The sequence below is a fragment of the Pseudomonas sp. SMN11 genome (assembly GCF_052041945.1).
Taxonomy (GTDB): Bacteria; Pseudomonadota; Gammaproteobacteria; order Pseudomonadales; family Pseudomonadaceae; genus Aquipseudomonas.
Map to the genome: position 1 here is coordinate 1 of NZ_JBKGGW010000007.1, position 115,343 is coordinate 115,343.

A 115,343-nucleotide genomic window follows, 5' to 3' on the forward strand; every position below is an offset into this window, starting at 1 on the left:
CCCCCCCCCCCCCCCCCCCCCCCCCCCCCCCCCCCCCCCCCCCCCCCCCCCCCAGCAGCCTAGAATCTGAATTTGCAGGAGTCGTCATGGACGCTCGCTTGAATGCTTTTCTGGAACGCGCGGAATCGGTGCTGGCGCGTCTCGAACCCTTGTTGCCGGCGCCACGCCCGCAGATCGACTGGAGCACCACCCTGGCTGCGCGCTGGCAGCGTGATGGCCGCTCGGGTTACCTGATGCCGCTGGACGTAAGCCTGGACATTCGCCTGACTGACCTGATCGGCGTGGATAAACAGCGCGAGCAGCTGGGCCGCAACACCCATCAGTTCATCAATGGCATGCCGGCCAACCACGCCCTGCTGTGGGGCTCGCGTGGCACTGGCAAGTCGTCGCTGGTACGCGCCTTGCTGGCCGAGCATGCCGATGCCGGGCTGCGCCTGATCGAGATCGAGCGCGATCACCTTGCCGACCTGCCGCGCGTCGTCGAGCAGCTGCAGAAGCTGCCGCAGCGCTTCATCCTGTTCTGCGACGACCTGTCGTTCGAAGCCGGGGAGGGCGACTACCGGGTGCTCAAGAGCGTGCTCGACGGCTCGCTGGAGCAGGCCCCTGACAACGTGCTGCTGTACGCGACGTCCAACCGCCGCCACCTGGTGCCGGAAAAACAGAGCGACAACGAAAACTGGAAAATGGTCGACGGCGAGCTGCACCCCAATGAGGCGGTGGAAGACAAGATTGCCTTGTCCGACCGCTTCGGCCTGTGGCTGTCGTTCTACCCGTTCAGCCAGGAACACTTCCTCGACGTGGTCGAGCACTGGATCGGCCAGCTGGCCCGCCCTGCAGGCCTGGCCTGGCAGCGTGACGAAGCCCTGGAAATTCTCGCCGTGCGCTGGGCAACCGGGCGCGGCAACCGTAATGGCCGTTGTGCCTATCAGTTCGCCCGCTACTGGGTCGGGCTGCAATTGCTGGAGCAAAAGTAAACATGATCGACCTCAATGCCAGTGGCACCGGCCTCGACGGCTACAACCTGCTGGCCGCGCAAGTGCAGGCGCTGTTTGCCGACGAGCGCGACTTCATCGCCAATGCCGCGCAGTTTTCGGCGTTTCTCTTCAACCAGGTGGACGACCTGAACTGGGCGGGGTTCTACCTCAACCGCAACGAAGAGCTGGTGCTCGGCCCGTTCCAGGGCCAGGTCGCCTGTGTGCGCATTCCATTCAGCAAGGGCGTATGCGGCGCGGCTGCAGCTACCCGGCAAACCCAGCGGGTCGAGGATGTGCATGCGTTCCCGGGGCATATCGCCTGTGACAGTGCGTCCAACAGTGAACTGGTGATTCCGCTGGTGAAGGGAGGGCGTTTGATTGGCGTGCTGGATCTGGACAGCCCGAAGCTGGCGCGTTTCAGTGAGGCGGATCAGGTGGGGCTGGAGCGCCTGGTGGCGATTTTCCTGGAGCTGAGCGACTGCTAAGTCCTGCGCGGTAACTGTAGGAGCGGCCTTGCGTCGCGAAAGGGCCGCACAGCGGCCCCGGCAATCTTGAGTGTGATGCAAAAATTCTGGGGCCGCTGCGCGGCCCTTTCGCGACACAAGGCCGCTCCTACATAGGATTGTGCCGGATTCTGAATCAGTCGTAGATCACCCGCTTTTTCCAGGTCTCGTCCTCGTCGGTCTTGAGCCCCTCGGTCAATTCGTTCTGTTCGTTCTCCGCCGGCTCCATCTTGTCCAGCACCTGGGCATTGGCCCGCGCCAGCAGTTTCTCCAGATAGGTCAGCTGCTCTTCATACACCTTCGGTTCCGGCTGCTTGCGCAGGTACTGCACGCCGCGCTCGAAGGCCAGCCGCGCTTGCCCTGGCTGTTCCTGCTGCAGCGCCTGCTGGCCGAGGTTGTTGAAGAACTCGATATGCAGCAGCACCAGGATGTGGCGGATCTCCCTGACCCACTGCTTGGCTTCGTTGGTCTGCAGCACGTTCTCCTGGCTGCCCTTGACGATCTGGTTGTGCAGCGCCTCGAGCAGGAAGCGCACATCCTTGGCCTTGACCTCAGTCTGGATCGGGCAGGGCGGGTTGTTCACCGGGATGCGTTCACCCTGGCCGACCAGCCCTTCGAGTTCGACGATGCGCGCCTTGAGTTGCGCGTTGTGCTTGTCCAGCGCCAGTTGCCGCTGGTTGAGGTTCAGCTCCAGGCGCGCCAGCAGCAGCTTGAGGGCCGGGGTCATGAACTGGCCCGGGAAGGTCTCGGTGATTTCGCCACAGCGGCGTACCCGGTCGGCGAGTTCGACTTTCAGCCGCGCGCGTTCGAGCTTGCTGTTTTCGACCACGTTGTTGAGGTAGCCGATCACGATCAGCAACGCGATACCCGCCACGATGAGCAGAGTGATCAGAAGTGGTGTCACCGTTAACGCCTCATCAATAGGTTTGCATATAGAGTGTAGGAGCGAGCTTGCTCGCGAGAGGCCTTGGCAGGCAAATCTCTCGTTCTATCGGCAATCAGCCTTATAGCTGCATGCTGGCACATTGATGGTGAGCTTGCCCGAGGTGTTGTCAGAAAATCAACGCCAATCCGTCGGCGGCGCCTGGCGGCACCTCCTGTATGGACCGAAGTCATTGATTTAAATAAATTTCTACAAAGGGGTTGACGGCCCCTCGAAGCATCCATAGAATGCGCGCCACTTGCAGCGTAAAGCACACAGCGAAACGCGGCAGGGAGTGAAAGCAGGCAGTAATGCCAGCAGCGTGTCCCCTTCGTCTAGTGGCCTAGGACACCGCCCTTTCACGGCGGTAACAGGGGTTCGAGTCCCCTAGGGGACGCCAATTGCGGGAATAGCTCAGTTGGTAGAGCACGACCTTGCCAAGGTCGGGGTCGCGAGTTCGAGTCTCGTTTCCCGCTCCAAATTCTCCGGCAACGCTTAACGGCGGGGCAGGAAATAGAAATCCAGTCTGAATCGTGAGGTTCAGGTGCTGGTGCACTGAAAAGTGTTGTGTGTCCCCTTCGTCTAGTGGCCTAGGACACCGCCCTTTCACGGCGGTAACAGGGGTTCGAGTCCCCTAGGGGACGCCAAATGCGGGAATAGCTCAGTTGGTAGAGCACGACCTTGCCAAGGTCGGGGTCGCGAGTTCGAGTCTCGTTTCCCGCTCCAGTTTAAATACTGTGGCGTCTATGCGGTGCAGTGGTGGTGAGGGTCTTAATGGCGCTTCACGCCGATAGCGGTAAAGCTTCAAATTGCGGGAATAGCTCAGTTGGTAGAGCACGACCTTGCCAAGGTCGGGGTCGCGAGTTCGAGTCTCGTTTCCCGCTCCAAATACAAAAAACGCCACTCTTCGAGTGGCGTTTTTTTTTTGTCCCGTATCAGGGCTCGGGCACGTCTATCAGCTGGGCGGATGGATCCGGGAATTTCAGCCAACTCACCTTATTGTCGAACGATACCTCCACTTTTATCTGGAACTGGTAGTTGAGTTCCAGTTTCAGCAGGTCGTTCTTGCTGACAATACCCAGCATCATGACACCGGCCTCGGTGGGCACCGGCAGCTCCGTGGCAATCGGCAGCCTGATTTCGTGCCCGATGTTGTTTCGCTCCACCCCAAGAATCCAGGCGTTGACGAACTGCGATGTATGCCGGAACGGCCAGTCCTCAAGGGTGAAGCTGGCGCCACTGCCTACGGTGCGCAGGTTCAGTGCATTATTTTTGATAGCGTCGGACTGTACGTATGGCAGGCCTTCGATTTTCCGTACCGTGACAAAGTGCGAGGGCGATGGCGGCATGTCAGGTTTGTTGATCTGGTAATACAACTCGACCCGGTTGTTCATGTGCGGTGGTACATGCACGCGAGGGATCAGGTATTCACGGGCACCTGGCGACGTGGGCGTGCTGGTGGAGTAGCCGCCGAGGGTGTCTGGCTCGCCCCAGTACACGGTGACTGTTTCTCCGGGTCTGATGTCTGCATCCTCCGGTATCACGAATGTGACGCCATTGACCGCCTTGGCTGGATCCAGCGTGCTGTAGAAATCACTGCCTGTCGCCTCCTTGATGCGTGGCGGCGGCAGCTCGCGTGGCGGTGGGGAGGGGTCCGACTGCAGCGAGCGAGCCAGTGCCCGCTGCGGTGCGGTACCCGCCCGGTCCTGCACTTCATAACGGACGAAACGCGTGCCGTTGCGGGACTGACGAATGAAGTCGCCCCGGAAGATCAGTTCAATCGGTTTGCTGATGCCTTGTGTGCCCCGGGTTTCGATATGCTCGGCGGTCAAGGTCATCATGTCGACCATGTGCTGCCCGACAGGGTCGTCGCTCCAGAACCATTTCAGCACATCGCCTGGCTCCGCACCCAGGATTGGGGGGACTGTGGCTTCGAGTTTGTCGCCGTTGGCCGCGAGGTATTCTTCGGTGACCCCATTGCCGATCACGTAGTCGGGAAGCCCCAGGCGGTCGTCATCCGGGTTGAGCATCGGTGGCGTCTTGTCGATGTAGATATCCAGTGGCCGCGAAGCCACATGCGAGTCGTTGAAAATCGTCACCTCGTAGTGCAAGCGGTGCGAGCCTTCGATCAGCTTGCTGACAGGTACCAGGATAAACAGCTCTTCGGGTTGAACGGGTTTGCTGAACGTCTTCGTTTCGATCTTTACATCGTCCCAGTAGAGGTACAAGTATTCGTTGTCCGTTTCGCTCGGGTTCGAGTGGGCCCACAGCGGGAATTCAACTCGCAGGGGCATGTAAGTCGCGCGGAATTCGACTGTGTTGGGTATTCCTCCTTCTACGTCAGGCACCACCTTGGGCACGGTGGGTGGGACGAGCAGGGCCGAGTCCGGGTCAAGCGTAGTGTTTGCCGCAACGCTGGGTTTAGCGGCCCGTTTGTTCTGTGCCATCGACCTTCTCCCTTTCTGTGCATGAAAAAGGGAAGGCACCTTGGCCTTCCCTTGTGATTTCACCAGTTGTAGCGGGCGCCGACACTCACGCCCCATGGCTGTTCCAGCTTGTTGCCATGGCTGTAGTCGAAGTCGGCGTGGGCCTGCCATTTGTCGTCCCAGGCGACGGCGACCCCGGCCCCGATTTCACCACGCGAACCGGACAAGTTGTTGCCGAAGCGGTTGTCGTTCACCTTCACCTGGTTGTCGTTGACGAACTCGTGAACCGCCGCCACCCGCAGGTACGGCTGCACGCTACGGCCTGCACCTGCGGTGAAGGAGCGCCCGACGGTGGTGCCCACTTTGCCCAACAGCGAGCGGGTGCGTTCGCTGTCGGCGTGCATGCCATTGTCCAGGTTATAGTCCTTGCCCTGTACCACGAGCCCGGACAGCTGGGCGAAGGGCTCAAGGAACCAGTCATCGGCCAGTGCCAGATGACGCCCCACTTCCAGCGATACACCGGCGCCGAGGTTGCTGTAGTCACCCTTGGCTTTGCTGCCGTCGCTCAGGCGCACGTCAGCTTCGTTGCGGAAGCGGTTGATACGCGCCACGGTGTCGACGTAGTACCCGCTTTCGCGGTCGAGCCAGGTGGCATAGGCGCCGGCATGGTAGCTGTCGACGCTGGCAGACGAGCTCCGGGTGAGGTTCAGGTCGGAGTTGCTGTAGCCCGCCGTGATCCCCACCAGCCAGTTGCCATCGCCTGCTGCCAGCGGCGCATCGGCGCCGATCGACAGGCCTTGTTGCTGCTGCTGATAGGCCGCACCAGAGGCCGCCGAGACGTTGAACTGGTTGCCGTAGCTGCGTACCCAGCCACCCGCCTTGCCAGGATTGCGCCGCACATCGCCCATGCGGCTGCGCAACACGCCGAGCTCGCCGTACCAGATGGTCGGTGCAACGTTGGCCAGTGCCATCACCGTTTGCGTACCAGGGCTGACGGTTCGGGTGGTCGCGTCCAGGTACCAGTCGTTGCCGCCACGTTGCACCAGGTCGTAGGAGTAGGCGCCCAGGTCCACGGGGCCGCCCTGCAGCGCGAACTGCGCATCGCCGGCGGCGGTGTGCACTACGTGCAGGCTGTTGTCCGCCAGCGGATCGTTGCCGCTGGCACTGATCAGCAACTGGTGGTTGCCGCTGGCGCTGCCGGTTACCTCGAGGAAGTCCGAGTGTGAGGCACCGAAGTCTGCCTCCATGATGAAGGTACCGTTGCCCGCGAGGTTTTCCACGGAAAGGGTGAAAAATTCACCCGGTGCGCCGAAGCGCACGGCACCATTGTCCAGCGTCAGGTCGGTTACCTGGCTGTTCTCGACCAAGGTCCATTCACCGCCGCTGCTGATCCCCAGGCTGGCGACGTTTTCCAGTCGGCCCTTGAGGGTGGCGAAGTTCTCCAGCAGCACGTTGGCGGTGCCCCCGCTGTCAGCGACGATATCACCGACCAGGTGGCTGTCGTTGACCCGCAGGTTGGCAACAGCGGCGTCCGCGACCTGCAGCAGCACGCCGTTGCCGCCGCTCAGGCGTGCACCGTTGAGCACATCGATCTGCGCGGATGCCGCACGGCCGGCACCGCGGCCGACGGCGATCGCCGGCCCGTTGCGCCCCTCGACCAGGCTGTTGTCGACGACCAGCGTGGAGCTGCTGCCGTTATCTTCAAGGATGCGCACACCATAGCTGCCGCCGCTGATGGTGCTGCCATCCCTGGCAGTCAGGGTACTCGCAACCATCCGCAAGCCCTCGCTGCTGTCACCCGTGCCGCGCAGTTCGCTGCGCAGCAGCTGGGCAGTGCTTTCATTCATGGCTGCACCTTGAATGCCGCCTTCGATCACGCTGTCGCTGATCAGAGCATTCGCGCCGTTGCCCGCCCCGGCGGGGCTCAGCGCCAGGCCGCGGGCATCGCTGCGGAGGGTGGAGCGTTGCACGGTGGCGCTGGCGCCACTGAGCGCCAGGCCATTGCCATTGCTTTGGGCGGTGACCTGGCTGTCCGACAGGTTCACGGTGGCGCCCGCCAGGGCAGTGATCTGCAAGGTCGTCGCGCCGCTGGCGGTCAGGGTAGCCGGGCCGAGCACCCGGTAGCTGTCCTGCGGGCTACCCGCATCGAGTAGGGTATCCTCAACGATGAGGGTTTCTGCGCAGGCGGCACTGGCGAACAGCAGCGGGCCGAGCAATATGAGCCGGGCCGGTTGAGAACATTGGCGTAAGGTGTGAAACAGGCGGCTAGGCATGAGACGATCCTCGAAGTTAACAATTTCTGTAAGACGCTTCTCTTGTTTTTGAGAGAAGGGTCTGGATGCAGCGAGGTTAAGTGCGCCAAGCCGTGAAAAATGTAGGAAAACTCTTACTTTCATCTCGGAAAACGCCTGTTGCGCCCCCCCGGCAGCGGCTTTGGCTGTGGCCGCTGCCGGTACTTGCTCAAGGTCGGTTCAAATCACAGGAGCCTCCCGTACTCTGGTCGGCAATGCTGATTTTGTTGCCAGTGGGGTTGGAGGGAATCGGCACCGGCGTATCGATGACGTAGCTCACCTCGGCGCGCCCGCCCACCGGGGCAACGTCGAAGATCGGCTGGATGTGTTGAGCGTATGGCTCGACCCGCCAGACAAAGCCTTTGTCGATCTGCTCTGCGGTCAACGTCACCGGGTCGTTTTTTTCCACCCCGGGGATCAGGTTGCCGCCCACCGTGGCGTCGTACACCACCCAGGTCAGCGTCATGGTGGTGCCCGGTGCTACGTTGAAGCGGCTGCAGGGGGGGACCTGGACCCTGATCGCCGGTTCGGCGGTGGGGTCGAGGGGGTCCCAGATCGAGGGGCAGTTCAGCCAACCCCGGTCAGATACGCCAAGGAACTCAAGGTCGTCCGGCGTCATGTCGATGGCCGATACCGCTACGTATTGCGGGAGCGATTCCTGTTCATTGATCGCGTCGACGTCGGCACGAACGGTGTAGTGCACAGGAAGTGCAGGGTTGTTACCCGCATCCAGGATGTAGCGCCAGGGAATCGTGACCGGCTTCTCGGTGCCTGTTGGCTGATCGACGACCCAGCGTGCTTCGCTCACCCGCGTGCCACCCCAGTAGAAGTCCACTACCTGGCCGTTCGCGGCGCCCTCGAATACTTCAAATGTCAGGGTGGCATCCTCGCCACGGTCTGGCAGAGCAATCTGGTTGACCAGGCCGGTGAAACTGGTGATGTCGGGCGCGAGCATCTGGTCATTGATCGGGTCTGGCCAATCCGGGTCCGGGTCAGGGCGCACAGGGCCGACCACCGAGAAGTCGACATTGAAGTCGGCGTCTGCCGGGCCATAGGGGGCCTGGCCACGCAGCACTTGATAACTGACGTTGGTGCTGATCACACCAGTGGCTGTGCCGTACTCATTGCGCAAGATGTCGCTGGGTACGCGGATCGAGAGTGGGAAAGTGCGTGAACCTACTTGCTCCACGGGCAGGGGCGTCGAGCCCCAGATGATGGCGATCCGGTCTTCATTTCGGTGGTTCGTGTAGGCCTCTATCACCACGTGTACACCCGCCTGTGCGTCCGGCAGGCTCAGTACGCCGTCATCAGTGGCTAGCGGCACATCGGGCGGCAGCAGGTTTTCGGGCTCAGGGGTGAGCACCACATCGACCGTGGCCGGCAAGCGGATGCGGCTGCGGTTTTGCGCTTTGTCGAACAGGTAGTAGACGATGTAGAACCTGCCGTCCCCCAGGCGACGGACCGTATCTGCCGGAATGGTGATCTTGAGCTCATCAGTGACGGGCCCCACGGCGATAGGGTTTTCGTAATCCGCATCCTCTTCAGGCCAATCGCTCAGGTAGAACGCCTCGTAAGTGTCACCCGGTGCCCGGTCGGGATAATCAGGTACTTCCAGCTCGATGCCGGTCGGATTGCCGGTCAGGTAGGCTTCGTTGATGATGCCAGTGGGCGGCACAAGCGGGGGCGCGGGGTCATCGCCCCAAGGGGCGACGCTGTCGCAGATCAGTTCGATAGGGAGCGAAACATCTTTTCCGAGGTAGGTATCAAGTTCGTAGCGAATCCAAAGCTTGCCATTGCGTGGAATGGACGGCTGGGGGAAATGCAGCGTCAGTGGGAAGTCACCGGGTTCCAGCGCACCGTCATACCTCTCGATGGGGCCAATGGCTATGAACGTATCTTCGGCGCCGGTCAAGGTGAACTGAAGCTGTAATGTCACATAGTCGTCAGGATCGCTGGGCAGGAAAGGCCATGGCGGGATTTCGACGGTCAGGTCGGTTTTCAGGCGGTCCTTGTGCAGCGTGCCGTCACGGCTATCGATGATGCCCTGGACGTTGGGGGCGACCAGTTCTGCCAGCGTTGGCGAGGACGGGGCATCTTGTAGGTTCAGGTACTTGCGCCGGGCTTTCGTGGCACGGTCGTATTTAGGTAGGGTGGAATTTAATGGCCTCATTTTCTGTCTCCAGAAATGTTAATTCTACGAATGTTATTGTCTTCTTGTGGTCTGTGACGGCGAGCTTTGTGTTTGCCTTCTTGATTCGAGTTGTTATTTATGCTCTGGTTTCAGGGGGCTAAATCGAGTGCCCTGATCTGATAAAGTTAAATGTTGGCGAGTAAAATACATCTCTGTTTGGATGGGTACTTACGTCGACTCTAGAAAAATTGTTGACTGCCTTAAGGGTGTGAAGTGTTTTCCCGCTGTTTCTGGCGGTTTCAAAGCTGTGGTCTTTTCGGCAAATTGGAAATCAAGTTCAGCGCCCCCACGCCGGCTGAAACGGCCGCGCCAACCCCCGTCAGCCCCCACCGGCGGCCGTCCAGGCAGCCGCCACGGCGGGTGCTGCAACGCCCGCCGTTACCACGACGGCCGCCACCGACGCTATGGCGCCAAGGAGAAAGCCAAAGCTCATGCCGACCCAGCCGATCACACCCAGCTCCACGCGCGGCGAGATCCGATGCCGCTCAAGCTCCTGCCGCGACTGGCTGGTACCGCTATAGCCGGTGCTGTAATGCCCGGTAGGGTTTCGTTGGTATAGCCCGCAGGCAGCTGTACCGGATTCGGCACGACCTGTTCACCCCACGGCGGAATGCTGTCACAGATCAGTTTGATGGCAGCCGACCAGGAGTCCACGCCCCGGTAATCGACATCGGGGGCGTTGAGACTCTTTGGGGATGGCTGCAAACTGGCTGTTTTTGATTTCAGATAGCGCTTGGGGGCTAATTCAGCATCGGCTCGCTGGGTTGAAGTGCTCGCTGGCTTATGCATTTCAATGCTCCCGAAAAGTAACTTTGAAAGTTTGTAACTACAGGGACGTTGTTTTTAATCTCTGATGTCGTATAAGTGAGCCTCGTTGTTGGAGGTAAACGAATTTCTATTGGCTCGGTTATAGCGGGGGTCCCTGTTACGGAGGCTGGCCAGCGGGATTTTTATTTCTTCCCGGGGTACCGACTTAAAAGGCCCAAAGGATTCTATGGCAGGATTCGATTGATAACTCCCACTTCTCGATCTAGGCGTCGATTTAGGCGCGCTGAATTGAAACAACGCCCCCTCTGCAAGACCTGTGACCCCAGACGCAAGGCTAAGGATCGTGCCGATGTTGCTACGTGTTTCATGCCCGGAAAGGAGACCTTCCGTTTGCAGTACCGTGCCAGCCACTGACAATGTGGTCGTGGTGATCGACAACGCGACCTTGAGGCCTACGATGTAGGCGCCCCCACCTGCTGCTACCGTTGCCGCCAATGCCGCACTCGCAGCTGCACTGCCTCCCGACCAGGCGGCAGCCACCGCAGGCGCAGCCACGCCGGCCGTCACCACGATGGCCACTACCGAAGCCACGACGGCGAAACCGAAGCCAAACCCTAAGCCGACCCAGCCCATCACGCCGAGTTCCATGCGCGGCGAGATCCGATGCCGCTCAAGCTCCTGCCGCGACTGGCTGGTACCGCTGTAACCGGTGCTGTAATGCCCGGTAGGGTCGCGGAAGGTCACCGGGTTGCCCTGGCAATAGGCGTAATAGTTCAGCCCCCCTTCGCCAAACGGGCTCAGCGAGTCCGGGCTGTGGAAGCGCATCAGTGTCGGGTTGTAGGCGCGATAGCCGTTGCCTAGCAGGTACCAGCCGCTGTCCGGGTCAAGCGCCTCGCCGTTGTAGCCCAGCGCAGCGAGCGTGGGGTCGTCGCTGTGGCCTTCGCCGTAGGCCGTGTAGCGCGTGGCCCGCGTGCTACCGGCCTGGCTTTCGGCAATCACGCTGTGGCTGGCACTGGTGTGCAGCAGCAATGGAGCGTGCGCGCCGCTGCCGCTTTGCTGCACTCCCAGTGGTTGCTCGCCGTGGTGCAGGTACAGTGTCTCCACGCCGTCACGCACGGCCCGGCGCAAACGTTCACCGTCATGCAGCAGCAGCGTACGCTTGCCGGCGTCGTGGCGACTCACCAGCAGGCCTTGGCCGTCATAGCCGTAGGTATCGGGCTGGCCCACAGCGTTCAAGCCCAGCAACCGGTTCTGGCTATCGTAGCGGACCGGGCGGCCACGCTCGTCGCGGGTCAGGTTGCCATTGGCGTCGTAGCTGAAATCAGGATCGGGCGCGGCACGCGCAGGTGTGTACTTGATGCGTTGCAGCTGGCAGGGGTCGCGCTCTGCGTGAGTGAACTCGGCCCTTTCCGGGCGGGACCCGCCGCCGAAACTGGTAAGTGTGGTCTGGATATTGTTGAAGGCATCGAAGGTGAACACCTGTGATTCGATGCTCCGGTCCAGCGCATCGCGGGGCAGGTCCGGCCCCTTGCAGGTGTGCCGGACCAGGCGCGCATGGGTGTCGTAACCAAAGCCTTCCTCAAGGCGCAAAACACCCGCGACATGTAGCGTGCGGCTGAGCATCAGGTCATCCGCGCCCCAGACTGACTCCTGGACGCGATCTGGCTGACCGCTCTGTCGCCAGGTGCGCTTGGTTTCGTGATCCTGATCATCGTATTCGATCGTCGTTTCCAGCGCATGCGCGCCGGCCCGGTCGTGGCTGGTGATCACTTGTACGCGGCCTAGCTCGTCGTATTCGAAGACAGCCTCCAACTGGTCCTGCAGCGTGGATTTCAGGTGACCGTTCGGGTAGTACTCGTGCGTGGTCGTTACACGATTGTCTTCCGTTGTACTTATCAGCCGGTCTTGCAAGGTGTTGACTGATTTCCTGCTCCAGGGCTTGCCTGTGTGCACGTCATCCCAATGTTCTTCAATCAGCTGGTTGGCGAGGTTGTATTCGAAACGTCGTTTGCCTTGCCCGTTGTCGCTGCTGAGCAAACGTGCACTGGTGGCGTGGTATTCGAATCGTGCGTGGTCTTCGGGCGCATTGCTGCTGGTCGGCATCGCGGTGAGCTGCAGGTTATAGTCCAGCTCGATGGTCTCGCCAGCAGGGGTAATGCGCTGGCGTGGCCTGTTTTCGCCTTCACGGAACACGAAATGTTCGGTCCGCCCCCCTGTGGTAGCGCCGACCAGGCGGTCCAGCCCGTCGTGGTACTGCGCGCCAATCTCGCGGGCGGGTAACAAGGCGTTCGCCGGGGTGACTACCAGGCTGGCGGGCAGCTCTTCGGTGGAGTGCTCGGCATAGGTGCGGGTGAGGCGGGTATTGTTCGGCTGGCGGGTGACCAGCATGCGGCCCCAGGGGTCGTAATTGAAGGTTGTGGTGTGGTTGCGCTCGTCCGTTTCGCTCAGGGCGTGCCCGAGGCCGTCATAGCTGTACCTGCGCTCACCGAGCAGCTCGTCGAAGGCATCCAGGCGCTTGCGCCGTACGGGCTTGTTGAACAGGTTGAGCCAGGTTTCGGTCTTGCCGCTGATCGCACGCGCCACCTGGGTTACCCGGGTTTTGACACCATTGCGGGTCTTTGTCCGGGTACGTGATTGCAGCTTGCCGCCTTCGCGCCAGGTGTAACGGATGGCGCCTTTGTGAGCGGCATTCCCGATAGGGTCGAGCACGTCGTGGTGTTCAACGCCATCCGGGCCAATGGTGCAGCATTGCTCACCCCAGTCGTCGTAGCTCAGGCTGTTGGTCAGGGTCAGGATCTTGCTACCTTGCAGCCAGTCGGTAACGGTCTCCCGGACCCGGTTGCCAAAAGCGTCGTACTCAAGGGCCATGACTTCGAAAAAACTGCCCGGTCGGGAGGGGTGGACGTTGTCCCGTTGCTCGAGGACAGGCCTGCCCAGGCCGTCCAGCAGCGTCTCGGTGGTGATACCGCGCGCGTTGGTCTGGCGATGCCGGGCGATGTCCCCGTCGCGGGCACACAGTTCATAGGCGTAGCGTACGCCAGCCTCGAACTTCGTGCCGGGCGATACCCGCTCACGGGTAACCCGGCGCAGGGCATCGTATTCACGATGGGTCTGCACGCCGTTCTCATCGCTTTCGAACACCGTCTCACCGACCAGCAGCGAACGCATTTCAGCGGTTGTGCGCCGCGTGCCGTCATAGCCGATGAGGGTAGTGCGGGTTTCCAGCACCGGGTGGTTGCCAAGCGGGTCGACCATCGCCTTGAACTGATACTGGGAGGTGGTTTCCAGCTTGTTGCGTTTGACCGTTTGTTGGTAGCGGCGGCCATGCAGCAGGCTGGCGAAGGGCGCATCGATGTAGTTGCTCACGGTTTGCGCGAGCACCTGTGCCGGGTTGGCTTCGTCCACCAGTGCCTCGGTGTGCTCGACAACCATTGGGTTGAGCGTGATGGTACTGCTGGCCAGCGGCCTCAGTGCGCGATACTGGTAGCGGTGGGTGAGGGTGGGGGCTGGCCCGTCTGCGTCGCTGGACGGGGTGGTGGTCCGGCTCTTGAGGTGGCGGACAAAACCATTGGCATCACCTGGGTAGCCGTCCTCAGGGTCCATGCCGTACCAGGTATTGGTCTCGGTCACACCGCTGGCGAGTTTGCGCCAGGTGATATTGCCATGGGTGTCGTATTGGGTTTCTACGGCTTCCAGGCGGCTGCGGGTGATGTCGTTGGCCAAGGACCAGCGAACCTGTTCGCGGATCGGCATCTGCAGGGTTGGCGCTTGCTCGTCGAACGAGCCTGGCCTGAGGTTGTAGGTGGTGTTGATTTCATGAACGCAGTTGTTCTGTACGGTTCGGGTGGCGGTCAGCAGGTGGAAACGGTTGAAAGTACGAGTGACGACCTGCAGTGGCTTGGTGTCTGCACCCGATAAGGTTTCGACGGTCTGGTACTCGTAGTCGTTCGAGTACTTGTAGAGGTTGTCCAGCCCGTCGTCACTCCAACTAATGCCACTGCCAAAGCCCAGGAAATTATGCGAACCCGGATAGACATAGGCTCGCTGAAACGCGGGTTGGCCCTGGCCTGGCTCGACGATGTGGCGGGTAACACGGGGCAAGGCCAGGGGGCGGCTGGTACCCGGGAACTGATGCCCACCATCTTGATAAAGCAGGTACTCCCGGGCGCCGGTAGGGGTCTCGACCTTGCTCAGGCACAGATGGTCGAGCACCTCCCTGTATTCCAGGCGCCAGCTTGCCTGCTCGGCAGTTGGCAAAACGATCGAGTCGACCCAGTCGGTGTTGATCAGGTTCATCACATGGCGGGCGACGGGCTGGCCGTCGTCGCCGTGGTAAGGCCGCTCGCGCAACTCGATGCGGCCATCCTTGCGTTCGATCTCCAGAAGGATCTGCCCGCTGCCATCGGTGATCGAACTGAGCATCATGTATGCCGGGTTGAAGGACTGGTACGCGAGGCTGATCTTATGCCCTGTGGCCGAGTAGATCTCTATTGGCAACGCGATGCGCCCCGTCATGCTGCCCATTTCTTCAAGAATTTCCACAACGCCAGAACGGTGTACCACCCGGTAGCGCCCGTTGCCGCCGGGCCCGGCGGGCTCGCGATACAGATGGAAGTGCGCCAGCCGCTGCTCGCGCATTTGCAGGCGGTTGCCGACGCTGCCGGTGACCTTGAAGGTTTCTCCGGTGTAAGTGGCGATGACCTGGTTGTGTGCAGTGAGCTGGGTCAGTGACAGGTTCCAGCCTCTCCCCCAGCCAGAGTCGATCGTGTTGAGCGGGCTGAAGTTGAGGTTGAGTTCTGGGTCGGGGCCCTGGAAGTTATTGGCATGCAACGCTGGAAGTTTGACCGACAAGGTGTACTGGCCCGTGCGTGTATCGACACCGTTTTCCATGGCACTCATGAAGTTAAGGGCGTTGGAGTGAAGTGAAGGTTCTGAACTCATGGAGGTGTCTCTCACTGTGCATGAGGAATGAACAAAGGCGTTTCAACTTTCTTCGCCCGGGCCGTACAGGGTTGCTACAGGGCAACGCAACGGCTGCGACATGGGACGACAGTAGATGAAGTTGCGTGGGCTGGCACCTAGCAGTTTTGCCAGGTGTCGATTGGCAGGGCGGGTGTTATATCTAGCTCAACTTGCCAATTGGCCGTGGTTTGCAACGGAGACGCAATAATGGAAATGCCAGAGGTCCAGCACCTTGATGAACGGAGCAACTCAGTCAACTTGGATAAACTAGGCGTGGATCCCCTGTCGACCTGGATCAACTACCCCGGTATCGCTCTGGGGCAATACGTACATGTCAACTGGCGGGGGCGCAGGGCAGACCATACGGTCGATGATATTTTAGGTATTCGCCAAATCATTAAGCTGGATCCTGACAAGGGCTGGGAGTTTCAAGTATCAAACCCGCGGATCATGGACTTGCGCGGAGGGCAAGTCTTTTACTCTTACATGCAAGTAACGCTAACAGGCGACCCGCTGAGCGAGGAGTCCAAGCGTCGGGCCTTCTATGTCCACCGGCCGGACGATGGCCACTGGTCATTGGCTGTTGCTCATCTTCAGGACGCCCACGATGGGGTAATCGATGTCAGTGAGCTGAACACTGAAGGCGTGCTGTTGGCAACAGCGCCTTATGCGGCGATGAGCAAAGGTGACGAGATTACTCTGACCTGGACGCCCTTCTATAGCGAGTCTGCAGAAGGCACGCCGGTTCAGCAGAACCGTGTGGTCGAGGAACGTGACATCGGCCAGCCACTGTTGTGGCATCTGGAATATGGTGATGTATACAACTATCTGTATGGTTACGGGTTGTTGCAATACTCCATAAAGTTCGCCAATGGCGCTTCCATTCAATCACCGGTGCAGCGCTTCGATATCGTTTGGCCTGAACCTACCGACCCGCCACTTGCGCCACTGTTGCGGGCACCCCGCATTGAAGGGTTTACGGGGGGCGCCCTTGACCCCGATGACGATGCCTATAAGGACGGGGTGTGGTTGGAACTGGAAGTTGACCCGAACTTGCAGGTGCGCGACTCATTGATGCTCTACGCAGTGGGCCCTCAAGTGACATTGCGAGGTGTGCGCGCAGATGTGAGCTCACTGGACGGCGGGCGGATTGCCGTGCTGTTGGACCGCGCGTGGCTGCAGAGTGACGAGAACCGCGGCAAGCAGGTCGCTTTCAGCTATGAATTTGCGCGGCAAGGTGTGCAGAAGCGCTCTGAGGTGCTCACTGCGATATTGCAACGCAAGCTGCACCTTCCCTTGCCGGTGATTACACATGCATCGCAAGAGTCCGGTGACGAATCTCACCAGGGCACGGTCCACCCACGCAATTTGAAAAATGGTGCAGAAGTACGAATTCCACCGGATGCAGAACTCGCCGAGGGAGAGCTGCCGCCGCCGCAGGTCAACATGCACTGGGCGGGACACGGCAGTACGGGGGGCGCGATTGTGCCACAGCCTGTTTCTGGCGACCGGCGCTTGTTCAAGGTGCCGCGATCGGCAATAGCTGCCAACCTGGGTAGGCGGCTTGAAGTGTATTACACGCTCACGCGCTCCGGTGAGACGCCTCGGGAGTCGGAAAAGTTCGACCTGCGGGTGGCCGATTTCGATACTGGAAACTACCCCACTATTCAGGTTGGAGGGGTCGAGAATCGGCAATTGCCGGTGGGCCAAGTACCAAAGGAAGGCGCTAGGTGCACGTTGGATAGTTGGAGTTTCATGGCAGAAGGGCAGTTACTTGGCATCGAGGCATTGGGCTCGGCGAAACCCGGTAAGCCCGCCACGCATGTTCTACGTCCGCGTACGGCCGAAGTGACTGAAGAAGAATATTACGAGGGTATTGAAGCACGGCTTCCCAAAGAGTTTCTCGAAGGCCTCGATTTGCCCAGTACGCTGAGGCTGACAGCATCTGCCAGTTTCGATGAAGGCGAGACTTGGCGGGACTTTCGCACTGTCGATATCGAACTGATTAAATGAAAACATAATGTGATTCAGAGGTGACGTATGTCGAATAATTCGAAGTCCGCGTTGCTGGAGTGGTTCAAGTCCGGTGATCGAATGCTGAACTGCGGTTCGATTTTTGCCATTGACAAGAACAAGGCCAACGCCTTGCTGACTCAGGAATACATCAGGCGATTTCGCACCGATTCTTACCTGGCCCCGGTCAATGGCGAAACGGCTGCGGATAACGGTTATAAAGTTTATATGCAGAACTTTATTCTGGATCACCCGCGCTTGTCATTTGATAACGCCGAAATCACCAGCTCACGCGCCAGCTTGCGCATGAAGATCGTTGGCGGCAATCAGGTGGGCTTGAAGCAGGTCGGCGCCCATTGGTATCCCCAGCGCATTGATCGGATCGAACCCCTCGTGGGACCGGAGTTGCGCCTGCGGCTTGAACTTAGCGACGCGCCAGTCGATGTGCAAGAGGATGGCAACGTGGCCATCGATTTGAGTAATAGTGATGATTTCGTGGTGACCTTCTCGAATTCCCGACGTATGCGGGAATTGGGAGGTGATTTTTTCAAGGAATTGTTCAGGGCTTTGCCCTCGTGGAAACGCAGCTGGTCACTGGGGCGTATCGAGCATGGTGATGATGAACTGCTTCGGCCCGATTGGTTCCGACTGTTCACTCAGCGCAATCCTGCAGTCGAGCTTTCACCGATGGAAGATGGTGATGAGGATATTGACGGCGCGATTCTGGGATTGATCAAAATGGTTGCGAGCGGTGTGAACCCGGCAACACCAGGGCCGGAATACCGCTACTTGATCCCTGATGACAGTGACGGCTTTTCGGCGAGTGTTATTTTTGAGCGCGCGCGCGTCGCGCTTGCGACCGTGATTAGAAACCTACCGCGTCACATTTTCATCGATATGGAGTTCAAGATTGAGCGGACACCAGGCGGTGGGCTGTCGGCAATTGCAACAGCGGGGCAGCTGGCCGTCCAAGACGATACCTTGACAGACAGTTTCAAAAGCGAAAGCGCTAAAGGACACGTTCACTGTACAATTAAAACTCGTACGATTGCAGATGCGCTGCCCCTTGCGGGCAAGTTGAAAATTAATGTGCTGGCAGATTCCGTCGAACTGGACCTGTCGCTTGAGGATGTTGAAGTCTTCTCACACGTGCATGACTACGAAGAGCTCAGCTACTCGCCGCGTAAATGGGTAAATCCAGTCCTTCTCGAGGGCCTATGGAAGTGTGTAATGAATTTTAAGGTCCGCGGCGAATGGCAGGTGAAGGATGTTTCAGGCGCCACGTTGGAATTGTCCAGTTTTAGCGCAGACATAATAAGGGTTGGGGAAGGTCAGCGGCTCTTTCCATGGGAGCTTGATTCATGGAGCGCGTGGTTTGGTATAGAACATTTCGCATTCACTATGCGTGCCGCCATTGTTGGCGCTGCCTTTACAGTAAACAGGACAGCCTTTGTGCCGCTCAGGGCCGAACTCGCCAAAGACCTTTCGGCCAACTGGCGTACGGATGAGGTGGTCGAGAAAACCATCAAGCTCAATTTCGGCGGCGCAATATTGAACCGCGAACAGCACATGCCCCGTGACATCGTGTGTTTCGGCCATGTTGACCCACGCTCGACCACGTTCAACGTGACACCGCTTGAAAAAATCCTGGTCCAGGGAGACAAGTTGCAGCTTGCGTGCGTTCCTGCGCAACCCGGTGTGAAGTGGTCGGCCGAGTCGGTTGAGGGGACGACGGACGATGCGGGCCATTTTGACCAGCATACCCACGGTTTGTATCTGGCGCCGGGCAGCTCCGGAATCAAGGGTGAGTTCACTCGCGTTCGGGTTACCGCCACTGATCCGGTCACCGGGTTTTACAGTTCTGCCCTGCTCACCGTGGTCAAGCACGCCCTCCAGGTCAGCCCTTTGCTGGAGGTGTGTCAAGCGGGTGACGAGGGGGTCAGCCTGAAGGCAGACCACGTAGCGGGTGGTGAACTGCAGTGGCGCATACTGGGCTCACAACCCTTTGGCCAGTTGGCTCATACGACGGGCAAGGTCAACACCTATCGACCTGGCGCGAACGTGGCAGGCAAAAGGTTCGTGGTCGAGGAGGTAGAGGTCAGCAACAGGCTGACCGATGAGCGTCGAACGCTGTGTATCGTCACCCAGATGACTGGAGACCGCCCCGCCGACGTGCTGGTGGACAAGCGCGATGACAGGTTGGGCAGAGTCTGGCTATCGATCGCTGGGGGGGGGAAGGTCGGTATCAGTGAGCTGACCGTCGTGCATGGCCCGGGCCGGATCGACTCTGACCAGGCCGGCAAACCTTATTACCAGGCAGCTGCCGAGAGCTCCGCACATTTCTGCGTCGTCCGCGCCTTCTGGGAGCCCCTGCCGGGGTTCGACTTCATTTTCGAGGGTTTCATCGTGCTGCCACTCCCGATTGGTGCGCACGTCAACGCTTATCAGGCCCTCGAACAGTCTGCACAACGCGTACTGCGCCGCTAACGGTGCAGCATTCACGTGCACGAGTGCAGTCCAGCACATCAATGGAACAGGGCTAAATCATGGCTACCAATTATCTGTCGGTCATCACGGCTTGGATGAAGCAGCAAACAAGCCATTTGAACTGGGACCTCACAATTGCCACACGTCCCGAGCAACTGAACCACCTGGTCGAGCAGGCCCACTACAGCCTGGAAGATAGCGTCCGGGACGATATCGAAGGCGAGATCGCCCTACCGGGTTTTGGCGTCATTCATATCCTGACTGGCTACCGCATGGGGCCGCCATTACTGGTGGCCATGCAGGCAGCGCATGGCTCGGCAAAGGTCCAGCAGCGTATCGGCCTGGACGGTGGTACTCACCTGATCGTGGACAAGGTAGACGGCCTGCTCGGTCTGGCGGTGCATGATGTGCTGGACCCTTTGCCGGTGTCGCAGGCATTGGTGCTTGGCACCGATGCCCAGGGCGTCAGGGCCGACCTGCGCGAGGGCACTGATACCGAACTCGATCTGGGCGGCGGGCTACCCTTGCGCCTGGCCGCCGGGCGCTTCTTCAAGGATGTGCTCAGCGGGGTGGGCAGTGCCCGGCAAGTCTATCCGTTGGTGACGTTCGGGCCGCTGCCCAGCAACCCTTATCTTCAGGTGCGCCGCAGTGCAGTGCGCACCTATGTCAGCAAAGCCAACGGCAATCCCGCGCTAGTCATATTCTCAGGCGTATTCAACGGGCCGACGGGCAACATCCCTGACGGGGACTCCGGGTTCCCCTTCCTGCTCCCTGACGACCTGGAGCAACCGGTCAGCACCAGTGTGTTGCTGACTTCGCGCTTCCTGCATCGGGCCGCCTACGGAGTCGGCCTTGAGCATATGCTTGAAGATGGGGCGTTCGAGGCCTCGCACGACACCGACAACAACCTGCAACGCCTGGATGCCAAGGCTGGCCTGCTGCGTGTGCACCCGAGCACATACGAAGGCGACAGTCATGAATTCAAATGTGATGAGTTCAACATTGCCGTGGCCGGCGCGCCGCTTGCTGCCGATACCAACCAGCGTATCGACAGCCAGCATGGCCAGGGATGTTGCTGCTGCACGTCAGCCCTGGGCAATGTTCAGGGCCAGGAATCTCAGGCCGATTTTCAATCGCCCCTGAGCATCTCGTTCGAGCGTGATGAAGTGCGTCAGCACTGGAAGTCCTATTGCACCGTGCCTCTGAGCTACAGACCCAAATCGGGCGGAGCCTGGCTGATGTACACGGCGACCTTCCAGTTCGACCTGCAAACCCTGTTCAATCTGAATGAGCCGACATCATCCGAGGAAAGCGCTGGCGGCATGCTGCTCGGGCAAGTGATGTGGCCATGGCAACAGACGGCCGAAGTGACCCCCGTCAGCGGCCTGCCGAACGATATGCCAGCCGAGCTGCGCGATGAGACCTGCGCGTTTGTCGTATACGTGCTCAAGCAGGCGGTGCTGGAAGGCCTGGCCAAAAAGTTGACTGCATTTATTCCTGAGCAAGTGCTGGACGGCATGACGTTGGCAGGGTGGCACCACCTCGCGCCTTTCCGGCACGAAGTGCCCGATGGCATCGCCATGTTTGCCGACCACGGCGGCGTTGCAGGTTTTCGTGTCGTCGATCCGCCCCTGACCCTGGCCCCTGCGCAGCGGCACACCTTTACCATCGATCCGCCGCTGGAAGAGGTGACATGGTCGTTGCGGGCGCTCCCTGGCAGCGTCGGCGACCTTGGCCGGCTCGACCCCGCTACCGGTGACTATCGGGCTCCTCCAGCGCATGCCATGGGCGACGATCCGATGCGTGCCATGGTCGTCGCCACTCACTCCCAGACCGGTTCGCAGAGCACCACGCTGGTCACCGTGGTGCCCTCTGCAATGACGGTCAACCCACTGGTTCGGGTGTGCTACGTCGATGACAGTTTTCCCCTGACGGCCGGCACGCTGGACGGAGGCCTGGAGTGGTCGGTGGCAGATGCAGACGGCGACGGGCGCGGTTCGGTAGTGCCTGATGCGGGTGGCAAGCGTTGCACCTATAGCACAGGTGCCAAGGTGGAAGGCAACCAGACCTATGTGCTCGACGAAGTCAGGGTGCGCAATACGCTGACAGACGAGACGCGCTCGATCTACGTGCTGGTGCGCCAGCGCGGCCCGGAAATGACGGTGACGCTTACCCAGCAGCAAGACGGCAAGTGGCACTTGCAGGGGCGCGCCTACGGTACTGACCTGAAGGGTGTGGAGTGGACGCTGCCGATAGCGGGTACCGGCACGATCGATGGCGAAAACAACGACTGCTACACCCCGCCCTCTGAGGATTCCGAAGCACGCTTCACCCTGATCATCGGCAAATGGGTACTACCCGATACCGAGTTCATTTTTGAAGGCCACCTGCTGCTGCAGCTGTCTTTGTCCCAGCATTTCTCAGCCATGCGGCGCGCTGCCAACCCGGCCGGCCTGCGCGTGGCCCCTGCACCATCGATTGGAGGTTGATGCCATGGCCAATTCATTGGAAGAACTGCTTGAAAAAATGCGTCAAGGTTCGGTGACGCTGGGCTGGGGCGCAGTCGCAGCTTACAGCCGCCCCCAGCTCAATCGCTTGCTGGAGCAGCAGTACCTGCATCGCCTCGCGGAGAACAACTTTCTTCCGCCGTTCAGCGACATACTGAAACGCACGGCCCTGGGCCAGACAGTCTCGGTGACAGGGCTCGAGTTCGGTACACCTTTGTTGTCATTCAGCAGCGCCTCTGTCAGCAACTCCAAAGCTACGCTGACCATGAATATCATCGGCGGCACGCTGACCTTCAACGGGCAACTGCTGCGCAGCTACGTGATCACCGAAGCGCAGGGGCACACGCTGTCGATGGAGGTCGACCTGGAAACCGTTCGCGGTGAGGTCGCCCCTTATGGTCGGGTCGCGCTGAACCTGGCCAAGGGAGCAAAATTCACCAGCGATCTCTTTGATGACGAAGACAAGGACTATCTTCACCAGCAGCTGGACAAGGCACTGGGAGCCTGGCTAGGCGGCATGCCGGCGCGCTGCGTGATGTTTGAGTTGGGCACGGTGGACTTCGCCGGTTATGACGAACTCACCCCTACCAACTTCATTCTGCGCACCCAGGCGGCCCCCGGTGCGCGTATCAGAAGCGCGGCCAATTACGGTGATGGCGCAGTGTTGGTGTTCATGCGCTTGCGTGGCAACGCGAGTGATGGCGAACAACCCGATGAAACGTACCCCTTTCTGCTCCCCGATGGCGACTATTCGGCCACGCTGGTGCTGAACAAGGACCTGTTGGACTATGCCTCCGAAGAAGGCGTCGAGCTTCTCGCCACCCTGCTGTTTCCGGAGCTCAATGCCTTCGTCAAGAAGGAAGACCACAAGCCGCTGGATCGGGCCCTTTTCGGCAATATCAGTCCGTTGCTCATGAGCTTGAAGGTAAAGCCTACCATGGGTACGGTCGTACCGGCTGGCAAAACTCAGCAGTTCTCGCTGCACGATGGTGATGACAAGGTGCTGACAGCCAGCGCCTGGTCAGCGCTCAACCCACAAAGCCATGACGATAAAGGGCATGGCACGATCAACGCCAATGGCCTTTACACTGCCCCTGCTGAGCATGAGGTGGGGGGTGATGTGCTGAACGTCATCATTACCGCGGAATACAAGAAAGGTAGCGATACCTACAAGGCCGCTGCACGCTTGCTGGTGACATCGGCGCAGGTACTGCCGATGCCCGTTGTCGGCGGCTATCAGCCCACACAGAGTGCAAGAGGGATAGATGTGTGGAACGCGGGCAATGATCCGATCAGGTTCAACTTGCTGGGCCAGCGGTTGGGCGAGCTGGCGTATTTGGGCGGCGGGCGATCAAGGTTCGTGCCTGGTAAACAAGCCCAACGACGTGTCCTGAGCGTGCAGGAACTGGAAGCCGAAGGAGCGGAGAGGAACCGAACTGCGCTGGTCCTGGTTCACAACCAGCCACTGGTGGCGCTCGACCCACCCTTCGTGCCGAAACACGCCTTCGGTGGTACAACCCAACTGCGCGAAGTGAACCGCATCATGCCCAATGAACAGCGGCGCTGGCGAATGTTGTCAGGCCCCGGAGGCGTCACCCAGTCGGGACAGTTCACTGCCTCTACACAACGCATCCAGCAACCCAATGTGGTGGCCTGCGAAGTGGTACGCAATGGTGTGGTGTTCGCATCAGGCTATAGCGTGCTGAAAGAAACACCTGTGCAGCCACTGAGCAGTTGGGTAGATCTCCAGAGCTTCTCCATCACGGTAGGTAAGAGCGCCGAGGGCGTGCGTGGAGCAGTCGCCTCTAGTGGCTTTCAGCAACTGGAAATCGAGGTCACCGTGGTAACCTTGCAAGCGAATGGCCATGACTACAAGTTGAGCCCGGCAGAAATGGCCACGATCACGCTTTTCGATCGCGCGGGGCAGAAGGTTGCCAGCCTGTGCGACAACGAGGAAGGGGTCGGCTCGGTGTATGGCAATGTCTGGCGCACCAGCCTGACGAAGAACCGTTTCATACTGGCCAATGAAAGCACCCTGCAACCTGCCACGGCGCGTGGTGAGGAGGACCGGACCATACGCCAGACGATATACCTGCACCGTCGCGGCGTATCCGGGTCGCAAGTGTTTCACGCCGGTTTCCAGGACGCGGGTGGCACCTGGCACTACTCCAATGACACTCCTCATCGCAACGGCACCATCGAAGTTAAGGTACTGACACCGGAGCCGTTCAAGTCCAGCGATTATACGTTGATTCGCAAGCGTGTTGATGGTGGTGGCGGTGACTTGGGTAGGGATGATCCGGAAGCTGACGATTTCGACTTGCACCCGGTCACTGAAGATTACTGGTTGTTGGACTACCAAAAGGGAACGTTCTACACGGCGGATTTCGTCGGGGCCGACGCCAATGCTGCTGGCGGCTATGCAAATAACTCGATAGCGCGTTGGGAAAGCACCTACCACAACGAGCGTTTCCATAGTTACACAGGGTGGATTTTCCAGAATCACGGCGAACCGGAGCCTCGTGCTGTTTCCTTCGATAAATTAATCAAGGATGTCGTGGGTTCGGAAGATTACCAACGCCCTGTGCGCTCGCAATATGAAGCAGGGCTGTTGGTGATCGCCAACTACCGGAATATGAATCGCTATCTGGGAGACGTTGACGTTGACGGGTCGACCGTTTTGTCCAAGCTGTCAAAGCCGTTACGCGTGCAGTTGCGTGATGCGCAGGGCCATCTCCACGTGGTTCAACTCGATTATCTGCCTTCGACCACGATCGGTGATCGAAACGTATTGGTGCACAGTGTGCCTTCACGGCCAGCAGCCGGCGACGACTCGATCATTCGCCTGGTCAACTTTAATGCAGGGGAATCGGTATGAAAACAAAAACGGTTTATGTGCTCATGGTTTGTTTTCTTTCGAGTTGCAGCGGCGCTTGGGCGGACCAGAAAAGTTCTCCGCAGCAGGACCTGGGTAAGATCGAGTTTGCGCAAAAGATGGATGGCGACCAGCAGCCCGGTGGTAGGCAATGTACGATCATGGTACAGAGCCAAGGCCAGAAGGATAATAAAATGAAAGATACCGCGTGTAAAAACGATGTTGTGACCTTCTTCAGGTTTGTCGATGTCGCGTCCACGACAGAGGTGCAGTTATCATCTGAGTCGAAGTGTTGGGGCGAAGACTGGACGTTCAATGTGCAGGCGATCAAGAATCCCACCACCACGAAATGGATAGATATTCGAACGTTCAGCGGCAAGCCAAAAGGTACAATTATTCAGCCCGGCCTAATGCTAGTTTACAGCCGTCACGACTGGGGGAATATTGAAGGCAAGCTGAGTTGCGCTTCTGTCTACGCGCCAGGATATATGGAACGCTTCAAGACAGTCCCTGAGGGAAGTCGACCATGAGCGCATCTACCGCTGTGCACTCCAATGCTTTCAATTACGCAGACTATATCGACACCGGTGTCGACTCACGGACCGGTCAATATACCGTATCCATCAGATTACCCGCATTGAAGGGCAACGACCTTCAGGGCCCGGACTTTGGCCTGGCGTTGTTCTACAGCCCCTTGAATAGCGATGATTCCGGTTACGGTAAAGGCTGGAATCTGCAACTGACGCAAGTGCGCAATAACGTAGTAACGCTGAGCAGTGGTGAGTCTTACAGGGTTACCGGTACTTCTTCGTCCACCGGGCGCCTGGAAATGCGCGAGCAGAAGCTGCGGCGCTTCGATCTGTACCCGGAACCTGCAGGGCCCGACGGTGCCGAGCGTTTCCGCGTGGAACATGGCTCCGGCCTGGTCGAGGTGCTGAAGACGATGGGCTCGGGCGCCGGCCAGGTTGCCTTGCCCGTCGAGCTGCATTCGCCGCTTGGCCACGTGTTGTACCTGGATTACACGCCTTTCCAGAACGGTCACATGTTATTGAGCGAGGTGTGGGACGAATGTGAAACTCTGCTGACGTTGCAGCGTGTGGGTAGCCGCGTCCAGATCCTGTGTTATCCCTTTGGCGGCGGCGGCGGCGAGCCGCTGGCGCGCTACGGCATGACCTTGAGCGGCAGCGACAACCGGGTCAGCGAGATTATCCTGCCCACGGCCAATCAGGCGCGTTGGCGCTTCACCTATCGGGATGTGCGTGGGCACCTGTGCCTGAGCGAGATGCGCACGCCATTTGGTGGGCTCGAGCGCATTATCCACGATGACGCCGGGCACGAATTTCCGTCGAGCGCCAACCGTGCCAACCTGCCCCGAGTCACCCGTCACGAATCGCTGCCAGGTTTTGGCCAGCCTGCCAGCGTGGTGCGCTACGAGTACCCCGGTACGCGCAATTTCATCGGTGGTGGCAGCGCTATTCCTTGGTCCGATGAGGGGTTGGACAACCTTTATCAGGTAGAGAAGGGGTATACCTACCAGACCGTGGAGCAGCATGAACAGAAGGGTAAGGTCGTGCGTACGATCACGCACACGTTCAACCGTTTTCATCTGCTGACCGTTCAGGAAACCGTCAAGGGAGACAAACGGTTGGAGGTGATCAACGTCTACGGTGAGGTGGACGGCTCTTTCGATCAGCAGCCGCCATACTTCCAGTTGCCCCACCAGGAAACCCAGCGTTGGTCGAGGGTCAGCGACGCCTCCAGGCAACGCGAAGAAACACAGCTGACAACCTACGATACGCACGGCAACGTTTTGACTCGCACTCTGCCGAACAAAGTACTGGAGACCAGTGTCTGGTACCAGGCCGCAGAAGAAGGCGACCCGCACGGTTTCGTGCGCAACCTGAAATCCAGGGAGATAAAGCCTGCAGCTACAGGGGCGGGCAGTGCGCCTACCTTGATCCATCAATACCGATACAGGGAATTGGCGCCACTGGGCAGCTATTTGAAGAAAGCATGGCGGTTGCTCGAGACAGAGACGCTGAGCGACCTCGGCGCAGAATCTGACGAATTCCACGAGAAAATCGCCAGTGTCTATTTCGACGCCCCTGCCGAGCCCATGAGCTATGGTCGAGTCCAGCGGAGGACGCTGAGTTACCCGAGCGAGGAGCTGGACAAGACCCTCGACACCACGACGAGGTTTGCTTACAGCGTGCCCAAGGACATCCGTGCCCTGCAGACCGTGGAAACGCTGGTGGGCTTTGACGGTGAAACCAAGATCATTACCTTGCAGCATGACCTTGAAACGGGTGAGCCGTTGCTCAATCGGGACGACAATGATGTCGAAATTCGCTATGAATACGATGCTTTGCGCCGGGTGACCCGTGAAATCGTGGCGCCAGGCAAGCCCATCGAGGCGAACCGTCGATACAAGTACTTCCTTTGCGCTTATGACAATGAGCAGGCACAGCAGTGGGCCTACGACGTCAAACAGGTAGAGACCCATACCTTGTTCGACGGCCTCAGGCGCCCGGTGTTCGAAGAGCGCGAAGACCACGACAGCGCCACGTTTGCCGGTGCATCACGGCCGATTTATCGCGCGCAGTACGACGAACTGGGCCAGTTGACCGAGGAAACCGAGATCGATTGGCTGGGTAATCGCTTGCTCGAATTGACCAGCACCTACGACTACGACGACTGGGGTCAGCAGTACAGCGTCACGCTGCCCCACGGTGTGACCGAGGTCGAGGAAATCGACCAGGTGGCAAGCAAGGATGGGCCGGTGCACCGTACCTGGCGAGAAGTGGCGGGTGTGCGCTGCAGCGGTATTACCGAAACCTGGCAAAACCTGTTTGAAAAACCGTCGCGGATCGAGCGTTTTGCCCTGGATGGCAAGACTGTGGTCAGTTTGCAGATCAATGAATATGACGGCCTAGGTCGCCTCAGTACCGAAAAACGGGGGAGCGGTACTGGCCAGCGCATCGATGAATATCGCTATGATGTTTTTGACCGTATTCTGGAGCATCACCTGCCGGATCGTGTCAACAAGGTTTATCGTACGTACGCCCTGCACAGTCGCAACGACCTGCCTGACAGCATCAAGGTAGGTAATTCCGAAACTAACGCGCTTCTGCTTGGGCTGCAGGAATTCGATGGCCTTGAGCGGCGTATCAGCGCGACCACAGGTGGGCGCCGGCAGGAGTTCAAGTATGCGCCAGGCGAACGGCAACCGCGTTGGGTGACAGCGCCTGATGGCGAGCTGATCGAGTATCAGTATGACCCTGCACTGGGTGAAGAACCGGTAAGGCGAGTGCTGGCCAGCAATACCGCCCAATTCGACTACGACCCTAAAAACGCCAGGCTGTTGCATTGCGAAGAGTGCGGTGACGGGGAGGCTCCTCACTATCTGATGGACCGAGACTACTTCCTCGGCAATGGTGAGGTCAGGAATGAGACGCGGACCGTGGAGGGCGAGCCGTTCTCCATGACCTACGACTACAGCTACCGCAGTCGCCTGCTCGGCTACCGGGATGTGCTGGACCAGATGCAAACCTATGAGTATGACGATTTTGGCCGCCTGAAGAAGACTGAGCTGAGCGAGCCAGTGGCTACGAACTCCCGTTACCGAATGCGTCGTGAGCCACCTGAGGCGCAAGTGCTGCTGAGGTCGACGTTCGAGTATGACGAACAGGGGCGCATGGAGTCCTATACCACCCAGGATGTCGTCACCGGGCAGGTGCTGATCACTTGCTTTGAATACGACGAATTCGACAGGGAGGTACTCCGTACCTTCGATTTTGGCGACACGCTGCAAACCCTGGAGCAGGATTACGACGAGTTCGATTGCCTGAAATATCGAACCCTGAAACAGCGCGCCAGGGACGCTGACCCAAGCGATGCCGAACTGCTGCGTCATGAAACATACCAGTACGATCGGCGTGGTCGGCTGCAGGTGTACACTTGCGAGGGCCCCGAGGCGCCCGTCGATCCTTCTGGCCAAGTCATTGCCCGGCAGACATTCGGCTTCGATGCGGTGGACAACATCATCTCGGTCATCACCCAGAGCCCAGGAGGGACCCCACAGCGGACTCGCTACGAGTTCACCAATCCTGACGACCCGGCGCAACTGACCAGGATCCTTCCACCTGCCCCGCAAGCGCCAATCGAACTGTTTTACGACCTGAATGGCAATTTGACCAGGGATGAGCAAGGCCGAGTTCTGGCCTATGATTCACTCAACCGCCTGCTGCGGGTCGACACCCCCGAGGGTGAACACTGCCTCTACCATTACGACCCCGAGAACGTCCTGTCCGGGACCTCGCCTGCCTGAGGGTACACGCTGAAGCAAGGCCGACGTCATGGCCGGCCTTGTTCTGCTAGCGGTAGCGAATGGTAAAGTTCAGGGCCCCTTTGGCAAGGCCGGCACCCACTGCGTTGCTCGCCTCGAGCTGATAGAAGCGGGCTTCGAAGTCCAAGGGTACCTCGCCCTTCTTCAAGGGCTTCAGTTCGTGCTCCGTGCCCAGTTGCATCGGCTTCCCATCGTAGAGCATCTGGATGCCCACACCGCGTGCATCGGAGTCGTCGGTCAGGCTGAACACGTGTTCTCCCGCGGGGCCTACTGGTTTTGAACCATTGATGCCATGAAGCTCGATGGTGGCCAACGTCTCATTGTCCGGGTCGCTATCAACCACGCAATTGCTCAAGCGAATCTGGAAAGGCTTCGCGGTCGTGGTGAAGCCCGGGCCGGTGAAGTCTTTGGTGTTCCACTCGCCGAGATCCACCGGTAAGGCGCTGGTTGCAGCGAGCACATCGCACTGGGTCTGGATGATCGATGCCCGCAGTCTGAATTCAAGTACCTTGCCCAGGCCGGTGTCCACCTGGCCAGTGATCAGTGGGTCGTCCATCATATGGACCCCAGGCGACAAATCGCCCGTCTTGACCAAGGTGAGAGTGTGGTTAAAAAAGTGCATCTCAACGGGGGCTAACCTCACTTCCTCGTACCAGGACTTGAACGGCACATACGCTGAAGGTTCCGGGTTGAATTGGTCGGTCCCGCCCAGAAACGGAAGCCCCATCATTATGATTGCGCCGACGCCGGGAATGCTGGTGTTCAGGACATGCGCATCCGAAAGGTGGCTGTCAACAGTGGCTATGGGGGGGTGAACGCCGAAAGTAGCTAGCATGTCGAAGTTGATTCGCTTGCCCTTGGGATCACAGGTAAGAACCAAATTGTTGCTGTCACGGATAGACGTTGACCCGAAAGTGGCGATCGTTCTGCCGATCAGCGCATCGCGCGGAACGTAGAGGGTGCCCAAGTCCCGTTCATATTGCATGATCCCGGCGCTGCGCAGGGGGTCGAACCGGCACCGCCCGTCTCGGTCGGACGTTGCCATGGCCTGAGCTGCTGGCAAGACCAGCGCCATCAGCAAGGCTAGGCGCAGGTTTTTCTTGATGTCTTTCATGGCTTTCCTGAAGCGCGTGGGGGCAGCCACTTGCGAGGCTGACGTGCGATTGGTTTGCTAGATACAGGTGAGGGTCTGCAGGCGATAGCCGTCGACCAGCGGGGCGGCCAGCGGGTCGACGTGCAGTTGGCAACTGGCCTCGGGCTGGTCGCCCCAACTCACCAGCAGGGGGGGCTCCACATTTGGGCTGGTGAGCATGACCACGCCGGCTTGCCCCACCATGCCGAGCGGCTCCCCGTCTTTGCCCAGTACCTGGGCACCAAAGGGCAGCGGCTGGCCGCCAGCGTCGTGCACGGTCAGCACCAGGCGCGAGACGCGGCTGGCCTCGAAACGTCGCTTCACCACGGCACCTCGGCGTGGCACCACTTGTGCGACGCCATTGTCGATTTCCACATCAGGGTCAAGGCGGTCGGTTTGCAGCACTATCGTGTTGGCCCTGTAAGGTTGCAGGTAGGGCAGCAGCGCATAGCCGTGAGCATCGGTGCGGGTGCCGATCGCGTTCCGCAGGCCGACATCGGCCACACCGGGAACTTCGATCAAGGCTGAGGTATCACCCAGGTAGCGACCGAATGCCAGGCCATCAGCGTGCAGCAATACAGCGCCACTGGCATTCAACGAGAGGCTGCGGTAGGCGTCGCCCTCGGTATAACCACCACTCAAGCTTGCATAGGGCGCCTGGTGGCCAAGGGACAGGGCCGCTGTTTTACGGTCGTTCTCATCACGGCTCAGGCTGGCGCTGTAGCTCAGCGCGTGTTCGGTGTCGCTGCCGCTCAGCGTTGCGCGCTGGCTGTGGCCTCTGGCGTTGTGCTGCAGGCCGAAAGAGGTATTGATTGGGCGGCCCAAATGCAGCGGCATGGACACGCTGAGGCCGAACTGGCGATCGCTGCCGTAGCGGTCGGCCAATGATTGCGAGGCGAACAGGCTGTAACTGACCCCGCGGTGATGGGTGTTGAAATTGAACTGATATTGCCGCTGGGTAGCACTGCGCTGCCAGTAGTCCTGTTGTGACAAGGTAAGGGTCATCGAACTGCTCCTGCCCAGGCTCTGGTGCACCGATGCCTCTAGCCGACTACGACGGCCGCCGCTGAACTTTGCGTCATTGCCGCGCTGGCGCACCGCCTCATCGAAGTCACGGTAGCCTTGCGTCGAATAGCGGTAGCCTGCAAAGCGCAGGTTGGTCTGGGTAGTGAAAGCTTTACCGTACTTCAACGCGTAGCTCGTACCCTGCACATCCTGCTCATGGGTGTTGTCCATGGCGGTGAATGCCTGGGTAACGTCGAAGGCCAGCGCACCAAAGTTGCCGAGGTCCTTGCTCAGGCCCAGGTTGCCGGCGCGGTAGAACTCACTTGCCATCAGCCCGCCGTAAAGGGTGGTATTCCACTGAGTACCGAGTGCCAGTGTGCCTTGCCAGAGCAGGGGGGTGTCGAATTGAGCCGAAGGCTTGTAGCGCCCCAGGGTGGCACTGTAACGCCAGACCCCCGGCCGCATCAGGCTGTTGATGGTCGAGTATGGCTGGATGAACCGCCGTACCTGGCCATCGGCCTCGGTCAGGACGACCTCCAGTTCGCCACTGCCTGCTGTACTGAGATCGTCGATGGCGTAGGGGCCGGCGCTGACATATGTCGAATAGATCGGATAGCCATTCTGCCAAACCTCGACCTTTGCCCGGCTTTGCGCAACCCCACGAATGACCGGTGCGTAACCGCGCTGGTTGTCGGCCAGCATGCTCATGTCAGACGCCACCCGCACGCCCGCGATCGGCACTGAACGAAACACGTCGCTGTCGGTGAAGGTTTCGCCAAGTGTCACATTGGCGCGGGTGCCCGGTATATCCCGTTGGGCGAAAGTCTGCACCCGGGTCCATTCACGTCCACCCTGGCTGTCATGGCGCCAGGACTGTGTGCTGCGCAGGCGCCACTCGCCCAGGTTGACGCCGGTGTTCAGGTACAGGTCGTCACTGTTGAAACGGCCTGAGTAGCGGTTGTGGCCTTGCAGGCTCGACGCTTGATAGCTGATGAATGCCGCGTTGATACCGCTTTCCCAGCGAGACGGGTCGAGCTGACCGGCGCTGTCTCGGCGCATGGCGATCTGGGGTATGGAAATGGCCAGGTGCAGCTCCCCCGGGTAAAAGACGACTTGCGCGCCCGGCACCACTGCCTCGAGGTCCAGGCAGGCTCTGCTCTGATCATCCGGGTTGGCCAGCGCTTCCAGGCGCAGGCCCCATTCACCCAGCAGGCTTGCGGCAAGGCAAGGTAGCAGTTCGCCCTCCGGGTTCGGCTGGAAGTCGAGTTCATGTTGACCAACGGGTTCGAGGTTGACCTGCACGCTGACGCGGTAAAGGCCAGGCGTCAGTGCCTGGTCGCTGGTGAGCTTGCTCAGGGACCAGGCGCCAACGTCAACGGGCTGGCCCGGTACCTGGCGCAAAAAGCCGCTTTGAAACGCCGAGTCTGCTTGTGCGCACGGCAGTGCGACCAAGGCCGAACTGCCCAGCAGGCGCAACAGTGCGCTGCGCTGGCTGTGCAAAATGCACCAGCGTAGTGAGGGGAGGAACATGATGATGTCCTTTGTTACTGCGAGGCCGGCCCTATTTGGGCAAATGAATGGGTGAAGTCAGTGGAGTGGTGTATCCGCCGTAGTCATTGATAACGGAAAATTCGGCGCGCAAGCCGGCGGTTCGGGTAATACCGTCAACGGGGTAGTCCTGAGCGGCGAAGGGGGCCAGCATGGCGGTGTTCCTTAGTTTTTGTTGCTGCCCTGAGCCAAGTACGCTCAGGCGAATGAAGGTGACATGGAACGGTGAGGGGTTATCAACCCGCAAATGGGGTTTGCCGTCCTTGTCAATCAATGAAAACTTCAGCGATTTCAATTGGCTGGTGGACGTCCCTTTCAGTTGCTGCGGTCGGTAGAACATCTTGATGCGGGTTCGCATCGCAATGTTGAGGGTATTGCCGGGCGCGTCGCTGGCTTCGGGTACTTCCTGAACATTGAGGAAAAATAGCGATTCGCGATCATCTGGCAGTGTGCGGGGGAGTCCATTGATCTGCATAAGCTGTTCTTTGCCGGGTAGCAATTTGAACAACTGCGGCGCTGGCAGAAACGGTACGGCGGTCGTATTGTCATCGGCACTTGTGTTGATCCACGCCTGCACCGCATACGTTTGCTTGCTAGGGTTGCGCACGACTACCGTTGTATTGCGCTTGTCACTGTGGAACACCAGCCGGGTATTGTTCAGCGCCAACGCCGCCTGGGCACTGGTAATGGGCAAGGTGTACAGCAATATGGCCATGCAGGCGCCCATGATCGGGCGCAGGCGTGCCGCCGCTGGAAATAAGCCGGGCATGAAGAAGGTTCCTTTCGGACCCAGACGTCAAGGACGCCTGGGTAATGCGATGAAGCGAAGTTACACGCCAAGCCAGGCCGAGCGCGCTCTATATCAGATGATATCGACGGTGAAACTCACGGTGGCAGAGGCTGCGCCAGCGGTCACAGTAGCCGCAGTCGAGCGATAGTAGGCGTCAAATGGCAGGCGCGTTTCACCGGTGTTGTTCAAATCAAACGCGTCAGTGGCACTACCGGGTTTGACCCCTTTATTGTTTTTATCACGCAGCGAAATGGCCACGCCTTTTGCGCCGTCACTACCGCCCGTCACTGCGAAGTATTCACCGCTTGGATCTGCCGTACCCGTGAAGGTGACGGTAGCGCTATTGTCACTAAGGCCGCATGCGCCGCCATCGCGAACTACCAGTTCGAAGCGTTTTCCAACATATTCTTCACCCACATTCTTGAATTGACTGGATGGCAAGTCACCCATGCGCACAGTGCTGCCTACACTGCCGTCACCAGGATTGACGATTTCAATCGGGCAACCGTCTGCTGTAATGCGGCCCTCGAAATCCAGGGTGCCGGAATTGGCAAAAGCCGAAGTGCCTGCAGTGAGAGTAAGGAGGCCGAGCGAAAGTGCCACGACAGATTGTTTCATGGTTCGATAATTCCTAAGTTTGTGAGGGGTGGAATGTTGCTGAAGACATGTCAGCGGTGGTGTGTTGGGCAACACCACGGCTGTGCTTCGGCGTCGATTCTAATAATGGCTATTGGTGTGTTTCAATGGGAATTTGAACCATTTATTTATTATTTTTTTATGTATAGGTGGTGTGATTATTTGTTGTTGTATTTTCTGTTTGTGGCTGGGGATAAATACCGGTCTTGCATTGATTGCTGTGGGTGCAATAAGGGTTTTCGGAATTATAGTGGGGAGCGATGCCGCTACAGAACAAGTTAGAAATGCAAACTAAGGGAGGTAAACGAGGGAAGGTGGCGGGCGGGCGCTGGCAGAGCAGTTGCGAGGTGGCGACGCGTCAGATTCAGTACTGAGGTTGAAAGGTGCAGACGCCTCGCCGCTGCATGATCGAGGCGTCGGACATGGACGTCAGTGTGAACTGTCGCGGCCACTGAAACTCAGCAGTTGTTTTTCCTGGTTCCAGTCAAAAGGTTCATCTGCCTGTTCGGCCTCATAGCGACGCTCCTCCAGTTGCTGGTAAAGCGCCAGTTCTTCGTCCGGCATGAAGTGCAGGCAGTCGCCGGCAAAAAACCACAACAGGTCGCGTGGCACCAGGTGGGCAATCTGCGGGTAGCGCTGGATCACCTGGCAGATCAGGTCCTGGCCCAGGTACTGGCTTTGCAGCGGATCCTGCGGCAACAGCGTCAGCAGTTCGTCGAAGCGTTCGAGGAACAGGGCGTGGCTTTCTTCCGGCACCTGTTCTGCTTCACCCAGCGCTACCAGGATGGTACGCAGGTGCTGGAGCAGTTGCAGGTGATATTCCAGGTGTGGGGTGGCCATGGAATGGGTCCTCGGTATGGCTGAAACGGGGGGCGGAGTATACGCCGCGCCCCATTGCTCGCGAAGGGTCAGCGTACCTTGCCGGGTTCCGGCTGCAACTGGGCCTTGTCGAAGGCATCGACATCGATCACCTTGCGACGTGCCTGTTCGGCTTGATGCAGGCGCTGGCCTTCGCCCGGTTGCAGTACGCCGCTCTCGATGGCCGCGTCGATGGCGGACTGGCCAGGTGCAGGCTGAAGTTTTCCTTCCTTGATGGCCTGGTGCAATGCCTTGCCTGATGGCGCCACCTCGTCGAGCAGATCGCTGGCCTTCTGCAGGGCGGCCACCGGGTCATCCTCCCCCTGCGGGCGGTAGCAGCCCGCCAGCAGCTCCTCCAGCGCGGGGTCGCCCTTGCGCCGGCCAATCAGCTCGGCCACTTCAGCGTCCAGTTCATCACTGGTGCCGGTATGGCGACGGCCGAAGGGGAACACCAGCACCCGTAATGCAAAGCCGATGAAGCGGTTGGGGAAGTTGTCGAGCAGGCGGTCCAGCGCATGCTCCGCCTGGCCCAGGCTTTCTTCCATGGCCCAGCGCAGCAGTGGTTGCAGGTGTTCAGGGGAGCCCTGGTCGTGGTAGCGCTTGAGGGCAGCGCTGGAGAGGTACAGGTAGCTCAACACATCACCCAGACGGGCACTGAGGCGTTCGCGGCGCTTGAGTGCACCGCCCAGCAGCATCATCGACAGGTCGGCCATCATCGCAAAGGCGGCCGCCTGGCGGTTGAGCGCCCGGAAGTAACCTTGGCTCAAGGCATCACCAGGCACGTGCTCCAGGCGACCCAGGCCCAGGTTCAGCACCAGCGTGCTGGCTGCGTTGCCAGCGGCGAACATGATGTGCTTCATCAGCAGCTCGTCAAACTCTCGCAACGCCTGCTCACGGTCTTCGCGGCCGGCCAGGGCCATTTCCTTGAGCACGAACGGGTGGCAGCGGATGGCACCCTGCCCAAAGATCATCAGGTTGCGCGAGAGAATGTTGGCCCCTTCGACGGTGATGAAGATCGGCGCCCCTTGCCAATTGCGCCCCAGGTAGTTGTTCGGGCCCATGATGATCGCCTTGCCGCCATGCACATCCATGGCGTGCTGGATGCATTCGCGGCCGCGTTCGGTCAGGTGGTACTTGAGGATTGCCGATAGCACCGAGGGTTTTTCGCCCAGGTCCACAGCTTTGGCCGTGAGCAGGCGGGCGCTGTCCATCAGCCAGGCGTTGCCACCGATGCGTGCGAGGGATTCCTGAATGCCCTCGAAGGCCGCCAGGGGCACATTGAACTGTTCGCGGATGTTGGCGTACTGGCCGGTGACCAGGCTGGTGTACTTGGCGGCGCCGGTACCGACCGCAGGCAAGGAGATCGAGCGGCCCACCGACAGGCAGTTCATCAGCATCATCCAGCCCTTGCCGAGCATGGCTTGGCCGCCGATGAGGAAGTCCAGCGGCACGAACACGTCCTTGCCGCTGTTGGGGCCGTTCATGAACGCCGCGCCCAGCGGCAGGTGGCGTTTGCCGATCTCCACGCCGGGTGTGTCGGTGGGGATCAGCGCCAGGCTGATGCCCAGTTCTTCCTGCTCGCCCAGCAGGTGGTCGGGATCGTAGGCCTTGAACGCCAGGCCCAGCAGCGTGGCCACCGGGCCCAGGGTGATATAGCGCTTCTGCCAGTTCAGGCGCAGGCCGATGACTTCTTCGCCATCCCATTGGCCTTTGCAGATGACCCCGGTGTCGGGCATGGCGCCAGCGTCGGAACCGGCCAGTGGGCCAGTCAGGGCGAAACAGGGGATTTCGTCGCCACGGGCCAGGCGCGGCAGGTAGTGATCGCGCTGTTCGTCGGTGCCGTAATGCAGCAGCAACTCTGCCGGGCCGAGTGAGTTCGGCACCATTACCGTGGACGCCAGGTCGCCGCTGCGGGTGGCCAGTTTCATCGCCACCTGGGAATGGGCGTGGGCGGAGAAGCCTCTGCCGCCGTATTCCTTGGGGATGATCAGGGCGAAGAAACCGTGCTGCTTGATGTGCGCCCAGGCTTCAGCAGGCAGGTCGAGGTCCTGGCCAATCTGCCAGTCGCTGACCATGGCGCACAGTTCCTCGGTCGGGCCATCGATGAAGGCCTGTTCTTCTTCTGTCAGCTTCGGCGCCGGGTAGCTGAGGAGGGTGGGCCAGTCCGGGCGGCCGCTGAACAGCTCGCCGTCCCACCACACCGTCCCGGCGTCGATGGCTTCGCGCTCGGTCTGCGACATCGGCGGCAGGGTGCGCTGGAACCATCTGAACACCGGGCCGCTGAATACCTTGCGGCGCCAGTCCGGCAGCGCCACCAGGGCAGTCTTGAGGGCCAGCACGATCCAGAACAACGCCAGCAGCCAGCCGGGAGCGCTGCTGAAAATGCCCATCAGCAGCACGTAGGTTGCGATGATTCCGAGAATCTGCAAAGGCGCAAGACGCCGATGCGTGAGGTACGCCGCGCCGATCACCAGCACCACCAACCACAACAGCAACATAATCGGTCCTCCTTGGAACCAAGGGCTTGAGCCGTCCCAGACAGCTTAGACGCAACGCTGTGAACGGCTGGGTCAGAACAGTGACAGGGTGTGGCGGCGGGAGTTTCAGTACAGGCAACGAATGTCTGGAGTAGACTGTCCCACCTCCGCATTCCATAAGGACGTTGCCATGCTGAAGATCTGGGGCCGCAAGAATTCGAGCAATGTACGCAAGGCGCTGTGGATCGCCCACGAATTGGGCCTGGATTTCGAGTCGATTGACGCTGGTGGCGTTTTCGGCGTGGTCAACGAGCCGCATTACCGCGCCCGCAACCCCAACGGCCTGGTGCCGATGCTGGAAGACGGCGACCTGACCCTGTGGGAGTCCAACACAATCGTCCGCTACCTGTGCGCCGAATATGGCGCAGAGCAGGGCTGGTACCAGGAAGACGCCCGTCAGCGCGCCCTGGCCGACAAGTGGATGGACTGGACCACTTCGTCCTTCGCCGGCCCGTTCCGCCCACTGTTCTGGGGCCTGCTGCGCACCCCGGAAGACCAGCGCGATTGGGTGGCAATCAACGCCGCGCACAAACAGTGTGCCGCGTTGCTGGCCATTGCCGACGAAACCTTGGCCAAACAACCATACCTGTCGGGTGACCAGATCGGCATGGGCGACATCCCACTGGGTAGTTTCATCTACGCCTGGTTCGAAATGCCGATCGAGCGTCCAGCCATGCATCACCTGGAGGCTTGGTACGAGCGCCTCAAGGCGCGCCCGGCCTACCAGGCAGCGGTGATGACCGCGCTGACCTGACCTTGCTTCGATAGTCATTATCAATACATGTGACTGTACTTGTGCGGCCTGGCCTTGCACCATGGCCGCACTCACTGCGCCAGTGATCTGCCCTGGCGTGTCCTGCACCTTTTTCTTCGGTAAGTGACCCGCTATGAGTTCCGCCCTGTCCATCCGACAGCTGACCAAGACCTACGGCAACGGCTTCCAGGCCCTCAAGGGCATCGACCTGGACGTTGCCGAAGGCGACTTCTTCGCCTTGCTCGGCCCCAACGGCGCCGGCAAGTCCACCACCATCGGCATCCTCTCGACATTGGTCAACAAGACCAGCGGCACGGTCAACGTGTTCGGCCACGACCTGGATCGCGAGCCTTCGGCGCTCAAGCGTTGCCTGGGCGTGGTGCCGCAGGAATTCAACTTCAACCAGTTCGAGAAGTGTTTCGACATCGTCGTGACCCAGGCGGGCTACTACGGCATTCCGGCCAAAGTGGCCAAGGAACGTGCCGAGCAGTACCTGACCCAGCTGGGCCTGTGGGACAAGCGTGACGTGCCTTCACGTTCGCTGTCCGGCGGCATGAAGCGCCGCTTGATGATCGCCCGCGCGCTGATCCACGAGCCGCGCCTGTTGATCCTCGACGAGCCTACCGCCGGCGTGGACATCGAGCTGCGCCGTTCGATGTGGAGCTTCCTCACCGAGCTCAACCAGAAAGGCATCACCATCATCCTCACCACCCACTACCTGGAAGAGGCCGAGCAGCTGTGCCGCAACATCGGCATCATCGATCACGGCACCATCGTCGAGAACACCAGCATGCGCCAGCTGCTGGGCAAGCTGCACGTCGAGACCTTCGTCCTCGACCTCAAGCAGGACCTGGCCACGGCCCCGGTGTTGCAGGGCTACCCGTGCCGCCTGCTGACGCCGCACACCCTTGAGGTGCAGGTGGAAAAAGACATCGGCATTACTGCGCTGTTCGGCCAGCTGGCGCTGCAGAACATTGAAGTGCAAAGCCTGCGCAACAAGACCAACCGACTCGAGGAGCTGTTCGTGTCCCTGGTGGAAAAAAACCTGTCGAAGGTGGCCGTATGAGTGTGGAACTGCGCACCAACTGGGTCGCCCTGAACACCATCGTCTACCGCGAAGTGCGGCGTTTCCTGCGCATCTGGCCGCAGACCCTGCTACCGCCGGCGATTACCATGGTCCTGTACTTCGTCATCTTCGGTAACCTGATCGGCCGGCAGATCGGCGACATGGGCGGCTTCACCTACATGCAGTACATCGTGCCGGGGCTGATCATGATGTCGGTGATCACCAACTCCTACGGCAACGTGGTGTCGAGCTTCTTCGGCAGCAAGTTTCAGCGCTCGATCGAAGAGCTGATGGTGTCGCCGGTATCGCCGCATACAATTCTGGTTGGCTACGTGCTAGGCGGCGTGCTGCGCGGGTTGGCAGTGGGGGTGATCGTGACCATCCTGTCGATGTTCTTCACCCACTTGCAGGTCCATCACCTGGGCGTGACCGTGATCGTGGTGCTGCTGACCGCGACCATCTTTTCGCTGCTGGGCTTCGTCAACGCGGTGTTTGCGCGCAACTTCGACGATATCTCGATCATTCCGACCTTCGTGCTGACGCCGCTGACCTATCTGGGCGGGGTGTTCTACTCGATCAACCTGCTGCCGCCGTTCTGGCAGACCGTGTCGCTGGCCAACCCTGTGCTGCACATGGTCAACTCGTTCCGCTACGGCATTCTAGGGGTGTCGGATATCAGTATTGGCACGGCGATCACCTTCATGCTGGTGGCTACCGCGGTGCTCTATGTGCTGTGCGTTCGCCTGCTGGTCAGCGGCCGCGGCATGCGTGCCTGACGGCCGTTGCTTGCGCCGGCGCCACTGCCGGCCAATCCACCAGCGCCAGTACAGCAGGGTGGTGAAGTAGGCGACCACGCCGAGCACCACCCCGCACACCACCGAACCCAGCAGAAACGGCTGCCACAGCGTGGCCAGCTGGTCGGTGATCCATTCGAAGGTCAGCTCGTCCGGCAAGCTGCGCGGTGGCACCTGCATGAGCCAGGCGCCGGTCATGTAGGTGACGAAAAATACCGGTGGCATGGTCAGCGGGTTGGTCAGCCAGACCAGGCTGACGGCGATGGGCAGGTTGCCGCGCACCGGGATCGCCAGTGCCGCGGCCAGCAGCATCTGCATGGGAATGGGGATCAACGCGGCGAACAAGCCCACCCCCATGGCCCGGGCCACCGAGTGGCGATTGAGGTGCCAGAGGTTTGGGTCATGCAGCAGCTTGCCGAAAAAGCGTAAGGACTTGTGTTCCCGAATGCTGGTCGGGTCCGGCATGTAGCGTTTGAAAAGTCGGCGCGGCATGTAGGCTCCCGGAGCGTTGATCGGGGCAGTATGCCTCGATTCGAGTTCAGCCTCGTTTAGAGTTTGTGACAATTGTTGAGCAGGCAACTCCGGCTTTTCGTCTATGCCTCAGTAAGCGATTCGGTTACTGGAGCTCTATCTCATGCGCACAGGGATGTTTGCGCTCGCGCTCGGGCTGTTGTGCCTGGGCTTTCTCCCCGCTTTGCCGTCGGTCGGGTGGCTGCTTTTGCTGCTGCTGGGCGGTGGCGTCTGCGCGTGCACCCGGTTGCGGCCGCTGGGCTGTTTTCTGCTGGGGCTGTGCTGGGCCTGCTGGTCGGCCCAGCAGGCGCTGGATGATCGCCTGGCCCCGGGCCTGGATGGCCGCACTTTATGGTTGGAGGGGCGGGTGGTCGGGTTGCCGACCCGAACCGCGCAGGGCGTGCGCTTCGAGCTGGTGCAGCCGCATTCGCGCCGCGCCGAGTTGCCCCGGCGCCTGCAGCTGAGCTGGTTCGATGGCCCGGTCATGCATGCGGGCGAGCATTGGCGCATGGCGGTCACCTTGCAACGCCCGGCCGGGTTGCTAAACCCCCATGGCCCGGATCGCGAGGCGCAGCTGCTGGCCCGACGCATCGGTGCCACTGGCACGGTAAAGGCGGGCCAGCTGATGCATGCGATGGCCCCGGGGTGGCGGGATGCGCTGCGCGAGCGCCTGCTCAAGGTCGATGCACAGGGGCAGGAAGCGGCATTGGTGGCGTTGGTGCTCGGTGACGGGGCGGGCCTGGCCCGCGAGCAGTGGCAGACATTGCAGGCAACCGGCACGGTGCACCTGCTGGTGATTTCCGGGCAGCACATCGGTCTGCTCGCGGGCTTGCTGTATGCCCTGGTCGCGGGGCTGGCGCGTTGGGGGCTCTGGCCGCGGGGTTGGCCGTGGTTGCCGTGGGCCTGCGGCCTGGCGCTGGCGGGGGCACTGGGCTACGGCTGGTTGGCCGGTGCGGGGGTACCGGTGCAGCGCGCCTGCCTGATGCTGGCGGTGGTGCTGCTGTGGCGCCTGCGTTTTCGCCAGCTGGGGGCGGTGTTGCCGCTGTTGCTGGCATTGAACCTGGTGTTGCTGGCCGAACCCTTGGCGGCGTTGCTCCCCGGTTTCTGGCTATCGTTCGCGGCGGTGGCGATCCTCATCTACAGCTTTGCGGCACGGCTTGGCGGCTGGCGACCCTGGCAGGCGTGGACGCGGGCCCAGTGGGTGATCGCCATCGGTCTGTTGCCGGTGCTATTGGCTACGGGGTTGCCGGTCAGCCTGAGTGCGCCTGCAGCGAACTTGTTGGCGGTGCCCTGGATCAGCCTGGCCGTGTTGCCACTGGCATTGCTCGGTACGCTGTTGCTGCCGTTGGCGGGTATAGGCGAGGGCCTGCTGTGGGTCGCGGGTGGCCTGCTGGATATCCTGTTCCGCCTACTTGGCTTGCTGGCGGACCGGCGGCCGGTATGGACACCGCCGGCACTTCCGGTGTTGGCCTGGTTGCTGGTGTGCTGCGGAGCGCTGCTGTTGCTGTTGCCGCGCGGTGTACCGCTGCGTGGGCTGGGCGGGGTCATGCTGTTGGCATTGTGGGTGCCGAGGGAGCCTGTGCCCCATGGGCAGGTCGAGATCTGGCAACTGGACGTCGGCCAAGGCTTGGCGATGCTGTTACGCACGCAGCATCACACCCTGCTGTACGACGCCGGGCCGGCCAAGGGCGAAACCGATCTGGGCGAGCGGGTGGTACTGCCAACCTTGCGCAAGCTGGGGGTGGATCGCCTGGACCTGATGCTGATCAGCCACGCCCATGCCGACCATGCGGGCGGTGCTGCGGCGATCCAGCGAGGCTTGCCGATCGGTCGGATAGTTGGCGGTGAAGCACTGGGTGACGTTCAGTTGCGACCTTGTAGCAGTGACGAGCAATGGACATGGGATGGCGTGCACTTTTCGCTATGGCACTGGGTGGATGGGCAACATAGCAACGACCGCTCCTGTGTGCTGATGGTCGAGGCGCAGGGCGAGCGGATGTTGCTGGCGGGGGATATGGAGGCTGGCGCCGAGCAGGCTTGGCTGGCGGACACCGATGCACCTCGTATCGACTGGCTGCAAGCGCCTCACCATGGTAGCCGTACATCTTCCACCGAGGCCTTCATCCGCGCCACGGCAGCGCGTGGCGTGCTGATCTCGCGAGGGCGCAACAATAGCTTCGGGCATCCGCATGCTCAGGTGGTAGAGCGTTATCGGCGGCATGGGCTGGCCATTCACGACACGGCGGTGGAGGGGGGCTTGCGCGTGGTGTTGGGTGGGCAGGGTAAAGTCCAAGGTATGCGCCAGCAGCGGCGTTTCTGGCGTGATATAGGCGGTGGCTGATCTGGCCCTTTCGCGGGTAAACCCGCTCCCACAGGTGCGGCGCAGAGCTTGAGAACAGCGCAAGACCTGTGCGGGTTTACCCGCGAAAGGGGCAGGTCAGACGCTATCGAGTTAAAGCTGCAAACCAGGTCCTGCCATTTCCCTGACCTTCGGCAGATGAGCCCCCGGCGCGCCTATGGTAGAGTGGCGGCCTTTTTCCAGAGGGGCGTTTACTGTGTGGGAATTGGTCAAGTCCGGTGGTTGGATGATGCTGCCGATCATTCTGAGTTCCATCGCCGCCATGGCTATCGTCGTCGAGCGCCTGTGGACCCTGCGCGCCAGCCGCGTTACCCCACCGCACCTGCTGGGCCAGGTGTGGATGTGGATCAAGGACAAGCAACTCACCAGTGACAAGCTCAAGGCCCTGCGCGCCGACTCGCCGCTGGGCGAAATCCTCGCTGCGGGCCTGGCCAACTCGCGCCATGGCCGCGAGATCATGAAGGAGTGCATCGAGGAAGCCGCATCGCGCGTCATCCACGAACTCGAACGCTACATCAGCACCCTCGGCACCATCGCCGCCATGGCACCGTTGCTCGGCCTGCTGGGCACCGTGCTGGGCATGATCGACATCTTCAGCGCCTTCATGGGCTCGCAGATGACCGCCAACGCCGCCGTGCTGGCTGGTGGTATCTCCAAGGCCCTGGTTACCACCGCAGCCGGCCTGATGGTGGGTATCCCGGCGGTGTTCTTCCACCGCTTCCTGCTGCGCCGCATCGACGAGCTGGTGGTTGGCATGGAGCAGGAGGCGATCAAGCTGGTGGAAGTGATCCAGGGTGACCGCGAAGTGGAAGTGGCCGGAGGCAAGGCGTGAAGTTCCGGCGCAATCGCCAGCGGGAGAACGTCGACATCAACCTCGCATCGCTGATCGATGTGGTGTTCGTCCTGCTGCTGTTCTTCGTGGTAACCACCACCTTCACCCGCGAGACGCAGTTGCGCGTCGAGTTGCCCGAAGCGGCTAGCGCCGAGCAGGCTCCGGCCAATCAGGACAAACTGGTGGAAGTGACCATCAGCGCCGATGGCGTCTATTCGGTGAATAACCACCTGCTGCCCAAGAGCGACCTGGCTACCCTGACCGAGGCCATCGAGCGCGAGTCAGGTGGTGACAACAAGCTGCCATTGGCCATCAGCGCCGACGGCAAGACCCCGCACCAGGCCGTGATCACCGCAATGGATGCCGCCGGCAAGCTCGGTTTCAGCCACCTGCGCATGACCACCGTCGAGGCCGCCCAGGGGACACCTTGATGGCACTCGCCGACCGCTTGCTCGCCGCCTGGTACGCCGGGCATCCGGCCCTGGCGCTGCTGCGCCCGCTCGAAGCGTTGTACCGGCGCGTGGTGACGCGCAAGCGCGCGCGTTTTCTCAGGGGTGAAAGTGCCAGCTACCGGGCGCCGGTACCGGTGATCGTGGTGGGTAACATCACCGTGGGCGGCACCGGCAAGACCCCGATGATTCTCTGGCTGATCGAGCATTGCCGTCGCCAGGGCCTCAAGGTCGGTGTGGTCAGCCGTGGCTATGGCGCCAAGCCGCCGCACTTCCCCTGGAGGGTAGCCGCGAGCCAGACAGCCGAACAGGCCGGTGACGAACCCTTGCTGATCGTCCAGCGCACCGGCGTGCCGCTGATGATCGACCCTGACCGATCCGCCGCGGTGCAGGCGCTGCTGGCCAGCGAGCCGCTCGACCTGATCCTGAGTGACGACGGCATGCAGCACTACCGCCTGGCCCGTGATCTTGAACTGGTGCTGATCGATGCCGCCCGAGGGCTGGGCAATGGTCGTTGCCTGCCGGCCGGGCCGCTGCGCGAGCCCCGCGAGCGACTGCAAGAGGCGGATGCCGTGCTGTACAACGGTGCCGATGGCGACCGCGCAGAGGGGTTTGGCTTCCACCTGCAGCCGTCTGCCCTGGTCAACCTGCGCAGCGGCGAACGCCGCGAACTCGATCATTTCCCTGCCGGCCAGCGCGTGCACGCGGTGGCCGGTATCGGTAACCCGCAACGTTTCTTCAACACCCTGCTGGGGCTAAACTGGCAGCCGGTGCCGCATCCCTTTGCCGACCATGCGCAGTTCAGCGCCGAAAGCCTGGCATTCAGCCCGGCGCTGCCGCTGGTCATGACCGAGAAGGATGCGGTGAAATGCCGGGCCTTCGCTGCCGACGACTGGTGGTACCTGGCTGTCGAGGCACAGCCCACGCCAGCCTTCGGCGCCTGGTTCGACAGCCAGCTGCAGCGCTTGCTGCGCAAGCCCTGAGCCCTTCTTCAACTTCCGGCCATCCGGCCTCAAGGACGCTTCCATGGACACCAAACTGCTCGATATCCTGGCCTGCCCGATCACCAAGGGCCCGCTCAAGCTCAGTGCCGACAAGACCGAGCTGATCAGCAAGGGTGCTGGCCTGGCGTACCCGATCCGCGACGGCATCCCGGTGATGCTGGAAAGCGAGGCGCGTACCCTGACCGACGATGAGCGCCTCGACAAATGAGCGTGAATTTCACCGTGGTCATTCCTGCCCGGCTGCGCTCCACGCGCCTGCCGGGCAAGCCATTGCTGGCGATCGCCGGCAAGCCGATGGTCCAGCATGTCTGGGAGCAGGCGCGCAGGAGCGGTGCAAGCCGCGTGGTCATCGCCACCGATGACGCCAGCATTCTCCAAGCCTGCCAGGCCTTTGGCGCCGAAGTGCTGATGACCCGCGCCGACCATGAATCGGGCACCGACCGCCTGGCCGAAGTGGCCGCGCACCTCGGCCTGCCGGCCGACGCCATCGTGGTCAACGTGCAGGGTGACGAGCCGCTGATCCCGCCGGTGATCATCGATCAGGTGGCCGCCAACCTGGCGGCCCACCCGGAAGCCGGCATCGCCACCCTGGCCGAGCCGATCCATGAGCCGGAAACCGTGTTCAATCCCAATGCCGTCAAGGTGGTCAGCGACAAGAACGGCCTGGCCCTGACCTTCAGCCGCGCGCCGCTGCCATGGGCCCGCGATGCCTTTGCCAAGGGCCGCAACGCGCTGCCGGAAGGCGTGCCGTATCGCCGCCATATCGGCATGTACGCCTACCGCGTCGGCTTCCTGCAGGACTTCGTCAGCTGGGGCCCGTGCTGGCTTGAGCAGACCGAGGCCCTGGAGCAGTTGCGTGCGCTGTGGCATGGCGTGCGTATCCACGTCGAAGACGCCATCGAGGCGCCAGCCGTGGGTGTCGATACCCCTGAAGACCTGGAGCGCGTACGGCGCTTGCTGGAGGCCTGATGCGCGTCCTGTTCGTCTGCCTCGGCAATATCTGCCGCTCGCCCACCGCCGAAGGCGTGCTGCGCCATCAGCTGCAGGTGGCCGGGCTGGCTGAGCAGGTGCATGTGGCATCTGCCGGCACCGGCGACTGGCATGTCGGCAAGGCCCCTGACAGCCGCACCTGCAAGGCCGCGCTGGCGCGTGGGTATGACTTGTCGCAGCAACGTGCCCAACAGGTCAAACCGGCGCATTTCGCCGAGTACGACCTGATCCTCGCCATGGATGAGAGCAACCTCGGGCATCTGCGTGCCATGCGCCCGCACCACGCCGCTGGCGAGCTCGACCTGTTCCTGCGCCGTTACGGCGCGGCCCTGGACGAAGTGCCGGATCCTTACTATGGGGGCTCGGCGGGCTTCGAGCAGGTGCTCGACCTGATCGAGGCTGCGTGCCGCGAGCTGGTCGTGGAAATCAAGGGGCGGCTATGACGGTGGTTTGGCAGGAACAGGTTTCGCTCAAACCCTACAACACCTTCGGCATCGATGTGAAAGCCCGCTATTTCACCCAGGCGCACGGCGATGACGACGTGCGCGAGACCTTGGCCCAGGCGCGCCAGCGTGGGTTGGTGGTGCAGGTGATCGGTGGTGGCAGCAACCTGCTGCTGACCCGCGATATCGATGCTGTGGTGTTGCACATGGCCAGCCGTGGTCGACGCGTGCTGAGTGATGACGGCGAGCGGGTGGTGGTCGAGGCAGAAGCCGGCGAGCCCTGGCACCCTTTCGTGCAATGGTCGTTGGCGCAAGGCTATTGTGGCCTGGAGAACCTCAGTCTGATCCCGGGCACTGTGGGTGCTGCACCGATGCAGAACGTTGGCGCCTACGGTGTCGAGATCAAGGATGTGTTCGCCGGGCTGACTGCGCTGGACCGGGATACCGGCGAGCTGCGTGATTTTGACCTGGAGGCGTGTGCCTTCGGTTACCGTGACAGCGTCTTCAAGCGCAACCCCGGGCGCTGGTTGATCCTGCGTGTGCGTTTTGCCTTGAGCCATACGTTACGTGCCCACCTGGATTACGGGCCAGTGCGTCAGCGCCTGCTGGAGCAGGGTGTCGAGCAACCGACCGCACAGGCGATCAGTGACGCCATTTGCAGCATTCGTCGCGAGAAATTGCCGGACCCGGCCGAGCTGGGCAATGCCGGGAGCTTCTTCAAGAACCCCGTGGTGTCGGCTGAGCAGGTGGAACGCATCCGTGCCCAGTATCCGGGAGTGGTCGCTTATCCCCAGGCTGACGGCCAGGTGAAGCTGGCTGCGGGCTGGTTGATCGAGCAGGCGGGCTGGAAAGGCTACCGTGAAGGCGATGCCGGTGTGCATCGGCTGCAGTCGCTGGTACTGGTCAATTATGGCCGGGCGAGCGGGGCGCAGGTGCATGCGCTGGCACAGCGAATCCAGTCGGATATCCTGGAGCGGTTCGGGGTGGAGCTGGAAATGGAGCCCAACCTCTACTGATTGCAAGGGCAGCGCGGCTCCCACAAGTGCTGTGCACGCCTGAAGGCCGTTGCTGACAATTCAGATAGCCAAGAAAAAGCCCCGCCAGTTCGCACTGGCGGGGCTTTTTCATTCAGCGTCGGCTATCAATGAGGCTTGTGCTCATCGGCGGCTTCCAGCGCTGGCTCGGCGGCTTCCTGCGCAGCCTTGGCAGCGGCCTCAGCCTCACGCTTGCGGCGACGCACTTCGCGTGGGTCGTTAGGCGCGCGGCCGTTTGGCAGCATCACGGTGGCGGCTTCGGCGACGGCCGGTACTTCTTCGACCGGGGCCGGCTCGACGGCTACCGGTGCGGCTTCAATGACGGCAGGCGCGGGCTCTGCAACCACTTCCGGCTGGGCTTCGACGACAGCAACGGATTGCTCGGCAACCGGTGCTTCTTCAGCCACAACCTGAGCCTTCTCGGCCTCACCGCCTTCGACCACTGGCGCTTCGATCACCTTGGCTTCGACAACAGGGGCCTCGACCGGTGCTTCGGCAATCACTTCGGGCTCGGCGGCAGGGGCTTGTTCAACCACTGGCTGCGGTGCGACTTCGACCACTGGCTCGGCGCTGGCTTCGACCACGGCGACCGGCTCGCTGACGGGCTGTTCGACCACTGGAGCGATGACAGCTTCCTCGGCTTGAGCGACCACTTCAACCTGCTCGGTCGGCTGGGCGACTTCGCTGTTTTCGGTGGCTACGGCTTCGGTGCTGGCGCGTTCTGCCTGCTGGTTGGCTTCAGCCTCGGCACCGGCGCTGATGTGGCTGCTGGCGACAGCGGCGGTGACGGCCAGGCCGGCAGCCAGTTCGGCGCCAAGCTCGGTGGCCTGGTGCTGTTGCGGCTGCTCTTCGCTGCCTTCTTCGTCGCTGCCTTCGATCAGTTCGCCATTGGCATTGCGCTGGCGCTCACGACGGTTGCTGCGGCGACGCTGGCCACGGGAGCGACGACGCGGACGCTCGTCATCGGTGCCTTCCTGCTCGTCCTGCAGCAGCTCTTCGTTTGGCAGTTGCTCCTCGGCGAGCTCGGCGGCCTGCTCGGCGGCTTGTTCGGCCGGGCGTGGCTGGCGCTCTTCGCGTGGTGGGCGAGGCTGGCGTTCTTCGCGAGGCGCACGTTCTTCACGTGGAGCACGCTCTTCGCGAGGTGCGCGCTCTTCACGTGGAGCACGTTCTTCGCGGGGTGCACGCTCTTCACGTGGAGCACGTTCTTCGCGGGGTGCACGCTCTTCACGTGGGGCGCGTTCTTCACGTGGAGCACGCTCTTCACGTGGAGCACGCTCTTCACGCGGCTGACGCTCTTCGCGTTCTGCCGGTGTGGCGTCCAGCGGCTCACGCAGCTCACGTACGCGTTCTTCACCGCGGTTGCCGCGGCGGTCTTCGCGTGGCTGGCGGGGTGCACGCTCTTCACGTGGAGCGCGCTCTTCGCGAGGTGCGCGTTCTTCACGTGGAGCGCGTTCCTCGCGAGGTGCGCGTTCTTCACGCGGTTGACGCTCTTCACGCGGCGCGCGCTCGGCACGCTCTTCGCGCGGCTTGCGCTCTTCATCGCGACGGCCGTTGCGGTTGCGGCTCTGCTGGCGGCCGTTGCGGCGCTCTTCGTTGCGCTGGCTGCGCTCGGCAGCTGGCTTCTCGGCGGCAGCAACGACCGGCGCGGCGGCAGGTTCTTCCTTGCCGGCGAACAGGCTGACCAGCGACTTCACCAAGCCTTTGAACAGGCTTGGCTCAGGTGCGCTCGGCGCAGGGGCTACCGGGGCGGCCGGCTGCGGCTGCTCTTCGGCGGCACTCGGTACCGGGGCGTTGGCGCGGGTCGGGGCAGTCTTTACCGCAGCTTCCTGGCGAACCAGGGTGCGGGTGGCGGTCGGCTGCGGCGCTTCTTCGGCTTCGGAGGCGGCGATTTCGTAGCTGGACTGGTTGTTCAGCACTTCCGGGTTGTCGTCGCGCAGGCGCTGGACTTCGAAGTGCGGGGTTTCCAGGTGGTCGTTCGGCAGGATGATGATACGTGCGCGAGTACGCAGTTCGATCTTGGTGATCGAGTTGCGCTTCTCGTTGAGCAGGAATGCGGCGACCGGGATCGGCACCTGGGCGCGGACTTCGGCAGTACGGTCTTTCAGGGCTTCTTCTTCGATCAGGCGCAGGATGGCCAGCGACAGCGATTCGACGTCACGGATGATGCCGGTGCCGGAGCAGCGTGGGCAGACGATGCCGCTGCTTTCGCCAAGCGATGGGCGCAGGCGCTGACGGGACATTTCCAGCAAGCCGAAGCGCGAGATGCGGCCGACCTGGACGCGGGCACGGTCGGCTTCCAGGCATTCACGCACGCGCTCTTCTACAGCGCGCTGGTTTTTTGCCGGGGTCATGTCGATGAAGTCAATGACGATCAGGCCGCCGATGTCACGCAGGCGCAGCTGGCGGGCGATTTCCTCAGCCGCTTCCAGGTTGGTCTGCAGGGCGGTTTCCTCGATGTCGCTGCCCTTGGTGGCGCGCGCCGAGTTGATGTCGATGGACACCAGGGCTTCGGTCGGGTCGATCACGATCGAACCACCGGACGGCAGGTCGACGACGCGCTGGAAGGCGGTCTCGATCTGGCTTTCGATCTGGAAGCGGTTGAACAGCGGGACGCTGTCTTCGTACAGCTTGACCTTGCTGGCGTACTGCGGCATCACCTGGCGGATGAAGGTCAGGGCTTCTTCCTGGGCGTCGATGCTGTCGATCAGCACTTCGCCGATATCCTGGCGTAGGTAGTCGCGGATGGCGCGGATGATGACGTTGCTTTCCTGGTAGATCAGGAATGGCGCAGCGCGGTCCTGGGACGCTTCCTTGATGGCGGTCCACAGCTGCAGCAGGTAGTCGAGGTCCCACTGCATTTCTTCGCTGCTGCGGCCAAGGCCGGCAGTGCGCACGATCAGGCCCATGTCGCCCGGCACGGTCAGGCCGTTCAGGGCTTCACGCAGTTCGTTGCGCTCTTCGCCTTCGATGCGGCGGGAAATGCCACCGGCACGCGGGTTGTTGGGCATCAGCACCAGGTAGCGGCCAGCGAGGCTGATGAAGGTGGTCAGGGCGGCGCCTTTGTTGCCGCGCTCTTCCTTCTCGACCTGGACGATGACTTCCTGGCCTTCGCTCAGGACTTCCTTGATGTTGACCCGGCCTTCAGGGGACTTCTTGAAGTATTCGCGGGAGATTTCCTTCAGCGGCAGGAAGCCGTGACGTTCGGAGCCGAAGTCGACGAAGGCGGCTTCGAGGCTGGGCTCGATCCGGGTGATCTTGCCTTTGTAGATGTTGGCCTTTTTCTGCTCGCGCGCCCCGGACTCGATGTCCAGGTCGTAGAGACGTTGGCCGTCCACCAGGGCTACACGCAACTCTTCGGGTTGAGTTGCGTTAATCAGCATTCTTTTCATGTTGTACCGTCGGTTTCCGGGCTGCCGGAAACGGCGTTCGGCACACACGACTTCTCATGGTCGGTGCCAAGGTGCGCAAAGGGTGGCCGGGCCACCCCCGTGTCGAGCAACGTTCGGCACCAGCCGGTTGCCCAGCCTGCCGTTGTCGCGACGACGCGTCCTGTTTGCTGCGGTGCCTACCAGGCCCCGGTGGCTTCGAATGGGTATCCGAATCAACCAAGCGGGCCTCGTGCACTCAGTCAGGAGGAGGAATCAACCGTCAGCCGTGGACGCCCGAGGGCATCTGTTCAGGACCTTATCCGCTCGCCGGCCATTCAGTGGGCCGGTGGCCGGACGCGGTGCTACACGGTCCGAGGGCTGTGCATCTCCACCCTGCACGTATCCCTGATAATTCGGGTGCTGCCGCGCGCTGAATCCGCAACGGGTTGCATTTTTCGCCAGCTTCGAACGGGAAGCTGACGCCATTACATATCCAAGGCAGGTATTTCCGAAGCGTTCGCCTGGCGTTGCGTGGAAGCGACGGGGCGGGCAGAGGTGCAGCGAAAAGAATCGGGAAGCAGGTGAAAAACCACACTTGTCGTTTTTTTTCGGTCTTCTCTACACAGCGCTGGTGGCGATTCCAGGCAATTCGGTAAACTGGCGAAAACCCCGTAGGACGGCCTCGCGTCCTGGAGAACTGCGTAGGTCAGGAACCGGCCCAGGGCCTGGTTTCACTGGCCTGCCGCTTTTGGCGGCGTTCGCGACTATAGCATTGATGATTAAGTGCTTCAATTCCATAAATAATTGTTATGATTCCCGCCATGACGACCAATACCCCTCCGACTTCCGGCGTTCAGCTGATCGAAGTCGCGCCGGAACTTGCCGGCCAACGAATCGACAATTTCCTCATCACGGCGCTCAAGGGCGTGCCCAGGACCCTGGTCTACCGCATCCTGCGCAAGGGTGAGGTGCGGGTCAACAAGGGTCGGGTCAAGCCCGAGTACAAGATCCAGGCCGGCGACATCGTGCGCGTGCCGCCTGTCCGGTTGCCTGAGCGTGACGAACCGGCGCCGGTGGCCCAGGGGCTGCTGCAGCGCCTGGAGGCTGCCATCGTCTACGAAGACAAAGCGCTGATCGTGATGAACAAGCCGGCCGGCATCGCCGTGCACGGCGGCAGCGGCCTGAGCTTTGGTGTGATCGAAGCGCTGCGTCAGCTGCGCCCGGACGCCAAGGAGCTGGAGCTGGTGCACCGCCTGGACCGCGACACCTCGGGCCTGCTGATGATTGCCAAGAAGCGCAGCATGCTGCGCCACCTGCATGCTGCCTTGCGTGGTGATGGCGTGGACAAACGCTACATGGCGCTGGTGCGCGGCCACTGGCCAACCTCGAAGAAGCAGGTCAACGCGCCGCTGCTCAAGAGCAACCTGCGCTCCGGCGAGCGCATGGTCGAAGTCAACGATGAGGGCAAGGAGGCGCTGACCTTGTTCCGCGTGCTGCGCCGGTTCGGAGAGTTCGCCACCATCGTCGAGGCGCGCCCGATCACCGGTCGTACCCACCAGATTCGCGTGCATACCCTGCATGCCGGGCACATGATCGCCGGTGACAGCAAGTACGGTGACGAAGACTTCAGTCGCGAGATTCGCGAGCTGGGCGGCAAGCGCCTGTTCCTGCATGCCTACGCGTTGACCGTGCCGCTGCCGGATGGTGGTGAGCTGAAACTCGAAGCGCCCGTGGACGAAGTCTGGGCGAAGACCGTGGAGCGTTTGAGTGCGTCGTGATCTGTCGAGCAAACCTTATGAGCTGCTGATCTTCGACTGGGACGGCACCCTGGCCGATTCCATCGGTCGTATCGTCGAGGCGATGAATGCTGCTGCCGAGCGTGCCGGCGAGGCGCCAAGCGCTGAAGATGCCGTCAAGGGCATCATTGGCCTGGCGCTGGGGGAGGCAATCTCGACGCTGTATCCGCACCTTGATCCGCTGCAGGTCGAAACATTCCGTCAGCATTACGCTGACATCTATATGGCTCTGGATCAGCAGCCTTCGCCGCTGTTCGAGGGTGTGGTCGAATCGCTGGACGCATTCCGTGCTGAGGGATATCGCCTGGCGGTAGCGACCGGCAAGGCGCGCCGCGGGCTGGATCGCGTGCTCAAGGCCAATGGCTGGGAGCAGTTCTTCGACATTACCCGTGCCGCCGACGAAACCCGTGGCAAGCCCCACCCGCTGATGCTCGAGGAAATCCTTGGGCATTGCGGTGTCGAGCCTGGGCGGGCGCTGATGGTCGGCGATTCGGCATTCGACCTGCAAATGGCCAGCAACGCCGGTATGCATTCGGTGGCGGTCGGCTATGGTGCCATGTCGCTGCAGGCGCTGGCCGAGTTTGGTCCGCAGGTGTGCATCGATCATTTTTCCCAGCTGCGCGAGTGGCTGGCAGGTTCCAGGCAAATTCAATTCCAAGGTAGGTGAGCATGGCTGACGAGTGGAAAGCGCCCGTTAACGAAACCGAAGAGGAGCGCCTCGCTCGCGAAGCGCGTGAAGCGCGGGACGAAGAGGCTCGTGTCGAGCAGAAGAGCTGGAAGCTGCTGGAAAAGACCCTGCTGGCCGGTGTTCAGGAGCAGCGACGGTCCCGGCGCTGGGGGATCTTCTTCAAGCTGCTGACCTTCGTCTACCTGTTCGGCATCCTTGCCCTGTTCCTGCCGTTCATGGATGTGGACAAGGCTGCATCGCGCAGTGGCAATCACACGGCCCTGGTTGAGGTGCGAGGCGTGATTGCCGATCAGGAGGCCGCCAGCGCCGACAATATCGTCAAGAGCCTGCGCGATGCATTCAAGGACCCCAAGACCAAGGCGGTGGTCCTGCGCATCAACAGTCCGGGCGGCAGCCCGGTGCAGGCGGGCTACGTGTATGACGAGATCCGTCGTCTGCGTAGCGAGCACGCGGATACCAAGCTGTATGCGGTGATCACTGATCTGGGGGCTTCCGGCGCCTACTACATCGCCAGTGCGGCGGATGAGATCTACGCCGACAAGGCGAGCCTGGTCGGCTCCATTGGTGTGACGGCTGCCGGCTATGGCTTTGTGGGTTCAATGGAAAAACTGGGCGTCGAGCGGCGCACCTACACCGCAGGCGAGCATAAGGCATTCCTTGATCCGTTCTCGCCTGAAAAGCCTGACGAGCGAGCGTTCTGGCAAGGTGTGCTGAATACCACGCACCAGCAGTTCATCGCCATGGTCAAGCAGGGGCGGGGAGACCGCCTGAAGGACAAGGAGCATCCGGAGTTGTTCAGCGGCCTGGTCTGGTCGGGTGAGCAGGCCAAGGCGCTGGGGCTGGTGGACGGGCTGGGCAGCGCCAGCTATGTGGCGCGTGAAATCGTGGGTGAGAAGGACCTGGTCGATTACACCGTGCAGGAATCGCCGTTCGATCGCTTCTCCAAGCGCATTGGTGCCAGCGTGGCCGAGCACCTGGCCATGTGGATGGGGTTCCAGGGGCCTCAGCTGCGCTGACCGAAGTCTACTGGGGTCGCTTTGCGGCCCTTCGCGGGCAAGCCCCCTCCCACAGATACGTCGCGATCTTTGGGATTGTGCGATCCCTGTGGGAGCGGGCTTGCCCGCGAAGGGCTGCAAAGCAGCCCCGCTTCTCATGGGATGGTCACGCCTTCCCGGGTCAGCATATCCACCAACCGAATCAGCGGCAGCCCGATCAGGCTGGTCGCATCGCACCCGTGTGTGCTCTGAAACAAGCTCACCCCCAATCCCTCGGCCTTGAAGCTCCCTGCGCAATCCAGCGGCTGCTCCGCTGTCACATAGCGCTCCACGCGCTCCCGATCCAGTTCGCGCATCGTCACTGTAAACGGCACGCAGTCGACCTGGCAGTGCCCGGTCGCGGTATTGAGCAGCGCCAGTCCGGTCAGGAAGGTCACCTGCTGGCCGCTGGCTTCGAGCAGTTGCTCGCAGGCGCGATCGAAGGTGTGCGGCTTGCCGAGGATCTGCTCGCCCAGTACCGCGACCTGGTCGGAGCCGATGATCAAGTGCTGCGGATGGCTGGCGGCAAGCGCCTCGGCTTTTTGCCTGGCCAGGCGCCGTACCAGTTCAACGGCGGGCTCGTCGGCCAGGCGCCGCTCGTCTAGATCAGGGCTAGCCCAGGTGAAGGGCAGGCGCAGGCGCGCGAGCAGTTCGCGCCGGTAGGCAGAGCTGGAAGCCAGCAACAGAGGCAGCATGATAGACTCCTGGTCAGTTGAACCTGATTCTAACATGCGAGATGTCGCCTAATTTCCTTTGACAGGGGCGGGGGGCATCCCTAGAATGCTGCGCCTATGTTGAATGACCCGATTCCACCTCACGTTGACCCGCGCAAATTAGCCGACCGAGGCGTATCCATCACTGGTACGCTGCAACTCGCTGATTTGGAAAGACTCTGCGACCCGCTTTCCGACGATGTCGGTACGGTGCAGGCGAAGTTCGATTTTGAACGAGATGAACAGCACGTGGTGGTTATCCACAGCGAGCTGGACGTCGAGGTCAAAATGGTTTGCCAGCGTTGTCTTGAGCTGGTCACCCTGCCGATCCACAGCGAATGTACATACGCCGTGGTGAAGGAGGGTGCGAATACCCAGTCGTTGCCGAAAGGCTATGACGTGCTGGAACTGGGCGAAGATCCATTGGATCTGCAGGCCTTGGTCGAGGAGGAGCTGCTGCTCGCCTTGCCTATCGTGCCTGCTCATCATCCGGAAGAATGCCAGCAGCCGGCGGGCGCAGACGAGCCCGAATCGAGCAAGGACGAGGTATCGCGGTCCAACCCGTTCAGTGTTTTGGCGCAGTTAAAGCGTGACCCAAACGTTTAGGAGTTAATCAATTATGGCTGTTCAGCAGAACAAAAAATCCCGCTCTGCCCGTGACATGCGCCGTTCGCACGACGCCCTGTCGGAAAACGCGCTGTCGGTAGAGAAAACCACCGGTGAAGTACACCTGCGCCACCACGTTTCGCCAGAAGGCGTATACCGTGGTCGCAAAGTGGTCGACAAGGGCGCTGACGAGTAATCCTTGTCCGCTCAGATCATCGCGATCGACGCAATGGGCGGGGACTTCGGTCCCCGCAGCATTGTCCAGGCTAGCATTGCCTGCCTTTCGGCTACCCCCTCGCTGCACCTGACCCTCGTCGGTCAACCCTCCCTCCTTGAAGATCTTGTCAGCGGCCTTGCGGCTGCGGATCGCGCGCGCCTGCAGATTGTCGCCGCCAGTGAGGTGATCGGTATGGACGAGCGGCCATCCCAGGCGTTGCGTGGCAAGCCGGACTCGTCGATGCGCATCGCCCTCGAACTGGTGCGTGACGGCAAGGCTCAGGCCTGCGTGAGTGCCGGCAATACCGGGGCGCTGATGGCGTTGTCGCGTTTCGTGCTCAAGACCCTGCCGGGTATCGATCGGCCAGCCATGGTGGCGGCGATCCCGACCCAGACGGGTTACTGCCAACTGCTCGACCTTGGTGCCAACGTCGATTGCAGTGCCGAAAACCTCTATCAGTTTGCCGTCATGGGCTCCGTGGCTGCCCAGGCCCTGGGTATTCACCGGCCGCGCGTGGCGCTGCTGAATATCGGTACCGAGGACATCAAGGGCAATCAGCAGGTCAAGCTGGCGGCCACGTTGCTGCAGAACGCCCGCGGCCTCAACTATGTCGGCTTCGTCGAAGGTGACGGCCTGTACCGCGGCGAGGCGGACGTGGTGGTGTGCGACGGCTTTGTCGGCAATATCCTGCTCAAGTCCAGCGAAGGCCTGGCGACCATGATCGGCGAGCGTATCGAAAAGCTGTTCAAGGGCGGCGCGTTGTCGCGGCTGGTCGGGGCGGTGGCGATGCCGCTGCTCAAGCGCCTGCAGGCCGACCTGGCACCGGCGCGGCACAATGGCGCAAGCTTCCTCGGCTTGCAGGGCATCGTCATCAAGAGCCATGGCTCGGCGGGTGTGCAGGGTTTCCAGAGCGCGATCCAGCGGGCGCTGATCGAGATCCAGGAAAACCTCCCGCAGCGGCTGCACGGTCGCCTCGAAGATTTGTTGCCTTAGGCATTTCGCCGATGAAGTGCTTAAATGTGACCGCTTGGTCTGCGTTTCCATCCAAGTTTTCATATTCTGCGTCTAGCCTTGGGCTCGGCGCACCCCATTCGACGACAAGATCATAAGGGCTTGTTCAATGTCTGCATCCCTCGCATTCGTCTTCCCCGGTCAAGGTTCCCAGTCGCTGGGCATGCTCGCCGAACTCGGCGCTGAAAAGCCGGTGATCATCGAGACCTTCAAGGAGGCTTCCGAGGCTCTGGGCTATGACCTGTGGAAGCTGGTCCAGGAAGGTCCGGAAGAACAACTCAACCAGACCGACAAGACCCAGCCGGCGATCCTCACCGCCTCCGTCGCCTTGTGGCGCCTGTGGCTGGAAGAGGGCGGCGCGCAGCCGGCCTTCGTTTCCGGTCACAGCCTAGGTGAATACAGCGCCCTGGTCGCAGCCGGCGCCCTGTCGCTGAAAGATGCCGTGCGCCTGGTCGAGCGTCGTGGCCAGCTGATGCAGGAAGCCGTGCCGGCCGGTCATGGTGCCATGGCGGCGATCCTCGGCCTGGATGACGCCGTCGTGGTGGAAATCTGCGCCGAAGCGGCCGAAGACGAAGTGGTCAGCGCCGTGAACTTCAACTCGCCAGGCCAGGTGGTCATCGCCGGTAACAAGGCTGCGGTCGACCGCGCCATGGAGCTGTGCAAGGCCAAGGGCGCCAAGCGTGCCCTGCCGCTGGCGGTCAGCGTACCGTCGCACTGCGCCCTGATGAAACCGGCTGCCGAGCGCTTTGCCGAGTTCGTCAACGCCATTGAATGGAAGGCCCCGCAGATCCCGGTGGTGCAGAACGTCACCGCCGCCGTCGCCGCCGACCTCGATGCCCTGAAGCAGGACCTGCTGGCACAGCTGTACCAGCCGGTGCGCTGGGTTGAATGCGTGCAGACCCTGGCCGCCAATGGTGCGGTCAACCTGGTCGAGTGCGGCCCGGGCAAGGTCCTGGCTGGCCTGAACAAGCGTTGCGCCGACGGCGTGACCACCTACAACCTCAATACCCCTGACGCTGTCGCCGCCACCCGTGCGGCGCTGGCCTGATTTGGAGAAGCTTGCATGAGCCTGCAAGGTAAAGTTGCACTGGTCACCGGCGCCAGCCGTGGTATTGGCCAGGCCATCGCCCTCGAGCTGGGCCGCCAGGGCGCGACCGTGATCGGTACCGCCACTTCGGCTTCCGGTGCCGAGCGCATCGCCGCCACCTTGAAAGAGCACGGCATCACTGGCACCGGCATGGAACTGAACGTCACCAGTGCCGCGTCCGTGGAAGCGGTACTGGCCGCCATCGGCGAGCAGTTTGGCGCCCCCGCCATTCTGGTCAACAACGCCGGTATCACCCGCGACAACCTCATGCTGCGCATGAAGGACGACGAGTGGTTCGACGTGATCGACACCAACCTGAACAGCCTCTACCGTCTGTCCAAGGGCGTGCTGCGTGGCATGACCAAGGCGCGCTGGGGTCGTATTATCAGCATCGGTTCGGTCGTCGGTGCCATGGGCAACGCCGGCCAGGCCAACTACGCGGCGGCCAAGGCAGGCCTCGAAGGCTTCAGCCGCGCCCTGGCGCGTGAAGTGGGCTCGCGTGGCATCACCGTCAACTCGGTGACTCCGGGCTTCATCGACACCGACATGACCCGCGAGCTGCCTGAAGCGCAGCGCGAAGCCCTGCAGACCCAGATTCCGCTGGGCCGCCTGGGCCAGGCTGACGAAATCGCCAAGGTGGTTTCGTTCCTGGCGTCGGACGGCGCTGGCTACGTTACCGGCGCAACCGTGCCGGTCAACGGCGGGATGTACATGTAAAACTGCAACGCAATGTGACGGATTGCTTCAAAAAAGAGTCATACTGCGAGCCTAAAATCCGTTATAAAGCTGCAACCAGATTCCAGGCAGCGGGTGCGGTGGCTGAAGGGAACGTGCGTTCCGCTTGAAAAGCGAACGTCTTTCTATAAACTTGGTCACCGGCCAGCTGCCTGACATATGTCCATTAGGAGTGAAAACTAGGTATGAGCACCATCGAAGAACGCGTCAAGAAAATCGTCGCCGAGCAACTGGGCGTCAAGGAAGAGGAAGTGACTGTCGAGAAGTCCTTCGTCGATGACCTGGGTGCCGATTCGCTTGACACCGTTGAGCTGGTGATGGCTCTGGAAGAGGAATTCGAGACCGAAATCCCTGACGAAGAAGCCGAGAAGATCACTACCGTTCAAGCTGCAATCGACTACGTCAAAAACCACCAGGCTTAAGACGTTGTAGTCGACGCTTCTTGTCGAGAAGAACCGCACTGCCTTTGCCGGCGTGCGGTTTTTTCTTTGCGAGCCTTCAGCGTCGCTTCACTCGCGCCGAGAGCTTGTTGCCATTTCATTCCATTGCTTGAATGCAATGGCAAGAAACTCTGTGATTAGAAAAGGAGAGTACTGTGTCGCGTAGACGCGTCGTGGTCACCGGTATGGGTATGCTGTCGCCACTGGGTACCGATGTACCGAGCACCTGGCAGGGCATTCTGGCTGGCCGCAGTGGCATTGGTCCGATCGAACACACGGACCTGTCTGCCTACTCCACCCGTTTTGGCGGCTCGGTGAAAGGCTTCGAGGTTGAGCAGTACCTGTCGGCCAAAGAGGCCCGCAAGCTCGACCTGTTCATCCAGTACGGCCTGGCGGCCGGTTTCCAGGCGGTGCGTAATGCCGGCCTGGAAGTCACCGACGCCAACCGTGAGCGCATTGGCGTGGCCATGGGCTCGGGTATCGGCGGCCTGACCAACATCGAAGAAACCAGCCGCACCTTGCACGAGCAAGGCCCGCGCCGGATCTCGCCGTTCTTCGTGCCGGGTTCGATCATCAACATGATCTCCGGTTTCCTGTCGATCCACCTGGGTCTGCAGGGGCCGAACTACGCCATCGCCACCGCCTGCACCACCGGCACCCATTGCATTGGCATGGCCGCGCGCAACATCGCCTACGGCGAAGCCGACGTAATGATCGCCGGGGGTGCCGAGATGGCTGCTTGCGGTCTGGGCATGGGCGGCTTCGGTGCATCCCGCGCGCTGTCTACCCGCAACGATGAGCCAACCCGTGCCAGCCGTCCGTGGGACAAGGGCCGTGATGGCTTCGTGCTGTCCGACGGTGCCGGTGCGCTGGTGCTTGAAGAGCTCGAACATGCCAAGGCCCGTGGTGCGACCATCTATGCCGAGCTGGTCGGCTTCGGCATGAGCGGTGACGCCTACCACATGACCTCGCCGCCCGACAGCGGTGAAGGTGCTGCCCGTTGCATGGCCAACGCCCTGCGCGATGCTGGCATCCAGCCTGAAGCGGTCAGCTACATCAACGCCCACGGCACATCGACCCCTGCCGGCGACATCGCCGAAGTGGCGGCGATCAAGCGCGTGTTCGGCGAGCATGCCTACAAGTTGGCGGTGAGCTCGACCAAGTCGATGACGGGCCACCTGCTCGGCGCTGCCGGCGCGGTAGAGGCGATCTTCAGCGTGCTGGCGATCAACAGCCAGATGGCGCCTCCGACCATCAACCTCGACGAGCCGGACGAAGGCTGCGACCTCGACTTCGTACCGCACGAAGCGCGCAGCATGCCGATCGACGTGGTGTTGTCCAACTCGTTCGGCTTTGGCGGCACCAACGGTTCGCTGGTGTTCCGCCGGTTCATCGGTTGATGCACAGCTGGATCGACGGCCAGCCCGCGACTGCGATCAATTTGCAGAATCGCGGCCTGGCCTACGGCGATGGCCTGTTCGAGACCATCGCCGTGCGGGGCGGCCGGCCCAGTTTGCTGGACGGCCATCTTGCTCGCCTGGCACTGGGTTGCCAACGGCTTATGATCGACGCCGACCTGGCGCTGGTGCGTGATGAAATCCTGCGCTTCGCCAGCCAGCTTGGTGATGGTGTCGCCAAGCTGGTCCTAACCCGTGGCGACAGCCAGCGTGGCTACGCGCCGGTTGCCGGCGTCGCGCCGCGCCGAATCCTCCAGGGCAGCCCGCTGCCCAGCTATCCTGTCGAACATGCCGAGCACGGCGTGCGGCTGTTCCCCTGCCAGACCCGGCTTGGGGAGCAACCGTTACTGGCCGGTCTCAAACACCTCAATCGCCTGGAGCAGGTGCTGGCCCGTGCCGAATGGCAGGACAGCGAACATGCCGAGGGCCTGATGCGTGACGGGCAGGGCAGGGTGATCGAAGGCGTATACAGCAATCTGTTCCTGGTGCGCGATGGCGTGCTGCTCACCGCTGACCTCAGCCGTTGTGGCGTAGCTGGCGTAATGCGCGGTGCCCTGCTGGAGCAGGCGCAACGGCTCGGCGTCGCGGTACAGGTGCGTGATATCGCGTTCGACGAACTGCAACAGGCGGATGAAGTGTTCGTCTGCAATAGTGTCTACGGTGTCTGGCCCGTGCGTGGAATTGCCGCGCTGAACTGGTCGCCGGGCCCGCTCACCCGTAAACTGCAGGCCGTTGCCCGTACGTTACTGGATACCTGAATTCGTGAGACGCAAATTCCTGCTGCTGCTGGAAATGGGCTTGATCCTCGCCGGCCTGGCCTTGGGCTGGTCGGCCTGGAAGATCAACTCGGTGCTGGAGCAGCCTCTGCATGTGGCCGAAGAGCGCCTGCTCGACGTGCCCAGCGGCACCAACCCCAACCGCATGTTCTATCGCATGCAGGCCGACGGCTTGCTCGATGACGCCGTCTGGCTGCGCCTGTACTGGCGCTTCAACATGGCCGGTACACAGTTGCATACCGGCGAGTATCGCCTCACCCCCGGCATGACCGTGGAAGACCTGTTCGACGTCTGGCGCCGTGGCGATGTGGTGCAGTACAACCTGACCCTGGTCGAAGGCTGGACCTTCCGCCAGGTGCGTTCGGCGGTGGCCAGGCATGAAAAGCTCAAGCACACCCTGGATGGTCTTTCCGACGCTGAAGTGATGGACAAGCTCGGCCACACCGGCGTGTTCCCTGAGGGCCGCTTCTTCCCTGATACCTACCGCTTCGTGCGCGGCATGAGTGACGTCGAGCTGCTGCAGCAGGCTTACATGCGCCTGGATGAAGTGCTGGCCAAGGAATGGGCCGAGCGCACCACCGACCTGCCTTACCGTGACCCCTACCAGGCCTTGATCATGGCTTCGCTGGTGGAGAAGGAAACCGGCATCCCCCAGGAGCGTGGGCAGATCGCTGGCGTCTTCGTCCGTCGCTTGCGCCTGGGCATGATGCTGCAGACCGACCCGACGGTGATCTACGGCATGGGTGAGCGCTACAACGGCAAGATTTCCCGCGCCGACCTGCGCGAACCGACGCCCTACAACACCTACACCATGACCGGTCTGCCACCGACACCGATCGCCATGGTCGGGCGCGAGGCGATCCATGCCGCGCTGAACCCGTCCGATGGCACCAGCCTGTACTTCGTCGCCCGCGGCGATGGCAGCCACGTGTTCTCCGATGACCTGGACGATCACAACTCGGCGGTGCGCGAGTTTCAGCTCAAGCGTCGCGCGGATTACCGGTCCAGCCCGGCGCCGCAAAGTGCACCGGTGGATGCAGCCGAGCCCGCTGAGCAGGACCCAGACAGCCAGGCCGCGCCGGCCGACGCACCAACGCCTGACGAACAACATTAAGGACTGCCTGTGAGCGGCTTGTTTATTACCCTTGAAGGCCCCGAAGGCGCGGGCAAGAGCACCAACCGTGATTACCTGGCCGCGCGCTTGCGCGAGCAGGGCCTGGACGTGGTGCTGACTCGCGAGCCTGGCGGCACGCCGCTGGCTGAAAAAGTCCGCGAGCTGTTGCTGGCGCCGAGCGAGGAAGTGATGGCCGCAGACACCGAGCTGCTGCTGGTTTTCGCTGCCCGTGCCCAGCATCTGGCCGAAGTGATTCGCCCGGCGCTTGCTCGTGGTGCGGTGGTGCTGTGTGATCGCTTTACCGATGCCACCTACGCCTACCAGGGCGGTGGTCGCGGTCTGTCGGTTGAGCGTATCGCTGCGCTGGAGCAATTCGTCCAGGGGGATCTGCGCCCGGACCTGACCCTGGTCTTCGACCTGCCGGTGGAAGTCGGCCTGGCCCGTGCCGCCGCGCGCGGTCGCCTGGACCGTTTCGAGCAGGAAGGCCAGGCCTTCTTCGAAGCCGTGCGCCAAGCCTATCTGCAACGCGCCCATGGCGCGCCGCAACGCTACAGCCTGCTCGACGCCGCCCAGCCACTGGAGGCCGTGCAGCGTGCCATCGATGCGCTGCTGCCGGCCATCGTGGGGCGTTGCCGTGGCTGAGGCCTACCCCTGGCAGCAGGCGCTGTGGCAGCAACTGGCAGGGCGTGCCCGGCACGCCCATGCCTACCTGCTGCATGGGCCGCAGGGCATCGGCAAGCGCGCCTTGGCCGAGCGGCTGATGGCGCGTCTGCTGTGCCAGCAGCCGCAGGGGCTGGATGCCTGCGGGCAGTGCAAGTCGTGCCTGCTGCTCAAGGCCGGTAGCCACCCGGACAACTTCGTGCTGGAGCCGGAAGAGGCCGACAAGCCGATCAAGGTCGACCAGGTACGCGAGCTGGTGTCGTTCGTCGTGCAGACGGCGCAGCTTGGCGGGCGTAAAGTGGTGTTGATCGAGCCGGTCGAGGCAATGAACGTCAATGCCTCCAACGCCTTGCTCAAGAGTCTGGAAGAGCCTTCGGGCGATACCGTGCTGCTGCTGGTCAGTCACCAGCCCAGCCGTCTGTTGCCGACGATCAAGAGCCGCTGCCAGCAAGTTGTCTGCCCACAGCCGAGCCAGGTGCAGAGCCAGGCGTGGCTCGCCACGGCATTGCCCGACAGTGATGAGGCCGAACGCGAGGAGCTGCTGACCTTGGCCGCTGGTTCGCCGCTGATGGCCGTCAGCCTGCAAGCGCAGGGTGTGCATGAGCAACGGGCCTTGGTGACCGACGGGGTGAAGAAGCTGCTCAAGCAGCAGCAGTCGCCCAGCCAGCTGGCCGAGGCCTGGAGCAGTGTGCCGTTGTTGCTGCTGTTCGACTGGTTCTGCGACTGGTCGCACCTGATCCTGCGTTACCAGTTGACCCAGGATGAGGAGGGGTTGGGCTTGGCCGACATGCGCAAGGTGGTGCAGTACCTGGCGCAGAAGGCCCGTCAGGGCAAGGTGCTGGAGGTCCAGGCGTGGATCCTCGAGCAGCGTCAGAAGGTGCTCGGCAAAGCCAACCTCAATCGCGTATTGCTGCTGGAAGCGCTGCTGGCCCATTGGGTACAGCTGCCGGGTTCCCGCTGATTTTCCATCTTTTCATGTGTGCCGCCTGCCATGCTCGTAGATTCCCATTGCCATCTCGACCGTCTTGACCTGAGCGCCCACCAGGGCTCCCTCGATGCTGCCCTGCAGGCCGCGCGCGAGCGCGGGGTCGGGCATTTCCTGTGCATTGGTGTCAGTGCCGAAAATGCCGGGGCGGTGAAGGCGCTGAGCGAGCAGTACGCCGATGTCGACTGCTCGGTGGGTGTGCACCCGCTGGACCTGGCACCGGGCGAGACGCCGGCGCTGGAATGGCTGCTGCGCGAGCTGGCGCATCCGCATGTGGTGGCGATTGGCGAAACCGGGCTGGACTACCATTACGAACCGGAGGCCGCCGAGTTGCAGCAGGCATCCTTCCGCCTGCACCTGGAGGCCTCGCGCCAGACCGGCAAGCCGGTGATCGTGCACACCCGTGCGGCGCGGGCCGATACCTTGGCGCTGCTGCGTGAAGCGAATCTGCCGCAGGCGGGCGTGCTGCATTGTTTCACCGAGGACTGGGACATGGCCAAGGCGGCGCTGGACCTGGGCTACTACATCTCGTTGTCCGGGATTGTCACTTTCCGCAATGCCGATGCCCTGCGCGAGGTGGCGCGGCAGGTGCCGGTCGACCGCCTGCTGGTGGAGACCGATTCGCCGTACCTGGCACCGATCCCGTATCGTGGCAAGCCGAACCTGCCGCAGTATGTGCGGGAGGTGGCGGAGTATGTGGCATCGTTGCGTGGGGTGAGCTACGAGCAGCTGGCCGAGCAGACCACGTCCAACTTCAAGCGCCTGTTCCCGCTGGCGCGACTGCTCTGAATCCAGCTCAATCGCTTTTGCTCTGCTTTTGCTCTGCTTTTGCTCTGCTTTTGCTCTGCTTTTGCTCTGCTTTTGCTCTGCTTTTGCTTTTGCTTCTAAGCGCGCGATAGTCCAGGCGACGCAGAGTGCGACTTCAGGAGGCCGAACGCAGGCGTCTGGAGGGCCAGGGTGCGTAGCACCCCTTCGGCGTAGCCGAAGGCGCGAGATGTAGACTTGCGCAGCAAGTCGTAGGCCGCGCGGGCCCGGAAGGCGCCGGAGTGAGGGGACCCCGGAGCGCAGCGCAGGGGCCGGATGATGGGAGCGGGGGTTTTTGCCTACTTTTTGCCCAGTCAAAAAGTAGGTCGCCGTAAAGGCGAAAAGGTGATTCAGCGCCACCATGGCGAATGAATGTAGACCTGATTTGAAAGCTCACATCCAAAGCCAAAAGCCAAAAGCCAAAAGCCCGAGCGCGATGGTTTTGATTTTTTCGCGTACATTCATTGGTGATGGCGACGCACAGTCACCTTTCCGCCCTTACGGCGGGTCACTTTTTGTCAAACGCGACAAAAAGTAACCAAAAAACGCTGGCTCCCATCATCCGGCCCCTGCGCTGCGCTCCGGGGTCCCCTCGCTCCGGCGCCTTCCGGGCCCGCGCGGCCTACGACTTGCTGCGCAAGTCTACATCTCGCGCCTTCGGCTGCGCCGAAGGGGTGCTACGCACCCTGGCCCTCCAGACGCCTGCGCTCGGCCTCCTGAAGTCGCATTTCGCGTTGCCTGGACTATCGCGCGCTTAGAAGCAAAATCAAAAGCAAGAGCCAGAGCAAGAGCAAGAGCAAGAGCCAGAGGCAGAGCCTGGCGGCTGGCCCTGGGCAAAAAAAACCCGGGTTCTGGGGGGGGAATCCGGGTTAAGACCATTAGGAGTAAAACAAAGGTACGCGGTCCCTGAGCACCTTTATCGGCGCGCCACTTGGGGGGGATGCGCCGCGCCAACACTTCAAGTATTGGTCAGGTTTGGCACAGTGCCAGTGCTTCTTTGTTCGTTTTTTAAACAGATTTGGAATACGGCCGCCATCGCTTCCTCCCTCAGCGCATGGCCAGACGCCGTACTTGCTGGACAGCTTCGTCGATTAGCTGCTCACTGGTATAGAAATGTGGCGAAAATCGTATACCTGGCCCTCTTAGTGCACAGATCGTCTGCTCTGCCAGCAAGCTTCGATAGACAGCCAAACTGTCCTGCCCCTGAAGGCTGAAGCTAACGATACCCGCCCGTTTTTTCGGGGTTGCGGGGCTGTGCAGGTGTACCCCGGGAATGCCCGCCAGGCCCTGAAGCAGTTGCTCGACCCGCAGCTGCAATTGCCGACCGACCTCGTCCATGCCGACTTCCTCCAGCAATGACAGGCTGGCCTCCAGGGCGTACGCGCCGAGCATGTTCGGGCTGCCGCTTTCAAAGCGCCTGGCGCTGCGTGCCGGCCGCCACTCGCGGCGGTCGAAGTCGCCCAAGTGCTCCAGCATATGCCAGCCATAGGCATGCAGCTTCAGCTGCGGGCGCAAAGCCGCGCGGCAATAGAACAAGCCCAGGCCCTCGGGCCCGAGCATCCATTTGTGGCCGTCGGCCATGGCGAAATCGCACTGGTAGCGCTGCACGTCGAAGGGCAGGGCGCCAATCTGCTGGATGGCATCGACGCAGAACAGCACATGGCGGGCCTGGCAGCCCTCGCCCAAGCGGGGCAGGTCAAGGCGCAGGCCGCTGGCGAACTGCACGGCACTCACGGCCAGCAGGCGTGTACGTGGGCCGCAGGCCGCGAGCAGCGCTGCTTCCGGGTCTGGCCCGGCAAGGTTCACCTCGGTCACCACGACGCCGCGCTCGCGCAATGCTTCCCACACGACACGGTTGGAGGGAAATTCCTCGTCGCTGATCACCACCTGGTCGCCGGCTTGCCAGTCGAGGCCGAACGCGACCAGTGAAAGCGCCTCGGAGGTGTTCTTCACCAGCGCGATGTCAGCCCAGGAGGGGGCGTTGACCAAGTGTGCCAGCCTTTCTCGCAGCCTGCGTTCAGTGGCCAGCCATGTCGGGTATCCGCTCGCGCCCTGACGCACGTTGTCACGGGCAAAGCGCGCCACGGCCTCGCTGGCCCGGCGCGGCCAGGGAGCGATGGCCGCATGGTTCAGGTATCGCAGCCCGGGCGCCTGTTCGAACTCATCATGAAACATAGACATGGTTGGATGATCCGTGCAATTTGCTGCAAGTTAGGCATAATAAACCGCTTCAATGTCATCCAGTCCTTCCTATGCAGAAAGAACCTCGTAAGGTCCGTGAGTTTCGCCGTCGCGAACAGGAAATCCTCGATACAGCGCTGAAGCTGTTCCTCGAACAGGGTGAAGACAGCGTCACCGTCGAGATGATCGCCGACGCCGTGGGTATCGGCAAAGGCACGATCTACAAGCACTTCAAGTCCAAGGCGGAGATCTACCTGCGCCTGATGCTCGATTATGAGCGTGACTTGAACGCGCTGTTGCACTCGGCCGATGTCGACCGCGACAAGGAGGCACTGTCGCGTGCCTACTTCGAGTTCCGCATGCGTGACCCGCAGCGCTACCGGCTGTTTGATCGCCTGGAAGAGAAGGTGGTCAAGGGCAACCAGGTGCCGGAAATGGTCGAGCAGTTGCACAGCATCCGCGCGTCCAACTTCGACCGCCTCACCCAGTTGATCAAGGGGCGCATCAGCGAAGGCAAGCTCGAAGATGTGCCTCCGTACTTCCACTACTGCGCCGCCTGGGCGTTGGTGCACGGCGCCGTGGCGCTGTACCACTCGCCGTTCTGGAGCAATGTGCTGGAAGATCAGGAAGGCTTCTTCCAGTTCCTCATGGATATTGGCGTGCGCATGGGCAACAAGCGCAAGCGTGATCCGGAAGCCACCAACTGAAGGCATTCGTCGTCACCGGGTGAGCCTGGCGTGAAATGGGGACTTGCAAAAACTTGAACCATGAGTCAAGTTTTGCCAGCCCCGATTCATCCATGCCGGAGTCATCCATGATCGTCGATCGTCAAGGCAGGCGTTTTCGCAACCTGCGCGTCAGCCTGACGGCTGCCTGTAACTACGCCTGCAGCTACTGCGTGCCGGACGGCAAGCGCCTGGTCGCGACCCAGGATGAGCTGTCGGCGGAAACCTTGGCGCGTGGGGTGGCCTACCTAATTGAAGCTGCCGGCATCGAGCGTTTGCGCATCACCGGTGGCGAGCCACTGGTCAGCCCTCGGTTGGATGCCTTTCTGGCGGCGGTGGCGAAGCTCGACCTTGACGACATCACGCTGACCACCAACGGGCAGCTGCTCGCCCGCAAGCTGCCGCAGCTGCAGGCGGCTGGCATTCGCCGCTTGAATGTCTCCCTTGATACCCTCGATCCCCAGGCATTCCGCCGCATCGCCCGTGGCGGTGATCTGGCCAGCGTGTTGGTAGGCATGGACCAGGCCAGTGCCATGGGCATGCGGATCAAGGTCAACATGGTGCCGATGCGTGGGCAGAACCTCGATCAAGTGTTACCGATGCTCGACTACTGCATGGCGCGTGGTTTCGAGCTGCGCTTCATCGAACTGATGCGTATGGGGCACCTGGCCCGGGACAACAATGCGTTCCTGCAGCAGTTTGTCGGGCTTGATGCATTGCTCGATGTAATCGGCGGCCGGTATGGCTATCAACAGGTCGACGCACCGCTGGATGCCACGGCGCTGCGCTACCAGATCCCGGGTCACGGCCATTTTGGCGTCATCGCCAATGAAAGCGTGCCGTTCTGCCGGACCTGCTCGCGCCTGCGCCTGTCCTCTACTGGCTGGCTGCACGGCTGCCTGTCTTCCGGCAATCGCCACTTTGTCGGCGATCTGCTGGAAAAACCCCGTCACCAAGCGCTGCCTGGCTTGCAGCGGCTACTGGTAAAAGCCTTGGCAGACAAGCAGGAACTGGCGTTTTCCGGGGGGGTGACCGTGATGAAGGTCATTGGCGGCTGAAGCTGGCGCAAAAGCTGCATCCGCCGGCTATTCGCCGGTTTTTCGTCACCGGCCACTGGAGGAAAGATGCGTAGCCTGGTCTTGCTGCTGACGCTGATGGCGTTGGGCGGTTGCATGAATGTCAGCGATATGGGCGAAGGCGTCCGTTACCACATGAGCGATGCCGGCTTGCTGGACCACAGCGATACCCGTCGTACCCTGTCGATTCGCCTGCAGCCAGACTCGTTCATCTTCATTGGCCAGGGCGCGTTCATGCCGCCAGGCAAGGGCCCGCTGCCGAAGCAGAATGCCGTGGCCGATGAGGCATTCAAGAGTTTCGTCGAGTACTTCCCGCTGGTACGTCGCGCCCAAGGGCCGCTGGGCCTTGAAGAAGCGATCGCTCAGGCTCGCTCGGTGGGTGCCGATTATGTGCTTTATACCCGCTTCGCCCGCACGGATGACCGTATCGGTAATGGCGACGAATGGTATGACGAGCAGGCCGTGGACCGCTTGGGCTGGGACACCGGCGTGGTGCAGATGATGCTGATCGAGACCAACACCCGCTACCTGATCGACACCGCACGAATCAAGAGTCGCGGCGGTTTGTTGACGTTCCACGACAATTCACCCCAGGATTTGCTTGGCGCACCGATGCGCGAGTACGCTCGTAGCCTTCTGGGCATGAGCGAGTGAGGGCAGGGTGATGACGGATTCCGGCAAGGCCAACGATCTATTGGCGCAGATTCCCAAGCACAAGGGGCTGCCGCCGGTGCATCTGTGGAACCCGGATTTCTGCGGCGATATTGACATGCGTATTGCCCGCGATGGGACCTGGTACTACCTGGGGACGCCCATCGGGCGCAAACCGATGGTTCGCCTGTTCTCCACCATCATGCGCCGCGATGGCGATGATTATTTCCTGATCACGCCCGTGGAGAAGGTCGGCATACGCGTCGATGATGCGCCATTCGTGGCCGTGACGCTTGAGGTGCTGGGCAGTGGTGAGGCGCAGGTTCTGCGCTTTACCAGCAACGTCGAGGATCAGGCCGAAGCGGGGCCGCAGAACCCGTTACGGGTCGAGATCGATCCGGACACCCAGGAGCCGGCGCCTTATGTGCTGATGCGCAGCAATCTCGAGGCGTTGATCCATCGCAATGTGTTCTACCAGTTGGTGGACCTGGCAGTAACGCGGGTGATCGATGGTGATGAATGGCTCGGGGTATGGAGCCATGGTGTGTTTTACCCGATCGGGCGCAATTGTTGAGCGCGCGCTCCCGGCTGGCCCCCTGCTTTTTCTCCTGATTGGCCGTTTGCGCCTTGTGCCACTGGGCCTAACCTGCAGGCACTTGCCAATCAGGAGAACGCCCGTGAAATCTGCCAACTTTTCTTTTGCCTTGCTCATTGCTGCTGGCCTGTTCGGTGGCGAGTCCGCAGCCTATGCGCACGGCGACGCCGCCGATCAGGTAAAAGTCCTGCAACAGCAACAACCTTCGAATGCCCCGGGCAAGAGCGCCGTCATGCTCACGGTCAGTTATGCCCCTGGGCAGGCTTCGCCCGCCCACCAGCATCCGGGTGCGGTCATGGCCTATGTGTTGGAAGGGGCGGTGGTATCGAAACTCAACGACGAACAGGAGAAAACCTACAAGGCCGGTGAATACTGGTACGAAGCGCCCGGCACCGTGCACAGCGTATCGCGCAATGCCAGCAAGTCTCGGCCCGCCAAGTTGCTGGTATGGAGCCTGGTGGATGAAGGCAAGCCAGTCACTTTGCCCTACTCCGGGGCGAAATCAGCGCGCTGAGCGTAGGACAGCCTGCTCGACACAGCTCGCACCAGTACTTTGTCCCATACCTGGCTTGGTGCGAGCTGTACGTTATGGGTGTAGAAAGGCGGCAGGTTCTGTGCGAGTTGAGCGACCTCTTTGCCGGTGCGGCCGGCAGGCAGCAAGACGTATTGCAGACTGGAAGGGAAGGAAGGCGCGGTGTTGCGCTCCACGGTGGAGCCATAGGCGCCGAGGGTCATCACTGCTTCGCTGCCAGTCGGGTCTGGAAAGACAAGCATGACGAACGTGCAGTGACGCGGATGTGTCAGGTGCTCTAGCGCTTCGTTACGGACCAGTGGGTCGACATGGTTCATCAAGGTCCAGCGCAGGGCCGCATAGCTGCGGGTCGTTTCCATGAATGCGCTGCGAATGGGCGAGCGCTTCTCGCTGCCGCCCAGGCATGCCAGCAAGTTGCCGAATGGATCAAGCAACGCGACCGCGTTGAAGGTGTCCGCCTGGCTGGCCGTCTCTAGCAGAGGTTGCGCCAGCTCTGCTCCGGCAAGGCGGGGGTTGTCACTCTTGCTGCGCAGGCTCCATGGGCTTAAGTCGGCCAAGGCTTGGCGCACCTTGCTATGCAGTGGGAGGCTGCTCGGGTCCTTTAGTTGAGATGGAGGCAGGCCAGCGGTGCTGCTTTCATCGTGGACCGTATTCACGCTGGTTTCGAACAGAGAGCTGGTCAGGCTGGCAGTCGCGGCTTCGATGTGTTCACCTGCGTAGATCGGGCCTGCTAGGGGCCCCGCGTATTCCCGCTCCAAGGGGGCTTCAATCGCATAGTAGCCCCAGGTAGCTTGCGCGACTTTTGGTAATGCTGCAGGTAGACCGGGGAAGTTGAAGCAGGCGTTATGGTTGATGCCGGCGAAGGTGTCCAGAGCGCTGACCGCGACATTGAAACCGGCTGTCAGCAAGGCCCCCGCGCACATGGCGCAGGGGTCGAGCGTGGTTACCAAGGTCAGCGCGTGAGTGGGGGGCAGGGCCAGGCGCTGCTGATTCTCGAAATACCAGTCGATCAGGCGTCGCTCGCCATGGGCGGTCGGGTCATGGAGCCTGAAGGCAGGTTGTGCCTCGCTGTTCGGGAAAGGCTTGAGCACGCTGTTGTGCAGGGCGGCCAGCACCCTGCCGGTGGCGTTTTCGATGATGCATCCACCCACGGCAAATGTTGCTTGCCGACTTGCCAATAGTGCCTGGTTAGCGGCGATCGCAATCGCTTGCTGGGCGTTGTGGGTAGTTTCGTTCACGCTGATCGAGGCTCTGCAGTCGTCGAGAGAACGGGGACGATACAGCAGCGTTGTGCAGGTAGGGGTAAAAAGAAGTGCAACAAAAAACCTCCAGTGCTTGCGCAACTGGAGGTTTTTCAGTGTTTGGCTCCGCGACCTGGACTCGAACCAGGGACCCAATGATTAACAGTCATTTGCTCTACCGACTGAGCTATCGCGGAATCTGTGCGTATCTTACCGATTGCCAGGAGGAAGTCAAGCGACCTCCTGACAAATCAATCAGTTACAGCACTTCAACAATGGCCTTGGTGACCACGTGAATGTTGCTCTGGTTCAGCGCGGCCACGGCGATACGACCCGTATCCAGGGCGTAGATGCCGAAATCGTTCTTCAGACGGGCAACCTGCTCAACGGTCAGGCCCGAGTAGGAGAACATGCCCACCTGACGGCCGACGAAGCTGAAGTCGCGTTTGGCGCCGTATTCGGCCAGCAGCGAAACCATCTGCTTGCGCATGCCGTGGATGCGCTCGCGCATCTCGCCCAGCTCAGCTTCCCACATCTGGCGCAGTTCGGCGCTGTTCAGCACAGTGGCGACGATGGTCGCGCCGTGGGTCGGCGGGTTGGAGTAGGTGGTGCGGATCACACGCTTGACCTGCGACAGCACGCGGGTGCTTTCGTCTTTCGAGGCGGTGACGATCGACAGTGCGCCGACGCGCTCGCCGTACAGCGAGAACGACTTGGAGAACGAGCTGGAAACGAAGAACTCCATGCCCGACTCGGCGAACAGGCGCACGGCGAAGGCGTCTTCGCCGATGCCGTCACCGAAACCTTGGTAGGCCATGTCGAGGAATGGCACGTGGCCCTTGGCCTTGACCACTTCCAGGACGTTTTTCCAGTCGTCCAGGGTCAGGTCGACGCCGGTCGGGTTGTGGCAGCAGGCGTGCAGCACAACGATCGAGCCGGACGGCAGGGCGTTGAGGTCTTCGAGCATGCCTGCACGGTTGACGTCGTTGCTCGGGGCGTCGTAGTAGCGGTAGTTCTGTACCGGGAAACCGGCGCTTTCGAACAGCGCACGGTGGTTTTCCCAGCTCGGGTCGCTGATGGCGACCACGGCATTCGGCGAAATGCGCTTGAGGAAGTCGGCGCCGATCTTCAGAGCGCCAGTGCCGCCAACGGCCTGCACGGTGACCACGCGGCCAGCGGCCAGCAGTGGCGATTCGGCACCGAACAGTAGTTTCTGCACGGCCTGGTCGTAGGTGGCGATACCATCGATCGGCAGGTAGCCGCGCGAGGCGTGCTGGGCAGCGCGCTGGGTCTCGGCTTCGATCACGGCGCGCAGCAGCGGAATGCGGCCTTCCTCATTGCAGTAGACGCCCACACCCAGGTTTACCTTGTCGGTACGTGGGTCGGCGTTGAATGCTTCGTTGAGGCCCAGGATAGGGTCGCGGGGTGCCAGCTCGACAGCGGAAAACAGGCTCATTGTTACTTCGGCTCTGATTGGAGAGTGATAGGGCGTACACGCTCCAGCCGAATGCACTGAAGCGGTGCACAAACGGGGAGTCAGTATAGTGATACCGACCAGTCACTGCGACAGCTTGGCGCAGCTTTTCCGGGTATTTGCGCAAATATTTTTCGACCATTGGTCGAATTGCCGGGTCCACCGTAATGCGCGCTCACAGCTTGGCCTTGATTCCGACCCCTGGCGGGCGCATTTGGGTATAGACTACTGGCTAAATTTACAGTTGCTGCGTTACCGCGAGGTCCGTCATGTCCGAGTTCCAGCTCGTCACCCGTTTCCAGCCGGCCGGCGACCAGCCCGAGGCCATCCGCCAGATGGTCGAGGGCATTGACGCGGGCCTGTCGCACCAGACCCTGCTCGGGGTGACCGGTTCGGGCAAGACCTTCAGCATCGCCAATGTCATCCAGCAGGTGCAGCGGCCGACCCTGGTGCTGGCGCCCAACAAGACCCTGGCAGCGCAGCTGTATGGCGAGTTCAAGGCGTTCTTCCCGAACAACGCGGTGGAATACTTCGTTTCCTACTACGACTACTACCAGCCAGAGGCCTATGTGCCGTCGTCGGACACCTTCATCGAGAAGGACGCCTCGATCAACGACCACATCGAACAGATGCGCCTGTCAGCGACCAAGGCGCTGCTGGAACGGCGCGATGCGATCATCGTCACCACCGTGTCCTGCATCTATGGCCTGGGCAGCCCCGAGACCTACCTGAAAATGGTCCTGCACGTCGATCGCGGTGACAAACTCGACCAGCGCGCCTTGTTGCGCCGGCTGGCCGACCTGCAGTACACCCGCAACGAGATGGACTTCGCCCGCGCCACGTTCCGCGTGCGTGGCGACGTGATCGATATCTTCCCGGCCGAATCCGACCTTGAGGCCATCCGCATCGAGCTGTTCGACGACGAGGTCGAGAATATCGCCGCCTTCGACCCGCTCACCGGTGAGGTCTTCCGCAAGCTGCCACGCTTCACGTTCTACCCCAAGAGCCACTACGTGACCCCGCGGGAAACCCTGCTGGAGGCGGTGGAAGGCATCAAGGAAGAGCTGAAGGACCGGCTCGAATACCTGCACAAGGCCAACAAGCTGGTCGAGGCCCAGCGCCTGGAGCAGCGTACGCGTTTCGATCTGGAGATGATCCTTGAGCTGGGTTACTGCAATGGCATCGAGAACTACTCGCGCTACCTGTCCGGGCGCCCGGCCGGGGCGCCGCCGCCCACGCTCTATGACTACCTGCCGGCCGATGCGCTGCTGGTAATCGATGAGTCCCACGTCAGCGTTCCGCAGGTCGGCGCCATGTACAAGGGTGATCGCTCGCGTAAGGAGACTCTGGTCGAATACGGTTTCCGCCTGCCGTCGGCACTGGATAACCGGCCGATGCGCTTCGACGAGTGGGAGGATGTCAGCCCGCAGACCATCTTCGTCTCCGCCACCCCAGGGCCCTACGAAGCCGAGCATGCAGGCCGTGTGGTGGAGCAGGTGGTGCGCCCGACCGGTCTGGTCGATCCGCAGGTGGAAGTGCGCCCGGCGCTGACCCAGGTCGACGACCTGCTGTCGGAGATCCGCAAGCGTGTCGCTCAGGGCGATCGGGTGCTGGCCACCACGTTGACCAAGCGCATGGCCGAAGACCTCACCGACTACCTGGCCGACCACGACGTGCGGGTGCGCTATCTGCACTCGGACATCGACACGGTGGAGCGCGTAGAGATCATCCGCGACCTGCGCCTGGGCACCTTCGATGTGCTGGTGGGTATCAACCTGCTGCGCGAGGGTCTGGACATGCCCGAGGTGTCGCTGGTGGCGATTCTCGATGCCGACAAGGAGGGCTTCCTGCGTTCCGAGCGTTCGCTGATCCAGACCATCGGCCGCGCTGCGCGTAACCTCAATGGTCGGGCGATCTTGTATGCCGACAGCATCACCGGCTCCATGCAGCGTGCCATCGATGAGACCGAACGGCGCCGCGAGAAGCAGATCGCCTTCAACCAGGCCAACGGCATCGTGCCCAAGGGTGTGGTCAAGGACATCACCGACATCATGGAAGGCGCCACCGTGCCCGGCGCGCGCAGCAAGAAGCGCAAGGGCATGGCCAAAGCAGCGGAGGAGAGCGCCCGTTACGAGGCCGAGCTGCGTACGCCGGGCGAGATCACCAAGCGTATCAAGCAGCTGGAAGAGAAGATGATGCAGTTTGCCCGCGACCTGGAGTTCGAGGCAGCCGCGCAGCTGCGCGACGAGATTACCCAACTGCGCGAGCGCCTGATCACCAGCTGAAGCCCTGCACTGCCCCCTGTAGGAGCGGCCTTGTGTCGCGAAAGGGCTGCAAAGCAGCCCCAGCAATTTATGCATTCAAGCTGAAATCCTGGGGCTGCTTTGCAGCCCTTTCGCGACCCAAGGCCGCTCCTGCAAGCGCGATATTAGTGAGCTTCCCCGGCCTTCAATCCCTGCGGCAACTTGCGGGTCAACAGCACCGCCACCATGCTTACCGCGAGCCCGATCCCGACAAAGTGGAAGGCATCGTTGTAGGCCATGATCAGCGCCTGCTGGTGAACAATCTCGCTCAACTTGCCCAGCGCCGCGTTGTCATTCCCCAGCCGCTCGCCAAGCTGTGCCAGCCGCTCCGCCACCTGCGGGTTGTTCGGCACCACCGCTTCCCTCAGGTAATCGAAGTACACCTTGGTCCGCGCATCCAGCAGGGTCGCCAGCAGGGCAATGCCGATCGCGCCGCCCAGGTTACGCAGGATGTTGAACAAGCTTGAAGCCGACCCGGCATCCTGAGGCTGGATATACGCCGTGGCGATCAGCGAAATGGTCACCATGATCATCGGCTGGCCGAGGGCGCGGATGATCTGGATATGGTTGAACTGCGGTCCTGCAAAGTCCGGGTTCAACACCCCCGAACCGAAGCTGGCGGCACCGAACAGGCAGAAGCCGAGGGCGCACAACAGCTTGGGCGGCACCACTTTCATTAGCTGTGGCACCAGTGGAATCAGGAATAGCTGCGGAATGCCCATCCACATGATCACCTCGCCGATCTGCAGCGCGTTGTAGCCCTGGATCTGTGCCAGGTACAGCGGCAGCAGGTAGATCGACCCATAAAGCCCCACGCCCATGCCCAGGCTGGCAATGCTCGACAGGCCGAAATTCCGGTTGCCGAGGATGCGCAGGTTGATCAAGGGGTGCGGCTTGGAAAGCTGCAGAATGACGAAGGTAATCAGGCTGATCAGGGCAACAGTCGCGAGGCCGACGATCAGGTTGGATTCCAGCCAGTCCTTGCGGTGGCCCTCCTCAAGAAAGACCTGCAGGCAGCCCAGGCCAACGCCGAGGGTGACGATGCCGGCATAGTCGGTGCTTTTCAGCAGCTCCCAGTGCGCTTCCTTTTTCTCCAATCCGTAGAGCAGGCCGGCGATCATCACCAGCCCAGGTGGGATGTTGATATAGAAGATGTATTCCCAGCCCCAGTTCTCGGTCAGCCAGCCGCCAAGGGTCGGGCCGATCGAGGGGGCGAAAGTGGCGGTCATGGCGAACATGGCCATGCCTTTGGCACGGTGGTGCTCGGGCAACTTGATCAGGGTCAGGGTGAACGCCAGCGGGATCAGCGCGCCGCCGGTGAAGCCCTGCAGGGCACGGAACAGGATCATGCTCTCAAGGTTCCAGGCCATCGAGCACAGCAGCGAGGACAGCAGGAAGCCGCCAGACACCCACAATGCCAGGCGCCGCGCCGACAGCAGCTGCACCAGCCAGGCGGTCAGCGGAATCATGATGATCTCCGCTACCAGGTACGAGGTGGAAATCCACGAGCCTTCTTCCAGAGTCGCCGACAGCGCGCCCTGGATGTCCTTGAGCGAGGAGTTGGTGATCTGGATGTCCAGCACCGCCATGAAGGCACCGAGCATCACGCTCATCACCGCGATCCAGTCGCGCCGGCTTGGCTCCGCAGTCGGGCGCAGCAGTTGATCACCGGCCATCGTGGCCTTCGTCTTCGCGGCGCAGGTCGACGGTGGCGGTGACCGACATGCCAGGGCGAATGCGCCCATGCAGCGGGTTGTCGGCGGCGAAGGTCAGTTTCACCGGAATGCGCTGCACCACCTTGGTAAAGTTACCAGTGGCGTTGTCCGGCGGCAGCAGGCTGAACTGCGCGCCAGAAGCGGCGAACAGGCTCTCGACGCGGCCTTCGATCGGGGTGTCGGGGTAGCTGTCGAACAGTAATTCGGCGCGCTGGCCCGGCTGCATCTTGCCGATCTGGGTTTCCTTGAAATTGGCCTGCACCCAGATGTTTTCATCGGGCACGATCGACAACAGGTAGGCGCCGGCCTGCACCACCTGGCCATTGCGGGCACTGCGCTGGCCGATGGTACCGCTGAGCGGTGCGCGGATCTCGCAGCGGGTCAGGTTCAGTTCGGCCTGGGCTAGGTCGGCGCGGGCATTGGCGATCTGCGCGTCGAGGCGCTTGAGGTCGGCATTCAGGGCATTGATCTGCTGGCGCTGGCTTTGCAGGTCGGCGCGGGCCTTGTCGACCTGGGAGCCGGCCACATGGCTGTCTGCCGACAGGGTTGTGACCCGTTCCTCGGAAACGAAGCCAGGCTTGCGCAGTTTTTCGGCGCGGCTCAGGTCCAGGCGCGAGCGGTCGAAGGTGGCCTGGTTGGCCGCCACCTGGGCCTGGCTGGAGGCGATCAGGCTGCCTTGTTGGGTCAGGCGGCTCTGCGCCTGGGCATATTCGGCCTCGCGAGTGGCCAGGGCGGCGCGGGCGCGCTCGATTGCCAGCTCGAAGTCGGCGGCCTCCAGACGAACCAGCACATCGCCCTTGTTGACGTGCTGGTTGTCGTCGACCCGCACTTCGTCGATGCGTGCGCCGAGCTGGCTGGATATGCGGGTGATTTCGCCCTGTACGTAGGCGTTGTCGGTGCTTTCGTAGAAGCGGCCTTTGAAATACCACTCGGCAAGGAAAGCGAGGGCGATGAGGGCCACCAGGGTGAAGAAGATCGCCAGGCGGCGTTTGAGTTGGGCAGGCATGAGGACTATCGTTCCAGAAATGTAAGTAAATTTAACAGCGGCACATGGCCAGTCGACAAGTGACGTTCGCGCCATTGCTGGAGCCCGGTGCCTGCTCCCTGCTAACATCCCGCCTTTGTTTCATCTTTCGTTCGAGACTCTCCATGACCACCGTTCGCACGCGTATCGCGCCATCGCCCACCGGCGACCCCCATGTCGGCACCGCCTACATCGCCCTGTTCAACTACTGCTTTGCCAAGCAGCACGGCGGTGAGTTCATCCTGCGCATCGAAGACACCGACCAGCTGCGCTCCACGCGCGAGTCGGAACAGCAGATCTTCGACGCCTTGCGCTGGCTTGGCATCGAATGGAACGAAGGCCCGGATGTCGGTGGCCCGCACGGCCCGTACCGGCAGAGCGAGCGTGGCGAGATCTACGCCAGGTACGCCAAGGAACTGGTCGATGCCGGCCATGCCTTCTACTGCTTCTGCACCGCCGAAGAGCTGGAGCAGATGCGCGCCGAACAGATGGCCCGTGGTGAAACCCCGCGCTACGACGGCCGTGCCCTGCTGCTGAGCGAAGAAGAAGTCCAGCGCCGCCTGGTCGCTGGCGAGCCGCACGTGATCCGCATGAAGGTGCCAAGCGAAGGCATCTGCGTGGTTCCGGACATGCTCCGGGGCGATGTCGAAATTCCTTGGGACCGCATGGACATGCAGGTGCTGATGAAGAACGACGGCCTGCCGACCTACTTCCTGGCCAACGTGGTCGACGACCACCTGATGGGCATCACCCACGTCCTGCGGGGCGAAGAGTGGCTGCCGTCGGCGCCGAAGCTGATCAAGCTGTACGAGTACTTCGGTTGGGAGCAGCCGAAGCTGTGCTACATGCCGCTGTTGCGTAACCCGGACAAGTCCAAGCTGTCCAAGCGCAAGAACCCGACGTCGGTGACCTTCTACGAGCGCATGGGCTTCATGCCCGAGGCCATGCTCAACTACCTCGGCCGCATGGGTTGGTCGATGCCGGACGAGCGCGAGAAGTTCTCCCTGGCCGAAATGGTCGAGCACTTCGACCTGTCACGCATCTCCCTGGGTGGCCCGATCTTCGACATCGAGAAGTTGTCCTGGCTCAACGGCCAGTGGCTGCGTGAGCTGCCGGTGGAAGAATTCGCCGCTCGCGTGCAGCAGTGGGCGTTCAACAGCGACTACATGATGAAGATCGCCCCCCATGTACAAGGCCGGGTCGAAACCTTCAGCCAGATCGCCCCGTTGGGTGGTTTCTTCTTCGAAGGCGCGCTCAAGCTCGATGCCAAGCTGTTCGAAAGCAAGAAGCTGTCCGCCGACCAGGTGCGCCAGGTGATGCAGCTGATCCTGTGGAAACTGGAAAGCCTGCGTCAGTGGGAGAAAGAGCGCATCACCGGCTGCATCCAGGCCGTGGTCGAAGCGCTGGAGCTGAAGCTGCGTGACGCCATGCCGCTGATGTTCGCCGCCATTACCGGCCAGGCCAGCTCGGTGTCGGTGCTGGACGCCATGGAGATCCTTGGCCCTGACCTGACTCGCTATCGCTTGCGCCAGGCCCTGGACCTGCTCGGTGGTGTGTCGAAGAAAGAAAACAAGGAATGGGAAAAGCTGCTGGCAAACATCGCCTGATAGCCTTTCACCGGCCTGTAGGAGCGGCCTTGTGTCGCGAAAGGGCCGCAAACCGGCCCCGGCGATTTATGCGTTGGCGCTGAATACGAGGGACCGCTTTGCGGTCCTTTCGCGACACAAGGCCGCTCCTACAAGGGCGCGGCATTCCGAATCAGCGGGGCAGGGCGGTAAGTGATTGTTATCTGTGAAAAAAATTTTGAATATTTTCAAAATTTAGTTTGACAGCCCTGCAATCCGATCTTAATATGCGCCCCGTCCACAGCGATGAACGAAAACGAAACGCCAGGCACCCAGCCAGCGCTTCTGTTCAGAGCGACATTGTGGGGCTATAGCTCAGCTGGGAGAGCGCCTGCATGGCATGCAGGAGGTCAGCGGTTCGATCCCGCTTAGCTCCACCAAATTCCGCTTGACAGTCAAGGCTGTCGAGCAAGACCGGGTCCAGCAACCGGGTCTTGAAGGTAAGAAGGTTCGTCCCCTTCGTCTAGTGGCCTAGGACACCGCCCTTTCACGGCGGTAACAGGGGTTCGAGTCCCCTAGGGGACGCCAGTTTTGCACAAGCGATATTTCACGATGTCGCTGGGCCGAGAGGCTAGAAATCTGGGGCTATAGCTCAGCTGGGAGAGCGCCTGCATGGCATGCAGGAGGTCAGCGGTTCGATCCCGCTTAGCTCCACCAATTTTGCCGCGATTCGCGAAAGCGGATCGGCACGAAGGTTACGTCCCCTTCGTCTAGTGGCCTAGGACACCGCCCTTTCACGGCGGTAACAGGGGTTCGAGTCCCCTAGGGGACGCCACTTTTACCCGCGTTTTGCGGGACTTAAAGGCTCGTTCGCATATTGAATGGGTCTTTGTTTCGGGGCTATAGCTCAGCTGGGAGAGCGCCTGCATGGCATGCAGGAGGTCAGCGGTTCGATCCCGCTTAGCTCCACCAATTCTGCCAGGGTTCGATTCATCGGATCTTCGCGAAGGTTACGTCCCCTTCGTCTAGTGGCCTAGGACACCGCCCTTTCACGGCGGTAACAGGGGTTCGAGTCCCCTAGGGGACGCCATTTTTACCCGCGTTTTGCGGGACTTTGAAGGCTCATTCGCTTATTGAATGGGCCTTTTGTTTTTCTCCCTTCCCAAAAATCCCGGCGCCGACAAGTGGCGGCAAATTCTGCTTGCCAAAAAATATGATGAGAATAATATTTCGATCATCATATTTGTCACGGTGAGCCGCCGAATGAACAACAAGAAGAGCAAGACCCGCGAACGCATTCTCGAAGCGGCCCGCAGTGCGCTGATCCAGCATGGCCCGGCCGAGCCGAGTGTCAGCCAGGTGATGGGCGCTGCAGGCCTGACCGTTGGTGGTTTCTATGCGCACTTCGAGAGCAAGGACGAGCTCATGCTCGAGGCCTTCCGCCAGTTGCTGAGCGAGCGCCGTGCCTTGCTTGCCCAGGTCGACCCGAACCTGGATGGGGAAGGGCGCCGCGCCCTGGTGAGCGCCTTCTACTTGTCGCGCAAGCACCGTGACGCCGAAGTGCATGCCTGCCCGTTGCCCAACTCGCTCGGCGAGATGCAGCGCCTGCCCGAAGCTTTCCGTGAGGTGCTGGCCGAGCATATCGAGTTGATGACGGCGGCCATGGTCGACCGCCCGGAAGACGCCGACAAAGCCTTGGCTGACCTGGCCCTGATGATCGGTGGCCTGGCCCTGGCGCGGGCCTTGGGCCCGGGTGAGTTGTCCGATCGCATTCTGCGTGCCGCCAAGTCGGCAGTTCTCTGATATCTCTGAACCTGGAGCAAGGCGATGGCTACCCTGAGCTGGATTCGTGGCGTAAATGGCACCCTGGGCCGACTGGCCCCCGAACACATTGCCGGCAAGATGCGCCGCGCCTTCATGACCCCGCGCAACCTGCCGCCCCGGCAATGGGAGCTGCCGCTGCTGGCCAGTGCCGAACGCGTCACCTTGCGCTTCGGCCTGTCGGCCTTGCGTTGGGGCAAGGGGCCGACAGTGTTGCTCATGCATGGCTGGGAAGGGCGCCCTACCCAGTTTGCGGCGCTGATCGAAACCCTGGTGCAGGCGGGGCACACGGTGGTGTCGCTGGAGGGCCCGGCCCATGGCCGCTCGCCCGGCCAGCAGGCGCACGTGGTGCTGTTTGCCCGGGCGCTGCTGGAGGCGGCCGCCGAGCTGCCGCCGTTGCGTGCCGTGATCGGTCATTCCATGGGCGGCGCCAGTGTGATGCTGGCCCTGCAGATGGGGTTGCGTGCGGAGGCTGCGGTGAGCATTGCTGCGCCAGCGCAGCTGCTCGGTGTGCTGCGGGGATTTGCCCATCACCTGGGTTTGCCGGCCCGGGCCAGGGCGGCGTTCATTCGTCAGGTCGAGCAGGATGTCGGCATGCAGATCGCTCGTCTCGATGTCAGTGGCTACCAGCTGGAGCTGCCGGGGCTAGTGGTGCATGCCGCTGATGACGCGCTGGTGCCTGCCGGTGAAGCGCAGGTCATCCACAAGGCCTGGTTCGACAGCCGGCTGATGATGCTGGAGGAAGGTGGGCACCAGCGCGTGCTGGCTGACCCGCGCCTGGGCGAGGCGGTATTGGAGCTGCTGGCCCGTGAGCCATCGCGGCAGAGCGCTTGAACATCCGTTACACTCGGCCCGTTCACTGATAGTGGGAGCGGGCATGAGCTGGGATCTGGAAACGCCATTCATCATCGACCTGCGCGTCGGCAGCGAGGACATCGACGGCCTCGGCCACGCCAACAACGCGGTCTACGTCACCTGGCTGGAGCGTTGCGCCTGGCGCCACTCCCAGCGCCTGGGCCTGGACCTGGCCGAATACCGGCGCCTGGACCGGGCCATGGCGGTGGTGCGCCACGAAATCGATTACCTCGCCGCAGGCTACGAGGATGATGAGCTGCAACTGGCCACCTGGATCATCGACTGGGACCAGCGCCTGCGCATGACCCGGCGCTTCCAGCTCAAGCGTCCACGCGATGGCGTGACCTTGCTGCGCGCGCAGACCACCTTCGCTTGCATCGAGCTGTCCAGCGGCAAGCCCAGGCGCATGCCTGCGGAATTCATCGACGGTTACGGGCCGGCGCTGATCGGCAGCTGAAGCCACGGCATTTTTTGCTAGACTGCCGCCTTTTTCCGCCGAGACCCAGACATGCAAATTGCCCTGGCCCCCATGGAGGGGCTGGTCGACAACATCCTGCGCGACGTCCTGACCCGAGTGGGCGGCATCGATTGGTGCGTCACCGAGTTCATCCGCGTGTGCGACCGCCTGCTGCCGGCGTCCTCGTTTGACAAGCTCGCCCCAGAGCTGCGTCAGGGTGCACGCACGGCCGCTGGTGTGCCGATGCGCGTGCAGTTGCTGGGTTCGGACCCGGTATGCCTGGCGGAGAATGCCGCGTTGGCCTGCGAACTGGGCGCGCCGGTAATCGACCTGAACTTTGGCTGCCCGGCCAAGACCGTGAACAAGTCGCGTGGCGGCGCGGTGCTGCTCAAGGAGCCGGAGCTGCTGCATGCCATCGTCCGTGAAGTGCGTCGCGCGGTGCCGGCGCATATCCCGGTCACGTCCAAGATGCGCCTGGGCTTCGACAGCCCGGATGGGGCGCTGGACTGCGCCACGGCCTTGGCCGAGGGCGGTTCGGCGCACCTGGTGGTGCATGCGCGGACCAAGGTTGAAGGCTACAAGCCGCCTGCCCACTGGGAGTGGGTGGCGCGGGTGCAGGATGTGGTCCGGGTGCCGGTGTTCGCCAACGGGGAAATCTGGACCGTCGGCGACTGGCGGCGTTGCCGCGAGGTCAGCGGTGCCGAAGATATCATGCTGGGGCGCGGGCTGGTGTCGCGCCCGGACCTGGCATTGCAGATCGCTGCCGCGCGCGACGGGCACGAATACCAGCCGATGAGCTGGGATGACTTGCTGCCGCTGCTGCGCGAGTTCTGGCGCCAGGCCCAGGCCAAGCTGTCGCCGCGCTATGCGCCGGGGCGGATGAAGCAGTGGCTGGCGATGCTTACACGCAGTTATCCCGAGGCTGTGGTGCTTTTTGCCGAGTTGCGGCGTGAGGATGATTGCGCGCGGATCAGTCGGTTGCTTGGTGTTGATGCGATCTCCTTCGAGGCTTGTGTTGCCTGATCCGGCCCTTTCGCAGGCAAGCCCGTTCCGACAGGATCACGGTAAGCCTGAGGATTGTGCGCATCTTGTAGGAGCGGGCTTGCCCCGCGAAAGGGCCATCAGCTGCGAACAGATTTTTTCAGCTCGCCCCTTGAAAGCTTTCCCGCCGACCCTATCTCTTGAGTACGCGATGCCGAAGTCGGGTCGCGTAGTGACTTTACTTGCTGAATCTCAGGAGTTTATGACCATGACTACCGCTTTCTCTCTCGCTCCACTGTTCCGCCATTCCGTTGGCTTCGACCGTTTCAATGACCTGTTCGAGTCCGCGGCACGCAACGAGGCGGGTAGCAGCTACCCTCCCTACAACGTGGAAAAACATGGCGATGACCACTATCGCATCGTGGTTGCCGCAGCCGGGTTCCAGGAGCAGGACCTCGACCTGCAAGTCGAAAAAGGTGTCCTGACCGTCATCGGTGGCAAGCGCGAAAACGGCCCCGCTGAAGTGACCTACCTGCACCAGGGGATTGCCCAGCGCGCCTTCAAACTGTCGTTCCGCCTGGCTGACCATATCGAGGTCAAGTCGGCGGGCCTGGCCAACGGCCTGCTCAGCATCGACCTGCTGCGCATCGTGCCGGAGGAGGCCAAGGCCAAACGCATCCCGATCAACGGCGACAAGCCAGTTCTGAACTGAGTTTGGCGGCATGAAAGAAAGGGCACCTTCGGGTGCCCTTTCTTCGTTTCAGTAGTCCGCCGGTGCTTCCAGCAACATCTGCCTGAATTCTGGCAGCGGCAGTGGCCGGCTGTGCAGGTAGCCTTGGTACAGGTGGCAGCCCAGGCGTTCGAGAAATGCCAGTTGCTCGGTCAGTTCCACCCCTTCGGCAATCACCGCCAGGTCCAGGCTGCGGGCCATGGCTACGATGGCGCGAACAATCTCGGCATCGTTGGGGTCTTCCGGCGCGTCGCGGACGAACGTCTGGTCGATCTTCAGCGCGTCCACCGGCAGGCGCTTGAGGTAGGTCAACGAGGAATAGCCAGTGCCGAAGTCATCCATGGCAAAGCTCACGCCATAGCGCTTGAGTTCACGCATCTTGCTGATGGTGTCTTCCAGGTTCTGGATGACGATGCCCTCGGTGATCTCCAGCTTGAGCATCTGCCGCGGCAGGCGGTAGTCGTCCAGGCTGCGCAGCACCCGTTCGACGAAATCGTTCTGGCGGAACTGCCGTGGGCTGATGTTCACGCACAGGCTGAAGTCATGGGCGTCGATCAAGCCGTCTTCGAGCATGTGCGCGCAAGCGTCGCAGGCTTCGTCGAGGATCCAGCTGCCAACTTCGAGAATCAGGCCGCTTTCTTCCAGTACCTGGATGAACTGCGCGGGGGGTTGCTGGCCCAGCTGTGGATGGTGCCAGCGCAGCAGCACTTCGGCACCGACGATGCGATTGTCGCGGGCATCGACCTGGGGCTGGAAATGCAAGGCCAGCTCGCCGCGGGCCAGGGCCAGGCGCAGGTCGCTTTCCATGCGCAGGCGCTCGCTGGCGGCCTTCTGCATGGTGGTGTGGAACAGCTCGGTGGTGTTGCGCCCGGAATCCTTGGCCCGATACAGGGCGATGTCGGCGCGCTTGAGCAGGTCGGCCGGCGTGGTGCCGTGGTCGGGGATCAGTGCCACGCCGATGCTCGGTGTCACTTGCAGGCGCTGGCCGTCCAGCGACATCGGTTCGGCCAGCAGTTCGCGCAGGGTGTCGGCCAGTTCGCGGACCTTGCTTTCCACGGCCTCGCGGCTGCCTTCCAGGCCGCTGAGCAGCACCACGAACTCATCGCCACCCAGACGCGCCACGGTGTCTTCCAGGCGCACGCTGGCCTCCAGCCGGGCGGTGATGATCTTCAGCACGGTATCGCCCACCGGATGGCCCAGCGAGTCGTTGATGTGCTTGAAGTGGTCGAGGTCGAGGAACAGCAGCGCGCCGCGCAGGTTGTGGCGGCGCAGCAGGGCGATCTGCTGGCTCAGGCGGTCCATCAGCAAGGCGCGGTTGGGCAGGTTGGTCAGCGGGTCGTGGTAGGCGAGGTGGCGGATCTGCGCCTGGGCGTTCTTCAGCTGGCTGACATCGCGGGCGGTCAGCAGCAGGCAATCGACCTCATTGAGGCTGATCGGCTCCACTGACACCTCCACCGTGAGGATGTCGCCGCGCTTGTTACGCCCAAGCATCTCCCGGTGGTGCACCCGGCCGCGCTCCTTGAGCTCGGTGAGCAGGGCGCCGCGCTGCTTGTCGTCGGCCCAGATGCCGATTTCGTAGACGCTGCGGCCGATCACTTCGTCAGCGCTGTAGCCGGTCAGCCGGCAGAAGCCGTCGTTGACTTCCAGGTAGCGGCCACTGCGGCGTTCGGTGATGGTGATGGCGTCGGGGCTGGAGTGGAAGGCTTTGGCGAACTTCTCTTCGCTGGATTTGAGCGCCGCTTCGGCGCGTTGCTGCTGGGTGATGTCGCGCAGGGTGGTGACGCTGCACGGCTGGTCATCGACGCTGATCAGGCGGCTGGCGATGACACAGGTCAGCGGCGAGCCGTTGCGGTGGTTGACCACCACCGCGACATTGCTCAGTGCCTGTTCGCGGATCACCCGCTCGATGCGCTGGGCGCGCTCGATCGATTCGGCCCACAGGCCGATCTCTTCGGCGGTGCGGCCGATCACCTGTTCGGCACTCCAGCCGAAGGTCTGGGTGAAGGCCGGGTTGATCTCGATGAACTGACCCGTGTCCTGGCGGGTCACGCAGATCGGGTCGGGGCTGACCTGGAACAGGCTGGCGAATTTCTCTTCCGAGGCGCTCAGGCGCTGTTCGCGTTCCACCTGCTCGGTGATATCGAGCAAGGTACCCGCCATGCGCAACGGGTTGCCCTGGTCGTCGCGATACAGGCGGGCACGGCTTTCGATGTAGCGCGAGGTGCCGTTTTCCAGTTGCACGCGGTAGGTGATCTGGTAGTTGCCGGCCGGGCCTTCGCGCAGGCTGCGGTAGGCCTGGCGCATGCTGGCGCGTTCGTGTTCCGGTACGCCTTCGAAGAACGAGTCGAACGACTCATGGAACGGCACCGGGTCCAACCCGTGCAGTTGCGCCGCGCGGGCCGAGCCGTAGAGCATGCCGCTGGGAATGTGCCAGTCCCAGGTACCCAGTTGCGCCGAGTCCAGCGCCAGGTCGAGGCGCTCTTGGCTGTCCTTGAGGGCTTGCTCGGCGCGTTTGCGCTCGGTGGTGTCGACGAAGGTGCTGATCAGGTAGGTGATGCCCTCCATCTCGATGCTCTGGGTGCACAGGATGCCGTCGTGGAGTTTGCCGGTGCTGGCGCGGAACTGCACTTCCATGATCGCCGGGCCGTGGTTGCTGCGGGTTGCCTCGATCACCTGATGACGCTGTTCGGGGTTTACCCACAGGCCCAGTTCGATGCTGGTCTTGCCAATCACCTGGCCGCCGGGCCAGCCGAACATGTCTTCGAAGTGCTGGTTGACCTCGATGATCATGCCGTCCTGGCGGCGACTCAGCAAAATGGCGTTGGGGCTCAGATGGAACAGCGTGGCGAAGCGCTTTTCCGAGTTGATCAGCGCGGTTTCCCGTTCGCGCTGGCGGGTGATTTCGCGGATTACCCCGATCATCTGCCGTCGGCCATGGCGGTCGTGGGTCAGGCTGCCGTTGATTTCCAGCCAGTGCAGGCTGCCGTCCGGCCAGCGGATGCGATGGCGCATGGCCTGTTCCACCGGTTCGCCATTGACGACTGCATGGAACAGCTGGCGGGTGCGGGCGCGGTCCTCCTCCGGCAGCAGGTCGAGGTAGTCGATGTCGTTGGGCAGCGGGCGTTGCGGATCGAAGCCGAACAGCGCCTGGGTACCCCGTGACCAGCTGATCCGGCCGGTATCGATATCCCACAGCCAGGCACCCAGGCGTGCGCCATTGAGTGCGGCCAGCAGCTGCGGGGCGTTCTGCCAGGCCTGTTCCGATTCCTGTGGGTCGGCCGCAGGGATACGCGGCAGGCGCGGAAAGCGATTTGCTGATTTGGGCATTGGTACCAGACCTTTGGCGTGTGACGCGTCCATGAGTTGGAAATGCCGAGCTGACGACCGGTCAGGCGGACCCTGCGTGGCTGTCGAGCAGGGCCATGAAGGCCCTTGCAGCGTTCGATAGCGTGCGCTCCGTGTGCAGAATGTAGCCTAGCTGGCGCGACAGCTGTATGCCGGGCAAAGCGATGGATGCAACCTGATCATCCAGCATAGTCCGGGGGAGCACGCTCCAGGCCAGGCCGATCGACACCATCATCTTGATGGTTTCCAGGTAGTTGGTGCTCATGGCGATGTTTGGCGTCAGCCCCTGGCTCTCGAACAGGCGCTGGACGATGTGGTGGGTGAAGGTGTTGCCGCCGGGGAATACCGCCGGGTGGCGGGCGACATCGGCCAGGCTGACCGCCTGGTTGCTCGCCAGTGGATGCTCGGGCGCCGCCACGAAATCCAGGGCGTCGTCCCAGACCCGTACGGCCCTGACCAGGTGATGAGGCTCGGGGGCGAGGGTAATGACGGCAATTTCAGCGCGGCCATGGAGGATTTCATCGTAGGCCTGTTCCGAATCCATGAACTGAATATCCAGCGCCACAGCCGGGTACTGCCGGGTAAAAGCCCGTAAAAGCGGGGGCAGGCGGTGCAAACCGATGTGGTGGCTGGTGGCAAGGGTGAGACGACCGCTCACTTCCCCCGTCAAATTGGTCAGCGCCCGTCGAGTATCATCGAGGACGTTGAGGATCTGGTAGGCGCGGGGCAGCAGGGCGCGGCCGGCTTCGGTCAAGGTCACTTCGCGACCCAGGCGATCGAACAGGCGCACATCCAGTTGCTGTTCCAGGCCAGCGATGCGTTTGCTGATCGCCGGCTGGGTGAGGAACAGGCGTTCGCCGGCGCCAGAGAAGCTGCCGGTCTCGGCAATGGCAATGAATGCGCTCAGGTTGGCCAGGTCCACGATTTCGGATTCCTTTTGGTTATCCAAAGCATAAAAATTATGAATTTGAGTTATTCAATCTAACCCCATAGCATCGTCCGTACAAGCCAAGGGGTCTTTGGCATAGAAAGACGCTGATGAGGAACAGTCTGATGGCTGGCAAAACGCTCTACGACAAACTCTGGGAAGCCCATGAGGTCAAGCGCCGTGATGACGGCTCGTCCTTGATCTACATCGACCGCCATATCATTCACGAAGTGACGTCGCCCCAGGCCTTCGAAGGCCTGCGCCTGGCCAACCGCAAGCCGTGGCGCATCGATGCCAACATCGCCACCCCGGACCACAACGTGCCGACCACGCCGGAGCGCAAGGGCGGCATCGAAGCCATCGTCGACCAGGTGTCGCGCCTGCAGGTGCAGACCCTCGATGAGAACTGTGACGAATATGGCATCGTCGAATTCAAGATGAACGACGAACGCCAGGGCATCGTCCACGTCATCAGCCCGGAACAGGGTGCAACCTTGCCAGGCATGACCGTGGTCTGCGGCGACTCGCACACCTCTACCCACGGCGCTTTCGGTGCCTTGGCCCATGGCATCGGCACATCCGAGGTCGAGCACGTGCTCGCCACCCAGTGCCTGGTCGCCAAGAAGATGAAGAACATGTTGGTACGTGTCGAAGGCCAGTTGCCGGCTGGTGTCACCGCCAAGGACATCGTCCTTGCCGTGATCGGCAAGATCGGCACCGCCGGTGGCAACGGCCACGCCATGGAGTTCGCTGGCAGTGCCATCCGCGAATTGTCGATGGAAGGCCGCATGACCATCTGCAACATGTCCATCGAGGCCGGTGCCCGTGTTGGCCTGGTCGCGACCGATGCCACCACCGTTGCCTACGTCGAAGGCCGCCCGTACGCGCCGAAGGGCGAAGACTGGAAGCGTGCCGTTGAAACGTGGAAAGACCTGGTTTCCGACGACGATGCCGTGTTCGACACCGTGGTCGAGCTTGATGCAGCGCAGATCAAGCCGCAAGTCAGCTGGGGCACTTCGCCGGAAATGGTGTTGGCCGTGGATCAGCGTGTTCCGGACCCGGCCGCCGAGCCAGACCTGATCAAGCGTGGTTCGATCGAGCGTGCCCTCAAGTACATGGGCCTCGCCGCCAACCAGGCGATCACCGACATCAAGCTCGACCGCGTATTCATCGGCTCGTGCACCAACTCGCGCATCGAAGACCTGCGCGCCGCTGCCGAAATCGCCAAGGGCCGCAAGGTCGCCGCGACAGTCAAGCAGGCGCTGGTCGTACCGGGCTCGGGCCTGGTCAAGGCCCAGGCCGAGCGTGAAGGCCTGGACAAGATCTTTGTTGAAGCCGGTTTCGAATGGCGTGAGCCCGGCTGCTCGATGTGCCTGGCGATGAACCCGGACCGCCTGGAAAGTGGCGAGCACTGCGCGTCCACCTCCAACCGCAACTTCGAAGGCCGTCAGGGCGCCGGTGGCCGTACCCACCTGGTCAGCCCGGCCATGGCTGCCGCCGCCGCAGTGACCGGCCACTTCATCGATGTCCGCGAGTTGATCCAAGGGAGCGCAGCATGAAAGCCTTTACACAGCACACTGGCCTCGTCGCACCGTTGGATCGCGCCAACGTCGACACCGACCAGATCATCCCCAAGCAGTTCCTGAAGTCGATCAAGCGCACCGGCTTCGGCCCCAACCTGTTCGACGAGTGGCGCTACCTGGATGTCGGCCAGCCGTACCAGGACAACAGCAAGCGCCCGCTGAACCAGGAATTCGTGCTCAACCACGCACGTTACCAGTGTGCCAGCGTGCTGCTGGCGCGGGAGAACTTCGGTTGCGGTTCGAGCCGCGAGCACGCGCCGTGGGCACTGGACGAGTACGGCTTCCGCAGCGTGATTGCACCGAGCTTCGCCGATATCTTCTTCAACAACAGCTTCAAGAACGGCTTGCTGCCGATCATCCTCAGCGACGAGGAAGTCGACGAGCTGTTCAAGCAGGTTGAAGCCAACCCAGGCTACCAGCTGACCATCGACCTGCAGGCGCAGGCGGTGACCCGCCCGGATGGCAAGGTGTTGCACTTCGAGATTGACGCGTTCCGCAAGCACTGCCTGCTCAATGGCCTGGACGACATCGGCCTGACCTTGCAGGACAGCGACGCGATCAAGGCATTCGAAGGCAAGCACCGCGCCGGCCAGCCTTGGCTGTTCCGTGATGCCTGAAGTTCGTAGCTAGCAGTGCCGGCCCCTTCGCGGCGGTTCGACGCCTCGATAAACCCGCTCCCACAGTGGTAGGTGATCCCGGTAGGAGCGGGCTTGCCCGCGAAAGGGCCGGAACAGGCAACAAAAAACCTAAAGGATTTAGCCATGACCAGCACCACCCACACCGATGTGGTCCAACGCCAGTTTGGTGAACAGGCCAGCGCCTACCTCAGCAGCGCCGTACACGCCCAAGGCAGTGAATTCGCCCTGCTGCAGGCTGAACTGGCGGGGCAGGGCAATGCCCGCGTGCTGGACCTGGGGTGCGGTGCCGGTCATGTCAGTTTTCACGTCGCGCCGCTGGTCGCCGAAGTGGTCGCCTATGACCTCTCGCAATCGATGCTCGACGTGGTCGCCAATGCCGCCAGCGAGCGCGGCCTGGGCAATATCACCACCGAGCGCGGTGCCACCGAACGCCTGCCGTTCGCCGACGCGTCGTTCGATTTCGTCTTCAGTCGCTATTCGGCGCACCACTGGAGTGACCTCGGCGTGGCCCTGCGCGAAGTGCGCCGAGTGCTCAAGCCGGGTGGCGTGGCAGCGTTCATCGACGTGATGTCGCCGGGCAGCCCATTGCTCGACACTTATCTGCAAACCGTGGAAGTGCTGCGCGACACCAGTCACGTGCGCGACTACTCCGCCGCCGAATGGCAGCGCCAGGTCAGCGAAGCCGGTCTGCATGTGCGCAGCCATACGCGCCAGCCGTTGCGCCTGGAGTTTGCCAGCTGGGTCGAGCGCATGCGCACCCCGGAGCCGATGCGTGTTGCCATCCTCCAATTGCAGCAAGCCATGGGCGAAGAAGTACGGCAGTATTACCAGATCGAGGCCGATGGCTCGTTCAGCACTGATGTGCTGGTGTTGTGGGCCGAGCGATAAGCACTTTTCGGTGGGGCCTGCTTGGCCGCACCGCGTGAATGGATAGAGGAAAGCATGAGCAAGCAGATTCTGATTCTCCCAGGTGATGGCATTGGTCCGGAAATCATGGCCGAGGCGGTCAAGGTGCTGGAACTGGCCAACGACAAGTTCCAGCTCGGTTTCAACCTCGAGCACGACGTGATCGGCGGCGCCGCCATCGACAAGCACGGCGTACCGCTGGCCGATGAAACCCTGGAGCGTGCACGCAAGGCCGACGCCGTGCTGCTGGGCGCCGTGGGCGGCCCGAAATGGGACAAGATCGAGCGTGACATCCGCCCGGAACGCGGCCTGCTGAAAATCCGTTCGCAACTGGGCCTGTTCGCCAACCTGCGCCCGGCCATCCTCTACCCGCAACTGGCCGACGCTTCCTCGCTGAAGCCGGAAATCGTTTCGGGCCTGGATATCCTCATCGTCCGTGAGCTGACCGGCGGCATCTACTTCGGTGCTCCACGTGGTCAGCGCGAGCTGGAGGGCGGCGAGCGTCAGGCCTACGACACCCTGCCTTACAGCGAAAGCGAAGTGCGCCGTATCGCCCGCGTCGGCTTCGACATGGCCCGCGTGCGCGGCAAGAAGCTGTGCTCGGTGGACAAGGCCAACGTCCTGGCTTCCAGCCAGCTGTGGCGTGAAGTGGTCGAAGACGTGGCCAAGGACTACCCGGACGTCGAACTCAGCCACATGTACGTCGACAACGCTGCCATGCAACTGGTCCGCGCACCGAAACAGTTCGACGTGGTAGTGACCGACAACATGTTCGGTGACATCCTGTCGGATGAGGCTTCCATGCTGACCGGCTCCATCGGCATGCTGCCTTCGGCATCCCTGGACGCCAACAACAAGGGCATGTACGAGCCTTGCCACGGTTCGGCTCCGGACATCGCCGGGCAGGGCATCGCCAACCCGTTGGCGACCATCCTGTCGGTGTCGATGATGCTGCGTTACAGCTTCAACCAGCAGGCGGCAGCCGAGGCGATCGAGAAGGCCGTCAGCCTCGTCCTGGACCAGGGCCTGCGTACCGGTGACATCTGGTCGGCCGGCTGCGACAAAGTAGGCACGCAGGAAATGGGCGACGCAGTAGTCGCAGCGCTGCGGAATCTGTAATCTCTCTGGCCCGCCACCAAAAACTCGAGGTGGCGGCCCACTTTTAGCAAAGGTGTAGTTGCGATGAAACGTGTAGGTCTGATCGGTTGGCGCGGTATGGTCGGTTCCGTGCTCATGCAGCGGATGCTGGAGGAGCAGGATTTCGACCTTATCGAGCCGGTGTTCTTCACCACTTCCAACGTGGGTGGCCAGGGCCCGAACGTGGGCAAGGATATTGCTCCGCTCAAGGACGCTTATTCGATTGAAGAACTCAAGACCCTCGACGTGATCCTGACCTGCCAGGGCGGCGACTACACCAACGAGGTGTTCCCCAAGCTGCGTGAAGCCGGCTGGCAGGGTTACTGGATCGATGCCGCCTCGTCGCTGCGCATGCAGGACGACGCGGTCATCGTGCTAGACCCGGTCAACCGCAAGGTCATCGACCAGCAGCTCGACGCCGGTACCAAGAACTACATCGGCGGCAACTGCACCGTCAGCCTGATGCTGATGGGCCTGGGCGGCCTGTTCGAAGCCGGCCTGGTCGAGTGGATGAGCGCCATGACCTACCAGGCGGCCTCCGGTGCCGGCGCACAGAACATGCGCGAGCTGATCAAGCAGATGGGCGCTACCCATGCGGCCGTAGCCGATGACCTGGCCAACCCGGCCAGCGCCATCCTCGACATCGACCGCAAGGTGGCTGAAGCCATGCGCGGCGAAGCGTTCCCGACCGAAAACTTCGGCGTGCCGCTGGCCGGCAGCCTGATCCCGTGGATCGACAAGGAACTGCCGAACGGGCAGAGCCGTGAAGAGTGGAAGGCCCAGGCCGAGACCAACAAGATCCTCGGCCGCTTCAAGAACCCGGTCCCGGTTGACGGTATCTGCGTGCGCATCGGCGCCATGCGCTGCCACAGCCAGGCGCTGACCATCAAGCTGAACAAGGATGTGCCACTGGCCGACATCGAAGGCATGATCAGCCAGCACAATCCATGGGTGAAACTGGTGCCAAACCAGCGCGAGATCAGCATGCAAGAGCTGACTCCGACCAAGGTAACCGGCACCTTGAACATCCCGGTTGGCCGCCTGCGCAAGCTGAACATGGGCTCTCAGTACCTGGGCGCGTTCACCGTGGGTGACCAGCTGCTGTGGGGCGCCGCCGAACCGCTGCGCCGCATGCTGCGGATCTTGCTGGAGCGTTGATCGCTTCTGCTGCACCGAAAACCCGCGCTGGTGACAGCGCGGGTTTTTTTATGCCTGTAGCTGCGAAGAGGCCAGCACAGACAAAACACTACAATCCAAGTAAAGTGCCGCCCCCGCCGTTTCAGCAAAAGGATCTCTACCATGACCACCCCCCTGGACATCGCCGTCGTCGGCGCCACCGGCAGCGTCGGTGAAACCCTCGTGCAGATCCTCGAAGAACTGGCCTTCCCGGTCGGCACCCTGCACCTGCTGGCCAGCATGGAATCGGCGGGCAGCAGCGTGATGTTCGCCGGCAAGAAGCTCAAGGTGCGTGAGGTCGACAGCTTCGACTTCGCCCAGGTCAAACTGGCCTTCTTCGCCGCCAGCCCGGCCGTTAGCCGCAGCTTTGCCAGCAAGGCCGAGCAGGCCGGCTGCACGGTCATCGACCTTTCCGGTGGCCTGGAAGATGCCTTGGCCGTGGTCCCGGAGGCCAATGGCGACAGCCTTGCCACACTGAACCTGCCAGCACGCATTACCAGCCCCAGCTGCGCCGCCGTTGCTGTGGCGGTTGCCCTGGCACCGCTCAAGGGTCAGCTGGATATCGAACGGGTGCAGGTCATGGCCGCCCTGGCGGTATCCGCGCAAGGCCGCGAAGCGGTCAGCGAACTGGCCCGGCAGACCGCCGAGCTGCTCAATGCCCGCCCGCTGGAGCCGCGTTTCTTCGATCGGCAGATGGCCTTCAACGTTCTGGCCCAGGTCGGTGCCGTCGACGAGCAGGGTCACACTGCCGTGGAACGCCGTCTGGTTGGCGAACTGCGCGTGCTGCTGGGCTTGCCGGAGCTGAAGATTTCCGTGAGCTGCATTCAAGTCCCGGTGTTTTTCGGCGATAGCTTCAGTGTGGCGGTGCAGAGTGGTCGCCCGGTCGATCTGGCACAGGTCAACCAGGCACTGGAACAGGCCGAAAGTGTCGAACGGGTGGAAAACGATGATTATCCGACCCCGGTCGGTGACGCAGTCGGCCAAGACGTGGTCTATGTTGGTCGTGTACGCCATGGAATTGACGAAAACCAGCAGCTCAACCTCTGGTTGACCACCGACAATGTGCGCAAGGGCGCTGCTTTGAACGCCGTGCAGGTGGCGCAATTGTTGATTAAACACATGGCGTAAAAGATACTGGCGAGCACTTTTGTCCCGCGCCGCACGCAGGTTTTCGGGACGATTCATACAAGGGAAGAGGTCATGCTTCGAATTCGCAAACTGGTTCTGGCCATGGCGGCAGCGTCTGCGCTGACGTCGGGCATGGCGAATGCCCTGGGGTTGGGTGAACTGACGTTGAAGTCGGCACAGAACCAGCCTCTGGACGCCGAGATCGAACTGCTCGACGTGCGCGACCTCACCGCAGCCGAAGTGGCGCCGAGCCTGGCGCCACCGGAAGAGTTCAGCAAGGCCGGGGTGGAGTTTCCGAGCTACCTCGAAGACCTGACCTTCACCCCGGTGATCAACCCCAACGGCAAGAGCGTGCTGCGGGTTACCTCCAGCCAGCCACTGCCCGGTACGGTGGTCAAGTTCCTGGTTCAGGTCATGTGGCCCCAAGGCCGCCTGCTGCGTGACTACAGCGTGCTGCTCGACCAGGCCAAGGCCCAGGGCCAGCAGCCCGCTGCGGGCAATGTAAACCCGGCCACCAGCAGCGCAGGCAGCTACACCACCAAACGCCGCGACACCCTGTGGCAGATCGCCGCCCGCAATACCCAGGGCGGTGGCTCGGTGCAGCAGACCATGATCGCCATCCAGGCGCTCAACCCGGATGCCTTCATCGGCAACAACATCAACCAGTTGAAGGTTGGCCAGGTCCTGCGCCTGCCCGACCGGCAGCAAGTCCAGAGCATTCCCCAGGGCGAAGCCAATCGCGAAGTGGCCGAGCAGTACGCGGCATGGCGTGAAGGCCGGCGCCTGGGGCCGCGTGCGCGGCAGCTGGATGCCACCCGCCGCGGTGCCGCCGATGCAGCGCCCGATCGTATCGCCCAGGGCGACAACCTGCGCCTGGTCAGCCCTGGCAACCAGGCTGGCGGTAATAGTGCCAAGGCCATCAACGACAAGCTGGCGGTGGCCCAGGAGAGCCTGGACACCAGCCGTCGTGACAACGACGAACTGAAAAGCCGGGTGAGCGACCTGCAGAGCCAGATGGACAAGCTGCAGAAGCTGATCCAGCTGAAGAACGACCAGTTGGCGCGCCTGGAAGCCCAGGGCGCGGCACCTGCAGCCCCGCCTGCGGGCGCCTTGCCGGGTGAGCCGGCCCCTTTGCAGCCCCCTGCGGCAGATGCGGCCCCGGCCGAGCCTGTGGTCGCACCGGCCCCGGCCGCTGTCGATACGGCTCCGGCTGCAGCCCCCGCCGATGAGGCGGCACCTGCGCAGCCAGGCGGCATCGACGAGATGCTGGCCAACCCTGTGGTGTTGGGCCTGATCGCCGGTTCCGCGTTCCTCGTGCTGTTGCTCCTGCTGTTGCTGCTGGCGCGCAAGCGCAAGGCCCAGCAGGAAGCGGAAAAACACCTGCGCATGGCCCGCGCGCTGGCCGAGGAGGGCGAACGCAGCCCGGATCTTGACCTGCCACCAAGCAGCTTCGACGAGCTGGAAGTGTCTGCGCCGAGCGTCACCCTGTCGCCTGCCGTGGTGGCGGCTTCTGCTGCCGCTGCCGTGGCTGCGGAAAAATCGGCTGCTTCTGCGCCCGTCGCGCCGGTTGCCGAGCCCGAACCAGTACAGGACCCGAATGCCGAACTGCTGGCTGAGGTGGATCTGAGCCTGTCGCGTGGTCGCCTGAACCACGCGGCCGACCTGTTGGAAACTGCCGTGACGGCGCAGCCGGAAAATGACGCCCTGCGCCTCAAGCTGATGGACGTCTACGCCCGTCAGGGCGACCACAGCGCCTTCGTCGAACAGGAGCGCAAGCTGCCTGGCAGCGAAGCGAACACCGTGCAGGTCAACAGCCTCAAGGAGCGCTACCCGGCCATGCTGGGGCTCGCTGCTGCCGCCGCCGTCGGCGTGGGTGCTGCGGCACTGGCTGCCGAAATGGACGAGCAATATGTGCAGGAGTTGCTTCAGGAAGAGTCGCAAGCGCCAGCACAGGCAGAACTTGAAGCAGAACCTGAGCCGCAGGCAGTCGTCGAGCCAGAGCCGGCAACCGAGCCAGCACCTGAGCCTGAGCTCGAAGCAGCCGCCGAGGCGTTCACCGAGACTTCGGTACTCGATGATAACGACCTGGACAGCGCCTTCGACCTGAGCCTGGGTGATGATCTGCCGGTTGATGATCAGCTCGAGCCGCCGATGCTGGATGAGGCACCACTGGCCGAAGCGCAGGTGCAATCCGAGCCAGCAGCCGTTGCGACGGAAACCGATGCCGATGACGATTTCGAAGCCTTGCTGGCCCAGGCCCAGGCCGAGCCGCAGAGTGTTGACGACCTGGCTGATTTCGACCTGGCCGATTTCGATCTGGACACTGGCGAAGCGGCTGCTGCAGCTGCCCCGGTTGCGGCGGAAGAAGAGCAGGTAGATGTTGCCGCCGAATTGGCAGCCTTTGACGCCATCCCGGACTTCGACCCGATTTCCGAGCTGGAACTGCCGGACGACTTCGACCTGTCGCTGTCGCTGGATGACGACTCGCCGGCAGCCAAGAGCTTTGCCTCTGAGCTGAGCGACGTCAACGCCGAACTCGACAAGCTGTCGCAGAGCCTGGAATCGCCATCGCTGGAACCGCACTTCACCGCCGAAGACGCCGCAGCCGAGCCCGAGCCGCTGGACGACCTCGACTTCGACTTCTTCTCCGGTGCCGACGAAGTAGCCACCAAGCTCGACCTGGCACGCGCCTACATCGACATGGGCGACCACCAGGGCGCCCGTGACATCCTCGACGAAGTGGTCAAGGATGGTGATGACGGCCAGCGCCAGGAAGCTGAAGAGATGCTCTCGCGCCTGGTCTGATTCCGCTTCAGGCAGCAACAACCACGACGGCAGCCCAACAAGGCTGCCGTTGTCGTTATAATCCCCGCCATTCCGTATCACCCACAGGTTTCACGCTCTTGGACATCATCGACACCGTCGCCACCGAATCGGCCGCCGAAGGCTTCACCCGCATTGCCCTGGGTGTGGAATACAAGGGCTCGCGCTACCGCGGCTGGCAGCGCCAGGCCAGCGGCGTGCCCAGCGTCCAGCAGGCCCTCGAGCAGGCACTGTCGACGGTGGCCGACGAGCCGATCAGTGTCATCTGCGCCGGGCGCACCGATGCTGGCGTGCACGGCTGCGGGCAGATCGTGCATTTCGACACCCGCGCGGTGCGTGACGAGCGCGCCTGGACCCTGGGCACCAATTTCAACCTGCCCCACGACATCAGTGTGGTCTGGTCGCGGCCGATGCCAGCGGACTTCCATGCGCGCTTCAAGGCCTGTGCCCGGCGCTACCGCTACGTGATCTACAACGACCCGATCCGCCCCGCACACCTGGCCGAGGAAGTGACCTGGAACCACCGCCCGCTGGACGTCGAGCGCATGGCCCAGGCAGCCCAGTACCTGCTCGGTACCCATGACTTCAGCGCCTTCCGAGCCAGCCAGTGCCAGGCCAAGTCACCGATCAAGCACATCCATCACCTGCGCGTGACCCGCCATGGCCAGATGATCGTGCTGGACGTGCGCGCCACCGCCTTCCTGCACCACATGGTGCGCAACATTGCCGGCGTACTGATGACCATCGGTGCCGGTGAGCGCCCGGTCGAATGGGCGCGCGAGGTGCTGGAAGGGCGCAACCGCCGCGAGGGCGGCGTTACCGCGCACCCTTACGGCTTGTACCTGGTGCAAGTGGAGTACCCGGAAGAGTTCCAGTTGCCGCAGCGTTACATCGGCCCACACTTTTTGACCGGTTACGAGGCGTTGGCCGACTGACGTGTCAAAAGTCATTTGCTAACATCGGGCCCTTCACAAGTTCACTCAGGGTTTGCAGTCCATGAGCAACGTTCGCAGCAAGATCTGCGGGATCACCCGCATCGAGGACGCGCTGGCCGCCGCCGAGGCGGGGGCCGATGCCATCGGTTTCGTCTTCTATGCCAAGAGCCCGCGTGCCGTGGACGTGCGCCAGGCACGGGCGATCATTGCCGAGCTGCCGCCGTTCGTGACCACGGTAGGGCTGTTCGTCAACGCCTCGCGCTGCGAGCTGAACGAGATTCTCGAGGTGGTGCCGCTGGACCTGCTACAGTTCCACGGCGACGAAACCCCGGCCGATTGCGAAGGTTACCATCGGCCCTGGATCAAGGCCCTGCGCGTACGCCCAGGCGATGACCTGGAAGCCGCCTGCCAGCACTATGCCGGCGCCCGCGGCATTCTCCTCGACACCTACGTGGCCGGTGTGCCTGGCGGTACCGGCGAGGCCTTCGACTGGTCGCTGGTGCCGGCGCGGCTGAGCAAGCCGATCATCCTCGCGGGCGGGTTGTCGGCCGACAACGTCGGCCAGGCGATCGCCCAGGTGCGGCCGTATGCGGTGGATGTCAGTGGTGGTGTGGAGCAGGCCAAGGGCATCAAGGATGCGGCGAAGATCGAAGCCTTCATGCGTGCGGTGAAACAGGCGTGACGGCAGATGTGACGGCTGGCGGCGCGCCATCGTCCATAGGTTTCGCAGCCCTGCGGGGCGGCCAGCGGCATGCCGTGTGGCCACAACACAGATTGAAGACGGCGCGGTACGCAGGCAGAGCCTGCGGCCGGGCCGTCATCGTTTCATAGAAGAATTTGAGCTCAAGGGCAGGGCATGGCCGGCCAGTCCGGTCCCCGTCCGCCACTACTGGAGAAAGAAAGCATGAGCAACTGGTTAGTCGACAAACTGATCCCTTCGATCATGCGTTCCGAGGTGAAGAAGAGTTCGGTGCCGGAAGGCCTGTGGCACAAGTGCCCGTCCTGTGAGGCCGTGCTGTATCGTCCGGAGCTGGAAAAGACCTTGGATGTCTGCCCCAAGTGCAATCACCACATGCGCATCGGCGCACGCGCCCGCATCGATATCTTCCTCGACCCGGAAGGCCGCGCCGAACTGGGCGCCGAACTGGAGCCGGTCGACCGCCTGAAGTTCCGTGACGGCAAGAAGTACAAGGACCGTCTGGTCGGTGCGCAGAAGCAGACCGGCGAAAAAGACGCCCTGATCTCCATGAGCGGTACCCTGATGGGCATGCCGATCGTGGTCAGCGCCTTCGAATTCTCGTTCATGGGCGGCTCCATGGGTGCCATCGTCGGTGAGCGTTTCGTGCGTGCCGCCAACTACGCCCTGGAAAACCGCTGCCCAATGGTCTGCTTCTCCGCCTCCGGCGGTGCGCGCATGCAGGAAGCGCTGATCTCGCTGATGCAGATGGCCAAGACCTCGGCCGTGCTGGCACGCCTGCGCGAAGAAGGCATCCCGTTCATCTCCGTGCTGACCGACCCGGTCTACGGCGGTGTTTCCGCCAGCCTGGCGATGCTCGGCGACGTCATCGTCGGTGAGCCGAAGGCCCTGATCGGCTTTGCCGGCCCACGCGTGATCGAGCAGACCGTGCGCGAAAAACTGCCAGAAGGCTTCCAGCGCAGCGAGTTCCTGCTGGAGCACGGTGCCATTGACCTGATCATCTCCCGTGGCGATCTGCGTCCGCGTCTGGCTCGCCTGCTGGCACAGATGACCGGCCAGGAGACCCCGGAGCAGGCCCGCGAGGTCGCTGCGGTCGCGTGATGAATCAACGATCCCTGGGCGAGTGGCTCGCCTACCTCGAGCAGTTGCACCCCTCGGCCATCGACATGGGCCTGGAGCGGTCGCAGAAGGTGCTTGCCCGGCTGGCGCTGGGTAAGCTGGCGCCACGGGTGGTCACCGTGACCGGCACCAACGGCAAGGGCTCGACCTGTGCCTTTGTGGCGTCGTTGTTGCGGGCCCAGGGGCTGAAGGTGGGCGTGTACAGCTCGCCCCACCTGTTGCGTTACAACGAGCGGGTGCTGATCGATGGCCAGGAAGCCAGCGATGAGCGCCTGTGCGAGGCCTTCGCCGCTGTTGAGGCGGCGCGGGGCGAGATTTCCCTGACCTACTTCGAGATGGGTACGCTGGCTGCGTTCTGGTTGTTCTACCAGTCGCAGCTGGATGCCGTGGTGCTCGAGGTGGGCCTCGGTGGCCGCCTGGACACCGTGAACGTGGTGGATGCCGACCTGGCGCTGGTGACCAGCATCGGCGTCGACCATGTCGACTACCTGGGCGATACCCGCGAGCTGGTGGCCTTCGAGAAGGCCGGCATCTTCCGCCAGGGCAAGCCGGCGCTGTGCGGTGACCTCGACCCGCCGCAGCCGTTGCTGGACAAGGCCGCTGAATTGGCGGCGCCACTGTTCCTGCGTGGCCGCGACTTCGATCTGGCAAGCAACGAGGGTGGCTGGGACTGGCGCGGGGTCACTGCAGATGGCAAGCCGGTAGCGTTGCACGGTCTGCCGCTGCTCGACCTGCCCATGGAGAACGCCACCCTGGCCCTGCAGGCCTATCTGCTGATGGGCTTGCCGTGGGATGCCGGGCAGATCCGTCAGGCTTTGCTCGACACCCGCATCACCGGTCGCCTCGATCGTCGCCAGTTGACCTGGCAGGGCAGGGCTGTGGAGCTGCTGCTGGATGTTGGGCATAACCCGCACGCTGCGGAGTACCTGGCCCGGCGTCTGGCTGCGCGCCCTCTGAAAGGGCGGCGCCTGGCAGTGTTCGGCCTGCTCGCCGACAAGGACCTGCAAGGCGTCATCGCGCCGCTGCACGGCTTGGTCGATGACTGGGCGGTAGCGCCTCTGCACACGCCACGTAGCCGTCCGGCTGCCGAACTGGCCGCTGTCTTGACGAACCATGGCGCTGCGGTGAAGTCTTACGCCAGCGTCGACGCCGCCCTGGAAGGGCAATGCGCGCAAGCGACGGCGGATGACCAGATTCTGCTGTTCGGTTCGTTTTTCTGTGTCGCCGAGGCCCTGGCATGGCTGGAGCGGCAGGCCCTGGAGGGGTGACTAGATGGCAGTGCTGGACAAAGGGATGAAGCAGCGCATGGTGGGTGCGTTGGTGCTGGTGGCGCTGGCGGTGATTTTCCTGCCGATGCTGTTCACCCGCCAAGACGAGATGCGCCAGGTGCGTGTCGACGCCCCGCAGGCGCCGGCCATGCCGACCCTGCCCGAGGTCAAGGTCGAGCAGGTGGCGGTACCTGAGCCACAGCCGCTGCCAGAGGAGCCCGAGCAGCCGCCTGTGGTGGTCAACGAGTCGACCGCGCCGGTCAGGGCGCCAAGCCAGCCGATCACGCCGTCGCCGCAGACTCAGCCCCAGGTGCAAGCCCAGCCCAAGCCGCAGACACCAGTGCCAGCGCCGGCGCCCGCTGCCAAGCCGGCGGCGCCAGTGGCAACTGCGCCTGCGCCGTCGAAGATCGATGTCAATGGCCTGCCGGTGAGCTGGTCGATCCAGCTGGCCAGCCTGTCCAGTCGGGCCGGTGCCGAAAACCTGCAGAAGACCCTGCGCAGCCAGGGCTACAACGCCTACATTCGCTCGGCCGGAGGCATGAACCGGGTGTATGTCGGGCCGTTGATCGAACGCGCCGAGGCTGACAAGCTCAAAGACGTGATCAACCGCCAGCAGAAGCTCAATGGCTTCGTGACCCGATTCCAGCCTGAAAAAGGCTGAATCGGGGTCAGCGCGGTCCCGGTAGGAGCGGCCTTTCGCGGTACAAGGCCGCTCCTGCAGAAGGGCGACGCAGGCCTGAAAACCTGACTCAGGGATCCACCTGACATTCCGCTTACTCCCGGCCTTTCGCTCTGGTAAAATGCGCCGCCTCAAACGTCTGCAGGCAGCACCGTGGCCTTTACTCTGGTTGATTGGGCGATCATCGCGATCATCGCCGTCTCCGCACTGATCAGTCTCAAGCGCGGCTTCGTCAAGGAAGCCTTGTCCCTGCTCATCTGGATCGTTGCAGGGGCGGTCGCCTGGATGTTCGGTGGGTCGCTTTCGGTGTACCTTGAAAGCTATATCCAGACGCCGTCGATGCGCACCATCGCCGGCTGCGCCATTCTTTTCGTCGCCACCCTGCTGGTGGGGGCCATGCTCAACTTCCTTATCGGCGAGCTGATCCGCGTGACCGGGCTTTCCGGCACCGATCGTTTCCTCGGCATGGCCTTCGGTGCCGCGCGTGGGGGCTTGCTGGTGGTGGTGGCCGTCGGCCTGCTCAGCCTGGGGCCGGTGCAGCAAGACACCTGGTGGCAGGAATCACGCCTGATACCACAGTTTCTATTGGTCGCTGACTGGTCGAAAAACCTGATCCTGGGTTTCACCGGTCAGTGGACTCCCAGTGGGCTGATCAGCGCTCCGGCTGATCTTCCATTCAAGGAGCAGTTGCTCGGGCCGGCAAAGCCCTGAGCGCTGTTCGTTCAAGTTTCATCAAAGTAGGGGTTGCGTCGCATGTGTGGCATCGTCGGTATCGTCGGTAAGTCGAACGTCAATCAGGCGCTGTATGACGCGCTTACGGTCCTCCAGCACCGCGGCCAGGACGCTGCCGGTATCGTGACCAGCCACGACGGCCGGTTGTTCCTGCGCAAGGATAATGGTTTGGTGCGTGACGTCTTCCAGCAGCGCCACATGCAGCGCCTGGTCGGCAGTATCGGTATCGGCCACGTTCGCTACCCGACCGCGGGCAGCTCGACTTCGGCCGAAGCCCAGCCGTTCTACGTCAACTCGCCGTACGGCATCACCCTGGCGCACAACGGCAACCTGACCAACGTCGAGCAGCTGGCCAAGGAGATCTACGAGTCCGACCTGCGCCACGTAAACACCAACTCTGACTCGGAAGTGCTGCTGAACGTGTTCGCCCATGAGCTGGCCGTGCGTGGCAAGCTGCAGCCGACCGAGGAAGACGTGTTCGCCGCCGTTTCCCACGTGCACAGCCGTTGCGTCGGCGGCTACGCAGTAGTCGCGATGATCACCGGCTACGGCATTGTTGGCTTCCGTGACCCGAACGGCATCCGCCCGGTGGTATTCGGCCAACGTCACACCGACGAAGGCGTGGAATACATGATCGCCTCGGAAAGCGTCGCCCTCGACGTGCTCGGCTTCACCCTGATCCGCGACCTGGCGCCGGGCGAAGCGGTGTACATCACCGAAGAAGGCCAGCTGTTCACCAAGCAGTGTGCCGATGCACCGAAGCTGCAGCCGTGCATTTTCGAGCACGTCTACCTGGCCCGCCCGGACTCGATCATCGACGGCATCTCGGTGTACAAGGCCCGTCTGCGCATGGGTGAAAAGCTCGCCGACAAGATCATGCGCGAGCGCCCCGAGCACGACATCGACGTGGTCATCCCGATCCCGGACACCAGCCGCACTGCCGCGCTGGAGCTGGCCAACCGCCTGGGCGTGAAGTTCCGCGAAGGCTTCGTCAAAAACCGCTACATCGGCCGTACCTTCATCATGCCTGGCCAGGCCGCACGCAAGAAGTCGGTACGCCAGAAGCTCAACGCCATCGAACTGGAATTCCGCGGCAAGAACGTGATGCTGGTGGACGACTCGATCGTGCGCGGCACTACCTGCAAGCAGATCATCCAGATGGCCCGTGAAGCCGGCGCCAAGAACGTCTACTTCTGCTCCGCAGCCCCTGCGGTGCGCTACCCCAACGTCTACGGCATCGACATGCCGAGTGTTCACGAACTGATCGCCCACAACCGTACCACCGAACAGGTGGCCGAGTTGATCGGCGCCGACTGGCTGGTCTACCAGGACCTGCCAGACCTGATCGACTCGGTCGGTGGCGGCAAGATCAAAATCGATCACTTCGATTGCGCGGTGTTCAACGGTGAATACGTCACCGGCGACATCGACGAAGCCTACCTTGACCGTATCGAGCAGGCCCGTAACGACTTGGCCAAGGTGAAGAACCAGGCGGTCAGCGCGATCATCGACCTCTACAACAACTGATTTGGGAGCGACGGCATGACGGATCAATGGGATGCCGGACGACTGGACAGTGACCTCGAGGGTGTCGGTTTCGACACCCTGGCGGTGCGCGCCGGTCAAAACCGTACACCGGAGGCCGAGCACAGCGAAGCGCTGTTCCTGACCTCCAGCTATGTGTTCCGCACGGCGGCAGATGCCGCTGCGCGCTTTGCCGGCGAAACGCCGGGCAACGTCTACTCGCGCTACACCAACCCGTCCGTGCGTGCGTTCGAAGAGCGCCTGGCGGCCATGGAAGGCGCCGAGCAGGCCGTGGGCACCTCCACCGGCATGGCGGCGATCCTTGCCATAGTCATGTCGCTGTGCAGTGCCGGCGACCACGTGCTGGTGTCGCAGAGCGTATTCGGCTCGACCATCAGCCTGTTCGAGAAGTACTTCAAGCGCTTCGGCGTGCAGGTTGACTATGTGCCACTGGTCGACCTCGCTGGCTGGGAAAAGGCCATCAAGGCCAACACCAAGCTGCTCATCGTCGAATCCCCGTCCAACCCGCTGGCCGAACTGGTCGACATCAGCGCGCTGGCTGAAGTCGCCCACGCCCGTGGCGCCATGCTGGTGGTGGACAACTGCTTCAGCACCCCGGCCTTGCAGCAGCCGCTCAAGCTGGGTGCCGACATTGTGTTCCACTCGGCCACCAAGTTCATCGACGGCCAGGGCCGTTGCATGGGGGGCGTGGTCGCCGGCCGTGCCGAGCAGATGAAAGAAGTGGTGGGCTTCCTGCGTACTGCCGGGCCGACCCTCAGCCCGTTCAACGCCTGGATCTTCACCAAGGGCCTGGAAACCCTCAAGCTGCGCATGCGTGCGCACTGCGAGAGCGCCCAGATCCTGGCCGAATGGCTGGAGCAACAGGAAGGCGTGGAGAAGGTGCATTACGCCGGCCTGCCGAGCCACCCGCAGCACGAACTGGCCAAGCGCCAGATGAGCGGCTTCGGTGCGGTGGTCAGCTTCGAGGTCAAGGGTGGCAAAGATGGCGCTTGGCGCTTCATTGACGCTACCCGGGTGATCTCGATCACTACCAACCTCGGCGATAGCAAGACCACCATCGCCCACCCGGCCACCACCTCCCACGGCCGCCTGACGCCGCAGGAGCGTGAGGCAGCGGGTATTCGCGACAGCCTGATCCGGGTTGCCGTGGGCCTGGAAGACGTGGCCGACCTGCAGGCGGACCTCGCCCGTGGGCTGGCGGCGCTGTGATGGAAATCCGCGGCGGTGTACCGGGCCATAACGGTCGGGTTGCCCTGGTCACCGGTGCCGCCCGCGGCATCGGCCTGGGCATTGCCGCCTGGCTGATCTGCGAAGGTTGGCAAGTGGTGCTCAGCGACCTTGACCGCCAGCGCGGTGCCAAGGTCGCCAAGGCCCTGGGCGAAAACGCCTGGTTCATCACCATGGACGTGGCCGACGAGGCCCAGGTCAGTGCCGGGGTGTCCGAGGTGCTCGGACAATTCGGGCGTCTGGATGCGCTGGTGTGCAACGCGGCGATCGCCAACCCGCACAACCAGATCCTGGAAAGCCTGAGCCTTGCGCAGTGGAACCGGGTGCTGGCGGTCAACCTCAATGGCCCGATGTTGCTGGCCAAGCATTGTGCGCCGTACCTGCGTGCGCACAATGGTGCGATCGTCAACCTGACCTCGACCCGTGCCCGGCAGTCCGAACCAGACACCGAGGCCTACGCGGCGAGCAAGGGTGGCCTGGTGGCTTTGACCCATGCCTTGGCCATGAGCCTGGGCCCGGAGATCCGCGTCAATGCGGTGAGCCCGGGCTGGATCGATGCCCGTGACCCGTCCCAGCGCCGTGCCGAGCCCTTGACCGAGGCCGACCATGCCCAGCACCCGACGGGCAGGGTAGGGACGGTGGAGGATGTGGCGGCCATGGTCGCCTGGCTGCTGTCGCGCCAGGCCGGCTTCGTTACTGGCCAGGAGTTCGTGGTCGACGGCGGCATGACCCGCAAGATGATCTACACCTGAGCAGGCTGCAGTAAGGGAAGGGGACCGAAAGGTCCCTTTTCCGTTTTTGCCTTTTTTGAAAAAAATTCAACGGGGCTATTGACTTAGCTTCGGCACCTGCGTAAATTTCGCGGCCTCAGCGAAGCAAACGCAACAAGCAACATCGCGAGGGTGATTAGCTCAGCCGGGAGAGCATCTGCCTTACAAGCAGAGGGTCGGCGGTTCGATCCCGTCATCACCCACCACTTCCTGAGATTGTTTCTAGTGCTGGACGCTTCTGATGAAGCTGATAGCCGGAGAGAAACGCACTGCGCAGCGGTAGTTCAGTCGGTTAGAATACCGGCCTGTCACGCCGGGGGTCGCGGGTTCGAGTCCCGTCCGCTGCGCCATTTTTCAGTATCAGATGGGTGCCTGGCACCGGTCTGAAGTCGAAGGCGAAATGCCTGAGGCTGATCCCAGTTTCAATCGGGCGCAAGCCTGAACGATACGCAGCGGTAGTTCAGTCGGTTAGAATACCGGCCTGTCACGCCGGGGGTCGCGGGTTCGAGTCCCGTCCGCTGCGCCATCTTCGTTTCGAGGTCCCTAGAACACCTTGAAGCAAACACAAATGAAGCGATGACATGTCGCTTTTTTTGTGCCTGCCCTGAGGCCTTCGCGCCGGAAGGGTAGACCCAGGTTTCAATCGGGCGAAAGCCTGAATGATACGCAGCGGTAGTTCAGTCGGTTAGAATACCGGCCTGTCACGCCGGGGGTCGCGGGTTCGAGTCCCGTCCGCTGCGCCATCTTCGCCTCAAGGCCCCTTGAACGCCTTGAAGCAACGAGAAAGCGACCTTAGGGTCGCTTTTTTTGTTTCTGCATCCTGCCGACGACCAGATTTACACGAACCTGACAGGTTCTTCACCGATCAACGGTTCCTGTGCCTGCCTGCAGTGATGCACAATAGGCATCTTTTGACTTACCCGGAATTCGCAATGACCAGATCATCCGTCTTTGGTGCGCTCGGGCTGGCCCTGGTGCTGGCGGGCGTGACCGGTTGCTCTTCGAAGAAAGCCGCTATCTACGAGCACGAGAACTTCGACGACTCGGGGACTTACTCGCGCAGCTTCCCGGTGACCGATGCCGGTTCCTGCGAAGCGGCTCGCCGAGCGTTGCTCAGCCAGGGCTACATCATCACCAGCAGTGGCGCCAACCAGGTGATGGGCAACAAGAGCTTCCAGCAGAACAGCGAAAACCACCTGCAGATCAGCTTCAACGTGACCTGTGCGCCGGACGTCAACGACGACAAGCGTTCGACCATGTTCGCCAACGCCCTGCAGGACCGTTACAGCCTGAAGAAGTCCAACAGCTCGGCCAGCCTGGGTGTCGGCGTGCTCGGTTCGGTATCGATGCCGATCGGCTCCAGCGACGATTCGATGGTCAAGGTCGCCAGCGAGACGGTGACGGCGGCGCAGTTCTACGACCGCTACTTCGCCTTGGTCGAAAGCTACCTGCCGAAACCGAAGAAGGTCGCTAAGGCCAAGGTCGAAGCGCCTGTGGCCAAGCCCGAGAAGCCAGCGCCGGACCTGGGCTTGCCAGAGCAGGCTTCGGCGGCGCCAGCTGTCGCAGCGCCAGCAGCTGCGCCACTGGTTGACGCCACGCCGGCACCTGCGGCGGTTGCACCTGCCAGTGAAGCCGCGGCCAAGCCGGTAGTCGATGATAGCCAGAGCTCGCAACCGGTGGCACCGCCAGTGGAAGCCGCACCGATTCAGGTGCAGCAGGACGCGCAGCCTGCACCGTCGTCGCTTTAATTCGCTGTAACAGATGAGCGGCGATAACTTCCTGAACACCTGCTACGTTTACCACTCATGAGCCTGTCATCATTCCTTCACCCGGCCCACTTAGGTTGAAGACATGACCAACGAAGACAGATGAGAAGAGGACGCAGGGCGATGGATGACTATCAGGAAGAGCTGCTCGAGTTTCAGGCTTACGAACTGGATTCGCCAGAACCGGCAGACGACGCTACAGAGCTTTAACCTGCCCGCCGCTGGCTGCGGCGAAACTCCCCCGGCGTAAGGCCCGTCCAGCGCTTGAATGCGCGCTGGAAGGCCTCTGCCGATGCAAACCCCAACAGATAGGCGATCTCGCCAAAGGCTAGCTCCGTATCGCGGATATAGGCTTCGGCAAGGTCGCGTCGCGTGTCGTTGAGCAGGTCGCGAAAGCGCGTGCCTTCTTCAGCCAGTTTGCGCCGCAGTGTCCAGGTGGGCAGTTGCAGGTGCAATGCCACTTCTTCCAGGTCAGGCTCGCGGCCGCCATTGAGCAAAGGGCCGAGCAAGTGGGTAATGCGCTCGCCCAGGCTGCGCACCCGGGTGCGCTGGAGCATTTCCGCTTCGCACAACTGCAACAGGTGGCAGAAGGTGCTCGGGCAGTGCTGTGGATTGGCTTGTTCGAGCGTGCTGCGGCTCAGGCGCACGCGGTTGGCGCTGGCGCCGAATTGCACGGGCGTGGTGCAAAGGGGCTGGTAGCCGGCGGCGTAGTCGGGCGCATCAAATTCGACTTCCAGGCGCTCGGCCTGTAAGGGGGCGCCCGCCAGGGCGGCAAGCTGCGCCAGCCAGCCGGCCAGCAGCGAATCGACCACAAAGCGATTGTAGTCGTTGTAGGGGCTGATCGAGTAGAAACGCAGCCAGGCGCCCTGGGCGTCTTCCTGATAGCTGGAGTGGCCACGGTAGTTGGCGGCGTACAGTGGCTCGAAGCGCAGCAGGGTACGTGCCGCCTCGCCCAGGGTAGGGGCTTGGGCTGCCGTGACGCCGGCCAGTCCGGCCTGGGCCAGGCGACTGAGGCGCCCCATGCGCAGGCCCAGCGCGGGCTCGCCACACAGCGCGATGGCCGCATGCCCAAGGTGCATGTAGCGCGGGATCGACAGGCGCGCACCAGCTTCGGCCAGACGCACGGCATCGAGCCCATATTGCTGCAGCAGCGGAAGCGGATCATGGCCTTGCTCGCGCAGGGCTTCGGCCAGGGGCTGGACGAAACCCACCGAAAGGTCGCCCAGGCGCACGCGGGGGCGGCTCATGTGTCTACAGCCACAGGTTCAGCAGGCGCGCACCGTGGCTGGGAGGCCCTGCCAGCAACTCACCTGCCTGATGGGCGAAGCCCTGGCCGTCGCTGCCTTGCTCCCAGAACTGGCCACGCATGAACACGCTCATGCTGCTGACGCCATCACCTGCTGCCTCGGTCAGGCGTTGCCAGGCGGTCTGCTCGCTGACTTCGCCGCGTTGCAGGGGCAGCTCGGCAGCGGCGTCCTGATGGCGATTGCCGCGCCAGGGTTCATCCCAGCTGCCTTTGCCGCTGAGAAATACCGGGTTGGCGATCAACTGGACCTGCTGTTGCTGCAATTGACGCTGGTTCTCTGGGTACCAGCTGTCGCTGCCGATCAGCACGCCGAGGCGCCCGGCGGGGGTCTGCAGCACCTGCAACGGGAAATGCCGGCCATGATGGATGTAGCGCCGTGTTTCGCTGTCGGGGTATTGCTGGTGTTGCGGTTGGCCAAGCGGCGAGCCATCTGCGGCGAAGACCAGGCTGCTGTTGAACAGCGGCCCGTGGCCAATGTGCAGCACACCTTGTTCGACGTACGGGGCGGGCAGCACGATCGAGCCTGCCACCAGGGTCACGCCGAACTCCTTGGCCAGGCCACCGAACAGTTGCTGGTAATCGCTGGCCATTTGCTGGGCCTTCATGCGCAGGTGGGCATCGGCGCGCCGATCATCGCCATTGGCGCTCAGCATCGCCAGGCCATATCGCAGCGGGTTGCTCAGCTCCAGCCACTGTTCGGCGTCGCGGTTGCGGGTGACCTGGTACAGCTCGTTCTTCTCGCCGCGTGCCCACAGCCAGGTGCCGATGTGTTCCGGCAGCACCACGACCGTGCGCGGGCCTACCAGGCCCTGGGTGCGCGCTTGTTCCAGGTAGGCTGAAAGCTTGCGGTGCAGGCGTTGCAGGTTCTGGTAGTCGCTGGGGAACAGCAGCGGCTCGATGCCGAGCAGGTTGCCATGCTCGCCGGGCACGCCATGGTTGAGCGCCAGTTCGATGCGCAGATCGGATAGGTAGTGGCCTTCCGGGCGCTGTTGGGTCCAGAAAACGTAGCCGCTCAGAGCGGTGATCATTACCAGCGCCAGGGCGCCTGCCAGGAGTTTTCGCATCAAGCGGTACAGCGCCTTGGGAATCGAGGGTTCCCTAGGGTAGTCCCGCTGCGCGGGAGGATCAATAAGTTGTCAGTTTCGATCATTGAGCGCGTTCAAACGGCTGTTTAATGTCGCAGGCAGATAAACGACGGGGCCCGCAGAGGTACCCGCATTCCGTGATCACGCCACCTGGGGAACCTACCATGGCTGCCGACCGCTACCCGCATTTGCTGGCCCCGCTCGATCTGGGCTTCACCACCTTGCGCAACCGCACCCTGATGGGCTCGATGCACACCGGCCTCGAGGAGCGCCCGGGTGGTTTCGAGCGCATGGCGGCGTATTTTGCCGAGCGCGCCCGGGGTGGCGTCGGCCTGATGGTCACTGGCGGTATCGCGCCGAACGACGAAGGTGGCGTGTATTCCGGCGCCGCCAAGCTCAGCACCGAGGAAGAGGCCGACAAGCACCGTATTGTCACCAAAGCCGTGCATGAAGCCGGGGGCAAGATCTGCCTGCAGATCCTGCATGCCGGGCGCTACGCCTATAGCCCGCGCCAGGTGGCACCTAGCGCGATCCAGGCGCCGATCAATCCGTTCAAGCCCAAGGAGCTGGATGAAACAGGCATCGAGAAGCAGATCGCCGACTTCGTCAATTGCGCCGTGCTGGCCCAACGTGCCGGCTACGATGGCGTCGAAATCATGGGGTCCGAAGGCTACTTCATCAACCAGTTCCTCGCCGCCCACACCAACCACCGCACCGACCGCTGGGGTGGCAGCTACGAGAACCGCATGCGCCTGGCGGTGCAGATCGTCACCCGTGTGCGCGACGCGGTCGGGCCGAACTTCATCATCATCTTCCGCCTGTCGATGCTCGACCTGGTCGAGGGCGGTAGCACCTGGGACGAAATCGAGCTGCTGGCCAAGGCCATCGAGCAGGCCGGCGCGACGCTGATCAACACTGGCATCGGCTGGCACGAGGCGCGCATCCCGACCATCGCCACCAAAGTGCCGCGTGCGGCGTTCAGCAAGGTCACCGCCAAGCTGCGCGGCGTCGTCAACATTCCGCTGATCACCACCAACCGCATCAATACCCCGGAAGTGGCCGAAGCCGTGCTGGATGAGGGCGATGCCGACATGGTCTCCATGGCCCGGCCGTTCCTCGCTGACGCCGACTTCGTCAACAAGGCGGCAGAAGGGCGCGCCGACGAGATCAACACCTGCATCGGTTGCAACCAGGCCTGCCTGGACCACACCTTCGGCGGCAAGCTGACCAGTTGCCTGGTCAACCCGCGTGCCTGCCACGAGACCGAGCTCAACTACCTGCCGGTACGCGCCGTGAAGCGTATTGCCGTGGTCGGAGCCGGCCCGGCCGGCCTGGCAGCGGCCACCGTGGCGGCCGAGCGTGGCCATGAAGTGACGCTGTTCGATGCTGCCAGCGAAATTGGCGGGCAGTTCAATGTCGCCAAGCGGGTACCGGGCAAGGAAGAGTTCCACGAGACCCTGCGCTATTTCCGCAACAAGCTGAAAAGCACCGGTGTCGACCTGCGCCTGAATACCCGGGTCGATGTGCAGACGCTGATCGGCGGTGGTTACGACGAGATTATTCTGGCCACCGGTATCGCGCCGCGTACCCCGGCCATCCCCGGTGTCGAGAATGCCAAGGTGCTCAGCTACCTGGACGTGCTGCTCGAGCGCAAGCCGGTGGGCAAGTCGGTCGCGGTGATTGGCGCGGGCGGCATCGGTTTCGACGTGTCCGAGTACCTGGTGCACCAGGGCGTGGCGAGCAGCCAGGACCGCGAAGCGTTCTGGAAAGAGTGGGGGATCGATACCCGCCTGGAGGCACGCGGTGGCGTAGCCGGGATCACGGCCGAGCCGCATGCGCCGGCGCGGCAGGTGTACCTGTTGCAGCGCAAGAAATCCAAGGTGGGCGACGGGCTGGGCAAGACCACTGGCTGGATTCACCGTACCGGGCTGAAGAACAAGCAGGTGCAGATGCTCAACAGCGTCGAGTACCTGCAGATCGACGATGCTGGCCTGCACATTCGCATTGGCGAAGGGGAACCGCAGGTGCTGGCCGTGGACAACGTGGTGATCTGTGCCGGGCAGGATCCGTTGCGTGAACTGCATGAAGGGCTGATCGCGGCAGGGCAGTCGGTGCACCTGATCGGCGGTGCCGATGTGGCGGCCGAGCTGGATGCCAAGCGGGCGATCAACCAAGGGTCTCGTTTGGCCGCTGAACTTTGAGATCGCCGGGGGCCGCTTTGCGGCCCTTTCGCGACACAAGGCCGCTCCCACAGGAGTACCGCAGCCTTTGAGGCTTGTGCTGGACTTGTGGGAGCGGCCTTGCCGGGGCGCCGGACCGGTCGGAAAGGGGTGCGAAGCGCCCCCAGGGATTTCACTGATAAACTCCGCTCCATGCATTTACCTCAAGCCCCGCTACAGCACTTGAATCTACCCTGGCTGGCAAAAGCCAAGGTAGAAGCCGCCATCCTGCGCCTGGATCTGATCGACCCCCTGATCAGCGGCAACAAGTGGTTCAAGCTCCGCCCTCACTTGCAGCATGCCCATGCCGCAGGCGCCTCCGGCCTGATCAGCCTGGGCGGCAACCATTCCAACCACCTCCACGCCCTGGCCGCCGCCGGCAAGCGTTTCGGCTTCGCCACCGCCGGCCTGCTGCGCGGTCACCCGCAAGACACGCCCACAGTGCGGGACCTGCAAGCCTTGGGCATGGAGGTTCACTGGCTGGGCTACGGCGGCTATCGGGCGCGCCATGAACCGGGCTTCTGGGAGCATTGGCAGGCCCGCTATCCGGGCTGGCATTGCATCCCCGAAGGCGGTGGCGGGGCGGCGGGTGCCGAAGGTTGTGCGTTGATTGTCGAGCAGGCCCGTTCGCAGCTGCCAGCGCTGGGTTGGTCGGGCTACGACGCCTGGTGGCTGGCTGCAGGTACCGGCACGACATTGGCCGGTCTGGTCCTTGCCGAGGCAGAAGAACACCCCGTGCATGCTGCTCTGGCCGTGCCAATGGATCACGGCGTGCCGGGGACCGTCACCGAACTGGCCGGCTTGCAGGGCTACCAGCTGCACAACGCCTGCCGAGGTGGCTTCGGCAAGTTCGATGATGAGTTGCTGGCGTTCATCGCCGAGAGCGAGCGGCACAGTGGCGTGCCGCTG

Annotated in this window: 89 protein-coding genes and 16 tRNA genes (1 of these 105 running past the window's edge); 80 read left to right on the forward strand and 25 right to left on the reverse strand. The window is 62.2% G+C overall.

What is annotated here, in order from left to right:
* Nucleotides 1-86 precede the first annotated feature (86 nt).
* Together ACLEJU_RS09050 and ACLEJU_RS09055 are read left to right on the forward strand one after the other, a co-directional pair.
* Nucleotides 87-974 carry an ATP-binding protein gene (locus tag ACLEJU_RS09050; RefSeq protein ID WP_435425678.1) on the forward strand — a complete coding sequence of 296 codons (888 nt, stop codon included), beginning with the start codon at nucleotides 87-89 and terminating at the stop codon, nucleotides 972-974.
* A 2-nt stretch (nucleotides 975-976) separates the two neighbouring features.
* Nucleotides 977-1,459 carry a GAF domain-containing protein gene (locus tag ACLEJU_RS09055; RefSeq protein WP_435425677.1) on the forward strand — a complete coding sequence of 161 codons (483 nt, stop codon included), beginning with the start codon at nucleotides 977-979 and terminating at the stop codon, nucleotides 1,457-1,459.
* A gap of 154 nt (nucleotides 1,460-1,613) precedes the next feature.
* On the opposite strand, the gene ACLEJU_RS09060 is transcribed toward ACLEJU_RS09055, so the two are convergent.
* Nucleotides 1,614-2,381 carry a hypothetical protein gene (locus ACLEJU_RS09060; RefSeq protein ID WP_435425676.1) on the reverse strand — a complete coding sequence of 256 codons (768 nt, stop codon included), beginning with the start codon at nucleotides 2,379-2,381 and terminating at the stop codon, nucleotides 1,614-1,616.
* Nucleotides 2,382-2,723: 342 nt separating this feature from the next.
* Between ACLEJU_RS09060 and ACLEJU_RS09065 the strand changes: the two genes are divergently transcribed.
* From ACLEJU_RS09065 to ACLEJU_RS09085, 5 genes are all read left to right on the forward strand, one after another.
* Nucleotides 2,724-2,799 (forward strand) — tRNA-Glu (locus ACLEJU_RS09065).
* A gap of 3 nt (nucleotides 2,800-2,802) precedes the next feature.
* Nucleotides 2,803-2,878: transfer RNA gene (locus tag ACLEJU_RS09070), tRNA-Gly, on the forward strand.
* A gap of 92 nt (nucleotides 2,879-2,970) precedes the next feature.
* Nucleotides 2,971-3,046, forward strand: a tRNA-Glu gene (locus ACLEJU_RS09075).
* A 3-nt stretch (nucleotides 3,047-3,049) separates the two neighbouring features.
* Nucleotides 3,050-3,125 (forward strand) — tRNA-Gly (locus ACLEJU_RS09080).
* An 85-nt stretch (nucleotides 3,126-3,210) separates the two neighbouring features.
* A tRNA-Gly gene (locus ACLEJU_RS09085) sits at nucleotides 3,211-3,286 on the forward strand.
* A gap of 48 nt (nucleotides 3,287-3,334) precedes the next feature.
* On the opposite strand, the gene ACLEJU_RS09090 is transcribed toward ACLEJU_RS09085, so the two are convergent.
* The 5 genes from ACLEJU_RS09090 to ACLEJU_RS09110 form a co-directional block, all read right to left on the reverse strand.
* The gene (locus ACLEJU_RS09090) at nucleotides 3,335-4,846 is read right to left on the reverse strand and encodes a hypothetical protein (RefSeq protein WP_435423406.1); all 1,512 of its coding nucleotides are present in this window, start codon (nucleotides 4,844-4,846) and stop codon (nucleotides 3,335-3,337) included.
* A 59-nt stretch (nucleotides 4,847-4,905) separates the two neighbouring features.
* A complete protein-coding gene (locus ACLEJU_RS09095) occupies nucleotides 4,906-7,098 on the reverse strand; it encodes an autotransporter outer membrane beta-barrel domain-containing protein (protein WP_435423407.1) in 2,193 nt (730 codons plus the stop codon).
* A 187-nt stretch (nucleotides 7,099-7,285) separates the two neighbouring features.
* The gene (locus ACLEJU_RS09100) at nucleotides 7,286-9,286 is read right to left on the reverse strand and encodes a hypothetical protein (RefSeq protein WP_435423408.1); all 2,001 of its coding nucleotides are present in this window, start codon (nucleotides 9,284-9,286) and stop codon (nucleotides 7,286-7,288) included.
* Between the two features lie 468 nt (nucleotides 9,287-9,754).
* Entirely contained in the window at nucleotides 9,755-10,096 is a 342-nt protein-coding gene (locus ACLEJU_RS09105; RefSeq protein ID WP_435423409.1) for a hypothetical protein, read from the reverse strand.
* 54 nt (nucleotides 10,097-10,150) lie between these two features.
* The gene (locus ACLEJU_RS09110; RefSeq protein ID WP_435423410.1) at nucleotides 10,151-15,016 is read right to left on the reverse strand and encodes an RHS repeat-associated core domain-containing protein; all 4,866 of its coding nucleotides are present in this window, start codon (nucleotides 15,014-15,016) and stop codon (nucleotides 10,151-10,153) included.
* A 228-nt stretch (nucleotides 15,017-15,244) separates the two neighbouring features.
* Here ACLEJU_RS09110 and ACLEJU_RS09115 point away from each other — a divergent pair, with 228 nt between their 5' ends.
* From ACLEJU_RS09115 to ACLEJU_RS09140, 6 genes are read left to right on the forward strand one after another with little or no spacing between them, the layout of a single operon-like run.
* Nucleotides 15,245-17,050, forward strand: a complete 1,806-nt coding sequence (locus ACLEJU_RS09115; RefSeq protein WP_435423411.1) for a hypothetical protein — start codon at nucleotides 15,245-15,247, stop codon at nucleotides 17,048-17,050.
* A gap of 27 nt (nucleotides 17,051-17,077) precedes the next feature.
* On the forward strand, nucleotides 17,078-19,537 hold the full coding sequence (locus ACLEJU_RS09120) for a hypothetical protein (protein ID WP_435423412.1): 2,460 nt from the start codon (nucleotides 17,078-17,080) through the stop codon (nucleotides 19,535-19,537).
* Nucleotides 19,538-19,596: 59 nt separating this feature from the next.
* Nucleotides 19,597-22,026 (forward strand): hypothetical protein, encoded by a 2,430-nt coding sequence (locus ACLEJU_RS09125; protein WP_435423413.1) that lies wholly within the window; start codon nucleotides 19,597-19,599, stop codon nucleotides 22,024-22,026.
* A gap of 4 nt (nucleotides 22,027-22,030) precedes the next feature.
* Nucleotides 22,031-24,922 (forward strand): hypothetical protein, encoded by a 2,892-nt coding sequence (locus ACLEJU_RS09130; RefSeq protein WP_435423414.1) that lies wholly within the window; start codon nucleotides 22,031-22,033, stop codon nucleotides 24,920-24,922.
* Complete coding sequence (locus ACLEJU_RS09135; RefSeq protein ID WP_435423415.1) at nucleotides 24,919-25,449, forward strand: hypothetical protein; 531 nt, start codon at nucleotides 24,919-24,921, stop codon at nucleotides 25,447-25,449. The genes ACLEJU_RS09130 and ACLEJU_RS09135 overlap by 4 nt, the downstream gene beginning before the upstream one ends.
* Entirely contained in the window at nucleotides 25,446-29,246 is a 3,801-nt protein-coding gene (locus ACLEJU_RS09140) for an RHS repeat domain-containing protein (protein WP_435423416.1), read from the forward strand. The genes ACLEJU_RS09135 and ACLEJU_RS09140 overlap by 4 nt, the downstream gene beginning before the upstream one ends.
* A gap of 46 nt (nucleotides 29,247-29,292) precedes the next feature.
* On the opposite strand, the gene ACLEJU_RS09145 is transcribed toward ACLEJU_RS09140, so the two are convergent.
* The 6 genes from ACLEJU_RS09145 to ACLEJU_RS09170 all read right to left on the reverse strand — a co-directional run bounded on the left by ACLEJU_RS09145 (nucleotide 29,293) and on the right by ACLEJU_RS09170 (nucleotide 37,731).
* Nucleotides 29,293-30,378 carry a fimbrial protein gene (locus ACLEJU_RS09145; protein WP_435423417.1) on the reverse strand — a complete coding sequence of 362 codons (1,086 nt, stop codon included), beginning with the start codon at nucleotides 30,376-30,378 and terminating at the stop codon, nucleotides 29,293-29,295.
* Nucleotides 30,379-30,435: 57 nt separating this feature from the next.
* Nucleotides 30,436-32,931, reverse strand: coding sequence for a fimbria/pilus outer membrane usher protein (locus ACLEJU_RS09150; RefSeq protein WP_435423418.1), 2,496 nt, complete (start codon nucleotides 32,929-32,931; stop codon nucleotides 30,436-30,438).
* A gap of 31 nt (nucleotides 32,932-32,962) precedes the next feature.
* Nucleotides 32,963-33,718 (reverse strand): fimbrial biogenesis chaperone, encoded by a 756-nt coding sequence (locus tag ACLEJU_RS09155; RefSeq protein WP_435423419.1) that lies wholly within the window; start codon nucleotides 33,716-33,718, stop codon nucleotides 32,963-32,965.
* A gap of 93 nt (nucleotides 33,719-33,811) precedes the next feature.
* Nucleotides 33,812-34,357: a fimbrial protein gene (locus tag ACLEJU_RS09160; protein ID WP_435423420.1), complete on the reverse strand. Its 546-nt coding sequence runs from the start codon at nucleotides 34,355-34,357 to the stop codon at nucleotides 33,812-33,814.
* Between the two features lie 447 nt (nucleotides 34,358-34,804).
* Nucleotides 34,805-35,215 carry a PA2817 family protein gene (locus ACLEJU_RS09165; RefSeq protein WP_435423421.1) on the reverse strand — a complete coding sequence of 137 codons (411 nt, stop codon included), beginning with the start codon at nucleotides 35,213-35,215 and terminating at the stop codon, nucleotides 34,805-34,807.
* Between the two features lie 68 nt (nucleotides 35,216-35,283).
* A complete protein-coding gene (locus tag ACLEJU_RS09170; RefSeq protein WP_435423422.1) occupies nucleotides 35,284-37,731 on the reverse strand; it encodes an acyl-CoA dehydrogenase in 2,448 nt (815 codons plus the stop codon).
* 169 nt (nucleotides 37,732-37,900) lie between these two features.
* Between ACLEJU_RS09170 and ACLEJU_RS09175 the strand changes: the two genes are divergently transcribed.
* The 3 genes from ACLEJU_RS09175 (at nucleotide 37,901) to ACLEJU_RS09185 (ending at nucleotide 40,366) form a co-directional block, all read left to right on the forward strand.
* A complete protein-coding gene (locus ACLEJU_RS09175) occupies nucleotides 37,901-38,524 on the forward strand; it encodes a glutathione S-transferase (protein ID WP_435423423.1) in 624 nt (207 codons plus the stop codon).
* A 133-nt stretch (nucleotides 38,525-38,657) separates the two neighbouring features.
* A complete protein-coding gene (locus ACLEJU_RS09180) occupies nucleotides 38,658-39,590 on the forward strand; it encodes an ABC transporter ATP-binding protein (RefSeq protein WP_159409395.1) in 933 nt (310 codons plus the stop codon).
* Entirely contained in the window at nucleotides 39,587-40,366 is a 780-nt protein-coding gene (locus ACLEJU_RS09185) for an ABC transporter permease (RefSeq protein ID WP_435423424.1), read from the forward strand. Before ACLEJU_RS09180 ends, ACLEJU_RS09185 begins: the two co-directional genes overlap by 4 nt.
* On the opposite strand, the gene ACLEJU_RS09190 is transcribed toward ACLEJU_RS09185, so the two are convergent.
* Nucleotides 40,250-40,876 (reverse strand): DUF2062 domain-containing protein, encoded by a 627-nt coding sequence (locus ACLEJU_RS09190; RefSeq protein WP_435423425.1) that lies wholly within the window; start codon nucleotides 40,874-40,876, stop codon nucleotides 40,250-40,252. The two genes, ACLEJU_RS09185 and ACLEJU_RS09190, sit on opposite strands and share 117 nt — an antisense overlap.
* A gap of 142 nt (nucleotides 40,877-41,018) precedes the next feature.
* Here ACLEJU_RS09190 and ACLEJU_RS09195 point away from each other — a divergent pair, with 142 nt between their 5' ends.
* The 8 genes from ACLEJU_RS09195 to murB all read left to right on the forward strand — a co-directional run bounded on the left by ACLEJU_RS09195 (nucleotide 41,019) and on the right by murB (nucleotide 47,987).
* On the forward strand, nucleotides 41,019-43,235 hold the full coding sequence (locus tag ACLEJU_RS09195; RefSeq protein WP_435423426.1) for a DNA internalization-related competence protein ComEC/Rec2: 2,217 nt from the start codon (nucleotides 41,019-41,021) through the stop codon (nucleotides 43,233-43,235).
* 214 nt (nucleotides 43,236-43,449) lie between these two features.
* Nucleotides 43,450-44,085 carry a MotA/TolQ/ExbB proton channel family protein gene (locus ACLEJU_RS09200; protein ID WP_016391244.1) on the forward strand — a complete coding sequence of 212 codons (636 nt, stop codon included), beginning with the start codon at nucleotides 43,450-43,452 and terminating at the stop codon, nucleotides 44,083-44,085.
* Nucleotides 44,082-44,516, forward strand: coding sequence for an ExbD/TolR family protein (locus ACLEJU_RS09205; protein WP_435423427.1), 435 nt, complete (start codon nucleotides 44,082-44,084; stop codon nucleotides 44,514-44,516). The genes ACLEJU_RS09200 and ACLEJU_RS09205 overlap by 4 nt, the downstream gene beginning before the upstream one ends.
* Nucleotides 44,516-45,517, forward strand: coding sequence for a tetraacyldisaccharide 4'-kinase (gene lpxK / locus ACLEJU_RS09210; RefSeq protein WP_435423428.1), 1,002 nt, complete (start codon nucleotides 44,516-44,518; stop codon nucleotides 45,515-45,517). Before ACLEJU_RS09205 ends, lpxK begins: the two co-directional genes overlap by 1 nt.
* Before the next feature lie 43 nt (nucleotides 45,518-45,560).
* Nucleotides 45,561-45,746, forward strand: a complete 186-nt coding sequence (locus tag ACLEJU_RS09215) for a Trm112 family protein (protein WP_003247142.1) — start codon at nucleotides 45,561-45,563, stop codon at nucleotides 45,744-45,746.
* The gene (gene kdsB / locus ACLEJU_RS09220; protein ID WP_435423429.1) at nucleotides 45,743-46,507 is read left to right on the forward strand and encodes a 3-deoxy-manno-octulosonate cytidylyltransferase; all 765 of its coding nucleotides are present in this window, start codon (nucleotides 45,743-45,745) and stop codon (nucleotides 46,505-46,507) included. Before ACLEJU_RS09215 ends, kdsB begins: the two co-directional genes overlap by 4 nt.
* The gene (locus ACLEJU_RS09225) at nucleotides 46,507-46,971 is read left to right on the forward strand and encodes a low molecular weight protein-tyrosine-phosphatase (protein ID WP_435423430.1); all 465 of its coding nucleotides are present in this window, start codon (nucleotides 46,507-46,509) and stop codon (nucleotides 46,969-46,971) included. The genes kdsB and ACLEJU_RS09225 overlap by 1 nt, the downstream gene beginning before the upstream one ends.
* The gene (gene murB, locus ACLEJU_RS09230) at nucleotides 46,968-47,987 is read left to right on the forward strand and encodes a UDP-N-acetylmuramate dehydrogenase (protein ID WP_435423431.1); all 1,020 of its coding nucleotides are present in this window, start codon (nucleotides 46,968-46,970) and stop codon (nucleotides 47,985-47,987) included. The genes ACLEJU_RS09225 and murB overlap by 4 nt, the downstream gene beginning before the upstream one ends.
* A gap of 125 nt (nucleotides 47,988-48,112) precedes the next feature.
* On the opposite strand, the gene rne is transcribed toward murB, so the two are convergent.
* Nucleotides 48,113-51,394 (reverse strand): ribonuclease E, encoded by a 3,282-nt coding sequence (rne, locus tag ACLEJU_RS09235; protein WP_435423432.1) that lies wholly within the window; start codon nucleotides 51,392-51,394, stop codon nucleotides 48,113-48,115.
* Between the two features lie 800 nt (nucleotides 51,395-52,194).
* Here rne and rluC point away from each other — a divergent pair.
* From rluC to ACLEJU_RS09250, 3 genes are read left to right on the forward strand one after another with little or no spacing between them, the layout of a single operon-like run.
* Nucleotides 52,195-53,151, forward strand: coding sequence for a 23S rRNA pseudouridine(955/2504/2580) synthase RluC (gene rluC / locus ACLEJU_RS09240; RefSeq protein ID WP_435423433.1), 957 nt, complete (start codon nucleotides 52,195-52,197; stop codon nucleotides 53,149-53,151).
* Entirely contained in the window at nucleotides 53,141-53,836 is a 696-nt protein-coding gene (locus ACLEJU_RS09245; RefSeq protein ID WP_435423434.1) for an HAD family hydrolase, read from the forward strand. Before rluC ends, ACLEJU_RS09245 begins: the two co-directional genes overlap by 11 nt.
* Before the next feature lie 2 nt (nucleotides 53,837-53,838).
* Nucleotides 53,839-54,873 (forward strand): S49 family peptidase, encoded by a 1,035-nt coding sequence (locus ACLEJU_RS09250; protein ID WP_435423435.1) that lies wholly within the window; start codon nucleotides 53,839-53,841, stop codon nucleotides 54,871-54,873.
* 134 nt (nucleotides 54,874-55,007) lie between these two features.
* Here the strand turns inward: ACLEJU_RS09250 and ACLEJU_RS09255 are convergent, their stop codons facing one another.
* A complete protein-coding gene (locus ACLEJU_RS09255) occupies nucleotides 55,008-55,586 on the reverse strand; it encodes a Maf family protein (protein ID WP_435423436.1) in 579 nt (192 codons plus the stop codon).
* Between the two features lie 96 nt (nucleotides 55,587-55,682).
* Here ACLEJU_RS09255 and ACLEJU_RS09260 point away from each other — a divergent pair, with 96 nt between their 5' ends.
* The 12 genes from ACLEJU_RS09260 to ACLEJU_RS09315 all read left to right on the forward strand — a co-directional run bounded on the left by ACLEJU_RS09260 (nucleotide 55,683) and on the right by ACLEJU_RS09315 (nucleotide 65,481).
* Nucleotides 55,683-56,210, forward strand: coding sequence for a YceD family protein (locus ACLEJU_RS09260; RefSeq protein ID WP_027919446.1), 528 nt, complete (start codon nucleotides 55,683-55,685; stop codon nucleotides 56,208-56,210).
* A gap of 13 nt (nucleotides 56,211-56,223) precedes the next feature.
* Complete coding sequence (gene rpmF / locus ACLEJU_RS09265) at nucleotides 56,224-56,406, forward strand: 50S ribosomal protein L32 (RefSeq protein WP_003247154.1); 183 nt, start codon at nucleotides 56,224-56,226, stop codon at nucleotides 56,404-56,406.
* Nucleotides 56,407-56,409: 3 nt separating this feature from the next.
* Nucleotides 56,410-57,420 carry a phosphate acyltransferase PlsX gene (gene plsX / locus ACLEJU_RS09270; protein WP_435423437.1) on the forward strand — a complete coding sequence of 337 codons (1,011 nt, stop codon included), beginning with the start codon at nucleotides 56,410-56,412 and terminating at the stop codon, nucleotides 57,418-57,420.
* 127 nt (nucleotides 57,421-57,547) lie between these two features.
* Entirely contained in the window at nucleotides 57,548-58,486 is a 939-nt protein-coding gene (gene fabD / locus ACLEJU_RS09275; RefSeq protein ID WP_435423438.1) for an ACP S-malonyltransferase, read from the forward strand.
* Nucleotides 58,487-58,501: 15 nt separating this feature from the next.
* Nucleotides 58,502-59,242: a 3-oxoacyl-ACP reductase FabG gene (fabG, locus tag ACLEJU_RS09280; RefSeq protein ID WP_435423439.1), complete on the forward strand. Its 741-nt coding sequence runs from the start codon at nucleotides 58,502-58,504 to the stop codon at nucleotides 59,240-59,242.
* Nucleotides 59,243-59,445: 203 nt separating this feature from the next.
* On the forward strand, nucleotides 59,446-59,682 hold the full coding sequence (gene acpP / locus ACLEJU_RS09285; RefSeq protein WP_060513099.1) for an acyl carrier protein: 237 nt from the start codon (nucleotides 59,446-59,448) through the stop codon (nucleotides 59,680-59,682).
* A 173-nt stretch (nucleotides 59,683-59,855) separates the two neighbouring features.
* Nucleotides 59,856-61,100: a beta-ketoacyl-ACP synthase II gene (fabF, locus tag ACLEJU_RS09290; protein ID WP_159409407.1), complete on the forward strand. Its 1,245-nt coding sequence runs from the start codon at nucleotides 59,856-59,858 to the stop codon at nucleotides 61,098-61,100.
* Complete coding sequence (gene pabC / locus ACLEJU_RS09295) at nucleotides 61,100-61,915, forward strand: aminodeoxychorismate lyase (protein ID WP_435423440.1); 816 nt, start codon at nucleotides 61,100-61,102, stop codon at nucleotides 61,913-61,915. The genes fabF and pabC overlap by 1 nt, the downstream gene beginning before the upstream one ends.
* A 4-nt stretch (nucleotides 61,916-61,919) precedes the next feature.
* A complete protein-coding gene (gene mltG / locus ACLEJU_RS09300; protein WP_435423441.1) occupies nucleotides 61,920-63,047 on the forward strand; it encodes an endolytic transglycosylase MltG in 1,128 nt (375 codons plus the stop codon).
* Between the two features lie 9 nt (nucleotides 63,048-63,056).
* On the forward strand, nucleotides 63,057-63,689 hold the full coding sequence (gene tmk, locus ACLEJU_RS09305) for a dTMP kinase (protein WP_103449713.1): 633 nt from the start codon (nucleotides 63,057-63,059) through the stop codon (nucleotides 63,687-63,689).
* On the forward strand, nucleotides 63,682-64,668 hold the full coding sequence (locus ACLEJU_RS09310; RefSeq protein ID WP_435423443.1) for a DNA polymerase III subunit delta': 987 nt from the start codon (nucleotides 63,682-63,684) through the stop codon (nucleotides 64,666-64,668). Before tmk ends, ACLEJU_RS09310 begins: the two co-directional genes overlap by 8 nt.
* A gap of 30 nt (nucleotides 64,669-64,698) precedes the next feature.
* Entirely contained in the window at nucleotides 64,699-65,481 is a 783-nt protein-coding gene (locus ACLEJU_RS09315; RefSeq protein ID WP_435423442.1) for a TatD family hydrolase, read from the forward strand.
* 1,062 nt (nucleotides 65,482-66,543) lie between these two features.
* Here ACLEJU_RS09315 and ACLEJU_RS09320 read toward each other — a convergent pair.
* Nucleotides 66,544-67,677 carry an aminotransferase class V-fold PLP-dependent enzyme gene (locus tag ACLEJU_RS09320; protein WP_435425332.1) on the reverse strand — a complete coding sequence of 378 codons (1,134 nt, stop codon included), beginning with the start codon at nucleotides 67,675-67,677 and terminating at the stop codon, nucleotides 66,544-66,546.
* A 71-nt stretch (nucleotides 67,678-67,748) separates the two neighbouring features.
* Between ACLEJU_RS09320 and ACLEJU_RS09325 the strand changes: the two genes are divergently transcribed.
* The 5 genes from ACLEJU_RS09325 to ACLEJU_RS09345 all read left to right on the forward strand — a co-directional run bounded on the left by ACLEJU_RS09325 (nucleotide 67,749) and on the right by ACLEJU_RS09345 (nucleotide 71,238).
* Nucleotides 67,749-68,384, forward strand: a complete 636-nt coding sequence (locus tag ACLEJU_RS09325; protein ID WP_159409414.1) for a TetR/AcrR family transcriptional regulator — start codon at nucleotides 67,749-67,751, stop codon at nucleotides 68,382-68,384.
* A 107-nt stretch (nucleotides 68,385-68,491) separates the two neighbouring features.
* Nucleotides 68,492-69,460, forward strand: coding sequence for a GTP 3',8-cyclase MoaA (locus ACLEJU_RS09330; RefSeq protein WP_435425333.1), 969 nt, complete (start codon nucleotides 68,492-68,494; stop codon nucleotides 69,458-69,460).
* 66 nt (nucleotides 69,461-69,526) lie between these two features.
* Complete coding sequence (locus ACLEJU_RS09335; RefSeq protein WP_110638339.1) at nucleotides 69,527-70,132, forward strand: DUF4823 domain-containing protein; 606 nt, start codon at nucleotides 69,527-69,529, stop codon at nucleotides 70,130-70,132.
* A 10-nt stretch (nucleotides 70,133-70,142) separates the two neighbouring features.
* Complete coding sequence (locus tag ACLEJU_RS09340) at nucleotides 70,143-70,703, forward strand: DUF1285 domain-containing protein (RefSeq protein ID WP_435425334.1); 561 nt, start codon at nucleotides 70,143-70,145, stop codon at nucleotides 70,701-70,703.
* A 130-nt stretch (nucleotides 70,704-70,833) separates the two neighbouring features.
* Nucleotides 70,834-71,238 (forward strand): cupin domain-containing protein, encoded by a 405-nt coding sequence (locus tag ACLEJU_RS09345; RefSeq protein ID WP_435425339.1) that lies wholly within the window; start codon nucleotides 70,834-70,836, stop codon nucleotides 71,236-71,238.
* On the opposite strand, the gene ACLEJU_RS09350 is transcribed toward ACLEJU_RS09345, so the two are convergent.
* The 3 genes from ACLEJU_RS09350 to ACLEJU_RS09360 form a co-directional block, all read right to left on the reverse strand.
* Nucleotides 71,211-72,494 carry a nucleoside deaminase gene (locus tag ACLEJU_RS09350; protein WP_435425340.1) on the reverse strand — a complete coding sequence of 428 codons (1,284 nt, stop codon included), beginning with the start codon at nucleotides 72,492-72,494 and terminating at the stop codon, nucleotides 71,211-71,213. The two genes, ACLEJU_RS09345 and ACLEJU_RS09350, sit on opposite strands and share 28 nt — an antisense overlap.
* Nucleotides 72,495-72,618: 124 nt before the next feature.
* Nucleotides 72,619-72,694: transfer RNA gene (locus ACLEJU_RS09355), tRNA-Asn, on the reverse strand.
* Nucleotides 72,695-72,756: 62 nt separating this feature from the next.
* Entirely contained in the window at nucleotides 72,757-73,953 is a 1,197-nt protein-coding gene (locus ACLEJU_RS09360; protein ID WP_435425335.1) for an amino acid aminotransferase, read from the reverse strand.
* 287 nt (nucleotides 73,954-74,240) lie between these two features.
* Here ACLEJU_RS09360 and uvrB point away from each other — a divergent pair, with 287 nt between their 5' ends.
* Entirely contained in the window at nucleotides 74,241-76,256 is a 2,016-nt protein-coding gene (gene uvrB / locus ACLEJU_RS09365; protein ID WP_435425336.1) for an excinuclease ABC subunit UvrB, read from the forward strand.
* A 143-nt stretch (nucleotides 76,257-76,399) separates the two neighbouring features.
* On the opposite strand, the gene ACLEJU_RS09370 is transcribed toward uvrB, so the two are convergent.
* Both ACLEJU_RS09370 and ACLEJU_RS09375 read right to left on the reverse strand, forming a co-directional pair.
* Entirely contained in the window at nucleotides 76,400-77,890 is a 1,491-nt protein-coding gene (locus ACLEJU_RS09370) for an MDR family MFS transporter (RefSeq protein ID WP_435425341.1), read from the reverse strand.
* Nucleotides 77,891-77,939: 49 nt separating this feature from the next.
* Complete coding sequence (locus ACLEJU_RS09375) at nucleotides 77,940-78,995, reverse strand: HlyD family secretion protein (RefSeq protein WP_435425337.1); 1,056 nt, start codon at nucleotides 78,993-78,995, stop codon at nucleotides 77,940-77,942.
* Nucleotides 78,996-79,138: 143 nt separating this feature from the next.
* Between ACLEJU_RS09375 and gltX the strand changes: the two genes are divergently transcribed.
* The 12 genes from gltX (at nucleotide 79,139) to ACLEJU_RS09435 (ending at nucleotide 85,404) form a co-directional block, all read left to right on the forward strand.
* Nucleotides 79,139-80,620 carry a glutamate--tRNA ligase gene (gene gltX / locus ACLEJU_RS09380; protein WP_435425338.1) on the forward strand — a complete coding sequence of 494 codons (1,482 nt, stop codon included), beginning with the start codon at nucleotides 79,139-79,141 and terminating at the stop codon, nucleotides 80,618-80,620.
* 322 nt (nucleotides 80,621-80,942) lie between these two features.
* Nucleotides 80,943-81,018, forward strand: a tRNA-Ala gene (locus tag ACLEJU_RS09385).
* Between the two features lie 72 nt (nucleotides 81,019-81,090).
* Nucleotides 81,091-81,166 (forward strand) — tRNA-Glu (locus tag ACLEJU_RS09390).
* A gap of 53 nt (nucleotides 81,167-81,219) precedes the next feature.
* Nucleotides 81,220-81,295, forward strand: a tRNA-Ala gene (locus ACLEJU_RS09395).
* Nucleotides 81,296-81,337: 42 nt separating this feature from the next.
* Nucleotides 81,338-81,413, forward strand: a tRNA-Glu gene (locus ACLEJU_RS09400).
* Nucleotides 81,414-81,474: 61 nt separating this feature from the next.
* A tRNA-Ala gene (locus tag ACLEJU_RS09405) sits at nucleotides 81,475-81,550 on the forward strand.
* A gap of 42 nt (nucleotides 81,551-81,592) precedes the next feature.
* Nucleotides 81,593-81,668: transfer RNA gene (locus tag ACLEJU_RS09410), tRNA-Glu, on the forward strand.
* Nucleotides 81,669-81,841: 173 nt separating this feature from the next.
* Nucleotides 81,842-82,381: a TetR/AcrR family transcriptional regulator gene (locus ACLEJU_RS09415; RefSeq protein ID WP_435424991.1), complete on the forward strand. Its 540-nt coding sequence runs from the start codon at nucleotides 81,842-81,844 to the stop codon at nucleotides 82,379-82,381.
* A gap of 24 nt (nucleotides 82,382-82,405) precedes the next feature.
* On the forward strand, nucleotides 82,406-83,233 hold the full coding sequence (locus tag ACLEJU_RS09420) for an alpha/beta fold hydrolase (RefSeq protein ID WP_435424990.1): 828 nt from the start codon (nucleotides 82,406-82,408) through the stop codon (nucleotides 83,231-83,233).
* Between the two features lie 43 nt (nucleotides 83,234-83,276).
* Nucleotides 83,277-83,711, forward strand: a complete 435-nt coding sequence (locus ACLEJU_RS09425; protein ID WP_435424989.1) for an acyl-CoA thioesterase — start codon at nucleotides 83,277-83,279, stop codon at nucleotides 83,709-83,711.
* A 51-nt stretch (nucleotides 83,712-83,762) separates the two neighbouring features.
* Nucleotides 83,763-84,734 (forward strand): tRNA dihydrouridine synthase, encoded by a 972-nt coding sequence (locus tag ACLEJU_RS09430; RefSeq protein WP_435424988.1) that lies wholly within the window; start codon nucleotides 83,763-83,765, stop codon nucleotides 84,732-84,734.
* Nucleotides 84,735-84,960: 226 nt separating this feature from the next.
* Nucleotides 84,961-85,404 (forward strand): Hsp20 family protein, encoded by a 444-nt coding sequence (locus ACLEJU_RS09435; protein WP_435424987.1) that lies wholly within the window; start codon nucleotides 84,961-84,963, stop codon nucleotides 85,402-85,404.
* A 48-nt stretch (nucleotides 85,405-85,452) separates the two neighbouring features.
* On the opposite strand, the gene ACLEJU_RS09440 is transcribed toward ACLEJU_RS09435, so the two are convergent.
* Entirely contained in the window at nucleotides 85,453-88,749 is a 3,297-nt protein-coding gene (locus ACLEJU_RS09440) for a PAS domain S-box protein (protein ID WP_435424986.1), read from the reverse strand.
* Between the two features lie 61 nt (nucleotides 88,750-88,810).
* Nucleotides 88,811-89,689, reverse strand: a complete 879-nt coding sequence (locus tag ACLEJU_RS09445; RefSeq protein WP_435424985.1) for a LysR family transcriptional regulator — start codon at nucleotides 89,687-89,689, stop codon at nucleotides 88,811-88,813.
* A gap of 131 nt (nucleotides 89,690-89,820) precedes the next feature.
* Between ACLEJU_RS09445 and leuC the strand changes: the two genes are divergently transcribed.
* The 21 genes from leuC to ACLEJU_RS09550 all read left to right on the forward strand — a co-directional run bounded on the left by leuC (nucleotide 89,821) and on the right by ACLEJU_RS09550 (nucleotide 109,806).
* Nucleotides 89,821-91,254, forward strand: coding sequence for a 3-isopropylmalate dehydratase large subunit (gene leuC / locus ACLEJU_RS09450; protein ID WP_435424984.1), 1,434 nt, complete (start codon nucleotides 89,821-89,823; stop codon nucleotides 91,252-91,254).
* Nucleotides 91,251-91,895 (forward strand): 3-isopropylmalate dehydratase small subunit, encoded by a 645-nt coding sequence (gene leuD / locus ACLEJU_RS09455; RefSeq protein WP_435424983.1) that lies wholly within the window; start codon nucleotides 91,251-91,253, stop codon nucleotides 91,893-91,895. Before leuC ends, leuD begins: the two co-directional genes overlap by 4 nt.
* A 144-nt stretch (nucleotides 91,896-92,039) precedes the next feature.
* The gene (locus ACLEJU_RS09460) at nucleotides 92,040-92,804 is read left to right on the forward strand and encodes a methyltransferase domain-containing protein (protein ID WP_435424982.1); all 765 of its coding nucleotides are present in this window, start codon (nucleotides 92,040-92,042) and stop codon (nucleotides 92,802-92,804) included.
* Between the two features lie 54 nt (nucleotides 92,805-92,858).
* The gene (gene leuB, locus ACLEJU_RS09465) at nucleotides 92,859-93,941 is read left to right on the forward strand and encodes a 3-isopropylmalate dehydrogenase (protein ID WP_435424981.1); all 1,083 of its coding nucleotides are present in this window, start codon (nucleotides 92,859-92,861) and stop codon (nucleotides 93,939-93,941) included.
* A 63-nt stretch (nucleotides 93,942-94,004) separates the two neighbouring features.
* Entirely contained in the window at nucleotides 94,005-95,117 is a 1,113-nt protein-coding gene (gene asd, locus ACLEJU_RS09470) for an aspartate-semialdehyde dehydrogenase (protein ID WP_060508149.1), read from the forward strand.
* A gap of 141 nt (nucleotides 95,118-95,258) precedes the next feature.
* Nucleotides 95,259-96,263, forward strand: a complete 1,005-nt coding sequence (locus tag ACLEJU_RS09475; protein WP_435424980.1) for an aspartate-semialdehyde dehydrogenase — start codon at nucleotides 95,259-95,261, stop codon at nucleotides 96,261-96,263.
* Nucleotides 96,264-96,335: 72 nt separating this feature from the next.
* A complete protein-coding gene (locus tag ACLEJU_RS09480) occupies nucleotides 96,336-99,068 on the forward strand; it encodes a FimV/HubP family polar landmark protein (RefSeq protein ID WP_435424979.1) in 2,733 nt (910 codons plus the stop codon).
* 98 nt (nucleotides 99,069-99,166) lie between these two features.
* Nucleotides 99,167-100,021, forward strand: a complete 855-nt coding sequence (truA, locus tag ACLEJU_RS09485) for a tRNA pseudouridine(38-40) synthase TruA (RefSeq protein ID WP_435424978.1) — start codon at nucleotides 99,167-99,169, stop codon at nucleotides 100,019-100,021.
* Between the two features lie 61 nt (nucleotides 100,022-100,082).
* Nucleotides 100,083-100,703, forward strand: coding sequence for a phosphoribosylanthranilate isomerase (locus tag ACLEJU_RS09490; protein ID WP_110638360.1), 621 nt, complete (start codon nucleotides 100,083-100,085; stop codon nucleotides 100,701-100,703).
* A 222-nt stretch (nucleotides 100,704-100,925) separates the two neighbouring features.
* Nucleotides 100,926-101,819 carry an acetyl-CoA carboxylase, carboxyltransferase subunit beta gene (gene accD, locus ACLEJU_RS09495; RefSeq protein ID WP_435424977.1) on the forward strand — a complete coding sequence of 298 codons (894 nt, stop codon included), beginning with the start codon at nucleotides 100,926-100,928 and terminating at the stop codon, nucleotides 101,817-101,819.
* Nucleotides 101,819-103,105, forward strand: coding sequence for a bifunctional tetrahydrofolate synthase/dihydrofolate synthase (gene folC, locus ACLEJU_RS09500; protein WP_435424976.1), 1,287 nt, complete (start codon nucleotides 101,819-101,821; stop codon nucleotides 103,103-103,105). Before accD ends, folC begins: the two co-directional genes overlap by 1 nt.
* Nucleotides 103,106-103,109: 4 nt before the next feature.
* The gene (locus tag ACLEJU_RS09505; RefSeq protein ID WP_435424975.1) at nucleotides 103,110-103,766 is read left to right on the forward strand and encodes an SPOR domain-containing protein; all 657 of its coding nucleotides are present in this window, start codon (nucleotides 103,110-103,112) and stop codon (nucleotides 103,764-103,766) included.
* 171 nt (nucleotides 103,767-103,937) lie between these two features.
* Nucleotides 103,938-104,495: a CvpA family protein gene (locus ACLEJU_RS09510; RefSeq protein WP_103449739.1), complete on the forward strand. Its 558-nt coding sequence runs from the start codon at nucleotides 103,938-103,940 to the stop codon at nucleotides 104,493-104,495.
* Between the two features lie 42 nt (nucleotides 104,496-104,537).
* A complete protein-coding gene (gene purF / locus ACLEJU_RS09515; protein WP_110638363.1) occupies nucleotides 104,538-106,043 on the forward strand; it encodes an amidophosphoribosyltransferase in 1,506 nt (501 codons plus the stop codon).
* A 15-nt stretch (nucleotides 106,044-106,058) separates the two neighbouring features.
* Complete coding sequence (locus tag ACLEJU_RS09520; protein WP_435424974.1) at nucleotides 106,059-107,270, forward strand: O-succinylhomoserine sulfhydrylase; 1,212 nt, start codon at nucleotides 106,059-106,061, stop codon at nucleotides 107,268-107,270.
* The gene (locus tag ACLEJU_RS09525) at nucleotides 107,270-108,040 is read left to right on the forward strand and encodes an SDR family oxidoreductase (RefSeq protein ID WP_435424973.1); all 771 of its coding nucleotides are present in this window, start codon (nucleotides 107,270-107,272) and stop codon (nucleotides 108,038-108,040) included. Before ACLEJU_RS09520 ends, ACLEJU_RS09525 begins: the two co-directional genes overlap by 1 nt.
* A gap of 148 nt (nucleotides 108,041-108,188) precedes the next feature.
* Nucleotides 108,189-108,264 (forward strand) — tRNA-Val (locus ACLEJU_RS09530).
* Between the two features lie 67 nt (nucleotides 108,265-108,331).
* Nucleotides 108,332-108,408, forward strand: a tRNA-Asp gene (locus ACLEJU_RS09535).
* Nucleotides 108,409-108,507: 99 nt separating this feature from the next.
* Nucleotides 108,508-108,584 (forward strand) — tRNA-Asp (locus tag ACLEJU_RS09540).
* 140 nt (nucleotides 108,585-108,724) lie between these two features.
* A tRNA-Asp gene (locus ACLEJU_RS09545) sits at nucleotides 108,725-108,801 on the forward strand.
* 189 nt (nucleotides 108,802-108,990) lie between these two features.
* Nucleotides 108,991-109,806, forward strand: a complete 816-nt coding sequence (locus ACLEJU_RS09550) for a DUF2242 domain-containing protein (protein WP_435425330.1) — start codon at nucleotides 108,991-108,993, stop codon at nucleotides 109,804-109,806.
* 224 nt (nucleotides 109,807-110,030) lie between these two features.
* Here ACLEJU_RS09550 and ACLEJU_RS09555 read toward each other — a convergent pair whose 3' ends face one another.
* Entirely contained in the window at nucleotides 110,031-111,071 is a 1,041-nt protein-coding gene (locus ACLEJU_RS09555; RefSeq protein WP_435425329.1) for an AraC family transcriptional regulator, read from the reverse strand.
* A gap of 4 nt (nucleotides 111,072-111,075) precedes the next feature.
* On the reverse strand, nucleotides 111,076-112,194 hold the full coding sequence (locus tag ACLEJU_RS09560; protein WP_435425331.1) for a nitrilase-related carbon-nitrogen hydrolase: 1,119 nt from the start codon (nucleotides 112,192-112,194) through the stop codon (nucleotides 111,076-111,078).
* A gap of 185 nt (nucleotides 112,195-112,379) precedes the next feature.
* On the opposite strand from ACLEJU_RS09560, the gene ACLEJU_RS09565 reads away from it, so the two are divergent.
* Both ACLEJU_RS09565 and ACLEJU_RS09570 read left to right on the forward strand, forming a co-directional pair.
* Complete coding sequence (locus tag ACLEJU_RS09565; RefSeq protein WP_435425328.1) at nucleotides 112,380-114,416, forward strand: oxidoreductase; 2,037 nt, start codon at nucleotides 112,380-112,382, stop codon at nucleotides 114,414-114,416.
* Between the two features lie 171 nt (nucleotides 114,417-114,587).
* Nucleotides 114,588-115,343 carry the 5' portion of a 1-aminocyclopropane-1-carboxylate deaminase/D-cysteine desulfhydrase gene (locus tag ACLEJU_RS09570; RefSeq protein ID WP_435425327.1) on the forward strand. 129 nt of this gene lie beyond the right edge of the window, so the window shows 756 of its 885 coding nt (coding positions 1-756); the start codon lies at nucleotides 114,588-114,590; its stop codon lies beyond the right edge, outside the window.

Excerpts from the sequence above, each read along its gene's own strand:
- ACLEJU_RS09050 (WP_435425678.1), top strand. The coding sequence starts at position 87 with ATGGACGCTCGCTTGAATGCTTTTCTGGAACGCGCGGAATCGGTGCTG.
- ACLEJU_RS09055 (WP_435425677.1), top strand. The coding sequence starts at position 977 with ATGATCGACCTCAATGCCAGTGGCACCGGCCTCGACGGCTACAACCTG.
- ACLEJU_RS09090 (WP_435423406.1), bottom strand. The coding sequence starts at position 4,846 with ATGGCACAGAACAAACGGGCCGCTAAACCCAGCGTTGCGGCAAACACT.
- ACLEJU_RS09095 (WP_435423407.1), bottom strand. The coding sequence starts at position 7,098 with ATGCCTAGCCGCCTGTTTCACACCTTACGCCAATGTTCTCAACCGGCC.
- ACLEJU_RS09100 (WP_435423408.1), bottom strand. The coding sequence starts at position 9,286 with ATGAGGCCATTAAATTCCACCCTACCTAAATACGACCGTGCCACGAAA.
- ACLEJU_RS09105 (WP_435423409.1), bottom strand. The coding sequence starts at position 10,096 with ATGCATAAGCCAGCGAGCACTTCAACCCAGCGAGCCGATGCTGAATTA.
- ACLEJU_RS09110 (WP_435423410.1), bottom strand. The coding sequence starts at position 15,016 with ATGAGTTCAGAACCTTCACTTCACTCCAACGCCCTTAACTTCATGAGT.
- ACLEJU_RS09115 (WP_435423411.1), top strand. The coding sequence starts at position 15,245 with ATGGAAATGCCAGAGGTCCAGCACCTTGATGAACGGAGCAACTCAGTC.
- ACLEJU_RS09120 (WP_435423412.1), top strand. The coding sequence starts at position 17,078 with ATGTCGAATAATTCGAAGTCCGCGTTGCTGGAGTGGTTCAAGTCCGGT.
- ACLEJU_RS09125 (WP_435423413.1), top strand. The coding sequence starts at position 19,597 with ATGGCTACCAATTATCTGTCGGTCATCACGGCTTGGATGAAGCAGCAA.
- ACLEJU_RS09130 (WP_435423414.1), top strand. The coding sequence starts at position 22,031 with ATGGCCAATTCATTGGAAGAACTGCTTGAAAAAATGCGTCAAGGTTCG.
- ACLEJU_RS09135 (WP_435423415.1), top strand. The coding sequence starts at position 24,919 with ATGAAAACAAAAACGGTTTATGTGCTCATGGTTTGTTTTCTTTCGAGT.
- ACLEJU_RS09140 (WP_435423416.1), top strand. The coding sequence starts at position 25,446 with ATGAGCGCATCTACCGCTGTGCACTCCAATGCTTTCAATTACGCAGAC.
- ACLEJU_RS09145 (WP_435423417.1), bottom strand. The coding sequence starts at position 30,378 with ATGAAAGACATCAAGAAAAACCTGCGCCTAGCCTTGCTGATGGCGCTG.
- ACLEJU_RS09150 (WP_435423418.1), bottom strand. The coding sequence starts at position 32,931 with ATGTTCCTCCCCTCACTACGCTGGTGCATTTTGCACAGCCAGCGCAGC.
- ACLEJU_RS09155 (WP_435423419.1), bottom strand. The coding sequence starts at position 33,718 with ATGCCCGGCTTATTTCCAGCGGCGGCACGCCTGCGCCCGATCATGGGC.
- ACLEJU_RS09160 (WP_435423420.1), bottom strand. The coding sequence starts at position 34,357 with ATGAAACAATCTGTCGTGGCACTTTCGCTCGGCCTCCTTACTCTCACT.
- ACLEJU_RS09165 (WP_435423421.1), bottom strand. The coding sequence starts at position 35,215 with ATGGCCACCCCACACCTGGAATATCACCTGCAACTGCTCCAGCACCTG.
- ACLEJU_RS09170 (WP_435423422.1), bottom strand. The coding sequence starts at position 37,731 with ATGTTGCTGTTGTGGTTGGTGGTGCTGGTGATCGGCGCGGCGTACCTC.
- ACLEJU_RS09175 (WP_435423423.1), top strand. The coding sequence starts at position 37,901 with ATGCTGAAGATCTGGGGCCGCAAGAATTCGAGCAATGTACGCAAGGCG.
- ACLEJU_RS09180 (WP_159409395.1), top strand. The coding sequence starts at position 38,658 with ATGAGTTCCGCCCTGTCCATCCGACAGCTGACCAAGACCTACGGCAAC.
- ACLEJU_RS09185 (WP_435423424.1), top strand. The coding sequence starts at position 39,587 with ATGAGTGTGGAACTGCGCACCAACTGGGTCGCCCTGAACACCATCGTC.
- ACLEJU_RS09190 (WP_435423425.1), bottom strand. The coding sequence starts at position 40,876 with ATGCCGCGCCGACTTTTCAAACGCTACATGCCGGACCCGACCAGCATT.
- ACLEJU_RS09195 (WP_435423426.1), top strand. The coding sequence starts at position 41,019 with ATGCGCACAGGGATGTTTGCGCTCGCGCTCGGGCTGTTGTGCCTGGGC.
- lpxK (WP_435423428.1), top strand. The coding sequence starts at position 44,516 with ATGGCACTCGCCGACCGCTTGCTCGCCGCCTGGTACGCCGGGCATCCG.
- ACLEJU_RS09215 (WP_003247142.1), top strand. The coding sequence starts at position 45,561 with ATGGACACCAAACTGCTCGATATCCTGGCCTGCCCGATCACCAAGGGC.
- kdsB (WP_435423429.1), top strand. The coding sequence starts at position 45,743 with ATGAGCGTGAATTTCACCGTGGTCATTCCTGCCCGGCTGCGCTCCACG.
- ACLEJU_RS09225 (WP_435423430.1), top strand. The coding sequence starts at position 46,507 with ATGCGCGTCCTGTTCGTCTGCCTCGGCAATATCTGCCGCTCGCCCACC.
- murB (WP_435423431.1), top strand. The coding sequence starts at position 46,968 with ATGACGGTGGTTTGGCAGGAACAGGTTTCGCTCAAACCCTACAACACC.
- rne (WP_435423432.1), bottom strand. The coding sequence starts at position 51,394 with ATGAAAAGAATGCTGATTAACGCAACTCAACCCGAAGAGTTGCGTGTA.
- rluC (WP_435423433.1), top strand. The coding sequence starts at position 52,195 with ATGACGACCAATACCCCTCCGACTTCCGGCGTTCAGCTGATCGAAGTC.
- ACLEJU_RS09250 (WP_435423435.1), top strand. The coding sequence starts at position 53,839 with ATGGCTGACGAGTGGAAAGCGCCCGTTAACGAAACCGAAGAGGAGCGC.
- ACLEJU_RS09255 (WP_435423436.1), bottom strand. The coding sequence starts at position 55,586 with ATGCTGCCTCTGTTGCTGGCTTCCAGCTCTGCCTACCGGCGCGAACTG.
- ACLEJU_RS09260 (WP_027919446.1), top strand. The coding sequence starts at position 55,683 with ATGTTGAATGACCCGATTCCACCTCACGTTGACCCGCGCAAATTAGCC.
- rpmF (WP_003247154.1), top strand. The coding sequence starts at position 56,224 with ATGGCTGTTCAGCAGAACAAAAAATCCCGCTCTGCCCGTGACATGCGC.
- fabD (WP_435423438.1), top strand. The coding sequence starts at position 57,548 with ATGTCTGCATCCCTCGCATTCGTCTTCCCCGGTCAAGGTTCCCAGTCG.
- fabG (WP_435423439.1), top strand. The coding sequence starts at position 58,502 with ATGAGCCTGCAAGGTAAAGTTGCACTGGTCACCGGCGCCAGCCGTGGT.
- acpP (WP_060513099.1), top strand. The coding sequence starts at position 59,446 with ATGAGCACCATCGAAGAACGCGTCAAGAAAATCGTCGCCGAGCAACTG.
- pabC (WP_435423440.1), top strand. The coding sequence starts at position 61,100 with ATGCACAGCTGGATCGACGGCCAGCCCGCGACTGCGATCAATTTGCAG.
- ACLEJU_RS09315 (WP_435423442.1), top strand. The coding sequence starts at position 64,699 with ATGCTCGTAGATTCCCATTGCCATCTCGACCGTCTTGACCTGAGCGCC.
- ACLEJU_RS09320 (WP_435425332.1), bottom strand. The coding sequence starts at position 67,677 with ATGTCTATGTTTCATGATGAGTTCGAACAGGCGCCCGGGCTGCGATAC.
- ACLEJU_RS09325 (WP_159409414.1), top strand. The coding sequence starts at position 67,749 with ATGCAGAAAGAACCTCGTAAGGTCCGTGAGTTTCGCCGTCGCGAACAG.
- ACLEJU_RS09330 (WP_435425333.1), top strand. The coding sequence starts at position 68,492 with ATGATCGTCGATCGTCAAGGCAGGCGTTTTCGCAACCTGCGCGTCAGC.
- ACLEJU_RS09335 (WP_110638339.1), top strand. The coding sequence starts at position 69,527 with ATGCGTAGCCTGGTCTTGCTGCTGACGCTGATGGCGTTGGGCGGTTGC.
- ACLEJU_RS09340 (WP_435425334.1), top strand. The coding sequence starts at position 70,143 with ATGACGGATTCCGGCAAGGCCAACGATCTATTGGCGCAGATTCCCAAG.
- ACLEJU_RS09360 (WP_435425335.1), bottom strand. The coding sequence starts at position 73,953 with ATGAGCCTGTTTTCCGCTGTCGAGCTGGCACCCCGCGACCCTATCCTG.
- uvrB (WP_435425336.1), top strand. The coding sequence starts at position 74,241 with ATGTCCGAGTTCCAGCTCGTCACCCGTTTCCAGCCGGCCGGCGACCAG.
- ACLEJU_RS09375 (WP_435425337.1), bottom strand. The coding sequence starts at position 78,995 with ATGCCTGCCCAACTCAAACGCCGCCTGGCGATCTTCTTCACCCTGGTG.
- gltX (WP_435425338.1), top strand. The coding sequence starts at position 79,139 with ATGACCACCGTTCGCACGCGTATCGCGCCATCGCCCACCGGCGACCCC.
- ACLEJU_RS09415 (WP_435424991.1), top strand. The coding sequence starts at position 81,842 with ATGAACAACAAGAAGAGCAAGACCCGCGAACGCATTCTCGAAGCGGCC.
- ACLEJU_RS09420 (WP_435424990.1), top strand. The coding sequence starts at position 82,406 with ATGGCTACCCTGAGCTGGATTCGTGGCGTAAATGGCACCCTGGGCCGA.
- ACLEJU_RS09425 (WP_435424989.1), top strand. The coding sequence starts at position 83,277 with ATGAGCTGGGATCTGGAAACGCCATTCATCATCGACCTGCGCGTCGGC.
- ACLEJU_RS09430 (WP_435424988.1), top strand. The coding sequence starts at position 83,763 with ATGCAAATTGCCCTGGCCCCCATGGAGGGGCTGGTCGACAACATCCTG.
- ACLEJU_RS09435 (WP_435424987.1), top strand. The coding sequence starts at position 84,961 with ATGACTACCGCTTTCTCTCTCGCTCCACTGTTCCGCCATTCCGTTGGC.
- ACLEJU_RS09440 (WP_435424986.1), bottom strand. The coding sequence starts at position 88,749 with ATGCCCAAATCAGCAAATCGCTTTCCGCGCCTGCCGCGTATCCCTGCG.
- leuC (WP_435424984.1), top strand. The coding sequence starts at position 89,821 with ATGGCTGGCAAAACGCTCTACGACAAACTCTGGGAAGCCCATGAGGTC.
- leuD (WP_435424983.1), top strand. The coding sequence starts at position 91,251 with ATGAAAGCCTTTACACAGCACACTGGCCTCGTCGCACCGTTGGATCGC.
- ACLEJU_RS09460 (WP_435424982.1), top strand. The coding sequence starts at position 92,040 with ATGACCAGCACCACCCACACCGATGTGGTCCAACGCCAGTTTGGTGAA.
- leuB (WP_435424981.1), top strand. The coding sequence starts at position 92,859 with ATGAGCAAGCAGATTCTGATTCTCCCAGGTGATGGCATTGGTCCGGAA.
- asd (WP_060508149.1), top strand. The coding sequence starts at position 94,005 with ATGAAACGTGTAGGTCTGATCGGTTGGCGCGGTATGGTCGGTTCCGTG.
- ACLEJU_RS09475 (WP_435424980.1), top strand. The coding sequence starts at position 95,259 with ATGACCACCCCCCTGGACATCGCCGTCGTCGGCGCCACCGGCAGCGTC.
- ACLEJU_RS09480 (WP_435424979.1), top strand. The coding sequence starts at position 96,336 with ATGCTTCGAATTCGCAAACTGGTTCTGGCCATGGCGGCAGCGTCTGCG.
- ACLEJU_RS09490 (WP_110638360.1), top strand. The coding sequence starts at position 100,083 with ATGAGCAACGTTCGCAGCAAGATCTGCGGGATCACCCGCATCGAGGAC.
- accD (WP_435424977.1), top strand. The coding sequence starts at position 100,926 with ATGAGCAACTGGTTAGTCGACAAACTGATCCCTTCGATCATGCGTTCC.
- folC (WP_435424976.1), top strand. The coding sequence starts at position 101,819 with ATGAATCAACGATCCCTGGGCGAGTGGCTCGCCTACCTCGAGCAGTTG.
- ACLEJU_RS09505 (WP_435424975.1), top strand. The coding sequence starts at position 103,110 with ATGGCAGTGCTGGACAAAGGGATGAAGCAGCGCATGGTGGGTGCGTTG.
- purF (WP_110638363.1), top strand. The coding sequence starts at position 104,538 with ATGTGTGGCATCGTCGGTATCGTCGGTAAGTCGAACGTCAATCAGGCG.
- ACLEJU_RS09520 (WP_435424974.1), top strand. The coding sequence starts at position 106,059 with ATGACGGATCAATGGGATGCCGGACGACTGGACAGTGACCTCGAGGGT.
- ACLEJU_RS09525 (WP_435424973.1), top strand. The coding sequence starts at position 107,270 with ATGGAAATCCGCGGCGGTGTACCGGGCCATAACGGTCGGGTTGCCCTG.
- ACLEJU_RS09550 (WP_435425330.1), top strand. The coding sequence starts at position 108,991 with ATGACCAGATCATCCGTCTTTGGTGCGCTCGGGCTGGCCCTGGTGCTG.
- ACLEJU_RS09555 (WP_435425329.1), bottom strand. The coding sequence starts at position 111,071 with ATGAGCCGCCCCCGCGTGCGCCTGGGCGACCTTTCGGTGGGTTTCGTC.
- ACLEJU_RS09560 (WP_435425331.1), bottom strand. The coding sequence starts at position 112,194 with ATGCGAAAACTCCTGGCAGGCGCCCTGGCGCTGGTAATGATCACCGCT.
- ACLEJU_RS09565 (WP_435425328.1), top strand. The coding sequence starts at position 112,380 with ATGGCTGCCGACCGCTACCCGCATTTGCTGGCCCCGCTCGATCTGGGC.